134 protein-coding genes (1 of these 134 only partly in view) are annotated in these 110,010 nt (G+C 67.8%); 38 read left to right on the top strand and 96 right to left on the bottom strand.

Annotation, left to right across the window (positions count from 1 at the left end):
- On the top strand, positions 1–42 hold the final stretch of the coding sequence (locus ABZS69_RS39785; RefSeq protein WP_355381371.1) for a hypothetical protein. It extends 486 nt beyond the left edge of the window; 42 of the gene's 528 nt are visible here — the last part of the coding sequence; its start codon lies off the left edge, out of view; it ends in the stop codon at positions 40–42.
- Positions 43–1,336: 1,294 nt separating this feature from the next.
- Here the strand turns inward: ABZS69_RS39785 and ABZS69_RS39780 are convergent.
- Both ABZS69_RS39780 and ABZS69_RS39775 read right to left on the bottom strand, forming a co-directional pair.
- On the bottom strand, positions 1,337–1,474 hold the full coding sequence (locus tag ABZS69_RS39780; RefSeq protein WP_355381369.1) for a hypothetical protein: 138 nt from the start codon (positions 1,472–1,474) through the stop codon (positions 1,337–1,339).
- A gap of 289 nt (positions 1,475–1,763) precedes the next feature.
- Positions 1,764–1,895, bottom strand: a complete 132-nt coding sequence (locus tag ABZS69_RS39775; protein ID WP_355381367.1) for a hypothetical protein — start codon at positions 1,893–1,895, stop codon at positions 1,764–1,766.
- 172 nt (positions 1,896–2,067) lie between these two features.
- Here ABZS69_RS39775 and ABZS69_RS39770 point away from each other — a divergent pair, with 172 nt between their 5' ends.
- Entirely contained in the window at positions 2,068–2,685 is a 618-nt protein-coding gene (locus ABZS69_RS39770; protein WP_355381365.1) for a DUF6082 family protein, read from the top strand.
- A gap of 133 nt (positions 2,686–2,818) precedes the next feature.
- Here ABZS69_RS39770 and ABZS69_RS39765 read toward each other — a convergent pair whose 3' ends face one another.
- Positions 2,819–3,784 carry a tyrosine-type recombinase/integrase gene (locus tag ABZS69_RS39765; RefSeq protein WP_355381363.1) on the bottom strand — a complete coding sequence of 322 codons (966 nt, stop codon included), beginning with the start codon at positions 3,782–3,784 and terminating at the stop codon, positions 2,819–2,821.
- Positions 3,781–4,074: a hypothetical protein gene (locus ABZS69_RS39760; RefSeq protein ID WP_355381361.1), complete on the bottom strand. Its 294-nt coding sequence runs from the start codon at positions 4,072–4,074 to the stop codon at positions 3,781–3,783. Before ABZS69_RS39760 ends, ABZS69_RS39765 begins: the two co-directional genes overlap by 4 nt.
- A gap of 585 nt (positions 4,075–4,659) precedes the next feature.
- On the opposite strand from ABZS69_RS39760, the gene ABZS69_RS39755 reads away from it, so the two are divergent.
- Positions 4,660–4,920, top strand: coding sequence for a hypothetical protein (locus tag ABZS69_RS39755; RefSeq protein ID WP_355381359.1), 261 nt, complete (start codon positions 4,660–4,662; stop codon positions 4,918–4,920).
- Between the two features lie 370 nt (positions 4,921–5,290).
- On the opposite strand, the gene ABZS69_RS39750 is transcribed toward ABZS69_RS39755, so the two are convergent.
- From ABZS69_RS39750 to ABZS69_RS39735, 4 genes are all read right to left on the bottom strand, one after another.
- Positions 5,291–5,671, bottom strand: coding sequence for a hypothetical protein (locus ABZS69_RS39750; protein ID WP_355381357.1), 381 nt, complete (start codon positions 5,669–5,671; stop codon positions 5,291–5,293).
- Positions 5,672–5,735: 64 nt separating this feature from the next.
- Positions 5,736–6,146: a hypothetical protein gene (locus tag ABZS69_RS39745; RefSeq protein ID WP_355381355.1), complete on the bottom strand. Its 411-nt coding sequence runs from the start codon at positions 6,144–6,146 to the stop codon at positions 5,736–5,738.
- 57 nt (positions 6,147–6,203) lie between these two features.
- Positions 6,204–6,782: a hypothetical protein gene (locus tag ABZS69_RS39740; protein ID WP_355381353.1), complete on the bottom strand. Its 579-nt coding sequence runs from the start codon at positions 6,780–6,782 to the stop codon at positions 6,204–6,206.
- A gap of 59 nt (positions 6,783–6,841) precedes the next feature.
- Positions 6,842–7,105 carry a hypothetical protein gene (locus ABZS69_RS39735; protein WP_355381351.1) on the bottom strand — a complete coding sequence of 88 codons (264 nt, stop codon included), beginning with the start codon at positions 7,103–7,105 and terminating at the stop codon, positions 6,842–6,844.
- Positions 7,106–7,322: 217 nt separating this feature from the next.
- Between ABZS69_RS39735 and ABZS69_RS39730 the strand changes: the two genes are divergently transcribed.
- A complete protein-coding gene (locus ABZS69_RS39730; protein ID WP_355381349.1) occupies positions 7,323–7,463 on the top strand; it encodes a hypothetical protein in 141 nt (46 codons plus the stop codon).
- A 772-nt stretch (positions 7,464–8,235) separates the two neighbouring features.
- Here ABZS69_RS39730 and ABZS69_RS39725 read toward each other — a convergent pair.
- From ABZS69_RS39725 to ABZS69_RS39560, 34 genes are all read right to left on the bottom strand, one after another.
- Positions 8,236–8,517: a hypothetical protein gene (locus tag ABZS69_RS39725; protein ID WP_355381347.1), complete on the bottom strand. Its 282-nt coding sequence runs from the start codon at positions 8,515–8,517 to the stop codon at positions 8,236–8,238.
- A gap of 15 nt (positions 8,518–8,532) precedes the next feature.
- Entirely contained in the window at positions 8,533–8,721 is a 189-nt protein-coding gene (locus ABZS69_RS39720; RefSeq protein WP_355381346.1) for a hypothetical protein, read from the bottom strand.
- Positions 8,718–9,173: a hypothetical protein gene (locus ABZS69_RS39715; protein WP_355381344.1), complete on the bottom strand. Its 456-nt coding sequence runs from the start codon at positions 9,171–9,173 to the stop codon at positions 8,718–8,720. Before ABZS69_RS39715 ends, ABZS69_RS39720 begins: the two co-directional genes overlap by 4 nt.
- The gene (locus ABZS69_RS39710) at positions 9,170–9,394 is read right to left on the bottom strand and encodes a hypothetical protein (RefSeq protein WP_355381342.1); all 225 of its coding nucleotides are present in this window, start codon (positions 9,392–9,394) and stop codon (positions 9,170–9,172) included. Before ABZS69_RS39710 ends, ABZS69_RS39715 begins: the two co-directional genes overlap by 4 nt.
- Before the next feature lie 270 nt (positions 9,395–9,664).
- The gene (locus ABZS69_RS39705; protein WP_355381340.1) at positions 9,665–10,129 is read right to left on the bottom strand and encodes a hypothetical protein; all 465 of its coding nucleotides are present in this window, start codon (positions 10,127–10,129) and stop codon (positions 9,665–9,667) included.
- A gap of 77 nt (positions 10,130–10,206) precedes the next feature.
- A complete protein-coding gene (locus tag ABZS69_RS39700; protein WP_355381338.1) occupies positions 10,207–10,488 on the bottom strand; it encodes a hypothetical protein in 282 nt (93 codons plus the stop codon).
- Complete coding sequence (locus ABZS69_RS39695) at positions 10,485–10,736, bottom strand: hypothetical protein (RefSeq protein ID WP_355381336.1); 252 nt, start codon at positions 10,734–10,736, stop codon at positions 10,485–10,487. The genes ABZS69_RS39700 and ABZS69_RS39695 overlap by 4 nt, the downstream gene beginning before the upstream one ends.
- Before the next feature lie 271 nt (positions 10,737–11,007).
- Entirely contained in the window at positions 11,008–12,189 is a 1,182-nt protein-coding gene (locus ABZS69_RS39690; protein ID WP_355381334.1) for a hypothetical protein, read from the bottom strand.
- Complete coding sequence (locus tag ABZS69_RS39685) at positions 12,186–12,728, bottom strand: hypothetical protein (RefSeq protein WP_355381332.1); 543 nt, start codon at positions 12,726–12,728, stop codon at positions 12,186–12,188. The genes ABZS69_RS39690 and ABZS69_RS39685 overlap by 4 nt, the downstream gene beginning before the upstream one ends.
- Entirely contained in the window at positions 12,728–13,141 is a 414-nt protein-coding gene (locus ABZS69_RS39680) for a hypothetical protein (protein WP_355381330.1), read from the bottom strand. The genes ABZS69_RS39685 and ABZS69_RS39680 overlap by 1 nt, the downstream gene beginning before the upstream one ends.
- A gap of 103 nt (positions 13,142–13,244) precedes the next feature.
- On the bottom strand, positions 13,245–13,445 hold the full coding sequence (locus ABZS69_RS39675) for a hypothetical protein (protein ID WP_355381328.1): 201 nt from the start codon (positions 13,443–13,445) through the stop codon (positions 13,245–13,247).
- A 103-nt stretch (positions 13,446–13,548) separates the two neighbouring features.
- Positions 13,549–13,770 (bottom strand): hypothetical protein, encoded by a 222-nt coding sequence (locus ABZS69_RS39670; protein WP_355381326.1) that lies wholly within the window; start codon positions 13,768–13,770, stop codon positions 13,549–13,551.
- A gap of 172 nt (positions 13,771–13,942) precedes the next feature.
- Positions 13,943–14,137 carry a hypothetical protein gene (locus ABZS69_RS39665; RefSeq protein WP_355381324.1) on the bottom strand — a complete coding sequence of 65 codons (195 nt, stop codon included), beginning with the start codon at positions 14,135–14,137 and terminating at the stop codon, positions 13,943–13,945.
- Entirely contained in the window at positions 14,134–14,637 is a 504-nt protein-coding gene (locus tag ABZS69_RS39660) for a RusA family crossover junction endodeoxyribonuclease (RefSeq protein WP_355381322.1), read from the bottom strand. The genes ABZS69_RS39665 and ABZS69_RS39660 overlap by 4 nt, the downstream gene beginning before the upstream one ends.
- Complete coding sequence (locus ABZS69_RS39655; RefSeq protein WP_355381320.1) at positions 14,634–14,858, bottom strand: hypothetical protein; 225 nt, start codon at positions 14,856–14,858, stop codon at positions 14,634–14,636. The genes ABZS69_RS39660 and ABZS69_RS39655 overlap by 4 nt, the downstream gene beginning before the upstream one ends.
- Positions 14,855–14,983 carry a hypothetical protein gene (locus tag ABZS69_RS39650; protein ID WP_355381318.1) on the bottom strand — a complete coding sequence of 43 codons (129 nt, stop codon included), beginning with the start codon at positions 14,981–14,983 and terminating at the stop codon, positions 14,855–14,857. The genes ABZS69_RS39655 and ABZS69_RS39650 overlap by 4 nt, the downstream gene beginning before the upstream one ends.
- Entirely contained in the window at positions 14,980–15,408 is a 429-nt protein-coding gene (locus ABZS69_RS39645) for a hypothetical protein (protein ID WP_355381316.1), read from the bottom strand. The genes ABZS69_RS39650 and ABZS69_RS39645 overlap by 4 nt, the downstream gene beginning before the upstream one ends.
- Entirely contained in the window at positions 15,405–15,761 is a 357-nt protein-coding gene (locus ABZS69_RS39640) for a hypothetical protein (RefSeq protein WP_355381314.1), read from the bottom strand. The genes ABZS69_RS39645 and ABZS69_RS39640 overlap by 4 nt, the downstream gene beginning before the upstream one ends.
- Before the next feature lie 17 nt (positions 15,762–15,778).
- Positions 15,779–15,997, bottom strand: coding sequence for a hypothetical protein (locus ABZS69_RS39635; protein WP_355381312.1), 219 nt, complete (start codon positions 15,995–15,997; stop codon positions 15,779–15,781).
- On the bottom strand, positions 15,994–16,260 hold the full coding sequence (locus ABZS69_RS39630) for a hypothetical protein (protein ID WP_355381310.1): 267 nt from the start codon (positions 16,258–16,260) through the stop codon (positions 15,994–15,996). Before ABZS69_RS39630 ends, ABZS69_RS39635 begins: the two co-directional genes overlap by 4 nt.
- Positions 16,257–17,168: a hypothetical protein gene (locus ABZS69_RS39625; protein ID WP_355381308.1), complete on the bottom strand. Its 912-nt coding sequence runs from the start codon at positions 17,166–17,168 to the stop codon at positions 16,257–16,259. The genes ABZS69_RS39630 and ABZS69_RS39625 overlap by 4 nt, the downstream gene beginning before the upstream one ends.
- On the bottom strand, positions 17,168–17,305 hold the full coding sequence (locus ABZS69_RS39620; protein ID WP_355381306.1) for a hypothetical protein: 138 nt from the start codon (positions 17,303–17,305) through the stop codon (positions 17,168–17,170). The genes ABZS69_RS39625 and ABZS69_RS39620 overlap by 1 nt, the downstream gene beginning before the upstream one ends.
- On the bottom strand, positions 17,302–17,541 hold the full coding sequence (locus ABZS69_RS39615; RefSeq protein WP_355381304.1) for a hypothetical protein: 240 nt from the start codon (positions 17,539–17,541) through the stop codon (positions 17,302–17,304). Before ABZS69_RS39615 ends, ABZS69_RS39620 begins: the two co-directional genes overlap by 4 nt.
- A complete protein-coding gene (locus ABZS69_RS39610; protein ID WP_355381302.1) occupies positions 17,538–17,819 on the bottom strand; it encodes a hypothetical protein in 282 nt (93 codons plus the stop codon). The genes ABZS69_RS39615 and ABZS69_RS39610 overlap by 4 nt, the downstream gene beginning before the upstream one ends.
- Positions 17,816–18,094 carry a hypothetical protein gene (locus ABZS69_RS39605; RefSeq protein ID WP_355381300.1) on the bottom strand — a complete coding sequence of 93 codons (279 nt, stop codon included), beginning with the start codon at positions 18,092–18,094 and terminating at the stop codon, positions 17,816–17,818. Before ABZS69_RS39605 ends, ABZS69_RS39610 begins: the two co-directional genes overlap by 4 nt.
- Positions 18,091–18,564, bottom strand: coding sequence for a hypothetical protein (locus tag ABZS69_RS39600; RefSeq protein ID WP_355381298.1), 474 nt, complete (start codon positions 18,562–18,564; stop codon positions 18,091–18,093). The genes ABZS69_RS39605 and ABZS69_RS39600 overlap by 4 nt, the downstream gene beginning before the upstream one ends.
- Before the next feature lie 69 nt (positions 18,565–18,633).
- Positions 18,634–20,388 (bottom strand): recombinase RecT, encoded by a 1,755-nt coding sequence (locus ABZS69_RS39595; protein WP_355381296.1) that lies wholly within the window; start codon positions 20,386–20,388, stop codon positions 18,634–18,636.
- Positions 20,385–21,332 (bottom strand): YqaJ viral recombinase family protein, encoded by a 948-nt coding sequence (locus tag ABZS69_RS39590; RefSeq protein WP_355381294.1) that lies wholly within the window; start codon positions 21,330–21,332, stop codon positions 20,385–20,387. Before ABZS69_RS39590 ends, ABZS69_RS39595 begins: the two co-directional genes overlap by 4 nt.
- Positions 21,326–21,727, bottom strand: coding sequence for a hypothetical protein (locus tag ABZS69_RS39585; protein ID WP_355381292.1), 402 nt, complete (start codon positions 21,725–21,727; stop codon positions 21,326–21,328). The genes ABZS69_RS39590 and ABZS69_RS39585 overlap by 7 nt, the downstream gene beginning before the upstream one ends.
- Entirely contained in the window at positions 21,724–22,119 is a 396-nt protein-coding gene (locus ABZS69_RS39580) for a hypothetical protein (protein WP_355381290.1), read from the bottom strand. The genes ABZS69_RS39585 and ABZS69_RS39580 overlap by 4 nt, the downstream gene beginning before the upstream one ends.
- On the bottom strand, positions 22,116–22,319 hold the full coding sequence (locus ABZS69_RS39575; protein ID WP_355381288.1) for a hypothetical protein: 204 nt from the start codon (positions 22,317–22,319) through the stop codon (positions 22,116–22,118). The genes ABZS69_RS39580 and ABZS69_RS39575 overlap by 4 nt, the downstream gene beginning before the upstream one ends.
- The gene (locus tag ABZS69_RS39570) at positions 22,316–22,492 is read right to left on the bottom strand and encodes a hypothetical protein (RefSeq protein ID WP_355381286.1); all 177 of its coding nucleotides are present in this window, start codon (positions 22,490–22,492) and stop codon (positions 22,316–22,318) included. The genes ABZS69_RS39575 and ABZS69_RS39570 overlap by 4 nt, the downstream gene beginning before the upstream one ends.
- On the bottom strand, positions 22,489–22,833 hold the full coding sequence (locus ABZS69_RS39565) for a hypothetical protein (protein WP_355381284.1): 345 nt from the start codon (positions 22,831–22,833) through the stop codon (positions 22,489–22,491). Before ABZS69_RS39565 ends, ABZS69_RS39570 begins: the two co-directional genes overlap by 4 nt.
- A 19-nt stretch (positions 22,834–22,852) precedes the next feature.
- The gene (locus tag ABZS69_RS39560; protein ID WP_355381282.1) at positions 22,853–23,284 is read right to left on the bottom strand and encodes a helix-turn-helix domain-containing protein; all 432 of its coding nucleotides are present in this window, start codon (positions 23,282–23,284) and stop codon (positions 22,853–22,855) included.
- Between the two features lie 330 nt (positions 23,285–23,614).
- On the opposite strand from ABZS69_RS39560, the gene ABZS69_RS39555 reads away from it, so the two are divergent.
- Positions 23,615–24,130 carry a helix-turn-helix transcriptional regulator gene (locus tag ABZS69_RS39555; protein WP_355381280.1) on the top strand — a complete coding sequence of 172 codons (516 nt, stop codon included), beginning with the start codon at positions 23,615–23,617 and terminating at the stop codon, positions 24,128–24,130.
- On the opposite strand, the gene ABZS69_RS39550 is transcribed toward ABZS69_RS39555, so the two are convergent.
- The 12 genes from ABZS69_RS39550 to ABZS69_RS39495 all read right to left on the bottom strand — a co-directional run bounded on the left by ABZS69_RS39550 (position 24,127) and on the right by ABZS69_RS39495 (position 33,508).
- Positions 24,127–25,065 carry a LuxR C-terminal-related transcriptional regulator gene (locus ABZS69_RS39550; protein ID WP_355381278.1) on the bottom strand — a complete coding sequence of 313 codons (939 nt, stop codon included), beginning with the start codon at positions 25,063–25,065 and terminating at the stop codon, positions 24,127–24,129. The two genes, ABZS69_RS39555 and ABZS69_RS39550, sit on opposite strands and share 4 nt — an antisense overlap.
- A 353-nt stretch (positions 25,066–25,418) precedes the next feature.
- A complete protein-coding gene (locus tag ABZS69_RS39545; protein ID WP_355381276.1) occupies positions 25,419–25,766 on the bottom strand; it encodes a hypothetical protein in 348 nt (115 codons plus the stop codon).
- A gap of 622 nt (positions 25,767–26,388) precedes the next feature.
- A complete protein-coding gene (locus ABZS69_RS39540) occupies positions 26,389–26,640 on the bottom strand; it encodes a DUF397 domain-containing protein (protein WP_355381274.1) in 252 nt (83 codons plus the stop codon).
- Entirely contained in the window at positions 26,579–27,460 is an 882-nt protein-coding gene (locus tag ABZS69_RS39535; RefSeq protein ID WP_355381272.1) for a helix-turn-helix transcriptional regulator, read from the bottom strand. Before ABZS69_RS39535 ends, ABZS69_RS39540 begins: the two co-directional genes overlap by 62 nt.
- 214 nt (positions 27,461–27,674) lie before the next feature.
- Positions 27,675–28,361, bottom strand: coding sequence for a hypothetical protein (locus tag ABZS69_RS39530; protein WP_355381270.1), 687 nt, complete (start codon positions 28,359–28,361; stop codon positions 27,675–27,677).
- Positions 28,362–28,826: 465 nt separating this feature from the next.
- Complete coding sequence (locus tag ABZS69_RS39525; RefSeq protein WP_355381268.1) at positions 28,827–29,771, bottom strand: Shedu anti-phage system protein SduA domain-containing protein; 945 nt, start codon at positions 29,769–29,771, stop codon at positions 28,827–28,829.
- Positions 29,772–29,962: 191 nt separating this feature from the next.
- The gene (locus tag ABZS69_RS39520; RefSeq protein WP_355381266.1) at positions 29,963–31,111 is read right to left on the bottom strand and encodes a hypothetical protein; all 1,149 of its coding nucleotides are present in this window, start codon (positions 31,109–31,111) and stop codon (positions 29,963–29,965) included.
- A gap of 33 nt (positions 31,112–31,144) precedes the next feature.
- Positions 31,145–31,276 (bottom strand): hypothetical protein, encoded by a 132-nt coding sequence (locus ABZS69_RS39515; protein WP_355381264.1) that lies wholly within the window; start codon positions 31,274–31,276, stop codon positions 31,145–31,147.
- A gap of 2 nt (positions 31,277–31,278) precedes the next feature.
- Positions 31,279–31,629, bottom strand: coding sequence for a hypothetical protein (locus ABZS69_RS39510; RefSeq protein ID WP_355381262.1), 351 nt, complete (start codon positions 31,627–31,629; stop codon positions 31,279–31,281).
- Positions 31,630–31,736: 107 nt separating this feature from the next.
- Positions 31,737–32,468 (bottom strand): DUF2786 domain-containing protein, encoded by a 732-nt coding sequence (locus ABZS69_RS39505; protein ID WP_355381260.1) that lies wholly within the window; start codon positions 32,466–32,468, stop codon positions 31,737–31,739.
- 81 nt (positions 32,469–32,549) lie between these two features.
- A complete protein-coding gene (locus tag ABZS69_RS39500) occupies positions 32,550–33,155 on the bottom strand; it encodes a hypothetical protein (RefSeq protein ID WP_355381258.1) in 606 nt (201 codons plus the stop codon).
- Between the two features lie 59 nt (positions 33,156–33,214).
- The gene (locus tag ABZS69_RS39495) at positions 33,215–33,508 is read right to left on the bottom strand and encodes a hypothetical protein (protein WP_355381256.1); all 294 of its coding nucleotides are present in this window, start codon (positions 33,506–33,508) and stop codon (positions 33,215–33,217) included.
- Between the two features lie 358 nt (positions 33,509–33,866).
- Between ABZS69_RS39495 and ABZS69_RS39490 the strand changes: the two genes are divergently transcribed.
- The 5 genes from ABZS69_RS39490 (at position 33,867) to ABZS69_RS39470 (ending at position 37,823) form a co-directional block, all read left to right on the top strand.
- On the top strand, positions 33,867–34,388 hold the full coding sequence (locus ABZS69_RS39490; protein WP_355381254.1) for a hypothetical protein: 522 nt from the start codon (positions 33,867–33,869) through the stop codon (positions 34,386–34,388).
- A 714-nt stretch (positions 34,389–35,102) separates the two neighbouring features.
- Positions 35,103–35,345 carry a hypothetical protein gene (locus ABZS69_RS39485; RefSeq protein ID WP_355381252.1) on the top strand — a complete coding sequence of 81 codons (243 nt, stop codon included), beginning with the start codon at positions 35,103–35,105 and terminating at the stop codon, positions 35,343–35,345.
- 554 nt (positions 35,346–35,899) lie between these two features.
- Positions 35,900–37,021 carry a cold shock domain-containing protein gene (locus ABZS69_RS39480; RefSeq protein WP_355381250.1) on the top strand — a complete coding sequence of 374 codons (1,122 nt, stop codon included), beginning with the start codon at positions 35,900–35,902 and terminating at the stop codon, positions 37,019–37,021.
- Positions 37,005–37,358, top strand: a complete 354-nt coding sequence (locus ABZS69_RS39475) for an STAS domain-containing protein (protein ID WP_355381248.1) — start codon at positions 37,005–37,007, stop codon at positions 37,356–37,358. The genes ABZS69_RS39480 and ABZS69_RS39475 overlap by 17 nt, the downstream gene beginning before the upstream one ends.
- 27 nt (positions 37,359–37,385) lie before the next feature.
- Complete coding sequence (locus tag ABZS69_RS39470; RefSeq protein ID WP_355381246.1) at positions 37,386–37,823, top strand: hypothetical protein; 438 nt, start codon at positions 37,386–37,388, stop codon at positions 37,821–37,823.
- A gap of 622 nt (positions 37,824–38,445) precedes the next feature.
- On the opposite strand, the gene ABZS69_RS39465 is transcribed toward ABZS69_RS39470, so the two are convergent.
- The 23 genes from ABZS69_RS39465 to ABZS69_RS39355 form a co-directional block, all read right to left on the bottom strand.
- On the bottom strand, positions 38,446–38,808 hold the full coding sequence (locus ABZS69_RS39465) for a hypothetical protein (protein WP_355381244.1): 363 nt from the start codon (positions 38,806–38,808) through the stop codon (positions 38,446–38,448).
- Between the two features lie 46 nt (positions 38,809–38,854).
- Entirely contained in the window at positions 38,855–39,073 is a 219-nt protein-coding gene (locus ABZS69_RS39460) for a hypothetical protein (protein WP_355381242.1), read from the bottom strand.
- 217 nt (positions 39,074–39,290) lie between these two features.
- Positions 39,291–39,551 carry a hypothetical protein gene (locus ABZS69_RS39455; RefSeq protein WP_355381240.1) on the bottom strand — a complete coding sequence of 87 codons (261 nt, stop codon included), beginning with the start codon at positions 39,549–39,551 and terminating at the stop codon, positions 39,291–39,293.
- A 61-nt stretch (positions 39,552–39,612) separates the two neighbouring features.
- On the bottom strand, positions 39,613–40,467 hold the full coding sequence (locus tag ABZS69_RS39450; RefSeq protein WP_355381238.1) for a helix-turn-helix transcriptional regulator: 855 nt from the start codon (positions 40,465–40,467) through the stop codon (positions 39,613–39,615).
- Positions 40,448–40,975 (bottom strand): DUF6879 family protein, encoded by a 528-nt coding sequence (locus ABZS69_RS39445; RefSeq protein ID WP_355381236.1) that lies wholly within the window; start codon positions 40,973–40,975, stop codon positions 40,448–40,450. Before ABZS69_RS39445 ends, ABZS69_RS39450 begins: the two co-directional genes overlap by 20 nt.
- Entirely contained in the window at positions 40,972–41,223 is a 252-nt protein-coding gene (locus tag ABZS69_RS39440) for a hypothetical protein (protein ID WP_355381234.1), read from the bottom strand. Before ABZS69_RS39440 ends, ABZS69_RS39445 begins: the two co-directional genes overlap by 4 nt.
- A gap of 101 nt (positions 41,224–41,324) precedes the next feature.
- Positions 41,325–41,666, bottom strand: a complete 342-nt coding sequence (locus ABZS69_RS39435) for a hypothetical protein (protein WP_355381232.1) — start codon at positions 41,664–41,666, stop codon at positions 41,325–41,327.
- Between the two features lie 39 nt (positions 41,667–41,705).
- Positions 41,706–42,053, bottom strand: a complete 348-nt coding sequence (locus ABZS69_RS39430; protein ID WP_355381230.1) for a hypothetical protein — start codon at positions 42,051–42,053, stop codon at positions 41,706–41,708.
- On the bottom strand, positions 42,050–42,283 hold the full coding sequence (locus tag ABZS69_RS39425; protein WP_355381228.1) for a hypothetical protein: 234 nt from the start codon (positions 42,281–42,283) through the stop codon (positions 42,050–42,052). Before ABZS69_RS39425 ends, ABZS69_RS39430 begins: the two co-directional genes overlap by 4 nt.
- Before the next feature lie 205 nt (positions 42,284–42,488).
- Positions 42,489–42,983 carry a YkgJ family cysteine cluster protein gene (locus ABZS69_RS39420; protein WP_355381226.1) on the bottom strand — a complete coding sequence of 165 codons (495 nt, stop codon included), beginning with the start codon at positions 42,981–42,983 and terminating at the stop codon, positions 42,489–42,491.
- A 97-nt stretch (positions 42,984–43,080) separates the two neighbouring features.
- Positions 43,081–43,362: an HU family DNA-binding protein gene (locus tag ABZS69_RS39415; RefSeq protein ID WP_355381224.1), complete on the bottom strand. Its 282-nt coding sequence runs from the start codon at positions 43,360–43,362 to the stop codon at positions 43,081–43,083.
- A gap of 79 nt (positions 43,363–43,441) precedes the next feature.
- The gene (locus ABZS69_RS39410) at positions 43,442–43,639 is read right to left on the bottom strand and encodes a hypothetical protein (protein WP_355381222.1); all 198 of its coding nucleotides are present in this window, start codon (positions 43,637–43,639) and stop codon (positions 43,442–43,444) included.
- Between the two features lie 188 nt (positions 43,640–43,827).
- A complete protein-coding gene (locus ABZS69_RS39405; RefSeq protein WP_355381220.1) occupies positions 43,828–44,457 on the bottom strand; it encodes a DUF6349 family protein in 630 nt (209 codons plus the stop codon).
- 5 nt (positions 44,458–44,462) lie between these two features.
- Complete coding sequence (locus ABZS69_RS39400; protein WP_355381218.1) at positions 44,463–45,218, bottom strand: hypothetical protein; 756 nt, start codon at positions 45,216–45,218, stop codon at positions 44,463–44,465.
- On the bottom strand, positions 45,215–45,829 hold the full coding sequence (locus tag ABZS69_RS39395; protein WP_355381216.1) for a hypothetical protein: 615 nt from the start codon (positions 45,827–45,829) through the stop codon (positions 45,215–45,217). The genes ABZS69_RS39400 and ABZS69_RS39395 overlap by 4 nt, the downstream gene beginning before the upstream one ends.
- A gap of 51 nt (positions 45,830–45,880) precedes the next feature.
- On the bottom strand, positions 45,881–46,147 hold the full coding sequence (locus ABZS69_RS39390) for a hypothetical protein (protein WP_355381214.1): 267 nt from the start codon (positions 46,145–46,147) through the stop codon (positions 45,881–45,883).
- Complete coding sequence (locus tag ABZS69_RS39385) at positions 46,144–47,487, bottom strand: hypothetical protein (protein WP_355381212.1); 1,344 nt, start codon at positions 47,485–47,487, stop codon at positions 46,144–46,146. Before ABZS69_RS39385 ends, ABZS69_RS39390 begins: the two co-directional genes overlap by 4 nt.
- A gap of 87 nt (positions 47,488–47,574) precedes the next feature.
- Positions 47,575–47,967, bottom strand: a complete 393-nt coding sequence (locus tag ABZS69_RS39380; RefSeq protein ID WP_355381211.1) for a hypothetical protein — start codon at positions 47,965–47,967, stop codon at positions 47,575–47,577.
- 195 nt (positions 47,968–48,162) lie between these two features.
- Positions 48,163–48,489 carry a hypothetical protein gene (locus ABZS69_RS39375; protein ID WP_355381209.1) on the bottom strand — a complete coding sequence of 109 codons (327 nt, stop codon included), beginning with the start codon at positions 48,487–48,489 and terminating at the stop codon, positions 48,163–48,165.
- Complete coding sequence (locus tag ABZS69_RS39370) at positions 48,486–48,815, bottom strand: DUF6011 domain-containing protein (protein WP_355381207.1); 330 nt, start codon at positions 48,813–48,815, stop codon at positions 48,486–48,488. Before ABZS69_RS39370 ends, ABZS69_RS39375 begins: the two co-directional genes overlap by 4 nt.
- Positions 48,816–48,885: 70 nt before the next feature.
- Complete coding sequence (locus ABZS69_RS39365; protein ID WP_355381205.1) at positions 48,886–49,275, bottom strand: hypothetical protein; 390 nt, start codon at positions 49,273–49,275, stop codon at positions 48,886–48,888.
- Positions 49,276–49,743: 468 nt separating this feature from the next.
- Entirely contained in the window at positions 49,744–50,769 is a 1,026-nt protein-coding gene (locus ABZS69_RS39360; RefSeq protein ID WP_355381203.1) for a hypothetical protein, read from the bottom strand.
- Between the two features lie 668 nt (positions 50,770–51,437).
- On the bottom strand, positions 51,438–51,617 hold the full coding sequence (locus tag ABZS69_RS39355; RefSeq protein WP_355381201.1) for a hypothetical protein: 180 nt from the start codon (positions 51,615–51,617) through the stop codon (positions 51,438–51,440).
- 186 nt (positions 51,618–51,803) lie between these two features.
- On the opposite strand from ABZS69_RS39355, the gene ABZS69_RS39350 reads away from it, so the two are divergent.
- A complete protein-coding gene (locus ABZS69_RS39350) occupies positions 51,804–51,956 on the top strand; it encodes a hypothetical protein (protein ID WP_355381520.1) in 153 nt (50 codons plus the stop codon).
- Positions 51,957–52,007: 51 nt separating this feature from the next.
- Here ABZS69_RS39350 and ABZS69_RS39345 read toward each other — a convergent pair whose 3' ends face one another.
- Positions 52,008–53,090, bottom strand: a complete 1,083-nt coding sequence (locus ABZS69_RS39345) for a TetR/AcrR family transcriptional regulator (protein ID WP_355381199.1) — start codon at positions 53,088–53,090, stop codon at positions 52,008–52,010.
- 113 nt (positions 53,091–53,203) lie between these two features.
- Between ABZS69_RS39345 and ABZS69_RS39340 the strand changes: the two genes are divergently transcribed.
- The 6 genes from ABZS69_RS39340 to ABZS69_RS39315 all read left to right on the top strand — a co-directional run bounded on the left by ABZS69_RS39340 (position 53,204) and on the right by ABZS69_RS39315 (position 60,963).
- The gene (locus ABZS69_RS39340) at positions 53,204–54,220 is read left to right on the top strand and encodes a LacI family DNA-binding transcriptional regulator (protein WP_355381197.1); all 1,017 of its coding nucleotides are present in this window, start codon (positions 53,204–53,206) and stop codon (positions 54,218–54,220) included.
- Between the two features lie 17 nt (positions 54,221–54,237).
- Positions 54,238–56,316 (top strand): beta-galactosidase, encoded by a 2,079-nt coding sequence (locus ABZS69_RS39335; protein ID WP_355381195.1) that lies wholly within the window; start codon positions 54,238–54,240, stop codon positions 56,314–56,316.
- A gap of 31 nt (positions 56,317–56,347) precedes the next feature.
- Positions 56,348–57,073 (top strand): ThuA domain-containing protein, encoded by a 726-nt coding sequence (locus tag ABZS69_RS39330; protein WP_355381193.1) that lies wholly within the window; start codon positions 56,348–56,350, stop codon positions 57,071–57,073.
- A gap of 8 nt (positions 57,074–57,081) precedes the next feature.
- Positions 57,082–58,116, top strand: coding sequence for a Gfo/Idh/MocA family oxidoreductase (locus ABZS69_RS39325; protein ID WP_355381191.1), 1,035 nt, complete (start codon positions 57,082–57,084; stop codon positions 58,114–58,116).
- Positions 58,117–58,324: 208 nt separating this feature from the next.
- Entirely contained in the window at positions 58,325–59,950 is a 1,626-nt protein-coding gene (locus ABZS69_RS39320) for a PP2C family protein-serine/threonine phosphatase (RefSeq protein ID WP_355381189.1), read from the top strand.
- On the top strand, positions 59,947–60,963 hold the full coding sequence (locus ABZS69_RS39315; RefSeq protein WP_355381187.1) for a cobalamin-dependent protein: 1,017 nt from the start codon (positions 59,947–59,949) through the stop codon (positions 60,961–60,963). Before ABZS69_RS39320 ends, ABZS69_RS39315 begins: the two co-directional genes overlap by 4 nt.
- Before the next feature lie 26 nt (positions 60,964–60,989).
- Here the strand turns inward: ABZS69_RS39315 and ABZS69_RS39310 are convergent, their stop codons facing one another.
- From ABZS69_RS39310 to ABZS69_RS39295, 4 genes are read right to left on the bottom strand one after another with little or no spacing between them, the layout of a single operon-like run.
- Positions 60,990–61,892, bottom strand: a complete 903-nt coding sequence (locus tag ABZS69_RS39310) for a carbohydrate ABC transporter permease (RefSeq protein WP_355381185.1) — start codon at positions 61,890–61,892, stop codon at positions 60,990–60,992.
- A complete protein-coding gene (locus ABZS69_RS39305) occupies positions 61,889–62,770 on the bottom strand; it encodes a sugar ABC transporter permease (RefSeq protein ID WP_355381183.1) in 882 nt (293 codons plus the stop codon). The genes ABZS69_RS39310 and ABZS69_RS39305 overlap by 4 nt, the downstream gene beginning before the upstream one ends.
- On the bottom strand, positions 62,770–64,140 hold the full coding sequence (locus tag ABZS69_RS39300) for an extracellular solute-binding protein (RefSeq protein WP_355381181.1): 1,371 nt from the start codon (positions 64,138–64,140) through the stop codon (positions 62,770–62,772). The genes ABZS69_RS39305 and ABZS69_RS39300 overlap by 1 nt, the downstream gene beginning before the upstream one ends.
- Positions 64,141–64,152: 12 nt before the next feature.
- Positions 64,153–66,006, bottom strand: a complete 1,854-nt coding sequence (locus ABZS69_RS39295; protein ID WP_355381179.1) for a beta-L-arabinofuranosidase domain-containing protein — start codon at positions 66,004–66,006, stop codon at positions 64,153–64,155.
- A 170-nt stretch (positions 66,007–66,176) separates the two neighbouring features.
- On the opposite strand from ABZS69_RS39295, the gene ABZS69_RS39290 reads away from it, so the two are divergent.
- The 3 genes from ABZS69_RS39290 (at position 66,177) to ABZS69_RS39280 (ending at position 71,118) form a co-directional block, all read left to right on the top strand.
- Entirely contained in the window at positions 66,177–67,202 is a 1,026-nt protein-coding gene (locus tag ABZS69_RS39290; RefSeq protein ID WP_355381177.1) for a LacI family DNA-binding transcriptional regulator, read from the top strand.
- 539 nt (positions 67,203–67,741) lie between these two features.
- Positions 67,742–69,607, top strand: coding sequence for an Ig domain-containing protein (locus tag ABZS69_RS39285; protein WP_355381175.1), 1,866 nt, complete (start codon positions 67,742–67,744; stop codon positions 69,605–69,607).
- A gap of 11 nt (positions 69,608–69,618) precedes the next feature.
- Positions 69,619–71,118, top strand: a complete 1,500-nt coding sequence (locus ABZS69_RS39280; RefSeq protein WP_355381173.1) for an Ig domain-containing protein — start codon at positions 69,619–69,621, stop codon at positions 71,116–71,118.
- 42 nt (positions 71,119–71,160) lie between these two features.
- Here ABZS69_RS39280 and ABZS69_RS39275 read toward each other — a convergent pair whose 3' ends face one another.
- Positions 71,161–72,411 (bottom strand): hypothetical protein, encoded by a 1,251-nt coding sequence (locus ABZS69_RS39275; protein WP_355381171.1) that lies wholly within the window; start codon positions 72,409–72,411, stop codon positions 71,161–71,163.
- 40 nt (positions 72,412–72,451) lie between these two features.
- Positions 72,452–73,201, bottom strand: a complete 750-nt coding sequence (locus ABZS69_RS39270; RefSeq protein WP_355381169.1) for a pectate lyase — start codon at positions 73,199–73,201, stop codon at positions 72,452–72,454.
- Between the two features lie 208 nt (positions 73,202–73,409).
- Between ABZS69_RS39270 and ABZS69_RS39265 the strand changes: the two genes are divergently transcribed.
- Positions 73,410–76,811: an AAA family ATPase gene (locus ABZS69_RS39265; RefSeq protein ID WP_355381167.1), complete on the top strand. Its 3,402-nt coding sequence runs from the start codon at positions 73,410–73,412 to the stop codon at positions 76,809–76,811.
- Positions 76,812–76,992: 181 nt separating this feature from the next.
- Here the strand turns inward: ABZS69_RS39265 and ABZS69_RS39260 are convergent, their stop codons facing one another.
- Positions 76,993–77,610 carry a TetR/AcrR family transcriptional regulator gene (locus ABZS69_RS39260; RefSeq protein WP_355381165.1) on the bottom strand — a complete coding sequence of 206 codons (618 nt, stop codon included), beginning with the start codon at positions 77,608–77,610 and terminating at the stop codon, positions 76,993–76,995.
- A gap of 69 nt (positions 77,611–77,679) precedes the next feature.
- On the opposite strand from ABZS69_RS39260, the gene ABZS69_RS39255 reads away from it, so the two are divergent.
- Genes ABZS69_RS39255 through ABZS69_RS39245 form a run of 3 tightly spaced genes read left to right on the top strand, consistent with a single transcriptional unit; the run spans position 77,680 to position 80,090 of the window.
- Positions 77,680–78,339, top strand: a complete 660-nt coding sequence (locus ABZS69_RS39255) for an MSMEG_1061 family FMN-dependent PPOX-type flavoprotein (protein WP_355381163.1) — start codon at positions 77,680–77,682, stop codon at positions 78,337–78,339.
- A 23-nt stretch (positions 78,340–78,362) separates the two neighbouring features.
- Complete coding sequence (locus ABZS69_RS39250) at positions 78,363–79,271, top strand: PDR/VanB family oxidoreductase (protein WP_355381161.1); 909 nt, start codon at positions 78,363–78,365, stop codon at positions 79,269–79,271.
- Positions 79,272–79,319: 48 nt separating this feature from the next.
- Entirely contained in the window at positions 79,320–80,090 is a 771-nt protein-coding gene (locus tag ABZS69_RS39245; protein WP_355381159.1) for a siderophore-interacting protein, read from the top strand.
- Positions 80,091–80,111: 21 nt separating this feature from the next.
- On the opposite strand, the gene ABZS69_RS39240 is transcribed toward ABZS69_RS39245, so the two are convergent.
- On the bottom strand, positions 80,112–80,705 hold the full coding sequence (locus tag ABZS69_RS39240) for a TetR/AcrR family transcriptional regulator (protein WP_355381157.1): 594 nt from the start codon (positions 80,703–80,705) through the stop codon (positions 80,112–80,114).
- An 80-nt stretch (positions 80,706–80,785) separates the two neighbouring features.
- Between ABZS69_RS39240 and ABZS69_RS39235 the strand changes: the two genes are divergently transcribed.
- The gene (locus tag ABZS69_RS39235) at positions 80,786–81,703 is read left to right on the top strand and encodes an oxidoreductase (RefSeq protein ID WP_355381155.1); all 918 of its coding nucleotides are present in this window, start codon (positions 80,786–80,788) and stop codon (positions 81,701–81,703) included.
- A gap of 207 nt (positions 81,704–81,910) precedes the next feature.
- Positions 81,911–82,099: a hypothetical protein gene (locus tag ABZS69_RS39230; RefSeq protein WP_355381153.1), complete on the top strand. Its 189-nt coding sequence runs from the start codon at positions 81,911–81,913 to the stop codon at positions 82,097–82,099.
- A gap of 371 nt (positions 82,100–82,470) precedes the next feature.
- Here ABZS69_RS39230 and ABZS69_RS39225 read toward each other — a convergent pair whose 3' ends face one another.
- Both ABZS69_RS39225 and ABZS69_RS39220 read right to left on the bottom strand, forming a co-directional pair.
- Positions 82,471–83,655, bottom strand: coding sequence for an epoxide hydrolase family protein (locus ABZS69_RS39225; RefSeq protein WP_355381151.1), 1,185 nt, complete (start codon positions 83,653–83,655; stop codon positions 82,471–82,473).
- A gap of 21 nt (positions 83,656–83,676) precedes the next feature.
- Positions 83,677–84,495 carry an NmrA family NAD(P)-binding protein gene (locus ABZS69_RS39220; protein ID WP_355381149.1) on the bottom strand — a complete coding sequence of 273 codons (819 nt, stop codon included), beginning with the start codon at positions 84,493–84,495 and terminating at the stop codon, positions 83,677–83,679.
- Between the two features lie 129 nt (positions 84,496–84,624).
- Here ABZS69_RS39220 and ABZS69_RS39215 point away from each other — a divergent pair, with 129 nt between their 5' ends.
- Positions 84,625–85,110, top strand: coding sequence for a MarR family winged helix-turn-helix transcriptional regulator (locus tag ABZS69_RS39215; RefSeq protein ID WP_355381147.1), 486 nt, complete (start codon positions 84,625–84,627; stop codon positions 85,108–85,110).
- 718 nt (positions 85,111–85,828) lie between these two features.
- Here ABZS69_RS39215 and ABZS69_RS39210 read toward each other — a convergent pair.
- Positions 85,829–86,548, bottom strand: a complete 720-nt coding sequence (locus tag ABZS69_RS39210; RefSeq protein ID WP_355381145.1) for a hypothetical protein — start codon at positions 86,546–86,548, stop codon at positions 85,829–85,831.
- 596 nt (positions 86,549–87,144) lie between these two features.
- On the opposite strand from ABZS69_RS39210, the gene ABZS69_RS39205 reads away from it, so the two are divergent.
- Entirely contained in the window at positions 87,145–88,110 is a 966-nt protein-coding gene (locus ABZS69_RS39205) for a metallophosphoesterase (protein ID WP_355381143.1), read from the top strand.
- 727 nt (positions 88,111–88,837) lie between these two features.
- Here ABZS69_RS39205 and ABZS69_RS39200 read toward each other — a convergent pair.
- Positions 88,838–89,803 (bottom strand): YafY family protein, encoded by a 966-nt coding sequence (locus tag ABZS69_RS39200; protein WP_355381141.1) that lies wholly within the window; start codon positions 89,801–89,803, stop codon positions 88,838–88,840.
- Positions 89,804–89,865: 62 nt separating this feature from the next.
- Here ABZS69_RS39200 and ABZS69_RS39195 point away from each other — a divergent pair, with 62 nt between their 5' ends.
- The 4 genes from ABZS69_RS39195 to ABZS69_RS39180 all read left to right on the top strand — a co-directional run bounded on the left by ABZS69_RS39195 (position 89,866) and on the right by ABZS69_RS39180 (position 91,938).
- Positions 89,866–90,246, top strand: coding sequence for a VOC family protein (locus tag ABZS69_RS39195; protein WP_355381139.1), 381 nt, complete (start codon positions 89,866–89,868; stop codon positions 90,244–90,246).
- A gap of 53 nt (positions 90,247–90,299) precedes the next feature.
- Complete coding sequence (locus ABZS69_RS39190) at positions 90,300–90,602, top strand: SDR family NAD(P)-dependent oxidoreductase (RefSeq protein WP_355381137.1); 303 nt, start codon at positions 90,300–90,302, stop codon at positions 90,600–90,602.
- An 89-nt stretch (positions 90,603–90,691) separates the two neighbouring features.
- Positions 90,692–91,048, top strand: coding sequence for a nuclear transport factor 2 family protein (locus ABZS69_RS39185; RefSeq protein ID WP_355381135.1), 357 nt, complete (start codon positions 90,692–90,694; stop codon positions 91,046–91,048).
- A gap of 35 nt (positions 91,049–91,083) precedes the next feature.
- The gene (locus tag ABZS69_RS39180) at positions 91,084–91,938 is read left to right on the top strand and encodes an SDR family NAD(P)-dependent oxidoreductase (RefSeq protein ID WP_355381133.1); all 855 of its coding nucleotides are present in this window, start codon (positions 91,084–91,086) and stop codon (positions 91,936–91,938) included.
- Between the two features lie 382 nt (positions 91,939–92,320).
- On the opposite strand, the gene ABZS69_RS39175 is transcribed toward ABZS69_RS39180, so the two are convergent.
- The 4 genes from ABZS69_RS39175 to ABZS69_RS39160 form a co-directional block, all read right to left on the bottom strand.
- Positions 92,321–92,557 carry a Tn3 family transposase gene (locus ABZS69_RS39175; protein WP_355381131.1) on the bottom strand — a complete coding sequence of 79 codons (237 nt, stop codon included), beginning with the start codon at positions 92,555–92,557 and terminating at the stop codon, positions 92,321–92,323.
- Between the two features lie 218 nt (positions 92,558–92,775).
- A complete protein-coding gene (locus ABZS69_RS39170; protein ID WP_355381129.1) occupies positions 92,776–93,360 on the bottom strand; it encodes a hypothetical protein in 585 nt (194 codons plus the stop codon).
- A gap of 14 nt (positions 93,361–93,374) precedes the next feature.
- Complete coding sequence (locus tag ABZS69_RS39165) at positions 93,375–93,875, bottom strand: site-specific integrase (RefSeq protein WP_355381127.1); 501 nt, start codon at positions 93,873–93,875, stop codon at positions 93,375–93,377.
- Between the two features lie 52 nt (positions 93,876–93,927).
- On the bottom strand, positions 93,928–94,236 hold the full coding sequence (locus ABZS69_RS39160; RefSeq protein ID WP_355381125.1) for a Tn3 family transposase: 309 nt from the start codon (positions 94,234–94,236) through the stop codon (positions 93,928–93,930).
- A gap of 156 nt (positions 94,237–94,392) precedes the next feature.
- Between ABZS69_RS39160 and ABZS69_RS39155 the strand changes: the two genes are divergently transcribed.
- On the top strand, positions 94,393–94,998 hold the full coding sequence (locus ABZS69_RS39155) for a hypothetical protein (RefSeq protein ID WP_355381123.1): 606 nt from the start codon (positions 94,393–94,395) through the stop codon (positions 94,996–94,998).
- 778 nt (positions 94,999–95,776) lie between these two features.
- Here the strand turns inward: ABZS69_RS39155 and ABZS69_RS39150 are convergent.
- On the bottom strand, positions 95,777–96,121 hold the full coding sequence (locus ABZS69_RS39150; RefSeq protein ID WP_355381121.1) for a hypothetical protein: 345 nt from the start codon (positions 96,119–96,121) through the stop codon (positions 95,777–95,779).
- A 519-nt stretch (positions 96,122–96,640) separates the two neighbouring features.
- Here ABZS69_RS39150 and ABZS69_RS39145 point away from each other — a divergent pair.
- Positions 96,641–97,204, top strand: a complete 564-nt coding sequence (locus tag ABZS69_RS39145; RefSeq protein WP_355381119.1) for a hypothetical protein — start codon at positions 96,641–96,643, stop codon at positions 97,202–97,204.
- Here the strand turns inward: ABZS69_RS39145 and ABZS69_RS39140 are convergent.
- Positions 97,170–98,243: a hypothetical protein gene (locus ABZS69_RS39140; protein WP_355381117.1), complete on the bottom strand. Its 1,074-nt coding sequence runs from the start codon at positions 98,241–98,243 to the stop codon at positions 97,170–97,172. The two genes, ABZS69_RS39145 and ABZS69_RS39140, sit on opposite strands and share 35 nt — an antisense overlap.
- Positions 98,244–98,454: 211 nt before the next feature.
- On the opposite strand from ABZS69_RS39140, the gene ABZS69_RS39135 reads away from it, so the two are divergent.
- From ABZS69_RS39135 to ABZS69_RS39120, 4 genes are all read left to right on the top strand, one after another.
- The gene (locus ABZS69_RS39135) at positions 98,455–98,655 is read left to right on the top strand and encodes a hypothetical protein (protein ID WP_355381115.1); all 201 of its coding nucleotides are present in this window, start codon (positions 98,455–98,457) and stop codon (positions 98,653–98,655) included.
- Between the two features lie 321 nt (positions 98,656–98,976).
- Entirely contained in the window at positions 98,977–99,318 is a 342-nt protein-coding gene (locus ABZS69_RS39130; protein WP_355381113.1) for a hypothetical protein, read from the top strand.
- A 1,032-nt stretch (positions 99,319–100,350) separates the two neighbouring features.
- Complete coding sequence (locus ABZS69_RS39125; RefSeq protein ID WP_355381111.1) at positions 100,351–109,200, top strand: DNRLRE domain-containing protein; 8,850 nt, start codon at positions 100,351–100,353, stop codon at positions 109,198–109,200.
- Positions 109,179–109,823: a hypothetical protein gene (locus tag ABZS69_RS39120; RefSeq protein ID WP_355381109.1), complete on the top strand. Its 645-nt coding sequence runs from the start codon at positions 109,179–109,181 to the stop codon at positions 109,821–109,823. Before ABZS69_RS39125 ends, ABZS69_RS39120 begins: the two co-directional genes overlap by 22 nt.
- Positions 109,824–110,010: the final 187 nt, after the last annotated feature.

Here is a 110,010-nt window from a genome sequence, read left to right as displayed (position 1 = left end):
ATGACCCTGACTCTCGCCAAGCACGACTGCCGCAAGTACTAGTGCCACATGTCGTCGGCGAAGTAACCGCTCCGGCGCTGGTCAAAGGGTGTGCGAAAGGCTCCGGACTGGGGAGTGTCCAGGGCCTAGCTCGCGATCAAGAATCTGAGACGTGATCGTTTCGGGGGGTCCCGAGGTATGGGGGGCGTCGCGTTCGCGCGGGAGAGACGCTCTCAGCGCGTCGCCCGAACCGTGCGCGCGGGAAGAAACCTCGCGTACGTATACGAATCCCAGGCTGATCATGAGGGTACACGCGGTTGTCAAGCCATGGCAAGCCCTACACGCGACTCGCTGACCAGGAGATACGCGGAAGCGTCGGCCGACGTCTCCGGCAGAAGGCTTGTTGCCGGCGGCTTGGCTGCTTCACATCCGTAGTGCCAGTCTCGAAGATCTCCAATATCTTTCCGGCGAACTTATCGGCTTATCCCAGAGCGTAGATTCTAAGACTTCACCGAAAGCTCCGGCGATATGGCGATGCTTAAATATGGGAACATAATCACGGCCGACAAAAAGCCTGTGATATCCGACTACGTAAGGCGCGTTGCGCGGCACCTTGCTAAGATGTGAGAACAGACGAAGCGGCCCCGCTCATTAGGTTGGTACCCCAAGGGAGCGGGACCGTTCGCCTTGCCCCGGGGGCTACAGCGTTAGCTGAGCCCCCGGGCCCGGAGTAGCAGGTCCAGCGACATCAGCAGCGACTGCAGCAATATCAGCAGCCGTGCCCAGTCGTCCGGGTCCATGCCTCCAGAGCAACTCGCGCCTAACATATGATCTCCCCTCATGCGTCAGCCCCTGTGGGGCTCGGGGTCGGATTGCCCGACCGCCTCGCGAGAGCGGCCGTGTATCCGAGATATGTCAAGCAGCAAGCCGATGCCCATCGTAGCGCGCCGAATAGCAAGTCGGCCGCGTTTTCGGCGCATATTAAAGAGCGCTTCAAAGCACGCCTTTACAAGATCATGTCGCTTTGAAGCGACAATCGCAGGCCACGTTGCCTTTACGGTCGATGGAACCAGTCGCAGCTCCTCGTAGCCACGGAACAACCGCTTCTCAGGGCTTCGAGCCCGTCAACGGACTCGGGCCTGGGCCCCATAGATCAACCTAGGCCGTCAGCGAGATCACCTCATCTCAAAGCCAACCGCCGCTCACCAACCGTTGCCGTTTGAAGATCGCCGTTGTCGTCTCCCTGCCGCTATCTAAGCGGTACAGCCGAAGTCGCAACAGGGTTCAAAAGGGGTTCACTTCGCAGGAACCTACGCCACGCGAGCTACCGCCCGATACCCGCCGTAGCATTGTCGGCCTACTCGTCCACGACCCGCATGTACTCGGACAGCACCCGCGATGTGGGCGACCAGCCGCCCTGCTCGGCGATCCCCGCCGTGGCATGGTGGAGGGTGCGCCTGCTGTGTGAGGGTTGCGACGGCACTGACGCGGGCAAAACCAGAGCGATAGGGAGAAGCCTTCAGAGTCGCAGGCGCCGTTCTTTTCGCATCCAAAGGAACTGCGCCATGACCATGCTCGCAACTGCCCTTGGAGCCCTCCCCGTATCTCTGGTGGCGTTAGCGCTGGGGCTCAGGTACGGACCAGACGCGGTAGTTCGCCTGCTGGCCGGCCTTGTCGCGGTGTTAACGAAGGACAAGGGGCGCGGTGATCGCGCGTTGACGGTGCTGAGGCTATTGCAGACGCGACGGTCTCGATGATCTCGCCTGCTCCTGCGCCGAGCGTTCCTACTCGATCGCCGCGGCGACCAGGTCGGACGGGTCGTCCTCCAGTCGGTCCCACGCTTCCAGGGAGATTTCGGTGATCGAGGAGTGTGCGTGGCCGAGCGTCTCCTGGATCTTCCTCACCCTGACGTCCACTTCCTCTCATGTTCAGCCAATCTACGGCGCGCGGAGAGAGCATTAAGGCGACTGGGTTCAGTGGAGGGAGACAAGGGCAATGACGCGTAGGGCTCGGCGAACGACACTCACTCTCTCTGTCCTGGCAGGGGCGCTCCTCGGCGGGACATTGCTGCTTCTTTCACCTCTTGCCGTGAGCATCCTTGCAGAGAACATCCCCGGGCTCGATTGGGTGCTTCTCAGCAACATCGGGCAAGCGTACGGGTCCGTCGCCGCGCTGCTAACAGCGTTGTCCCTGGTCGGCGTCGTGGTATCGACGCTCATCCAGGCCCGCAGCGTCCGCCTTGCGAGCGAGCAGACCTGGCGCCTGGCGCAACTGGAGCTTGCAAAGCTTGTCATCGATGATCCGAAGCTGGTGCAGTGCGAGGGAGTCCCGTGGCGTAGCCCGGAGGACGACCTGCCCCTCCGGCTTCGTATCCTTGCCAACCTCTGGATCGAGCAGTGGCGTTCAATGCACCACTTCGGACTGATGGATGACGCGACCATCCGTCGACTCGCATCAGGCCTCTTCGCCGGAGAGGTGGGCAGGCAACAGTGGATGGAGCATAGCGAGGGCTACCGATCCGAATACCCCAAGGTCAGCAGCCGCGCCTTTTCTCGGATCTTGGATGAAGAACTGGCACACGCCACTCGCGTAGCCGCAGTACCGATATCTCGCCCAAAGGCCGCATCACCTAAGAGGCGATGGTATGCCGCTGCGGCAGCAGGTGCCGCACTGGCCGTCGGCGTCGCGATAGGCCGGCTCCGATAGCTGTTCGAACGCCATGCATCGCACACGGCCTGTGCCGTCTGGCGTAGTGACTTGCAGGACTCGCTGTCCGCCTCTCCCTTGTCGTGGGCCGCCTCTTCGGCAGCCTGACGATGTGCGGATGCCATGTCGGCCTCTATTCGATAGTCGCCGCGACCAGGTCGGACGGGTCGTCCTCCAGCCGCCTGGCCGCCGTCAGGTAGATGTCGGTGGTCGAGGAATGTGCGTGACCGAGCGCCTCCTGAACCTTCTTCACGCTCACGCCTGCCTCCTCCGCCAGCGTCGCGAACGTGTGCCGCAGCTGGTGCGGGTGCAGGCCCTCGACCCCGGCCTGACGGCCGACGCGCTCCACCAGCTCGTACACGTCCTTGCGGTCCAGCCGCCGCCCCGAGGCGGACGCGAACAGTGGCCCCTCCAACTGCTCGACCGCCAGCCCGACCCGCTCCGCCCGGTCGGCCAGATACGCGTCGATCGCGTACGCCGCCGCCGGCGGAACCTTCCGAGTCTTCGGCTTGTCACCCTTGGCGACAATCCGCACTGTGCGGTGGCCGCGCTCGTACCCGAGATCGGACAGCTGCGCGGTCAGCGCCTCGGTGACGCGGACGCCGGTCTCCATGAGCAGCCGGATCAGCGCCGCCGTGCGGAGCCGCTCGCGGCCGTGGTCGTGGTCGGCCGCGAGCAGTACGTCGCTGGCCTCGGCGCGGGTCAGGCCCACCGTCTCGGAGTGCTGCCGGTCCACCTTCGGCCGCTTCACCCGGTCGAACGGGTTGAACTCGGCCGCGTCCTCCTCTACCAGGTAGCGGTACCAGGACGACACTGTGGCGAGCCTCCGCGCGAGCGTCTTCGCGGGGACCGGCGCGCCGGCCTGCAGGTCGAGCCACCGCTTGTAGACGTCGCCGTGCGGCCGCCGCACCTCCAAGACGTCGAGGTCGTGCGCGGCGCAGAAGGCGAACCACATCTCGATGTCGCGCCGGTAGGCGTCCCGAGTGTTCTTGGAGTTGAAGCTGAGCAGCCACGCCTTCGTCAGGTCCTGGACGTAGCCGAGTAGGCCGGGTGGGAACGCCACCTCGCTGCCGGGTCGCGGGGCTAGCCCGGCTGTCACGGCGCGTTTCCGAAGAAGTGCTCGGGGCGGTAATCAGCAACGATCACTCCCCTGTGTCGGATCTGCACCGCCTCAACCTGAACGTCGACGCGCATGAGATGTGCCTTGGCCATGAGTTCGGCGGGTTGGCGCACGGGCAAGGAGCAGACGATGGCCCAGCCTTGTGTGCCGTCCTCGTGTTCGGCCAGGACAGCGACCTCATAAAGGTCGTCGCTAGGTGCAGGAGTTCCGGAAGCGGGATGCCGAATGAACGTGTTCGCCTGTGGGGGCGGACCGTCAGGTTCGCTCATAATCAGACGCTCTCTCTGGGGGGACGTAGCAGCGATCACTCTACACCCCCATAACCGGGATTATGAGGGGTTATTAGCGATCATGAACCAACCCAGAACCCCACTAGAACAACCTTCCGATCTGGCAAACCGCGTCCCCTCCGCCGACCGGCGAGGCACACTAGAAATGAGCGATGCCGTTACGCGGCCAAAAGCAGAACAACGGTAAGGCACGACCGGGGCATGGCACTGGCTCCAGCTCCGGGACAACATCACACCGATCAGCCCACGCGGGCATGTCGCGCCGAGTAGAGCAACCGGGGAGCCAACGACAGGCGCACGCGTGGACCGATTGGCGTGATTCTCGTGAAGCGGTGCCAGAAGACCCTAAAGGACATCCTCAAGATTGTTGGGCTCCTTGGGGCTCTTGTCCTTGCCCTCGGCGCACTCGCCAGCACAGGGATTGTCGCCGCCTACTTGGCGATCGGCACATACCAGTCCCTCTTCGGCTAACGCGCGCGCGGGCGCGGCCCCGACCATGCCGCGCCCGCACCGATCCCACGAAAGCAACCCCGTCACGCACGCATCAGCCCTAAAGTGACAACCATGGGCCTCCGCCCCTGGGCATATCGCACACTCGCCGCCATCGGCGCAAGCACCGCCATCGCCGCCGGCGACGACACCATGCCCCTCTGGGCCCGGATCACCCTCGGCACCAGCTCCACGCTGCTCGCCGCAGTCACCGCGCAGCCCAACACCGTCGCTCCGCGTCCACCGACGAGCCCGACGCCAAATAAAAAAAACGAGGTGAGCATGGTGGGGTGGGTTCCGAACTGTCAAATCGCCCCGCATGCGGGGACGAAGTAAGTCACTCCTCACGCCCCCAATAAGCTCTACCATCCGGCCGCGCACCCCGATTGCACCGCCGTGCCCGCACCTCACGCTCCACCCGCAACAGCTGATCGACGCGCACCACCCGCCGACCACCCGCATCCAACCGTGTCGTCGGACCACGGCCATCAGGCGGAAACCACCCCTCCCCCACCCACCGCCGAACCGACCCCACCGACACCCCACACCGGCCCGCAGCCGTCTCAAGATCCACCCACACACCACCAGCATGACCCAAAAACCGACGCCAAGTGCAGGCGCCCGCGCGGTCGGCGGCCGGGGGGTGGGGGCGGGGCAAACGGAAGCGCCGCACGCCTGGTTGGCGTGCGGCGCTCGGTTCGCATGGCTAGTTGATCCGCGTGGCTTCCGCCAGGTCATCCGTGATCTGGCGGAGGACGCCGAGCAAGCGGCGGATCTCCTGTCGGCACGCTTGACGCATCGGCGTGCCCTTCGCCGACTCCGCGCGGCTCACGGTCACGTAGGACAGTTCATCTATGGCGATGATGGCGCGGCTCACTGGCGCGCCGATCCATGCGGGCGCGTGGTCGGCGTAGGCGCGGACCACTTCGTCGGCGGCGTTGCTGCGGGGCGGCACTACCAGGTCTTCCGTGTCGCCCACGATCGGGCAGGGGATGACCAGGGACGGGGCGTTGGTGCGGGCCATGATCGCCATGAACATGAGCACGGCGTCTTGGATCAGTTCGTTGGTGGGGCGCTTGTCGGCCATGGTTGCTCGCTTTCGGGTAGGTGCCGCTCGCTGGCGGGGAACTGCCAGCGAGCGGCGGGGCGGGTTAGCTGTGGCGGTGTTTGCCGTGTCTGCGCGGGCTGGGAGCTTTCGACAGGCTCTGCCTCATGGCGCGTTCGACCACCTGGGCGGCGGTCGCGCCCTCGATCATGTGGGCGTGATCCATGAGGGCAGAGGCGAGCACGTGCAGGATGTTGACGTTCGCCATGTCGCCGCGCCCAGTCTGGGAAAGCACTTCGCCAAACACGCACCAGGCGCTGACGGCTACCGTTCGGGCGATACCGTCCGGCATGCCGAACACGGCAGCGTTGACCCTACGGCGGGCGAGTCCATCCATCTCGACGTGGCGGCCGATCACCTTGACGTCAAGCGTTTCGACACCCGCCAGAGTCAGGACGCGGTTGAGGGCGTCGCGCGCGGCGACCGTGTACTCGGCAATCTTGTTGTGATCGATCATGGTTCCTTCGTTCGGGTAGAGCCGCGCCCCCTGGGGTGCGGGGGCGCGGCGTTGGGATTACTTGCTGGCGGTTCCGCTAGCGGGTTTAGCCGGAGTCTTGGAGGCAGGCTTGGGGCTGGGGTTCGCGGCCTTGACGTTGTTGAGCTCGGTACGGACCGCGCTCAGCTCCTCCGCCAGCCGGGTGTTCTCGTTCTGTAGGTCGGCGTTGATCATGTCCAGGTCTGCGACGCGCTTGCGGAGGTCCATGAGCTCTTCCTGCCGCTGGATCTCGGCGCGCATGGTGCGCAGCTTCTCTACGGTCGGCGCGGGCGTCTGCGCCAGCGGGTCGTCATCCTTGAGTCCGCCGAGCGCCAACTTGCCGATGGTCGAGCGGAAGATCTTCGGCTTGTTGCCGTCGCGCTTGTCGATCACGTCAGCCTCGATCCCGTCGGGGCAGGCGATCATGTCGTCGGCGTACTCCGGCTGCCCCTTGGCGAGCACGAACGTGCCAGCGATCACGTGCGACGCGATCACGGGCAGTCCGGCGCGGCGGACGTCACGGTCCCACGAGCCGCCGGAGCCGCTCTGGCGGGGGTCGGCGTCGATCGCGGCGAGGATGCGGTCAAGGATGGCGGTCGGCGAGAGCTTGAATTCCACTTGTTTCTCCTCTTGAGAGGGGGCACGCCCGCCCGTTGCGGGCGTGCCCTGGTTGGTTATTAGTCGGTGACGATTACGGACAGTTCTTCGTCGCCGGGGACGATGGCCGTTTCCTTGTCGTCAGGCGCGATGGCCGGTTCCTTGTCGCCGGGCGCGATAGCCGGTTCCTTGGACTGCGGCTCGCCGCTGGTCTGCGGCGACTCGCTAGGGGCGGCGTGCTTCCGGCGCTGCTTGTTCGCCTTCCGTGCGCGGCGAAGGATCACGATCACGGCTCCGCCGATGCCGACTGCCAGCAGTCCAGCACCGCCACCGGCAACCGCCACCTGGGCGGGGATGCCCGTGTTAGCTGCTACGACCGACGATTGATTCGCTAGCTGACTCGCTAGCGAGTCGAGAGCGCTTGCCATGGGCCCGCTGTTGTCAGGAGTCGGAAGAACGATCGGCTCTCGCGACTCCTCCAAACGGGTGGACGATGCGGCAGGCAACGTCGGCGGGACCACGGGCGCGGCCGTTGGCTGCGGCTGCGCTGTGATCGTTGTCATGACGGTTTGCAATGACACTGCGGGCGTGGCCGTGACGGTCGCCGTGGCGGTCTGCGTGGCCGTGGCCGTGGCGGTTTGCGTAGTCGTGGCCGTAGCGGTGGCCGTAGCCGTTGCGGTGGCCGTGACGGTGACCAGTTGAGTTGTGGTGATTACCTCCGTGTGGGTGACCGTGCTGGGCACGGGCTCGGATGTGACAGGTCCCCCGCCTACGGGGGACATGCCCGCGTTGGACGCGGGTGCTGTGAGGACACAGAGAGCCAGCGCACCGGCGACCGTGGCCACCGTCGCGCTGATCTTGTGTCGCGTGTTGAGTCTCACGTCTAGGAATCGAGACACGTAGAAGATGCGTTACCGACTCATTCATAACGGAGTGATAACTGTGCGTTTCCCCTGATCAGAGCATGCACCGAGATCGGTAACGCGTGTCCCGGGGAGTAGCGCACTCCCGAATCCTCCCCCGCGTGTCCCCCGGGGGGGCGCTGGGAGCGCGCCTGAACGCATGGGAGGCGCCCCCTCTGACTCCAGGTGATCCGTGCTCGCATCGCGTCGCAGCAATGATCACAGCGACGCAGTCAGCAAACACTTACGTAAGTGACCACTTACATTCGGAAGCCCGAGCCAGCCGAGTAAGTAACCACTTACGCAGGGTTGTGGATCGGCGTTGTTGGACTTGGTGTCTATTAGGTGTTTTTGGATGGTGTGTCTAATAGCGCTTGGGGTGGGTGTGGATCTTGAAGTGCTATGGTCGACGCTGTGAGCTTTTGATCTTGCTCTTGATGGGATGACACCAGAAACCCCCTGTTCGCGTCTCCGTGGTGGTCTACAGACGCGTTCAGGGGGTTCAGGGGATGATTTCACGCTTGCAGTTTCGCTAGCGTCAGCTACGAATCGGACTTACGAGCACAAACCAGTCAGCGACGGGGGCAGGCGCTGAGCACGGGCAGCGGTGGAGGTGCGCCGAGCTGGTGGGTGAGGTGGCGGGCTCGTTCGCGGAGGGTGCGTTTCGTCTTTGCGGGCCTGGGCGGCTGGGAGTGTTCGTGCTCGTGCTGGTGGTTGTGGTGGTAGTGGCTGGTCCAGCCTCGGGTGGCGGCTTCGCGGCGGGCCTCGGCGGGTTCGATGGCTCCGATGAGGACGGCGTGGGTGGTGCAGGCGTCGTGGTTGCAGATGAGGGTGATGGCGGGGACGGCACTCATGGCGGGGTCCTTGGGTTAGCGGCGGCGCTGGTGGTAGCGGGTCTTGAGGTGGGTGGCTCGGTGCCAGGGGGTGCGGCGTACTGCGCGGGTGAGGCGGTGGGTGAGGCGTCGCCAGTCGGTGTCGGTGAGGTGCTGGGTTTCATCGATCCAGGTGTTGGTGAGGGTGACGCCTCGCCAGCGGCGGGGTTGGGGGTAGTGGGTCATCGGCGTCTCCGGTGGTAGGCGGTCTTCGCATGCGTGGCGTGGGGCCAGCGGGTGTTGCGCTGGTCGCGTGCGAGCCTGTCGCGTTCCTTGAGGTAGGCGCGGTGCCGGCGTGGGGTGGGGTGGTGCCAGGCGTTGAGGAGATGGGCGACGGCGCTGCCGATGCCGTGGAGGGCGGCGCCGAGCTGTCGGAACGCTGGGGTGAATCGGGCGCATAGATCGACGCGGAGCTCGTCGAGGCGGGTCGTCTGGGCGGCCCGCGCTGCGTTGGCGAAGTCGCTGAGGGGCGGCAGCGGGTAGCGGCCCAGGCTGCGGAGCGAGAGGGCGCCGCCGGTGGCGAGGTAGTCGTGGGCGAGACAGTCTTCGCCTGCGTCTCCGGCGGGACACTGGTACATCTCGTCGTCGGTGCGGCCGGGGTCGGCGCACCAGCACGACGGGGTGGTCTCGCTGGTCACTGCTGCTCCTTGCGGGCGGCCTGGTCGCGGGCGGCGCGGCCGGCGGCGATGAGCGGGTCGATTCTGCGGAGTGGGGGTTTCCAGCCGTTGGCGTTGAGCCAGTCGGCGATCGCTGTGACGTCGTCCTCAAGGAGCGCGGCTTGGACGTGGGGTTGGAGGATGGTGCGTACGGCTGCGCGCATGGTCTGCCAGGTGGCTTCGATGTCGGGGTCGGTGGCCATGGGCGAATCCTTTCTGCTGGCTGTTTCGCTAGCGACTGTGGGGTGAGTTGTCCCCAATTCGATCTTGGTTTCGGCGGGTGTGCTTCTCCCTCTTCCTCCTCAGCGCCGTACGGAGGGTCATGTGCGTCATTGGTAGGTAGTGGGGAGGTGCTTGGTAGGTGGGCGGGTGCAGCATCCGGTGTTCTTGGTAGCAGCATCCGGTGATCCGGTAGCAGCATCCGGTGATTACTCGCCGGTACGCCTCAGATCACCGGATGCTGCATCCTGTGATCAGGAGTTATCCACAGGCCCATCACCGGATGCATCCCCCGGTGTTCGTGGACTCCTGGTCCTCTTCGGCGGTGGCGGCTCCACCCCGGCCGGGACGGTCAACTCACGCTCGTTCGGGTCGAGCATGGCCACCCGCTCCAGCAGGTCGTCCGGGATGGCGAGCCGGTACTCGTCGGCCAATGCACGCCGCCCCTGCGACGACCCCTGTACGACCCGCACGAGCAGGCCGATGTCGCGCAGCCGGGCCAGACACAAGCGCACCGTCCGCTCGTTCAGCCGGGTAACCCGCGCCAGCCGCTCTGCAGACGGACGCACGCGCGTCCCGTCCGGATTGCCGTACGTCGCCGCGACCATCGCAACGTGCTGCACAGTGGACGAGTTGATCCGCCTCTTGCCCTCCCCGAACCCCAGCTCGGCCCGCCGCACCACGGCGATCCACGTCCAGTAGATCGGCTTGCCAGCCACCCAACCCCCTCAACGCGCTCGACGAACTGGAGCGCCCTGAGGGAAGGGCGTCACGCTGATCACGGTACGACCCGGACCTATCCACGCAGAACCACCATCTCCCCGTCCTCGCCCAACTCGCCCAGGACGGCGACAGGGCAGTCGTGCTCGCCGACGTCGGCGCACGGCCCGCAGCAGGTCTCCTGCTCGGCCAGCCCCTGGACGTGGTACTGGCACGTCTCGGCAAGCAGCAGATGCTCGTGGATGCACCCCGCGACGAGCCACACCACCACCTCGCCGCCGCACAACTCCCGGCTGGGCCCGAACTCGGCGAGACAGCCGGCCCCGGCACCGACGTCGAGGCCGAGGCCGCTCGTCACCGCTTCCCCCGCAGGTCGCGCCGGTTCCCGCCCTGGTCGTACTCCGCGACCGGCCACGACCGGCAGATGTGGCCGCGGCGCCCGCACGGCGAACACCACACCTCCCCATGGGCCAGCATGTCGGCATGGTCCGCGCAGTGCTCGTCCGCCTCCAGATGCTGGTGAGCGCACGTCATGACGAGCCGCGTCACCGTCTCGCCGCCGCACTCCGGCCCGGCCGGTCCCCAGCTCCGCACATTGCACGCCACGGTCACGTCACCTCGCGCAGGATCGCCCGCTGGCACGGGTAACCCGCGCTCCAGCAGGCCGCACACCCGCCCAGCCCAGTGCGGCCTTCCCACAAATGGCGCGAACACAGCAGAGCCACCCGCCGATGAGCAATCCGGCACCAGCAACGCGACTTGAACCGGCCCACCGGCTCGTCCCCGCACGCCCCGCCGTCGGGCGCATCAAGACGCGCTTCGCAACCCCGGGCCCTCAGCCGCGAACTCTCGATCGCGGATTCGCTAGCAAGAAGACTCACAGGTCCGTCTCCTTCACTGCCTTGATGAACTGCTTGAACGGCTCCAGCTTCGCCAGGTCCTGCCTGAGCTGCCTGTTCTCGGCATGCAGCGCATCGATGTCGACCTGCAGCTCCGCCCGCACCGACAGAAACATCGCGTGCTTCTCGTCGACCACGCGCTTCAAACTGGCGTTCTCGCTCTCCAGCCGCTCGATCGTGGCGGCCGCCGTACGGCCTGCCTCCAGCAGCTTCATCAGCTGCGAGTACTCGTCCGCAGGCGGCGGACTGGTCGGCGGTGACAGCTTCGACTCCCGCGCCAGCGCCGCCGTCTTCCGTGCAGGCACATCCGCAGGCGTCGGCCTGCGCGACTCCCTGAGCCCGCCGTCGTTCCAGGCGTCGCGAATCCACCAGATCGACGGGTTGCCGCGCCGCTGGCACCGGATGTGCCCAGTGTCGCGCAGATGCCGGGACACTTCCTCCTGATAGACGGAATCCCAGTCGCCGCCGACGCTGCGCAGCACCGACGTGAGGGTTCCCGTCCACAGCACCCCCTCGACGCGGGCGTTCGTCCCCCTCTCGTCGCCCTGGTTGGTGGCCTCCTCACGCAACAGGTCGTAGAGGGCCTTGGCATCGGCGGCCAGGTCCTCCTTGTGGCTCCCCCGGTCGATGCGGGCGACGTCGCCGATCTGCGGCATTACCTCATCAGCTCCTTGCGGCGTTTCAGGCTCAGGGTCGGGCCCAGGTTCAGAGTCGGACCCGAGGACGGGCTGGTCGTAGCGGGCGAACTCACCGACGAGGAACGTCATCACCTCAGTTTCGCGCCTGCGCAGCACGTCCACCCACGACCGGTTGTCCATGTGGGCGTTGATGCGCAGGCGGCCCTGGTCGATGTCGAACGTCACACCGGACCGGTACGCGGCGGCGATCAGCTCCTTGATCTCCCAGTTTGCGCCCTGCTGCTGCTCCTGCCCGGGAGGGTCGGCGGTGACGGCCGCCTGCATCGGGGTGCGCGTGGCGAGCTGACGCACCTTCGATCGCGCGTTCAGCAGGCCCTCGCCGCCTACCCTGTCCGGCACGCACTGCGACAGGCCGGTGGCCGGGTTCGTGACCTTCCACTCAGGGCCGACCTTCTCCACCGTGAAGCGGTGTTTCTTGGCCTCGCTGCGGACCATTTTCTCCACGTCGCTCCTGCGGCTCATGCGGGCCTCCCCCACACGGCCATACCGGCGTGCCGGGCGAACGCGGCGGCCCCCGCAGATCCGGGCGACCCGTCGAACAGGTGCGCGAGCATGCCGTACCGGCCGCCTCTCCCCTGTACGAGACCGATCATGTAGCCGTTACGGGCCGGACCGGCCGCCCTCGCCAGTTCGGGGATGTGCCACGGCGCGGGGTGGAGCTCCACTGTCACATCCGGCACCGCGGCCGCCCACTCGTAGGCGTACCGGTCGCCGCCGGACGGCTTGTCCTTGACCCGGTCGTAGCCGATGAGGATGCGGAAGCCGCCGTACCGGTCGTACAACTCGGTCAGGTCCTTGCGGACTTTCTGACGGTCCGCCAGCCGCGACCCGGTGTAGACGATCGTCAACAGGTCCGGCTCGCACCAGTAGTCCATCGCGGCGGCGAAGTTCGCCATGACGTGATCGACAATGCCCCGGTCGATGGGGTATCCGCCGAGGATCTCTTCCAGGATCTCCTCGAAACGCCGTTTCTGTTCGGCTGTCAGGGTGGGCCTGTCCATCAGCCGCCGCCTAGGAGCTCGTCCAGCTTGGCCTGGGCGTGGTCGGTGATCTCGGCGACCCGCTTGGCGATCTCCTCACGCAGGTACCGCTCATACACGTCGGCGTGGTCGGCCAGCAGCCGCTCCGTCGCGGCCCGTCGCGCGTTCATGCTCGTCGCTCCGGCCCCGGCAAAGCCGGGCAGGTGGATGGCGCACACGGCGCGCCGCAGTTCGCTGCGGTGTGAGGTGTACCGGCTGGTCTTGACGGTGAGCGCCATCGAGATGGGCGGGCCGCACGGCACGTTGCGGGCCTTTGCTGCCTGAATACACACGTCGGGGTCTCCTTTCCGCCAGCGGCGTAGATAGATCTCCCGGTAGTGGGATCGCTGATACAGCACGTACGAGGGATCGGCGGGTCGATACCGCTCAGGCATAGTCCGGTTCATCAGAGTCCTTTTCGCATCTGGCCAGCGTCGAGGACGCTGGCGTTGAGGGGTTGATCGGGTGAGGGCCCGACACCTCACCGGTGCCGGGCCCTCACGGGCGGTTCTTCGGTGGGAGGCCGCGCCGTTTCCGGCGAGCGTCTTCGAGCCGACTCACGTTGTCCGGCAGCTTCTCCGGCACACCCTTCGTGCAGCTGCCAGCGTGCGGATAGAAGATCTGCTCGAACAGCGCCTTCGGCCGGTCGGCGGTCGGCCGGCGCGACCTCCACACGCCGAGCCCGTCGCGGATGCACACCGTGTTGCCTTCCGTGTCCGGCTTCGGGTCGACCGCGAACGGGCGCCCGGCCTCGGTGATGGTCCACAGGATCGGTTTCTTGCAGTTACCGCAGATGGACAGCTCATGCCGCGTCGGGGCTAGGGTCGAGCCCCCTGGGCAGGCCGCCGCGGTGGAGAGCGCGCGCAGCGGCGATGTCGTCGGCGTCGACGCCCCACCCTTCGATGACGCAGAGGGTGTTGCCGGAGGCGTCAGTGACGCGGGTGATGGGGAGCTGGAGGCGGGCGCGCTTGTGGCGTCGCTGTCCGCGCTTGCGCTCGGGGCGCTCGTACTCGGGGATGAACATCGGCGTCCTTCGTTGTCGGGGCAGTAGCAGCGCAGCGGCGCGCAGTAGCCCGGTGGTGGAGGGGGCGGCGCGTGCTTGGCGCACCGCCGTCCGAAGAGGTAGAGCCGGGTGGGCGTCTGGCCGCACGGGCCGGGACCGTAGCCGCACGGCCTGGACGGCGGCGACGCCCCGGTCACTCCTCGCCGTCCTTCGCCCGCTGCTCAGGGTCCGGCTTGTCGCCGTCCATGATCTTGTAGAAGGCGGGCGTGACGATGAGGACGCCGACCGCGAGGATCAGCACGCCCATTCCCTGGTCTGCCTGGAAGACGTACCAGGCAGCGGCGAGCATCGCCGCGATGACGACGATGAGCGCGATCAGCCGGATCACTCGGACACCTCCAGCCCTGACCACAACCGGATCACGGCGCCCGGGACGCGCAGCGCGTCCGGTTCGCCCGGCTGGCCGATGTACACCTTGGCCAGCCGCCGGTACTCGGTGACGCGGGCGTCATCCCTCCACACCCCAGCCTGCGTGAGAGCGTCTTCCGTACTGCGCAGGATCTTCGAGACATCGGGCGCGCTGGCGGGACGCCACCACAAGGTCTTCGACCAGCGGACGCCGGACGGCCACCAGGTCGGACGGGCGGACGGCTTGTCGCCCATCGTGAACACCATCTCGGCGACGATCGGGCCGTCCAGCCGCTCGAACCCCTCGCCGGCGGCGATGCGGCGGTCGATCTCGTCCATGGCGGCCTGGCGCACGTCCTGCCGCCACGGCTTGACGGTCTTGGTCTGCTCGACCATCCGGTTGTTGCCGACTGGCCTCTTCGAGCCCTGCGAACCGGGCGTGCCGTACACGACGATCGTGATCAACGGGGGTGATGTCACTGTTGCCTCCTTAGGCGGGTGGGGACCTCGATGACGAGCCCGCCGAGGGACGGGTCGTCGAGGTCCGGGGCAGGGGTGGGGTCAGCGAGCCGGTCGAACTCGACGCGGCACCGGTCGCGGCGCAGGTCGAGGACGGTGCTGGCCAAGACGAGCAGGACAATCGCGGTGACGAGCACGCCGATCAGAGCGAACACGCCGACGACCACGTAGACGGCGATCAACGCTGATCCTTTCCGCGCGCCCACCAGCCGAGCAGCAGGCCGACCGTGGCTCCGGCCACGCCCATCCCGGCCGGCAGCCACACGAGCAGCCAGGCCGAGACGGACACAGTGGTGTGGAGGGTCATTGAGGGGCAACCGCCAACTCGGCGACGCGGACGTTCTCCACCTGCAGGTCTTGAATCTCGCGCTCTGCCTGCTCCAGCGCGTCCTGGGTGGCGCGCAACCGTCCCGGGTAGGAGCCGGTTTCCAGAACCTGGTGGGCTACGGGGATGACCTCTGCCACCCGCGCGATGGCGACGGAGTCGGGCAGGCCGGCGGACCAGTCGGCCAGGTCCAGGATGTCTTTCAGAGCGTCGCCGTAGGCGTCGGCCGCGGCCTGGGCCACGCGATGATTGACTCTGGCGTCGAGGAGCTTCTTCTCCGTCTGCGCGGCAGCGTCCATGGCCCGCTCGATCGCCCGTCCAGCGGGCCGGATGACGACCAGGTAGCCGATGGCCATGCCGATGATCAGGAAGATCGGGTAGCCGACTATCCAGATGAGGCCGTTCACCACGTGCCTCCCGTCGCGCACGCGTCATATACCGAACGCTCGGGGCAGTTACGCCACGCGGCCTGGTCGACGACCCGCTCGCCCTCGTGCTCGCCGTTGCGGATGGTCAGGTACCACTCCGGCAGGCTGCGGTGGCTGTTGGTGTAGCGGGCCACGCACGTGCGGGTGGTGCGCCGGTTCTTGCCGGTGCCGTACGTGGTCGTCTTCCACGCCGCGCAGCTCGTCGACGTCCAGACGCGAGGCGGCTGGTAGCGGCGGTGCGTAACCTGTCCCTGCTCGGGCGCTGCCGTGCAGGCGGCGGTGAGCAGAACAGCGATGGAGAAGACCGCCGTGCCTTTCCTGAGAGCATTCATGAGGGAGTTCCTTCGGTTCAGGTGGTGGGCCAGCTGGCCCAGACGGCGGCCAGCTCGGCGACGAAGACGACGACGATCACGGCGGCCAGGACGCGCGGCCCCCGGCCGCGTGACACGGGGTCGCCGCCGGGAGTGATGCGCGGCCTACGGCTCATCCGCCACACGCCGCCGATCAGGCCGACCGCGCCGGACAGCATGCAGAACGCGAACACCAGTTGCACGAGGACGCGGCTCACAGGCTGCCCTCACTCCACATGTCGCGGCCGAGCTCGCGGGCGATCTCGGGCGGAATGGTGACGCCGTGCGTGCGCAGGAGTTCGGCGAGCTCCTCCAGCGTCGGGATCTCCCGGGGGCTGATGCCGTACCGGAAGACGGTCTGCTCATCACCGACGTAGCTCTGCGCCCAGAACGTGGCGAACCGTGGATCCCACCCGGCCGTGGTCATCGCGTCGGCCGGGGAGCCCGCCGGGTTCGGCAGCACGTACCGGCTCGTCGTCACAGCGGCCGTTCCTTCGCGGCCGGCGCGGTGTCGAGTGCCGCGCGTATCTCCGCGATGCGGGCGAGGTTCGCCCGCGCCTGCTGCACGATCGGCTCCGTGCTCGGCGTGGGGCGGTCGCCCCAGATGGTCACGGCGTCCTGCTCGTAGAAGCGGAGCCGTTCCAGAGCGGCGAGCACCTCGTCGCGGGTGGCCCACACCTCGTCGAGGGTGGGCACCTGGCCTGCGGTCACGCACTCCCGGATGTAGATGGCGACGTTGAGGATCGTGGTAGATGCCCGTCGCCTGCCGTCCGCTTTCTGCTCGTTGAAGATCCGGATGCGGGGCCGCCCGTGCTGGTCGTCGATGAAGACCCACCCGGGGTGCTTGGGCGGGCGCCACTGCCACCCGGTGGGGAGGGTGGCGTGCTGCATCAGCGGGTCGTCGTCGACCGGGTCGCCCAGGACGAACCCGAGCGCGGTCAGGTCTCCGCCGCCCAGCACGTAGGCGGGGATCACGGTGCGCTCCGTCTCGTTGGGCGCGGTGTCGTCGAGCAGCGCCCGCAGGTTGAGGCGGGCCTGGTCGTCGTGGCCGTACTGGTCCTCGCAGTGACGTAGCGACCGGATCGCCACGTCCTCGATGCCGTCCCGCAGGCGGGCGATCGTCGCCTCGCCCCGGCTGCGAGCCGCCTCGTGGTTGCACTCGACCGAGTCCCGGTTGCAGGAACAGCCGCGCGCACGCGGCCACAGGTCCCGCACCTGCTTACCGTCGATACCGGCGCCGTACTTGCGGTACGCGGAGTCGGCCAGCAAAGCGAGCGCCTCGCACGCCGTATCGCTGTCGGGGACGGGGATGCCGTTCAGGGGCAGGCCGAAGATGAGGCGGGCCAACTGGTTGACGGCCTGGGCCTCGCCGGTCGTGGAGATCGCCATCACAGTCCCCACGCGAGCATGACGAGGAGCTGGACGTGCCCCCATAGGATGGCCCAGCCGATCGCGATCAGTAGGACACGCGCCGCGAACTCGTAACCCTTGGCCGCCATCGCGAGCAGGTAGATGACGGTGTTCACTTGCTGCCTCCCGCGAAGTTCAGCCAGGTCAGCACGTTGACCAGCAGGACGAGCAGGACCACGACCCCCGCGGCCGTGCCGAAGCTCATCGGCGGGATGGCCGCCCACCAGCCGTGCAGCAGGTGGGACAGGCCCTTCACGAGCAGGGCGGCAACGACCAGACCGGCCACCGCCAGGGCGGCCAATCCCCCCATCACGAGCACGAGGGCGACCGCGTCGCCGATGCGGCGGCTCATCGACGGCCTTCCATCCTGGAAAGGCGCACCAGCCGGGAGGAGCTGCCGCCGTGGCGGTCGGCAGCTATCTCGAACGCCTTCACCCAGCCGGGGAAGGAGAGGGCGATGGCGGCGCGCTGATCGGCGTTGGCCACCTCGATGGCCAGCAGCAGCCGCCGGAAGAACAGCGGTCCGGGAACGCCGCCCCGGTGGAAGTGGAACAGGACGTGGGAGGCGATGGCCGGAGTGATGTCCGGGTCGACCAGGTTCTCCACCTGGTCGGATGGGCGGGGTGTCATGGGCATCCGTTTCGGTACCCGCTAGCTGTTCTGCTAGCGGAATGATTGGCGGTCTTGCGGTCATGGAGCAGGTGTTCGGCCTCCCGGCCTGGGAGGGCGATGCGGTGGCCGAGCAGCGCCGCCCGCAGCAGCAGCAGGGTGGGCATGCCGCTGGCGTCCTCCCACAGCTTGCGGCCGTGCGGGGAGGTGCCTCGGGTGTAGAAGGTTTGGTGGGTGGCGTCCCAGGCGCAAGTCACGAGGATGCCGTGATGCGCCTGGAACGTCCGGAAGATCACCGGGTCTCCGCAGGCTGTTGCGGCTGGTGCTGGAGCGGTCTGGCGAAGACGGTGGTGTCCCCAGCGTCGGGCGCAGGCGGCTGCATGCCCTGCCCGGCCGGAGCGGGGGCCTGTTCGAGGTACGGCCGGACGCGCTCCGGCTGCAACTGCTGGACGGGTTGCGCGGGCTGGAATGGCGGCAGAGTGGCGACCTCCTGCACCGGAGGACCGGATTGGGCGGCGGCGGTGATGCGCTGCTGCTCGGCCTGTTTGCGCGCGGCGATGTCGGCCTCGACCTGGCGGCGCATCGCCGGGATGACCTGCTCCAGCCTGTCGAGCACGAGCGCCGTGTCCACCAGGTCCTTCATGTCGGCCCGTGCCGCAGTGAGACGGAACTCGGCGATGACGAGCGTGGTGTTGGCGGGCGTCACGTCGAGCCCCACCTGATCCGGTGCGGGCGTGTTCCTGACGGCGTAGTGGGACATGGGCATGATGGGTTCTCCTTGAGGGGTTGGGGAGTCCGGCCCGCGCGTCGCGGGCCGGGTGGATCTAGGGGCGGGTTACTGCTGTGCTGTCCACGCGGCTTCGGCCGCCCGGATGGCGCCGTCCCACTTCTTGGCGGCACCGGCGCAGTCGCCGAGCACCTCGTGGACCGTGTCCACCTCTTCGGCGGTGAGGTCCTGCAGGCGGTGCACCGGCCGGTTGAGCAGCCTCGACATGTCCCGCAGCCGTTCCTCGCCGCTCAGCTGTTCGTCGAGCCCGTTGAACCGGGCGGTGATCTCGCCGAGGAGCTTGGTCCGCTGCCGGGCCGCCGCCGACGTGGGCTGGTGCTTCCCGGCGCGGAACTGCTGCAGGAAGGCGTTCAGCTCGCTGGTGGTGGCGTCGCGGTGGCCGACGTTCATGGCCTTGCGGAACGCCCCTGCGAGGGTCTGCGGGGTGCCGCCCGCTCGAGCCCACTCGGCGCGGATCAGCTCGACGATGTGCTCGCGCATGGGCTCGTCCTTGTCCGGCGTGGGCGGGTTCGCAGGTGGTGCGTCCGGGGTGGCGTCGGGCGTGTCGAGGTGGTCGAGCGCCCGGGCGGCCTGGTCGAACGTCAGCTCCTTGCGGCTGGCGATCTTCTCGCCCAGGATGCGGCTGAGCTCGGCGCGGATCGCCTCGTCGTCGGTGATGCCCCGATCGGCCAGCGCGGCATGAATCATGTTCATCTGCGGGCGAGTCGGCTTCCGCTTTGCTTCGACCTGCGGCTCTGGATCGGCCGGGGGCTTGTCGAGGGTGAGGACCTCGCCCTCCATGGTCGGCAGCGGGATCTTCTCCAGCTCCGCGATCAGCTCGGCGGCTTGCTCCTCGGTGAGCTGCCGGGCGGACTTCCGTTCGCCGAATTTCCGCTCCACCAGGTCCAGCGCCGCGTCCTTGCTCATCTTGCGGTCGCGCACCAGCCGTCCGATCTCGCGGTCCTGGTCACCGGTCAACCCGCCCGTGGGGAACGACTCGCGGATAGTGACAGACTCGCGCACCGGCTGAGTGGGGTCGGCCGTCTGCGCCGCATCCACCCGGTCGGGGTGGATGGTCACCTCGGCAGGGTCGGCGGTCGGGTCGAAGTCGAGTCGCACGCCCTCGTCGACGGACAGGCCGATCGCCATATCGAGTGCGGTCGGTATGGCCTTGACGAGACGCGCTCGGATCATCGTCTTACGCGCCATTTCGTCGAAGTGGTCACGCCACGGGCCGACGATGCCGCGCTCCCGGCTCTTGGCCATCGCGAACTTGTCGCGGTGCGCCTCCATCTCTCGGCGGGACATGGGCTCGGTGATAATGCTGTGGCCGCGCACCCGGGCGATGGCGTAATAGAGCACCGCTTCGCCTCGCGGGCCGCCGTCAGCGGGTGGCTCGTGCTCCAGCGTGTCGCCGTCGAGGCCGTAGACGAGCTTGTATCTGTCGTTCGCGTAGCGGATGCGTGACACGACGCCCTGTACGGCCGGGTGGCGGTAGGCCAGATCCACGTAGCCGCGGTAGCCGAGAATGAGCTGGGCTTCGAGGCGGTTGTTCTCCTTGTAGTTCTTGAACGGCAGCAACCAGGCGTGGCCGAGACCGGAAACGCCTGGTCGTAGTCCGAGCTGCGCGCACGTCATCAGCGCGCCGAGCACGGTTGGCGCATATGCCTGAGCCAGCTTCGGTGTCGCACGAAGGCTGTTCAGGGCGTCCTGCTTGAGCTGGGCGACCGTCACGCCCTTGGGAAGCGCCGCCTCGAACTCGGCGGTGTGCTTGCCGATGCGGTCGTTCATCTCCTCGATGAGGGCGGGCAGGTTGTCGCTCACGCGGCTTCCTCCGTGGTGTCGTCAGGGAGATCAGGCGGTGGCACCTGATCGAGGTTGTTGTCGGGCTTCACGCACGGCAGGCCCTTGCTCGACAACTGGCGCAGCGCGTAGTCGTAGCCGCCGTGCATGGCGCGGCGTGCGGTGCCCATGAATGTGCTGACTTTGGACAGCGCTACCCGCTTGCGGCTCTCAGCCGCGCCCATGTCGAGCACGGCGGCCCGCAGCTCGGCCGCCAGTTCGGGCGGCAGCTGCACCGTGGCGTCGCGGTCGATCTTGGGGTGCAGCTTGCGCACCGTGGCGTACGTGGCGGGGTGCTCGTCGAGGTCCGGCATTTCGTCCCAGAACACCGACGCAAGGAAGTCCTCCGCCGCATCGCGCAGGATCGCCGCCTCGGCCGGGTCGTACTCGATGACGTACTCACGGAACGACAGTCGGCCGTCCAGCAGAACGAACCGCCAGCGCTTCACCCCGAACACGTCCATGTACCAGACGACCTGTACCCGGTAGTAGATCGGCACCTCGTCGGTGCCAGGGCGGCCCCATCCGGAGCTGTAGGCGTCGGCGTCGGTTTTGATCTCGACGCCCTCGACCAGCACACCGTCCTGGAAGCACAGCCCATCCGGGCTACCGAGCTGATAGCCGCGGTCAAGGTTCACGTACGTGCCACCCCGGCGCACCCGGAACTCGGGGTGCTGGTCGGCGAACCAGGCGAGGATGCCGGGCTCCAGATAATGTCCGCGCCTCTGCTGCTCATTTGACGGCACCGGCTTGACCAGGCCCTTCTGCAAGGCCCACTCCGAGTACGGCGACGCCCATGGCGACTTCCCGATCACCGCGGCCATCGACGACCCGCCCAACCTGCCGCGCCGCTCCTTGCGTCCGCGGCGGCTGTCCGGGCGGAACCGGCCGAGACGGCGGGCGGTCCCCACCGTCGCGGTCAGCACGGGCGCTCCAGGCGTTCGAGGCGGCGCTTGCCCAGAGTCTTCAGGCGGAAGGGCCCGTACAGCTGGTCCGCTGTGTTGAGCCCGTCCGCCTCCTCGAAGCGGGCGCCGAACTCGGACGTAAGGGCGATGCCGTATCCGTTGTCTTCGGTCGAGTGGGCGAGCCAGTCCTTGCCGGTGGCGTCCGTCCACGTGTCGCCGGGCTGCGGCGGCCACTCGGCGGCGGTCACCAGCGTGTGCTTGATCGCGTCGTCGTCCGTCCGGAAGTAGGCGTTGGCTCCCCACATGCCGGGGCGTCCGATGCCGAACCGCGCCGGATCTGTCAGGTCAACCTCAACGATCACGCCTCGGCGGACGACTTCGACCTCGTCGCCCTTGCGGTACAGGGGTTCGCTCACCGGCCGCCCTCTCTTTCGAGGCGGACGCGGCCGGGGATCTCCAGGTAAAACGTCCCGTAGTTCCTGACCGCCTTCATCAGGCCGTGCTCGCCGGTGTAGACGGCCGCGAACTCGCTGGTCAGGATGATGGTCGGCCGGTCGGGGTCGGTCTCGACCTGGCAGAACCAGCGCTTCCGGTCACGATCGCGCCAGACGTCGCCGGGCAGCGGCGGCCAGTCGGCCGTAGCCACCAGGACGTGATCGATGCTGTTGTCATCGGTGCGGAAGTACACCAGACCCTGGTCGCCGTAGCGGAGGTGATGCCGGGCCGGATCTTCCGGGTCGATCCGGGCGATGACGCCGGGAATGGTCAGGGTGACCCGATCGCCTTCGCGGTACATGCGCGAGCTCACCAGGCACTCCCCCGCTCGATCCAGGTGTAGTCGTGCTCGTCGGCGGGCGTGAGCAACTGCTCGGCCGGGTTGCGGAGGTCGCGCCAGGCCGGCAGGGCCGTGGGCTGGCTGGTGAGCTGGTCGTCGGCGGCCAGGGCGTTCACCCAGGCCAGGTGGTCGACGTCGGCGGCGGCGTCGTACGGGCGGCGGCCGAATCTCATATCGCACCCTCTTTCGGCAGGTAGTGGGCGACGTCGGACGCCCGGTACAGGAATCGGCCGTCCGGCTGGCGGACGGGGCATAGGCCCTTGCGAGCGAGTCGGCGCACCTCGATGACGCGGATGCCGAGTATGAGCGCGACCTGGTGGCGCGTGAGCAGGGGCGGGACTATCACGGCTGGCCTCCGGTCGCGTGCGTGGTCGGGGGGAGCTCGCTGCGGTCGGCCAACTCGGCGCGGACGACGCTCATGAGGAGCTGGGAGACGCCGCCGAGCTGGTTGCCCTCGTCGTATAGGGCCAGAAGCTGCTCGCCGGGCAGAGCGTGGGCCTGTTCGGCGAGGATGGTGGTGAAGCGGTCGCCGAAGGAGCCGGGGGTGCCCGCGTCGAGCGGGCACCCCCGGCTCTGCGCGTCGGCTACACGATCACCGTGAGGGGCGGTGCACTCCGAAACGGGCGCTGTCTCGCTAGTGTTTTCGCTAGCGAGATAGGCGCCCGCGGCGCGCGTGGTGTGGTTCATGGGGGTCTCGTTTCGGGGGTCAGGCGGCGGTGCAGGTGCAGGGGCAGGAGCACGTGGCTATCCGGGGCAGGACGAGCCGCTGCGCCAGGTAGTGCACGACGGCGGCATAGGGGACGCGGTGGGAGCGGCTGTGCACCTCGAAGTGCGGCAGATGGCCCTTCTCCACGAGGAGATTGGCGGTCCGGTGGCTGACGCCGAGGATCTTGCGGACGTCCGCGACGCGGATCAGGTCCAGGCTCATCAGCTCGTCGAGGGAGACGGGAGCGTGGTCGCGCAGTTTCGCCAGGGTGATGCGGTAGTCGGTGCCGAGTGAGGCGGCCAGCGACTTGTATCCCTCGGGCGTGACGGTGACGCGCCGTCCGCCGCTTGCTACGGGTCCGAGGGTGACGAGCCGGGTGTCGGTGAGAGTCTGTAGCACGTCTGCGGGGATGTCCGCGTCAGTGTCGCGCACGTCGTCAGTGCTCGCTTTGCGAAGCACGCTGAACGCTGCTGTAGCGCGTTCTCCCAGCTTGTTCACGGTTTCCCTCTCCTCCCCCGCGCTCGCTAGTTGATCTTGTTTGGGATGGATCTTGCGCACGTGACGAACCTAGTGCGCAGTATGCGCTTGCGTCAATATTTGTGCGCTTTGGAGCGTACAGTCATTGCCAAAGATGTCTCTTGGCTCACGATAGAGCTGTGGACCGACAGGAGTTGCCTGTATCCAAACGGCAACTCGGCTGCTACTGTGACGCCGAAGCGCAAGGTGCGCACTCAAGCGCCAGGTAGGAAAGGGTCGAGCCTCGTGCCAACCACCAGTACACGCGCTGATGAAGGCGAAGCCGCGCCCGAAAAGCAGGGTGCCTTCTTCAAGGCCAAACGCACCGACCGCCTCGACGCCATGACACTGATCCAGGCGGCCGAACTGATCTCCGACCTGTCGCCCCGTCAGCAGATCTCCAACAGCGGCATCTCCCACTGGGAAAGCGGCCGACGCCGCGCCGATGACCGGTTCGTCGTCATGATGGCACTCGCCTACGGCAACATCGACCCCGACGAGCTCGACAAGCTCGGCCGCACCAAGGCCGCCGACTGGCTCCGCAGAGAACTGGCCGAACGCGCCGCCGACCAGATGCAAGCCGACGACGCGCAGGTCGACCTCGGCGGGTTCACCGCCCGACTTCAACGGCAGATCGCGGAGATCAACGCTCTGCCCGGAGCCACCGCCAAGGACAAGAAACGCATGATAGAGGCGCTGATCCGGCACCACGAGAGCCTGGCTGACCTCACCGACGCCCAACTCGGACTGGACACTGCCTAGTCGAGCAGCGCTCCCAGCCAGCCGTTCCGCACCGCGTACACGCCAAGCTGAAGCCTGGTGTCCACCCCGGCCCGATCCATCAGCGACTGCACCCGTCGTATCACCGTGCGCTTGGAGATGCCCAGCGTGGTCGCAATCGCGCCCTCGGTTGCCCCACGCGCCAGGTGCCGCAGAACGGTGATCTCCTGCTCGGTCGGCCGTCCCTTGTCGGAGCCGTTGTTGCGCCAGGCCGAGGAAACGGGCAGCGCCTGCCGCCAGTACATCTCGAACACCTCGACCAGCGCGTCCATCAAGGTGCCCGGCTGCACCGTCAAAACCGGCAGGCCCTCCCCCGCGATGTGCGGCACCATCGCCTGCCTGCGGTCGGAGATGAGCAGCTTGTGCGGCAGGCGGTCGATCATCCGGATGTCGCAGCCGGCCGCTTGGGAGTACCGCAGCCCTTCCAGCGCGACGGGGTCCTGAAACACCTCCTTTTCGGCGATGATCCGGCAGCGCGCCGAGTGCGGGTTGTCTATGCCGTCCGGGTTGGCCACCACCCTGTACGGCACGGTCAGGAACGACAGCACCTCCTCCTCGGCCAGGTCGTGCAGACGGGTAAAGGACAGGCGCACGAGATCGATGTCGTCCACCACGTCGACCGGGTTATCTTTGCGGCGCGACCGCATGTTGTCCCGGAACATGGACCGAAGCTCCGCCAGCTTGCGCTCGGCGCGTGCGAGGTCCTGCCTGTGCTCCAGCATGGGCACCTGCAACGCCAGCTCCGGGTCGGCGGCATAGACCAGGTCATCCCCGTAGACCATGCCCTTGCCACGCAGCCGATCCAGGACGTCGCCGCGGCCGTCGAGCTCGTGGTCCGCCGGGCTGACCGGGCCACTGGTAACCAGAAACCGGTACAGGTCCTCCTCATGGACGTCGATGCCGAGGACTCGGTGCATAATTCGTGGTTCCCCCCGTCGTTAAGCTGCGGACGGACGCTGACCGGCGCGGCGGCCCCTACCGCGCCGGTGGTGATCAGCGTCTGGTGTTCTCGTGCGCGTGTGCGCGGCCGAGCCTGTAGGCACATCGCGCAGCCTGCATCCGGCGGTCCGCCAGATACAGGTGTAAGGCCAGAAAGGTCGTGGGCGCGGCGACAGTGACCGTCCAAGCCGCCAGCAGCAACAGTCGCGCGCCTGTTGGGGCGCTTAGCAGGGCCGCCCCAACAAGGACGGCCCAGCTCGTGACGGCGACGGCAGTGCACACCGGCCAAGGGTCGTACCGGCCAGGCATGGGCGCCTCCCTCGGCCCCGGGCTACCAGCCGCCGGTATGCGACTGGACATCGGCGGGCACCTCGCCGATGGACGGGTAGGTGGTGGTCTCCACCGTGACGATCGTCTTGGTGACGGTCTTGGTGACGGTGACCGAGCCGTCCGCGTTGATCGCCTTGGTGTAGGCGGTGCTGGCCGTCCCGGTGGTGCTGCCCGGCTCTGGCGTGACCGTCGCGGTCGGCGTCTGAGTCGGTGTCGTGGTGGATTCGGCGGTCGGCGCCGACGTCGAGGGCTTGTCCTCGGCATACGCGGCCGTTCCGGCGGCCAACAGAACAGCTACGCCGGCGGCGGCGAGGAGAGCCCGGGTCGTGCGGGGAAGTCGCGACAGCATGAGCTAAGCCTTTCGGGTGCGGGTCAGAGTCATCCAGGGCAAACAATGACCGGCCCAATGACAGACAGATGGGCAGTCAACGGCACGTGTCATCAATCCCGGGAGGCATAAGCAAATAGCCTGACCCCTGCCTTGTCTACCGATTTGCGTGGCGTACTCGTGCCTTGGCACGAAAGTGCCACGGGGGACGGTATCAAAACTGTGCGTGTCGAGTGCAAATAGTGAAGAAATGTAACAATCGATATCAGGGCCGTGACTATGGAATCCATAGGTGACACAGTGTGGCCCTTAAACCTTTTCGGACCACCAACGCCGAAGGGCGCTCACATCGATGACCATGCTCACGAGGGCACTGACCGCTCTGGCCGGTATCGGGGCCTTCTCCACCTTCGTGCTCGCCTACGCCGGCGGGCCGTCGCTGCCGCTGATCGCCTTCGATGCCGGGCTGGCGAGCGTCTTCACCGTCACGTTCACACGGGCCGTGATCACCACCTCGGCGCAGCCGCCCGAGGTGTATGCCGCCTACGAGGAGGGCCTGCGCGACGGGAGCAAGCCCGGTCGCCGTGACTTACACATGCCTGTCGGGGCCGCACTCGGCGCGGCCCCGACAGAGACGAGTGTGCTAGCAGGGCAGGTCGAACCGGCTGCTGGTGCGGACCCCATCGAGGAAGACCCGCCACTCGTGCGGGGTGAACTGGGTGACCGGCCCCTCCACATTTGGACCGTCACCGGTAGGCGACGACCCGGCGACCTCTACCAAGCCATTCCGCAACCGCGCCCAGACGCATCCCGCGGACTCCGACTTCTCCGCCTTACGCCAGTCCTCTGTCAGGCATTCGCTGGTCAGCACGTACAAACTCCTCGCGGATCGCATCAATGAGATCGGCAGACGCCTCCGGCGTCAACGCCACGTCGGCCAAGTGCTCGAAGCGTCGCTCATAGTCCTCCGCGACGCCCGCACCGGCATTAACAATCTCATCAATACCACCCTCCCGATACAGGACGGTCGGCATATCCCGCATGCTGAACAGCACGAACGAGCAGGCCAGCCCGGCGTGCGCGCCCACCGATCGTGGCACGACCCGCACGGACACGGTCGGTCGGCCGCCGACCTCGAGGAGGCGGGCAAGCTGCTCGGCCATGACGGCGGCACCGCCGACCGGGCGATGCAGCGCGTCCTCGCTCACGATGGCGTCTACGATCAGGGGGTCGGCCTCGTCGGTGAGTACCCACTGGCGGGCGATCCGCGCCCGGGCGCGGAGCTGCACGACGTCGTCTTCTTCCCACGGCCGGTCGGCGGCGATGGTGACGCGCGCGTAGTCGAGGGTCTGCAGCAGGCCGGGCACCACTTGAGCCTGCCAGTAGCGGATGACCCGGGCCTCGGTCTCGTAGATGACGTAGTCGCCCAGTACCTGCCGGAAGGGCTTCCACCACGGCTCGGTGCGGGCGTCCATGATGAGCTGGATGCACCGCTGCCGTGTCGGCTCGTCGGCGCCGTACAGCGCGAGGGCGTCCCGCACGTACCCGGGCGTCACCAGCGAGTTGCCGTTCTCGACGTTGGACACCTTGCCGCGCGAGCAGTGCAACTGTGCGGCGACCTCGTCAAGCTTCAGGCCGCTGGCGGCGCGCAGCTCACGCAGGGTCTCTCCGAGCCGGGCCTGGCGCAGGGGCGGGCTGATACGCGACGGCGACATGCATGGGATTGTGAACGAATGGGGGAGAAAGCTCCCGGGCGGTCCGGCAACCGTGATCACAAAGTGATCAGGAAAGCGTCCTTCCTGTAAACCGATTGCCGCGCATAAACGTCTCCCCGCCCCCTGGGAGGTTTGGGCCGCACCTGGATATGACGAAGTCCCGGCACCCGATCGTTTAGTGCCGGGACTTCGTGTGCTTATGGTAGCCGTGATGCTAAGGCTCGGCGGGCGTGTTGACGATCTCCTGGATCACCTTCAAATGAAGGCCGGTGATCTTACTGATTGCGACACGCGTCACCAGGCTCTTCTTGTCCGCCGCAGGCACCCCTTCGGGCGAGGCCGCAGCGGCGCGGATCGCCTCATGCCAGGCTGCGGTGGGCTCGGCCATCACACGGTCGTATGCCTCCTGCGCGGTCTGGCGTACGGCCTCATACCGCTCGGTCGCCTCAGCCAGGGCTGTTTGAGCCTTCTCGCGTTGCTCGGCGGGCGGCAGCCTGCCGGGGTGTCGCCTCGTCATGGTCAGCATATTAGTCCTTGCAGACTCGATGTCGACTAGTTCGGCCACACGGCCGTCGTACTCGGCGATGGACCACAGATAGCCGCAGCCGCCGACTCGCAGGTCACACTCGATGTACGTCTCACCCGCCACCCGGATCAGGGTGCGCAACTCGCAGTTCAGACACGGCCCGATCAGCTCCTGAACGTGGACCTGCCACGGCGCGAGCGCGTGCGTCGTACGCCGCAGCCCGGCCAGTTCGTCACACATGTCACCAATCCACCCCTGGCCGGCCGCCCACCCCACGTGCCGGCCCAGCCACACGGCCAAGTCCTCCACCGTGGCGCGCTCCGGATACACCAGGCCGCGGTGCTCGGCGATCAGCCACACCCACGACTGGAGCACGTGCCGCAGGTGGGCGGCATGGTCGATGACCTCCAGCCGGAGCGGGACCGGCGCCTGCCGGCTCCCGGATACCTTCACCCCTCCCCCGCTGCCCGGCGCGATGTGGTGGCCGAGCCACCGGTCGAGGGTGGGGGTGATCTCGATGTCGCGCCGCAGCCGCGTCGTACATCCGGAGCAGAGCAACTGGCCGGGTTCGGCCTGGCGAGGGCCCCGCTGTCCGCCGCATCGGGGAGCAACACACAGAGGGGACTCGCTCAACGCAACACATCCTTTCACCAGGCTGGGAGGGGCACCGAGATTTTCGCTAGCATATCCGCTAGCGGCAACGAGGCCGTGAAACCGTTCGGTATCACTGCGGCGACCGCAGACCTTCCGTATTGAGGTTGTTGGGCCATCCGCCGGACCATGGCTCCCATAGCCAAGGCTGGTGGCCGGCGTCCCTGTCGCAGGAGCGGAATAGCGGAATCACAACCACTGCGGCCTCCGAACCCGCAGTCCGCCCTCGGTCTGGACATAGGCATCAGGATTCTCGGTCAGCAAGCGCAGCTGCCTTCTCAGATACTCCCGCCGAGGGCGGGCCATGTCGAGGCAGGCATCCAGCGCCTCTTCCCACCCAGACACCTGTTGGTAGTCCTCGCCGTCGTTGAAGATTGTCAAGCAGGGCGGGACTGCCACCAGCCGGTATCCGTCCTGTTCTTTGCGCACGCAGGAGTACAGCACGCTGTTCTTGGCTGGGGTGAGCCGGTCGAACGACATGAGCCGCTCATCCGTACGAGCCAACTCTGCGCGCTTGTCCTGACGGCGACGGGAGTTCGCATAGTTGTCCCGGCGTCCGTAGATCAGGACGAACCTGGGGGCGAGGCGCCTTCCGGCCAGTTCATGCGGTATTTCATAGTGCTCTAGGAACGCCGAACGGTTGTGACCACGGTTGAACCATGCCCGCCATTCGGCAAGCTGCCCTTGGGCATGGGTGAATTGGCTGTGGATTTCGGCGCGGTCTCCATGGAACCACTTCTTGTGAGGGGTCTCGATCTCGATCAAGATCGGGTACAGCGATTCGCTGTCGGTAGCGAGCCACATGAAATCCGGCTCCCGGTCGCTCAAGCCGGGCAATTTCGGCTTGGAGATCACAGCCATTGGGAAGGCCGGATGGCCTGAATCCCCGTCCACGCTGTAGGCCCCAGGCAGCAGCGACGGGTGACGCTCCAAGAACGTATGGGCAAGGCGCTCATCCTGCGACGCCGGGCTGTCGAGCAGAGTCCGCCACTGCTTCACCAGCGCAGCATCGTAGACCTCTTGCACGGGCCGCCCAGGTGCCGTCGCCTCGCTCGCGGCCAGATAGCCCGGCAGGTGCCCAACGAAAGGATCGCGGAAGTTACCAGCCACAGCAGGAGACACAGCCTCAGTCATGATGGCAGCGTACGCCTCACCCGCTTGCAGTTGGGCGGCTCTAAGATGTTTCTACTCTAGTCATCGTAGCCACCGCCTGAACTTTAGTTCTCACACACCTGAATGATCACAGCCATTGTCATTCCTTCTTCCTTCAGGATCTGCCCAGCGGTTTCAATGCATCCCAGGCACGCCTAATCAGACGGTTGAAGCTAGAAGCCGTGGCGCCCGAGCAGCTCATCAAAGAACTTCGTGAGCATGTCCTCTGCTCCTGATTGCTTCAATTCAAAGCCGCCGAAGCGATAAATTTCATAACCCTTCAGTCGCAGCTTGCGATCTTCGGCCACCATTTCTGCATACAGACGTGGCGACGCTGTATCCCCCTCAGCATAGTGCTGTTGGCCGTCTATCTCGATGACAATCCTCACCCCGTGAGGCAGCAAGAGAAGGAAGTCCATTCGCTCACGCAGCAAGGCGCCAGGCTCTCCAAGTCGCTCCTTGCGAGTGAGAGGATCGTAATGCAGATACACCTGAGGCAGTAATGCAGGCTGCTTGCCCCCGTCTTCCCGGGCGTAGCGTTTACAGTAAGTCCAGAATAATAGCGTTTCCGGCCTGAAGGTGGACGACTTGCTTATACTTGTATCGCACGATGCGGCCAAACGATCAAATAGGTGCAGCCCAACATCGCGGTCGGATGCACCGGCAAACTGGTGCTTCCCCTTCCACCAATCCACCAGTTCTGCCCAAATCAGGCCCGAGTCACCCAGAGGCCGGTCGTAGAACAAGCAGGATTGAGCATTCTTGGAAATTTCAACTATGTTGTTGATGGCGTCCTGCAAGACGATCTTCGGCTTAGGCCCGTTGGACGCAAAAATGATGTTCTTGAGCTGGCCATCCACGCCTCGGATGGAACCCGCATCTTCCTCGTCTTCAAGGTCATTGAGCTGGCGGAAAACGGGCTCAAAGACCTCTTGAAGATAACCTCGACGTGCACCCCAGCCGCCCGATCCAGACATCCCGTGACCGGACCAGTATCCGTGAAATCCCTTGAAGTCCCTAAACGGGAGATCGAACTTAATGCCCAGGCGACGAAGAACTGAGCGCAGCACGCGCAGAACCAAAGCAATGTCTTCATCATTTAGGTTCTGCTGACCGTTGGTGCCGAAGGCGACGAGCTCATCATGGGCGAGAGCAGCAAGACCATGGGCAGCATCAAGGTCAGGAGTACCCTCAAGAGGTCTTTGTCTGAGCTGGTCTACCAGAGCCACATCAAGCACATGGCGCATGCGGTCCTCAGGGTCAAGCCCTATAAGGTCCCACTCTGAATTTTCGTCGCTCACCAAGAAATCGCCTGGTTGCACGGGCCAATCTTACTGCGACGCACGCCTTGCGGCCTAGTCAAATGGATGGCCATCGTAGGCCAGTCCATTCCACGCGTGCCGCCTGGGCCAGGTGATGCGGGCGAGCATCTCGCTCGGTCTGTCGGCGAGGCGGACCTCGGTGATCCAGCTGTCCGCCTTGGCCATCGTCATCTCCTTCGGTCGGTGGTGGGGCGGCGGGGAATCCACGGCTGCTTATCGCCGCCGTGGATCCGGATCTGGCGCTCCTCTTCGGCGCTGAGCACGACCGCCCGCAGCTGGTCGACGCCTTCGGTCAGGGCGCGGCCGATGCGGTGCCAGTCGTGGATCGGGAAGTAGCCCGCGCCGTCGACCGGGACGGCGATCAGCGGCTCGCTCAGGTCTGCGCTGGCGACGCGGCCGGGGCCGAGCTCGATGAGGCTGAGGACGCCCGCCCATGCGGCGGGGGCAAGCCGGCCGTTCGGTTCACGGCCGGCGGCGAGGGCCTTCGCCGCGGTGATGTTCCAGGCGTAGGCCAGCATGTGGAAGGTCTCGTCAGGCGGTGGGCGGGTCAATTCGCTGATGGCCTTTCTGGTGGGAGGGGATGGCCCCGCCGTACGGCGGGGCCGCATGGGGTGTGGGGGCGGGGCTATCGCAGTGCGGCCTGCGGGCCTGCGTTCAGGCGGGTGCCGCCGACGTCGGCCCGGCGGCCGGCCTCTGCTCCGCGGTTCCAGGCGTCGCCGCTCACCTTGACGCTGCGGGCCTTGCGCAGCCTGGGGTAGAGGCGGGCGAACAGCGTGTCCACGACCTCGTCGTTCTTGATGAGGACGAGTGCCGTGCTGACCTCGCTCGGCTGGTCCTTGGCGGTCTGCTCGTCGGCGGCGTGCTTCTCGGCCGCTTCGAGCTTGGCGACGGCCTCGGTGATGAAGCCGAACATCCATGAGCGGCGGTAGATGGTCGTCGACTCGCCGCTGGGGACGTGTTGCTGGCGCATGCCGCCGAGCATCTGCAGCAGCAGGCTGGGGTAGAGCAGTTCGACGCGCTCCAGGTCGTAGGCGAAGCCGACGAGTTCCACGGTTCCGTCTTTGCTTCTCGGCATGCGTCGCACGACGGCGCGGCAGCGCAGGGCGTTGGCGATGCCGTGGAGGAGGGCGGCCTGTTCCTTGCTCCACGGGTCGAGGACGGCGATGGAGCGGAGTTCGGGCTTCTCCCGGCCGGACGCGAGGTATCCGAGCCGGGCCTGGTCGATGCCGTACTTGGCGATCAGTCCCTGGGCGGCTTCCATGAACGCTTGGCGTTCGTGCTCGTTGGTGGTGCCTTCGGCCTTGGCGAGTAGCTTGCGGATCCGGTCGAACTTCTTCGCGCTGGCGGTCGTGGTCACGAGTTTCTCCGTTTCGGGGAGGGATGGGAACGGCCCCGCGTGTGGGGCGGGGCCGTTGAGGGGGGTGTAGGGCGCTGGGGGTTAGGAGCGGGTGGCGTTGCGGTCGTCGTTGGTGAACCCGCCGCCGCCGGTCGACAGCATCCGTCCGGCCCGGGTCAGCGACTCCTGTGTCTTGTTCGAGCCGTACGACAGCGCCATGTTGGGGTCGATGCCCATCCGACCGGCGATGGTGATGGCGTCCTGGTCGGCGCCGAGGAAAACGATCTTCCAGCCCTTCGCTCGTTGCTGGGTGATGAGCGCCTTGACTTGGGCGAGGTTGTACGGCTTGGACCAGTTCTCCTCGCCGTCGGTCTGGATGGCGAGGCTGATCTCGCCGGGCTGCCCGCCTTCGGGCATCTGGTCAAGCTGCTCGTTGATGCGGCTGATGGTGATGCCGATCGCGTCGAGCAGTGTGGTGCTGCCCCAAGGGCGCAGCTCGTAGAGGGGGACGTCGTTCAGAGCGGCGTACTCGTAGACGATGCTGTGGCGGTCGGCGAATTCGTAGAGGGAGACGAGCGTTTCGGCCGGATTGGCCTTCTGCTCCTGCAGGAGCGTCATGAGGCCGCCTTCGGCGTCGTTCTTCACGCGCATCATGGAGCCGGAGCAGTCCATGATGACGGCGAGGAGTCGGCGGTTCTGGTTGGGCATGTCGATCCCTTTCGGGTCGGAGGGGTGGCCCGGCCGGGCGGCCGGGCCGGGGGTGACGGTCAGTCGGCGAAGAGCACGCGGCCGTCGAGGACCTCGACGGTGCCGTTGATCGAGGCGGCTGCGTCGTCGACCTGGGCGCGGTTGGCGTCCCACCATGCGGCCTCGAAGACGAAGCAGATGACGTGGCCGCCATCCTTGTCGCGGAGGGTGCAGGCGACGGCCTGGCGAACGTCGAGGACGACGCCGGTCTTGGGGCAGGTGATCTGTCTGGTGACCATCTGCTTGAGGGCCATGCGGTCGGCGGCGGGGTCGGGGTCGAGGTCGCCGAGGATGGCGGCCATCATGTCGTGCACGTGCGGCTCCGTTCGAGTATGGCTTGCGGTTTCGCTAGCGAGATTGCATCCCCTGTTCCCCGCTGGGGTAGCGCGAGGGGTCGGTGGGGTGTCCAGAGTTGCAGAGTCCATGCGGATCCGCAACGACTTCTTTGGGGGTCTCAGACGCTCTCAGAGCGTACGGGGAAGCGGTCGGGTCGATTATTACCCCAGGGGACGCGCGATGAGCGCTCCTGGGACGCTCCGAGGAGCGCGTGAGCGGTCGCGCTGATCAAGGGACACGCTAGCGCTCCCGCAAGTAACCACAGTTGCGCAAAGTGCGCAATGCCAGAAGACTGGAGGCGCGACCAGACACCGACAGCGGAGGCGACACATCCATATGGCCAGCACAGGCAAGGCGGCAGCTCGCGGCAAGGCCGTGCCCAAGGCGCAGTTCAGCGAACAAGCGCAGCCAGTGCCTGCCGCGGCCACGACAACGAAACCGCGAGCGACTTCCCGCCGCATTGGCAAGCCGAAAACCCTGTACGCGCTCAACGTTCGCATCCCCCGCGACATGGACGAGCGGATCACCGCCGCCGTCGAGCGCACCGGCATGGGGCCCCAGTCCATCGGTAACGAGGCCATCAACGACTACGCTACGGCGGTCGGCGTGCCCGAGGACCTCCCCGTCCCCGCCAAAGAAGATCGCCCGTTCCGCGAGCGCACCCCCAAGAAGCGCCGCTACGGCGCCGCCGAAGAGAACGAAGACCGCCAGTTCTCGGTGCGCATTACTCCCCTCACCGACGCCCGGCTCACTGTGGCCTGCGACATCACCGGCCACGGCCCGCAGGACTTCGTCCAAACTGCATTGAACATCTGGCTGCACAAGAAGAAGATCCCCTACAGCGCCCGTCAGGACTAAGAGCCTGCCGACAGTGGGATTTGGTGCCGGGATTCGAGTCAGGAGACCGCTGGGGGTGTGGTCATTTCCGGGCCATTGACCCGTGAATGGGAGCGGGATTGCCTGCCACCTGGAGGACGCCGCCGCGCACGCCGAACCTGACCGTCAGCTCCGCGTCGTCGCCGACGTAGTACCTGGCTTCGGCCAAGGATCAACGCACAGGCCCGGCCCTCTTCGGAGGGCCGGGCCCGCTCTTTGCGTTCAGCTAAAGGTGGCCAGCGGCGGGTGCTCCAGGCGTGCGTTTCCTGAGCATCTCCCGAACGCCTTGCCCGACCCGAGGTGGCGGTTCTTCGTCTGCTGCCGCTTGCGCTTCCATGGCGGCCTTCAGTCGCTGCTCCGGCGTCAACGCCGACCGCTCCTCAGCCGTGCGGCCACCGCGTTCCACGAGCTCGTCAAGGTCGTCCTCAGGCTTTCGACACTGCCGACGCTGAGTGTCAGCGCGTCTCGGACTCGCTGCCGTCCAGCATCGCGGTCGCCTCCGGAGAGGCGATCCTCTCGGATGAGCAACTGGAGGAGTTGCGCGCGGCGCGGGACGCCCGGATGGCCGCCTTGAAGGAGCTGCTGGCAGTGAAAAGGTGGGACGGCGACGGCGGCCCCAAGGAGGTGGAGAAGGCGCTCCGGCGCGCCGCCAGGGCGGCCGGCGACCAGCCTCCAGGCGTTGCGTAGCCTGGCCGCATGGAGCGGTACCTCATCGGCCCGGATGGCATCAGGGTGGAGCCGGTACGTCTGCAGGGCGGCCACCTGATCTTCGCGCGAATGGTGGACCCTGCGGCAGCTCCGGGTAAGGAGTGGTTTCGCGTCACCCAGCGCGGAGCGGCCCTGGGGCCTGGGTATGTGCGTGATGTTGAGGCTCTCGCCGAGTTGGTGTCGCTCGCCGAACTGCGCAGTTCCAACGAAGCCAGGTCGGAAACGGTCTAAAGACCCGCCTCTGCCCGGCATCAGAAGAAGTGGAGGATGTCGAGCAGGGGCGAAACGCCGTCCTCGGAGAAGTGCTCAGCACCGACTCAAAGGTCCTGGTCGTCGCAGCGGAGCAGCCCACAACCTATCTCCGAGGACGGCTTTCGTACCAGGCACCCAGGCGTGTGGAGGTCTATCCGTTACGGGTGAAGGAAGTTCCACGCACTAAGGCATAGCGCCGTGGTGGTGGCGAAGGTCGCGGCTGCTGCCGTGATTACGTTGGCCGGCGAAGCCCCGGCCAGGTGGAGGAAGGCGGCTGCGGCAGCCGCTATGAGAACCGAGGTGATCAGAATTACGGCCATCCAAAGGGGTCGGTTTGAGGTGTTCGTTTCCTGTCGCACGTCAACTTCCTTAGCTGTTCGCCGATTCCGTGACACAGGACCATCACACGATCACCGGACCTAATTTGGTAGGCTTTCCGGACCCATCCGGATCCTGGCGCCTGGTCTGCTGGCAGCAAATAGCGGCCTGACTTCCGGGTCGGATCCGGATCCGGATTCGGAGGTGTCGGTAAAGTGGGAACTCCGTTTCGCCCTGAGGGTTCCAGATCGCGATCCGTCGTCCTCGAGACTCTGGCGCGGCTGTGGGATCAGGCGGCGCATCGCTGCGCCGCCGCCAGTGGTGAACGGCTGACCCAGACTCGGCTGGCGCGGACCTCGGGTGTACCCCTTGCCACGATCAACTCCTGGGCGACCGGAGCCTCTCTGCCTCGCGATCTTGATCAGCTCACTCTCGTTGGCAACGCCCTCGCGGCGGCAGCGGGAGAATCACCGCTCACCCCAATGGAGTGGTCTCGGCTGCTCACAGCCGACCAACTGAACGGAACATCCCGCGCTGCCGGTGACGGCGATCCGGTGATCGCTACGGTCGATCGTGAGCTCCTCACCAAGCCGACCTTTAGCGAGCTCGTGGTTGATGCCGACCCACCCCGGGCGATGTGGAAGAACACCATGCTGATCATTACGCTGGAGGCGAGGCCGACCCGGGCAGTGGTCCTCCATGGGATGCGCCCGGTCGTCCTGTCGCGTCAGCCTCCTAGGCGGGCATGCTTCGGGCTGACCGGCTTGTATTCCGGCGGTATCGTGCCGCCCCGGATGTTTAGTCTGGATCTCGATTCGGACCCCGCGGAACTTCGAGCCGATGACGTTGATTTTCCCTTCCAGATCAGCGCGACCGACGTCGAGCAGTTCCGAGTGACGACCCGCGCGACCGAAGCGGAGGTTTCTTTCCATCTGGAACTGGACTGGACCTGCGCCGGCCGTAGGGGAATGAAGGTGATCGACAACAACGGGAAACCGTTCGAGATCTACCCGGCGACGAGTGAGCACCCGGAGCTCGACTGGGGCTGCGGTGGCAGGCACAAGCGTGGATGCCCTGCCGAACGGCTCGCGGCAGACTCCAGTCGGGGCACAGTCCGGTGGTTCGATCGTGCAACGGATTCGGGGTTTATCATCCCTGACACCGGCGGCGCTCACCTGTACTTTCACCGGACGTCACTCGAGGGCGAAAGCGCGAGCCACCTTCCAGAAGCGGGAGACCGGGTCGCCTACGAAGTTCAGCGGACAAGGTTCGAACCACACGCCGTACGCGTGCGTGTACGTAACGAGGTCGGGAGGTCGCGTGGAATTCACCGTTGACCGGCGCCTTGTGGAGGGTGTTGAGGTCCTTGAAGTGGAAGGAGTTATCGACCTCTACACAGCGCCGATTCTCCGCAAAATTCTCCTCGAGGTCCTTGCTGTCGAGGGCGTCAGTGTCGTCCTAGACCTCGACGGTGTCGACTCGCTGGACTCGACGGCTTTGGGCGTACTGGCCATTGGGTTGAAGCGAACTCGTGAGAACGGCGGATCCCTGCAGCTAGTCTGTACGCACGTACAGATACTGTACCTTTTTCGCATAATTGGCTTCAATGAGAAGTTCGGCATTCACCCGTCTGTTCAGGCGGCCGTTGCCGCGATACGTAAGCCGTCCCAATAAGATAGGTCTCTGGTCGTGGAGCGTAAAGTGGATCCTAAGGAAGGATTCATTAGGAAGATCTTCATCGATAAAGGAGGCGGCTATGCTATAGGGGACGTCGTTATTGGTGCTCTCGGATTCGATGAACGAGAGACCACCGACCTCCAGAACTTTATCTTGGAGGCTCTCGGCCCTGCGGATCCGCTCGTCGAGCTGTACTCCTCTGATTTGGTGAGCCACTCGAACGGTGGACGTGGCTACGTATTGAAGTTGTCAGCTCGGTCCGAACGCACTTGGAGGATCATTCTCTTTCATCTTCCCGAGGGGAGGACCGAGGCCATGGGCCGAGCGCTCGACACCTTGGTGCCCACGCTCAGAAATCACGCTTGGCCACGAGAGGCTATCACCAGGGGCGAAGACCTCTTCTGGTGGGATGACGGGGACTGTGAATGGCGATCCTGCCTGATCCCACGCGAGCCCTACTAGCGAGAACCCTCGATCATCAATTCCGCGCGATCTTGCACTGGGGCCAGAGTGCCAGGTTGAACAGCTGGGCGTGGAAACCGGCAGCGCGAAGATCAAGATCTGACCTGCACCCCGGTGGGGCTGATTTCTACCTGATCGCAATCTTGTAGCGCGGCGAGGGCATGGCAGGCCCCGGCAGGGGTTGACGCCTGGTCGGCACTCCATGAGTACACCAGCCCCTGCCGGAGGGACGTTGGAGTCCCAAATGGGGACTTTAGGCCAGCCCTACTACGGCCGTGGGCATGGGCATCTACGTCGTCCAGCGCTCCGGCCGTTGATCGTCATCGGGAGATTCCTTTCCTGGCTGGTAGGTCATCGGGCTGGCCGCCCTCGGAGGGGCCCGGCTCGCAGCGGCGCCAGGCACATTCGGCGGCGCGAGCGTATCCGAGGACGGCCGACCCACACCCCAGGCCTGGGAAGCTTTCCCGGTTGCTCCCCGGGCGGGGGTGGCCCTGATGGGTGGCCCCGCCTCGCGTCTGGCTACTACCCCAGACGGCGGGGCCACCCTCCCCCAGCAAAGAGGGGGTCTTGCGCCCGGCTCCTGCTCGTTCTGAAGGCCACAGGAGCCGGGATGTCTGCGGGTTTACCTGATCAGCTTGCGCAGCCACAGGCCGAACGAGGCTTTGCGCAGTTCCCACGCCACCTCTTTGGGCGACATTCCGACCCGGTCAGCAGCCGCCCGATATTCGCGCGTGATCGGGGTGGGACCGGCGTCGTTGAGCGCCCACAGTAGATCCGCGGCTACTAGCGCTTCCCATGCATCGGCGGGCTGCCACGGCCGTCTGTTGCATCGGCGCCCGTCCTTGACAAGCCACCAGCCCTCATTGTCGACATCGAAGCGGACGCGCCAATTCTTGGTCTTCGCTGCGGGGAGCGGGAGATCGTACGACACCCATACGTCGTTGGTGGCGTCCCACACCTGGTAGTGGGTGGGTTCGCTGCTCATGGCTGGCCCCCCGGGCGGATGGTGTACAAGACGATGGCGTGGCCGCTCACAGCAGCACCCCGCCGAGCCGGATCGTCAGGCTGAGCAACCCCGCGTTGGAGTCGCTGATCCTGCGACTTTCGGGCCACGTCGCATAGCGGGCATGCCAGACGCCAGCGGCCCGCCATACCTTCCGCCCTGGGTGCGCGGTTTCGAGCATGCTGCACATTGCGTGGGTGTTGGACGGGTCGTCGTCGTAGTAGGCGCGCACCTCCTCCGGCGTCATCGCACACCGGCCGACGGGTGATGCAGGCTGTCGCCTGAGTCGGGGCAGACCTTGGGGGCGAGGTGGGCGTGCTGGGGAGCACGGACGACAGCGGTCCACATCGGCGCGCCAGCCCTGACCGGATCTCTCGTGACGCTGATCGATGCGCGGCAGACCTTGCACTTCGACGGGCCCATGGGCGGCGCGGTGGCGGATGCCTGGGAACGGTCGTCGCCAGTCATGAGACGCCCCGCCAGCCGTGGGTCAGGCGCACGATCGGGGCCTCGATGGTCTCCAACCGCTCCAGCGTCGGCGCGCTGATCGGCTCGCCACTCGCGACGTGCACGGCGGTCCATGTGCCGTCGCCCTGCTGGCTGACATTGCGGAACCCTGGGATTTCGACGGCTGGCCGACGCCGAGTCACGTCGGCGTCGGCCGGCCTGCTCATGGCGCCCGCGTCGGGCGGAGATGTGGGGGATGCGGACCCGTGACTGTCCATGGCCAGGACGGTAAAGACGATCGTCGGCCTGAGGCCACAGTGTTGCGGAATGTTGCGGGAACTAGCGGCTCCGGACCTCGTCGAGGGCGGACTGTGTTAGGTGGCGGGCAGCCGCGCCGGAGACCGCAGCTCTGGCCAGATGCTCGAACATCCGTGAGTAGAGCTCAATCTCCCTCGACCGGGTGACTTCGATGCTGGCGCTGGGCGTCTCCAGCGTGACGAGCTCGTCGTCATAGATCCAGAAGCCCGCCGAGGCTACGCACGGTCGCTCGATCATCAGGGGGATGATCCGGATCGAGACGTGCGGATGTGCCATGACGGTCAACAGCCGCTCCAGCTGACCAGCCTGCACATCTGCGGTGCCGAACCACGTGCGGAGCGCCTGCTCTTCGAGGAGAACATCGAACCGCTTGCCCGCCGCATGGATGACCTGCTGACGCGCCATCCGCGCCTGCAGGGATGCGTCTAGGTCGTCGGGCGCGTCGAGGAAGCCGAACCAGAAGGTGAGCATGGCCCGTGCATAACCGTCTGTCTGAAACAGTCCTGGGATCACGTTGTGCTCGTAGATCCTGAACCGTCGGGTGCGGTCGTAGAGCGGCACGGGCGCCTGCATGAGGCGCTTCATGCCTGCCCGGGTCTGCCGCCGCAGCTCTTGGTACATCGTCTGGATCGCACGGACGGTGGCAATGAGGTCCGGAACCTGGTCCTCAGCGCCGCAGATGCGGCACCAGACGCGGATCTCTTCCTCGGTGGCCGTCTTGGCGCCGTGCTCCATCCGGCTGACCTTGGTGAAATGCCAGCCCGCCTGCGCGGCCAGGGCGCGGCCGGTAAGGGTCGCGCCCTGGCGTATCTCCCGCAGGCGGGTGCCGAGTTCCTCGGCGATCTGCCGGGCCGGGCTATTCGACGGTGTAGTCACGATGGGGAATGGCCAGCTTCCAGATCGCCTCGAACGCGTCGACGCAGACGGTTACGTCTCTCGGATCCCTGGACCCAATCATCTCCCTCATCAGGCCGTTCCCGGCATAAGTGAGGAACACGACCAGCTGATTGTCAAACACGTAGAAGTCGTTCGCGGGCAGCATGGTGACCCTGCCAGGGGCTGTGAGGAGATGCCGAGGGACCCACCGGATGTCCTCGCCTGCCTCGACCATGGGGTGGGCGATGCTGTGGGACCAGTGCTGGTAGTCGCTCAGCGGCTCCGACACGACGCGGGCCCGGCGCACGGTCCGGCCGGCGGCGGCGTGCTCGCGCAGCGTCGCGCACCAGCCCTGCAGCCATTCCAGGTTGTCGGGCTCCCCCGCGGCCCACTTCGCCATGTGCGGCAGCTCGATTTCCGTGCCGTACGCGTCGCGAGTCTCGAGATGGATGGCGCTACGGTCGAAGCTCGTTAGCAGGGCGTCGAACTCCTCGTTCGAGACGATCACGTGTCCGTCCGGAAGAACGGCACCAGCCGGTCCGGGATCTCGACTGCGGTCTCTCCGTCAGGGATGTTCATCTCCTTGAGGGCGTCAGGGTCGGTGACGACCCAGCCCTGCACGACCCAGCTTCCCCGGTCTGTCCGGTACAGGGTCGGCGACTGGGTCGGGTTGCTGTCCGGATCCTTCGCGACGAACGTGAGGCGCATGATCGCTCTCCTGTCGAGTTGCGGATTGTTGCGCGCCTCGATCTTCATGGGAAGGCAGGGAGCCGTCAATACCTTGGGCAACCAGCGTATGACGGAAAGGCTCCAGCCCTCCGAAAAGGACGGGAGCCGTTCGATCCCTGATTACGCCATCACTTGGGGCGGCGCAGGCCCTCGGCCAGCGCGATCCGCACCAGCGCCCCCACCGTGACGCCGAAGGAGCGGGCGATCTCCGCGACCGGACGGCCCGGGTCGGGGTAAGCGACGCGCAGTTCCGCCAACTGCTCCTCCGTCAGCGAGTGGTGCCTCGACCGGCGTGCCGTGTTCTTCGGCCGCCGTACCTTCCTCGCGCTGGCGTAGTGGGCGACGGTTCCGATACTCACGTCGAAGTCGGCCGCGATCTCGGCGACCGGGTCACCGGCCGCGTACCGCTTCAGGAACGCGTCGATCTCCTGCGGGGTGAGCGGCTCGCCCAACGGCTCCTGGTCGCTCAACGTCCCTCCTCCGACTGGTCGGCCATGGGGCTATCTCTCCTACAGGTCGAAGACGGCGGCGAGCATGTCACGTACCGCTTCCATATCGTCGGCCGACACGGTCCCGAGATGCGCTTCGGGGTCGGCGCCCAGCCAGTCCCGGAGGACTCGCTGGATGTTCCCTGCGTTGACGTAGCGCCTGCCGCCGTGGTCGGGCAGATCGATGGCGACCGTGAGCAGGTCGCCGTCGTCGTGAGACTTCACTTCAAGCGCTGGGATCCAGCGTCGGTTCGGATGGGCGAGGATGCCAGGAGCGGCCACGACGAGGACGGCGCGCTCCCGGTTGATCCCCTTGGGCGAGTAGACGTAGACGCCGCCGTACTCCACCGGGACGGGGGGCTGAGTCACGCGACGTTCTCTCCCCTGTCGTCCGCGGCGACCAGCTCGCGCTCGTCGGTCTCGGCCTGGTCCTCGAAGGAGTCCGCACCGGCCGGGCCGTGGGAGAGGGCGTAGTACCGCAGGGCTTCCTCGGCGTACTGCGAGGGGTTGACACCTTCCCTCTGCGCGGCGGCGGCGACAAGGCGGACGGTCGACTTCTTGAGTGAGTAGGACTGGCTGACCTTCTGCTGCTTACCCATACCCCAACCGTACTCGGTTGTGGGCATTCTTGCGAGGATTCTTAATAAGGCCTGGCACGGGTCGACCAGCACGGCCCGCCGCTTCTTGTGCTGGCGCCTCGGACGTACGTCCTGACGGGGCGCGAGCCGTACGGTATGGCCCGCGCACTCCGTGATGTGGCTACTTTCGAGTGTTGGGTTCGGCGTCGTGCGGGAACGCGGCGCTCTACTGCTTGCGGCCTGGCTGATAGTTGCGGATGAAGTCGGTGTACGCCTGCCGGAACGCGGGATCGGCGAAGCGTCGGGCCAGCCTGCGCCGCTGCTGGTCGATGACCTCAGAGTCCGGCGTGCCGATGGTCAGTGACTCCTGCAGCAGGAGCGCGCCTTCCATGTCAGGCATGAGTCCGCCTTCGGGCCGGCAGCCGTGCTCGCATGCCATGGCCTCGACGGCCCCCCACGCGCGGCAGATGAAGGGCCGGTCCTCGTACACGGTGCAGCGGTTGTCCTTGAGCGCGGGGCAGACGTAGTCGCCGTCGCGGTCGAGCTGGTCGACCGCGTCGTCGTGGTGGGGAATGGTGACGCCGCGGGCGCGGATGCGCTGGCGTTCGCGGGGGTGCATGTCGATGGGGCCGCACGAGTCGGCACACAGGCCCTTGCAGCTTGGCTGCGGTACCTGGGCGTACAGCTCGGCCAGGCGGGCGTCGATGTCGGAGCATCGCACGGGTTCTCCAGGGGTGAGGGCTAGCGGTGAATCGCGAAGGGCGCGAGCCGTGAAGGGGGTACGGCTCGCGCCCCGGGGGTGATTACGGCGCAATCACCTACGCCTTGCGGCCGTTGACGGCGGCCTCGAGGTCGGAGCCCATGTGGAACTTGACGACCTGCTTGGCGGGGACGTGGATCTGCTCACCGGTCGAGGGGTTGCGCGCCTCGCGGGCGGGCTTGTTGACGACCTTGAAGCTGCCGAACTTGGGGATGCCGATGTTCTCGCCGCTGGCGAGGGTGTTGCGGATGACCGCGAGGACGGCGTTGACGGCGAGTTCCGACGTCTTGCGGTCCTGGATGATCTCGTTGACGGCAGCGGTGAGCTGGCCCTTGTTCATGCTGGTTTCCCTTCTGTGTCGGCGATTCAGTATTACGCTAGCGGTTTAGCCAGCGGAATATGACGGGTAGGTCTGGCGGTCAGCGCTCGTGGGCGGGGAACAGCTGGTCAGCGAGCGCGGGCAGCTCGCCCCACGCGCGGCCGCGGTGGTTCCAGTAGTGCACGCGGTCCAGCAGCCACTGGGCGCCCGGGGCGAAGAGGACCTTCACGTGCCCCGGCGCGGCCTTGATGCTGCAGCCGTCCGGGAGGTCGTCGACGGTGACGCCGTTGGCGGCCATCAGGTCGACGGCGATGCAGGCGTGCTTGTCCTGCTCGCCATGGTCCGGGGGAGTAGCCGATGCGGGCGGGGTGGGCGGCGCTGATCTGCGCGAGCTGGCGCAGGAGCTTGCCGTGGTTGATCCTCGTCCTGCGCCGCTTCCTCTTCTCCGGGCGGGCAGAGCGGTCGCCTTCCTGCGGGGGTGTGAGGTCATGAGGCGAGGAGGCGTGCATGGGCTTCCTTTCGGACGGGGTGAGTGTGGGTGAACAGGGTCGGGGCCAGTGACGGCCCGCCGGTCGGGAGGGTCGCCGGGGCTCGGTCGTGGGCGGGCAGGTCGTAACCGCCTCCCGGGGCGCGGCCGGGCAGCGGGCGGCGGTTGGCCGGGTCGCGGCGAATGGTGACGACTGGGCCGCCGCTGTCGAACCAGCCGGGCGGATAGACGGCGGTGACGTCGTTCAGCCAGCGGCGCATCTTGGCCTTGCCGTAGTCCTTGGGCGGCTCGTGGACGGGGGGCAGGTTCCGCCACTGGGGGTGGGTATGGTCGTGGGCGGCCTCGACCGCGTCCAGCACGTGCCCGAAGTCCTGACCGCTCTCCCAGGCGCAGCCCAGGCACGCGCCCCGGAACAGGTGCGGGTGGCGGCCGACCTGGAACAGCACGGTCGGCAGGTGCTTGTCGGCCAGCTGCAGCGGGGCGTTGGCGCGGCCGAGCTGGTTGCCCGGGTGCGTGATGTAGATGGCCCACGCTCCGGCCTGCCGGTCGATGAGCGTCCGGTAGTGCAGCTGCCGGGCGACCGCGCCGCGCGGCTCGGGCGCACTGTTGATTACGCCGCAATCACCCATGCGGGTCACAGGCCCAGGGCGGCGTCAGAGTGGACGTGACCGGAGCCATCCACGACACCGGCCACGTCGTACGGCACCGGGAAGGGCGGCTCATCAGTGAACAGGCCGCCGCCGGCGCTCTCCTCCTCCGGAGCGGGTGGTGGCGGCGGGGTGTAGCGGTCCTCGGGGAAGGACTGGCATGACGGCTTGCACCCCACACCGGCCGGGCTGCCGCAACCCATCTGGCACTCATATGGGTAGAGGGTCTGAGCGCAGATCCAGGTGGCGGCCTCGCGTGCGTAGCGGCTGATCCGCGCTGGTCCGGCATCGCGGCCGGGCAGCGGCGGGGGCGAGATCACGTACGTGGGCCCCTGCACCGTCGCGTTGACGGTGACGTGCGTGATCGGCCCGGCCGGGAACTCGTTCGCGCGTCCGGAGCGCACATCGAGCGTGCTGCCGTCCCTGCCGGGGCGGGTAAACAGCTCCTCGGTGTCCAGCAGGCCGCGCAGGGTCTGCGCAGCCTCCTGCGCAGTAACCATGGACGGCAGGCTGCGGATCAGCGCGGCCTTGACCAGGGCCAGGGAGCGTCGCCCGAAGTGGATCTCGGCCAGGCCGGTCTCTCCCCGGTCGAGCAGGTCGCCGAGGGTGTGCACGTCGTTGCGGCGCAGCAGGTTGTGCACGCCAGCGGGCAGGCCGGGAAGCGCCTCCTCGATGAGGGCCTCGCGCGGCCGGCCGCTGCGCTGGGCGAGTTCGTCGAGCGGCAGATGGGTGTGGTGAGTCACGGTTGTCCTTCCGTAGGGGTGGGCGATTCGGCGGTCAGGACGTGGCGGTTCGCGTCCAGCCAGTCCGCGGTGCGGAAGCGCTGCGCGTTGTCGGGGATGACGGCGACGAGGAAGGCCAGGACGGCACCGGACACGGCGCCCAGGAGGGACGGCAGCAGGTGACGGACGAGCTCGCCGTCGCAGACGCCGAAGATCCGGTCTTCCAGCAGGGTGTAACCGTCCAGGACGACCACTCCGGCGCGCTCGCTGGCGTGGACCAGCTTCGGGCAGGCCAGCAGGGAGAAGACCGCGCAGTCGACATGGAGGCCAGGTTCGAGGGAGTACGGCATGTCCTTCTCGCCGATCATGACCATCGGCCCGGTGAGCGGGTTGCCGCAGGTGCCGCAGAGACGCTGGCGCATACCCTGGCGCTGCCGCATGGAGCAGTTGACGCCGAGCGTGGCGCGGCCCTCGCCAGGGACGCAGTCGCAGATGAGCGTGCGGCCGTACACCGGGTCGAACTCGACGCGTTCTTCGCCGTCTGCCCAGTCGGCGACCCACGGGACGGGGAAGCCGCGTTCGGTGGGGAGGGCCGCGATCTGCGGCGGCGTGGGAGGCAGGAGGCGCTTCATCGTTCTCCTTGATGAGGGGGCGGCGGCCGAGCGGGCCGCCGCCGTGGTGGGCTACTTCGGGATGCGGCGCACCTTGACGTGTGCCTTCGCGGCGCCCTGCTCGATCAGGTGGTCGCGCATGAAGTCGGCGTCCTCGCGGGTGTAGGGGCCGATCCGGACCGTGTCACCGATCGCGCCGACCGCCAGGACGACGAGCTGCCCGGAGGTCTCGAACATGCGACGGCGGGTGTGCCAGTAGTTCGCGGTTTCGGGCGTGGTGGAGTTGAGGCCGGTCTCGTTGATGACGACGCCCCACTCCTGCGGACCGGTCTTGCTCACGCGCTCGCCTCAACCGGCTCGCCCTGCTCGGCGTCCTGCTGCTGCTTGAGGAGGGCGGCCTGGGCGGCGGCGGCCTCCTCCTGCTCGGCCAGTTCGGCGGCGAGCTGCTCGACCTGCTCGCGTAGGATCCGGGCCTTGCGGTCGTGGCCGGCCTTGCGGGAAGGGGCGTGGTAGCGGTCGTGCGCGGCGCGCAGCTCCTCCAGGGCGGGCTGCTTGAGCCAGTGCTGGGTGAGCTGGTGCACAATGGCGCGCACGGCACGCTCGGTCTTGTCGGGCACGCTGGCCGTGTTGTAGCGGCCGGGCCTGCCAACGTACGGGCCGTGCTTGCCGTCAGCGCTGGTGTTGGACGGGTCGTAGACGCCGTCACCGGCGAGCGTGATGGTGTTGACGACGGGCGCGCCCGGCCGGGACCTGTAGCCCTGGTCACACTCGTACTTGCCGGTCTTCGGGTCGTCGCCGTATTGCACGCGCAGGTAGTCTGGGCGGCGGCCGCCGTAGGTGCTGCGGTCGTATTCGAGCGCGTCCAGGCCGATCCAGAACACGCCGACTCGGACGACGGCGTAGCGGGTGCGGCCCTTGTCGTCGTGGGAGACGTGCACGCGTAGCGCCTTGCTGCCCTTCCCGCCTGGCCTGGGGACGCTGACGACGAACGAGTTGACGCCCTCGACCCGGTCGCCGTCCCGGTACGGGTCGTCGCCGAGCTGGCCGAGGATCTCCTCGATGTCGAGGCCGCCCACATTCTTGAGCTGGTTGAACGCCTCCATCAGCACGGCTCCGCGCGAGGGGATGTGCCCGGACTCGGGCAGGTAGACGGGGCAGTCGGGCGGGCAGTCCTGGGGGCCTGTGGTGCGGCACAGGATGCAGGTGACGTTTTCCTTGGGCACTGTCTGGGAGACGTCGTACACGGCGGTGCCGACCAGCCTGCGGTACTTGCCGACGACGACCTCCTCGGTCGTACCGGTCTCGGCGTTCTCCCGCTCCTCCCGGCGCAGGCCCCGATACAGAGACTCCACCCACAGCGGGACGGCGCCCTCGCGGAGCTGGCGGCCCTGCTGATCCCACCACTTCTCGCCCTGCACGCGGGTCGCGTACGGGTCTTGCGCCCACAGCCGCATGCTGTTGGCGAGGGTGTGCCGGTTGTAGTGCTGGAACTGGGCCGCGTACAGCCGGAACTCATCCAGCACGGCGGGGTTGTCACGGATCGCCGCGGCGGCGATCTCAGCGGACGCGGCGGCCCAGGAGTTGCCGACCATCTGCTGCTCGCGCCAGGCGGCGTACTCCTCGGGGGTCATCTTCGCGGCGCGGCCCGTCTTGGGCTGTTCGATGGGTGGACGGATCACGTGTGATGCCTTCCTTATGGCGTTTCGGCTGGTGGGCTGGCTGGCCCGAGGCCCTGGAACGGGCCTGGGGACCAGAGGAGAGAAGGGTTAATCGCTGGCTTTTTCGCTAGCGAATATGGCGATCACGTCGCTGTGGCGCGTGATGACCTGGTGCTCGTGACGGCACTCGCGATGGCGCAGGATGCGGTCCCACGCTCTGGCGGCGCTCTGCCAGGTGGTGAACGACAGCTCCACCTCGCCGCCGGCGCAGACGACGCACCACCAGCCGAGGCGGGGCCGCCCGGCGGGGTCCGCGCTGGATAGGCCGCCCCGGCGGAGCTCTATCATGCAGGCGTCCAGTCTTATGGCGAGGCGTTCTGGGGCGTCATGCTTGCCCCAGAACGCGGGCAGCGGCGTGACCTCCAGGTATTCGCCGGTCGGCCCGTACGGGCGAACATCCGCGAGGCGGTAGCCGATGACCTTCGGCCTGCGGTTCTTCACGACGGCTCCTTTCCGAGCAGGTCGTCCGGGCATCCAGATGTGCGAGCACTGGCCTCGCGCAGGCCGAAGCGCCAGTCCGGGTTGTGACTGATCAATGCCACGACGGAACTGAGCTGGCAGGCGGGACTGCACCCGCATGGCCAGTCCTGTTCGCGGGGCAGGATGAGCGGCCCCCACGTCTACTCCTGCGCTGGCTTAGCCATCGGTGCTCGCCTTCCTCTTCCCGGCAGGCTGTTCGGCGAGGGCCGCAATGACGGCGGCCTCGACGGTGTTGTGGCGCGGGCTCATGGAGACCTTGCCGGTCAGCCACTCGCCGCGCGAGTAGTAGCCGGGCAGGCGCAACTCCTTGCACACCTGGCCGTATCTGCCGTCCGCCGTGTAGTACTCGGCAGCGATCACGTCGCGGTTGTAGGCGCAGAAGCGGGGGCTGGGCAGGATGCGCAGTACGCCCACGTCGGTCTCCGACAGCGGGGCGGTGGAGTCGCGCAGGACCTTCGTGATGTGGCCGCCGAAATCATTCACTGGCCGGTCGCCTCCTTGATCCGCTTCTCGCAGACCGGCCCGATCGCCTTGGCGATCGACTCCTGGCGAGTAAGGGCGCGGCCACACATGCAGCAAAAGTGGTGCTTCTCGCCGAACTCGACGGCGTCCTCCAGGGTGATGTGCAGCTCGGGCGCGAGCCGGTCGATCACGTCCAGAGTCACCATGCGGCGGTAGAGCTTGCCGCGGCGGACTTCCAGCCGCTTGATGTCCTGCCTGCCGGAGTAGCGGCGGCTGTTCTTGACCGCGTACAGACGGCCGTCGAGCTTGTAAACGCCGGGCTTGAGCGTCGTGGATGCGGTGGTCACAGGTGCGGTGCCTCGTTTCGGTGAGGGGGCGCGGTCCCCTGGTGGGACCGCGCGGGTGATGACGGCGTAATCAACAGGCGTCGCCATGCGGGGCGACGAGCTGCACGGTGCGGGTGAGGCCCGGGTACTTGCGGCTGTGCTGGGTGACGTCCACGGAGTTGTCCATCCAGTAGGTCTTGTTGCCGTCCTGCCACTCCGGGTGGATCTCGCGCATGTGGTGGCAGTACGCCCGGTACCGCTGGTGCAGGCGGTAGACGCGGGCGAAGTCCTCCTTCGTCAGGCGCAGGTGTGTGCGCTGCCACAGCCAGTAGTCGCCGTGGTCGTCGGGTGCGGTCAGCCAGTAGCCGTCCACCGAGCGGCGCCAGCCGTGCTGGTGGGTGTTCTCCGACAGCCAGCGCAGCACATCGGTGGCGCTGCGGAACTCCTTGGTCTGGTTGGCCCAGTACGTGGCGGTGATCATCGGGGTTCTCTCCCGGGAGGATGGTGGCGGGCAGGTCGGTGGGGGCGGTTGGGCGTACGGGTGGGGGCGGTGGGTGATTACGCCGCAATCAGATGGGCGCTGGGCAGGTCCGGCAGGGCGGCGCGGATGGGGCCCTGCTGTACGGCGCGCATCGCGTCGAACAAGGTGCAGCCGTCGAGCATCGCGTGCAAGACCGCCTCCTCCGCCAGCCGGGGGCCCCAGAGGGGGACGGTGCAGATGGTGGCGATGAGTGCCTGGCGGACGTGTCCGTACGGGCCGGGGTCGTGGGCGAGCTTCTGGTCGTCGGCGGCGTTGAGCAGGCGCAGCGTCTCCAGCAGGTGCTCGGCGAGGCCGCGGGTGGTGGTGTCCGTGCTGGTGTTCAGGGGGAAAGGCTCCGTTCGGGTGTCGAGGGGGTGGCTCCCCGCCGGGTGACGGGAAGTAGGCTGGCGGTTCCGCTAGCGAGATTGGCTAGTGGCCGGTGTTGGAGCAGACGGGCTCGCCGCCGGTGGCGCGGGTGGTCGCGTGGGTGTCGCAGGTGCGGCAGGTGGCTCGCTCCCGGATCATGGCGAGTGCGTCGGTGATCCCGCTGCACGCCTCGGCGAACAGCCGCTCCTTGCACAAGGTGTCGGCGTCGCCCAAGGTGGGGACCCGTTCGAAGACGAGCCACTCGTCGACGGCCGCACGGGCGGCCGGGAGGAGGATCTCCTGGATGTCGTCGCGGGTGAGGCCGTAGGTGTCGGAGTTGTCGAAGCTCTCGACCGCGACGTGCACGGCACACACGACCGCCCTGGCGAGCGAGCCCCGCTCGTCCAGGACGGGCCGCCCAACCTCGTAGTGCCTCACCGGGCGGCCGGCAGCGTAATCGATGGCGGCGACAGTGGTGGGGTCGGCGGGGGTGACCTCGTGGAACTCGCCGCCGAAGTCGTCGGCGGCCGGGTCGCCCTCGCCGACGACGAGCCATCCGTGCTGGTCGAGCAGCTCGGCCACGTAGGGGGCGGGCTCGTCGGCGGGAACGCCGGTGTCGAGGACGGCTGCGACACGGTTGGTGGGGGCGAGTTCCGGCGTGCCGTCCTCGTCGTAGGTGGGCTGGGCCTCGGTGATGACCACGAGGTGGGTGCCGGTGACGAGTTCGCCGGTGGCGGTGTGCCACTTGCCCGCCTCGGTCGTGGCCTGTGCGAGGTAGCGGATCCCGGGCGGTGGGAGGAGGATCCAGCCTTCAGCGTCGAGCTCCTTGCACAGCCTCGGCAGGAAGTCGCCCAGTGCGCCGTCGAGGTCGGGGATGTAACAGGTGTCGCCCATCTCCAGGGCATCGACGTCGGCGTAGCGATCGGGAGCGCCGGGGGCGTAGAAGTCGGCCGGGGAGTCGGTGCCGTAGAAGTGGGTCATCCAGACTGGGCCGAAGTTGTCCGGCTGCCCCCTGTGGTCGATCTCGAAGTGCTTGATCTCGATCTGCCCATTGGCCGGGTTGGTACGGGTGTAGAGCCAGGTGGTCATGCCGCTCCTTCGTGGGCGTTTCCGCTGGTCATATGGGGTTTTGGTGGTGCGGGTGATCAGCGTTGCAGAGTCGCTCAAGATTCGCAACGACTTCTAGGGGAAGATCCACACGACCCCCCGGGAGCGTCTCAGATCGACACAGAGCGCACGAACTCCCGACCGCACCCGAACTCCCGAATCACGATCAAAACCTGTCAGCGACCAGCACAGAAGTGCAGACGATCACTCCAACTACTAAGCTCGCTTGACCCACGCGACCGTAGCTCCACACAACAGACAACCCGAAAGTACCCACCATGCTGCCTGGCTGGCCAGAGGATTCATCTCGGCTGGACGCTCAGCCTTCCGTGTCCTCACGGCTGGCGTAGGAGGTAGATCGCGACCATGCCGGACCACTCTCTCCAGCAGCGCCACCACTTCCTCATCGGACAATCTGTTGTCGCTAATTGCCTCGGCCACAGTCGCGCCGTCTGCGAGCTGCGCATGCGCTCGCAGCACCTGAGGCGCGAAATGCAGAAGGCTTTGTCTTGCCCGGATCTCGCCAAGGATCTCGGCCGCCGTGACGAGTTCGAGCACGCTCTCCCCCGCTCGGCGGGATCGAGGTCAGGCGCAGCAACCTTCTCAACCAGTTCCCGAACTTGAGCCTCTTGTTTTTTTGTTTGATCTGTCTACGCGAAGTCGAACTGCCCAAAGGGCGTGGGGATAGAGGTAACGCGATCGATCAAACGGCCGAACGCATCACGATGTCTGCGCATGATCAGCCATACCGCGAGCACGATTGCGATGGGCCACGCGATCGCGCCGATGAGGCCGCCAATGGCTTCGATGAGCTTCGCCCACTCCTCCACAGCGCGAGTCTGTCGCTGCTGGCCCCGAGCCGCATCCGGTTCGGGGCCGTCGGATCATGATCAACCTGGCCCGTTGAGATCGAACGGTCACACGCTCTCTCCACGCGCGCATGGGCCGTCCATGGGCCGCCTGTGGGCCGTTTCAGACCCTAATACGGCCTAACGCAGCCAACCGCAACCAACCGCATTTCCACAGCTCAGCAGCAATGCAGCCGATGTGTCGGCAGGTCGCAAAACCCTAGGAGGCAGAACACCGCCTACAACCAGCCGCCGCACACGAGCTTCTTCATCGGCGACGGCATGCCGACCCCGCCCAGGCCGAACATCTACGTCCGCTGACGGCCCGTGTCCTGGGGGCGCCCGGCCTGCCGGCGGGCGCCCCCGGTCCGTTCAGGATCTCGTCGTGGTCGAGTCGCCCGCGATCGCCGCGGCGTGGGCGGCGCCCCGGCCGCCGGCGCGGGCGATGATCCTGCCTGCCTGTACGCGTACCGCGGCCTCGGTGGCGTCGTCCGCGTGCGGGACTCCGGCGGCCGCGGCGACGGCGGCGTGCTCGTCGATGACCAGGCGCAGGCCGGGCAGGGGGTCCGCGCCGAACACCCGCCGCAGGCCCCCGGCGAGGTCGCCGAGCCTGAGCCGGACGAGACGCCCCGTTTCGGCGGGATCGCCCGTCACCACGGCGATGGTGATCCGATCCCCCGGGCGGGCGGCGCGCACGGCCTCCTCGGCGGCCTCCAACCGGCCGGTCCCCAGGACGGCGATCACGCCGTCGGCGTCCAGCCCGGCGGGGCGGCCGGTGAGCTCGTCGGGCAGCTCGGCGGGCGGCTTCCAGGTCTCCTGGACGGCCCGCGCGGGGGTGACGTAGGGCAGGTGCGGCGGGGCCCACGTGTCGGCGAGGTCGAGGGTGGCCAGGTGGCGGCAGGCGTGTGCCACGTCGAAGGGGTCGCCGAAGCCCGGCGCCGTGTCGGCCAGGTGGGCGGCCCCGCCCAGCAGGGTGAGGACCAGCTCGGCCAGGCGCACCCGCCGCGCCTGGCGCGGGGCGCACGGCTCCAGCGCGAACGCGAGCAGCCGCGCCTCCAGACCGGCGATCCGCGCCAGCGCGCCGCGGCCGGGTTCGTCGTCGAACACGCCGGCCAGCGAGCGCAGCTGCAGCTTGCCCCCGGCGGGGGTGTCGCCGGTCAAGGGCAGCCGTTCGAGCCACCCGCGCGCGAACGTGCCCAACGCCTCGGCCACGCCCGACGGCGGCGGGCCCTCGGCCGGCTCCGCGGGCCCGATCGAGTCGACCAGGACCGCCAGGTAGAGGGCGCGCTTGCCGGGGAAGTTCGAGTAGACCGCGCCGCGGGTCAGCTCGGCCCGCTCCGCGATCCGGTCGACCTTGGCGTCGGCGTATCCGCGCTCGGCGAACTCCGCTCTCGCCGCCGCCAGCACGGCCGCTCGGGTGCGTTCCTGCTGCTGCGCCCGGGTCAGCCTGGCCATCGAAACACGCTCCCGCCATTCAGATGTTCACATCATCCGAAAGGATAGCGCCCGCTCTTGACATCGGGGCCCCCGCCGACGAGTCTGACTACGTAGTCATAAGGAGCCCGCCGATGTCCGACGCCAAGCGCAGGCCCCCGAGCAGCACCGACGTCGCCGCCCTGGCCGGCGTGTCGCAGAAGACGGTCTCACGGGTGCTCAACGGCGAGCCGTACGTCAGCGAAGAGGTCCGCGAGCGGGTGCTGGCGGCGGCGCGCGAGCTCGGCTACCGCCGCAACGCCGCCGCCCGGGCGCTGCACCTGGGCCGCTTCCACCGCATCGGGGTGGCCTCCATCGGCAGCTCGCTCTACGGCCCGTCGTCCCTGCTCGTCGCGTTGGAGCGGCGGGCCAGGGAGATCGGGTACGCGTTCACCGTGTCTTTCACGGGCGAGGGCGACGGCGTCTCGAACGCGGTCGATTCCCTGCTGGCCCAGGGCGTGGACGCCGTCGTGGTCTCCGATCCGATGGATGTGGGCCAGGAACTGCGCATCGACCCGGACGTGCCCGTGCTGAGCTTCCGGCCGATCCCCGGGCTCGACGGGCCGCGCGTGGTGGTCACCGGCCCGTCCGGCGTGGACGCGGGCAGGCAGGCGACCGAGCACCTGCTCCGGCTGGGCCACGCCACCGTCCGGCACGTCGCGGGGCCGCACCGGTGGTGGGCGGCGCGCGACCGGGCGCGCGGCTGGCGGGAGGCGCTGGCCGCCGCCGGGGCCCCCGAGCCGCCGGTGCTGGAGGGCGACTGGTCCCCGGCGTCCGGGTACGCGGCGGGCCGGGTGCTGGCGGCGGACCCGGAGGTCACGGCGGTGTTCGCGGCCAACGACGACATGGCGATCGGCGTGCTGCGCGCGCTGGCCGAGGCCGGTCGCGCGGTGCCCGGGGAGGTGAGCGTGGTCGGCATGGACGACATCCCGGCCGCGGCGTACCTGTCGCCGCCGCTGACCACCGTCCGCCAGGACTTCGAGGCCCTCGCCCGCCACGGCCTCGCGCTGCTCGCCGCCGAGATCGAGCGCTCCTCCGGCGGGCCCGCCCCCGGCGACCTGCCCGCGCACCTCGTGGTGCGCGGATCGACCGCACCTGCCACGCAGCCGTGACAAGGAAGGGAACACCAGTGCCGCGAGTACTCTTCGGCGCCGCCTACTACCCCGAATACCACCCCGCCGACCTGCTGAAGACCGACCTGGACCTGATGGCGGAGGCGCGCTTCTCGGTGATCCGGGTCGGCGAGTCGGTCTGGTCCACCTGGGAGCCCGAGAACGGCCGCTTCGACCTCGACTGGCTGCAGCCGGCGCTGGACGGCGCGCATGAGCGCGGCATCGGGGTCATCCTGGGCACGCCGACGTACGCGCTGCCGCCGTGGCTGGCCAGGCTCTACCCGGAGATCGCCGGTGAGCGGGTCAGCGGGCAGCGCATCGGCTGGGGCGCCCGCCAGGAGATGGACTTCACGCATCCGGCGTTCCGCTTCCACGCCGAGCGGATCACCCGCAAGGTCGTCGAGCGGTACGCCGGCCACCCGTCGGTCATCGGCTTCCAGGTCGACAACGAGCCGGGGCTGCACCTGCTGCACAACCACGGCGTGTTCCAGCGGTTCGTCGACTGGCTGCGCGGCCGGTACGGCGACGTGGAGACGCTCAACCGGGAGTGGGGCCTGGTCTACTGGTCGCACCGGCTGTCGGACTGGGCCGACCTGTGGCGGCCGGACGGCAACGCCCAGCCGCAGTACACGCAGGCGTGGCGGCGTTTCCAGGCCGACCAGGTGACCGAGTTCATCGCCTGGCAGGCGGACATCGTGCGCGAGTACGCCCGTCCGGAGCAGTTCGTGACCACGTGCATCGCCTACGACCGGCCGGGGGTGGCCGACGACGAGCTGACCCGCCGGCTCGACGTCACCGCGGGCAACCCGTACTACACGATGCAGGACGGCCTCGCGCATCCCGCGCCGCAGGACGGGCCGCAGAGCTGGATGACCAGGAGCACCTGGGCGCTGTACCTCAGCGCGGACCGGATGTTCTCCTCGCGCCAGGAGCCGTTCCTGGTGACCGAGACGAACGCGCAGGCCATCGGGCCGTCCTGGGTGAACCTGCCCGCTTACGACGGCCAGTGGCGGCAGGCCGCGTGGGCGCTCGTCTCCCGGGGCGCCTCCATGATCGAGTACTGGCAGTGGCGGACGCTGGTGTTCGGCACGGAGACGTACTGGGGCGGGGTGCTGCCGCACAGCGGGCGGCCGGGGCGCGCGTACCGGGAGATCGCCAGGATCGGGGCCGAGCTGGAGACGGCGGGCGAGCTGGTCGAGGGGCTGATCCCGGACGCGGACGTCGCGCTGCTCTACTCCACGCCGAGCAAGTGGGCGCTGAGCGCCCAGCCCGCGCTCGGGCGGCCGGACGGCGGGCCGGACGAGCGCTCCTACCAGGGCATCTTCGAGCCGTTCTACCGTGGCGCGTTCGACGCCGGCTGCCAGGTGCGGGTGGTGCACGCCGCCCAGGCGGTCGCGGAGGACCCGGCCGCGCTGGCCGCGCGGCACCCGGTGCTGGTGGCCGCCGGGCTGTACGTGGCCGACGACGCCACGCTGGACCGGCTGACGGCGTACGCGGCGGCGGGCGGCCATCTCGTGCTCGGCCCGCGCACCGGCTACGCCGACGCCGAGGCCCGGGCCCGCAGGGACGTCCAGCCGGGCCGGCTCGCCGAGGCCGCGGGCGCCTGGTACGACGAGTTCAGCAACCTGAACGAGGACGTGCCGGTCAGGGGGACGGGATTCCCGGAGGGCGCGGCGGGCACCCGGTGGGCGGACGGCCTGCAGGCGGACGGCGCGGAGGTGCTGGCCGGTTACGAACACCCGCACTTCGGGCGGTTCGCGGCGATCACCACCCGCGCGCATGGGCAGGGCCGGATCACCTATGTCGGCACCGTCCCCAACGCGGCGCTGGCCGAGGCCCTGTTCCGCCGGCTCGTGCCGGCGCCCGGCCCCTGGTCGGACCTGCCGCCCGGCGTCACCTCGACCGGCGCCACCGCGCGCGACGGGCGGCGGATCCGTTTCCTGCACAACTGGGCGTGGGAGCCCGCGTCGGTGCGGGTACCGGTCCCGGTGCGGGATGTGCTCGACGGCTCCGCCCACGAGGCCGGCGCCGAGTTGCCACTGGGGCCGTGGGACGTGCGGGTGCTGTCGGAGACGGCGGGCGGCGACGTACGCTGATCTTGCGCCCGTACGGCCAGGAAGGAAACGCATGGCGGTCAACGTCACTGTCTGGAGCGAGAACTACCACGAGCCGCGCGAGGAGGCGGTGCGCCGCATCTATCCCGACGGCATGCACGGCGCCATCGCGGAGGGGCTGACCGAGCTGCTGGGCGACCGGGTGCGCACCCGCACCGCCGTGCTCGCCGAGCCCGAGCACGGCCTGACCGACGAGGTTCTGGCGAGCACCGACGTGCTGACCTGGTGGGGCCACATGGCGCACGAGGAGGTCGACGACAAGGTCGTCGAGCGCGTGCGGCGGCGCGTGCTGGGCGGCATGGGCCTGCTGGTGCTGCACTCGGCCCACTACTCCAAGATCTTCCGCGCGCTGATGGGCACCACCTGCACGATCAACTGGCGTGACGCCGGCGAGCGAGAGCTGGTCTGGACGGCCGCGCCCGGCCACCCGATCGCCCAGGGTGTGCCCCAGCCGCTGGTCATCGAGCGGCAGGAGACCTACGGCGAGCCGTTCGGCATCCCGGAGCCCAACGAGCTGGTGTTCATCAGCAACTTCAGCGGCGGCGAGGTGTTCCGCAGCGGCTGCTGCTTCCGCAGGGGCCTGGGCAAGATCTTCTACTTCAGCCCCGGCGACCAGGAATATCCCGTCTACTACCACCCCGACGTGCGGCGGGTGCTGGCCAACGCCGTCCTGTGGGCCGCCCCGCCGGACGGCGTGCGCGAGCCGCTCCAGAACGTCCACACCCCCATCCAGTGGTAGGAGGCCGCGTGACCTTCGACATCGTGAAGGAGGACAGGCCGCTGCGCGGCGTCGTGGTCGGCGCGGGCTACATCGGCGGCCAGTGGGCGCCCGAGCTGCTCGCCCACCCCGGCACCGAGCTGGTGGGCTGGGTGGACGTGGCAGAGGAGCGGGCCCGCGAGTCCGCCGCCGCGCTCGGCCTCGACGACCTGCCCGTCAGCGCCTCGCTGACCGCCGTGCTCGACGGCGAGGAGCCCGATTTCATCGTCAACTGCACCGTCCCCCAGGCCCACCACGACGTGACGGTCACGGCGCTGCGGCGCGGGGTGTCGGTGCTGAGCGAGAAGCCCATGGCGGTCACCCTGGACGAGGCCCGCTCCATGGTCCGGGCGGCCGACGAGGCGGGGCGGCTGTTCGCGGTCAACCAGAACCGCCGCTTCATGCAGACCCTGGTGGCCTTCCGGCGCACGGCCGCCGACCTGGGGCCGCTGGGGGTGCTGACCTCGGAGTTCTTCATGCCGTACCGCGGGCCGGCCTTCCTGGGGACGCTGGAGCACCCGCTGTTACAGGACATGGCGATCCACCTGTTCGACGCGGCGCGGGCCGTGTCGGGGGCGGATCCCGTGTCCGTCTACTGCGAGTCGTTCCGGCCCTCGTGGACGTGGTATCCGGGGGCGTGCTCGGCCACCGCGATCTTCGAGATGACCGGCGGGCTGCGGTACACGTTCGCCGGGAGCTGGTCGGCGCCGGGCCACGCGACGTCGTGGACGGGCAGCTGGCGGGCCTCCGGCCCCCACGGCACGGCTCGCTGGGACGGCAAGGGCGACCCCACGGCGGAGGCGGCCGAGGGGCACGTGGTGCGGCCGCATCCGCCGGAGGCCGACGCGTTCCCCGGTCGCCGGCGCTTCCAGGGGCTGGCCGAGGGGCTGGAGGAGTTCGTGACGGGGCTGCGTACGGGGCGGGCGCCGCAGGGCGAGTGCCACGACAACATCCGCAGCCTGGCCATGGTCACCGCGGCCCTGGAGTCGGCCCGCACGGGCACGCGGGTGCCAATCACGCTGTGACACGCTACGGGGGCGGCGCGGCCCCCGTGGCGAGTCAGCCGAGCTTGAGCAGTAGCGGCGACGGGGACCTTCGGCGTCCCTCCGGTGGGCGAGCAGTCGATTACTCAACGTAGCCGTGCGCCTCGCGTGCCAGGGGTGGCCAGCGGGGGTGAAAGATACTGCAAAGAACCACATGACGTGACGAAGGCCACGGCCCACAGCCCGTAGAGTGGCGAATCTGGAGAGGGGTCTGGGGCGAGGCACGATCGGGATGGTGTGGGAAGACGCGCCGTACCCGATGCTGGCGGTCGACATCGCCGGCATCATCGAGCAGGCGAACGGGGCGGCCCGGCTGCTGCTCGTCGGCGCGGCCGCCGGCGTACCGCTGGCGCGGGTCGCCCCGGCCTGGCTGTCACGGGCCCACCGCGAGGTCTGCGCCGGGCTCCATGCCGATCAGAGGGCCCGCGGGCCGGTCGGCGGGCCGGTGTTCGAGGCACATCCCGTGCACGCCGACCGTGAGCGGGTCATGTGGTGGCTCGTCGACGTCGACGATCATCAGCGGGCCGTCACGGAACTGCGGGCCGAGCGGGAGTGGACGGCGTTCATGGTGGAGGCGTCCGTCGAGCTGCTGTCGTCGCTGAACCTGGAGCGTTGCCTGGAGGCGACCGCGCGCCTGGCCGCCCGGCGGCTCGCCGACGCCGCGGTGGTCGTCATGCCGCTGGCCCCTCGTCAGTACACGATCGTCCACTGCGACCCGCGGGGTGAGGTGTCCCGCGAGCGCGCGTCCATCGATCCCCGTACGGTCCCCGGGCTCGCGGAGGCGCTGCAGGGCTTCCCACCGGCGCCCACCCGGTGGAGCGATCCGGCCGAGGCGCCCGCCTGGGTGCTGCGCGACCAAGGTGGCGAGGTGGGCTCGGTGGCGGTGACCGCGCTGCCCGGCCATGGCCTGCCCGCGGGCGCGCTGGTGCTGCTGCGCCGTACCCCTCGGGCGGGTTTCTCGAACGCCGAGAAGGTGTTCGCGCCGCTGTTCACCGCGTGGGCCGGCGCGGCGATCTCGGCCGCGCGGCTGTACGCCGAGCAGGCGGCCATCGCCGAGACCCTGATGGCCGAGCTGCTGCCGCCCGCGGCCCCGCCGCTGGAGGGCGTGGAGCTGGCGGCCCGCTACCGGCCCGCGGGCGACAGCGAACGCATCGGCGGCGACTTCTACGACGTGCATCCCGTGGGCGGCTCCGGCCGGGAGTCGCTGGTGGTGCTCGGCGACGTGTCCGGCAAGGGCCTCGATGCCGCCGTGCTCACCGGCAAGATCCGCAACATCCTGCGCGCCCTGGTGCCGCTGGCCGACGACCACCATCGGATGCTCGAACTGCTGAACTGCGTGCTGCTCACGCACAGCGACCCGACGCGCTTCGTCACGCTCGTCCTGGCCTCGATCGAGCGCCGCGCGGACCAGGTCGGGTTGCGGCTGACCAGCGCCGGGCACCCGCCGCCACTGATCGTGCGGAACGACGGCCGCGTGGAGCCGGTCCGCGCCGCGGGCACGCTGATCGGCCTGGTGGACCACATCACCAGCGCCACCGAGTCGGTGCTGCTGGAGCCCGGCGAGACGTGCCTGCTCTACAGCGACGGCATCGTCGAGGCCAGGGGCGGGCCGCTCGGCGACGAGTTCTTCGGCGAGGAGCGGCTGTGCGAGCAGCTCCGGCAGTGCGCCGGCATGCCTCCCGAAGCCCTGGCCGATCGCGTCCAGATGCTGGCCTGCCAGTGGGTCGGCGGTGGCGAGCACGACGACATGGCGGTCGTCGCCATCACCGCGCCCCGCGAGACGTCTCACCCCGTGGCCGAACCTCGGCTGCCATGAGACACGATGTCGGGGAACGCGTCGAGACGTTGTGGGCGGCGGCGACGGCCGGGGACGAGTACGCCGCCGCCGACGTGGCGCTGGGCGCGCTCGACGCCGGGATACCGATGGAGACCCTGCTGCTGGACGTCGTCGCCGCGGTGCAGTCGCGCGTCGGCCTGGAGTGGGCGGCCAACCGCATCTCGATCGCCCAGGAGCACACCGTCACGGCCGTCAACGAGCGCGTGCTCGCCGCCCTGGCCCATCTGCCCTCCGTGCGGGGGAATCCGGAGCCGGGCAGGGGCCGCATCACGGTGGCCTGCGTCCAGGGTGAGTGGCACGCGTTCCCGGCGCGCCTGCTGGCCGAGGTGCTGCGCCTGCGCGGCTGGCACGTCGACTACCTGGGGGCGCAGGTGCCCACGCCACACCTGGTCGCCCACCTGCACCGGACGAACCCGGACGCGGCGGCGCTGTCCGGCTCGCTCGCGCCCCGGCTGCCCGCCGCGCACGCGGCGATCACGTCGTGCCAGGCGGTGGGCACGCCGGTGCTGGCCGGTGGCGCCGCCTTCGGCCCGGACGGGCGCTATGCCCGCCTGCTCGGAGCCGACGCCTGGGCCCCCGACGCGGGTGCCGCCGCCGACCTCCTGGCCGGCGGGCCGCCGTCGCGCCGGCCCGCGCCCGGCCGGGCGCCGCACCTGGCCGGCCCCGAGTACGCCGCCCTCACCGGGTCCGCCGCGGACCTGGTGAGAGGCATCGTGGCAGAGATGGCGCCGGGTCGCGTGGAGCACCGGCTCGGACACCCTGCCGAGGACGTCGCGTCCGTCGTCGACCACCTCCGGGCGGCCCTGTACGTCGACGACCCCGGACTGTTCTCCTCCTTCGTGAGCTGGATGGCGGAAGTCCTCACGGCGCGCGGCGGCGTCCCGGCGCGCGTGCTGCTGCCCGTCCTGGAGGCGCTGACCGAGCGCCTGCCCGGCTCCCCCCGCGCCCTCGTCATGCTGGAGAGGGCGTGCGACGTGGCGCGGCGTCATTGAAGGTCCGCGGGGGCCGGGCTCCGTGCCTAGCTCTTGATGCCTGTCAGCGTGACTCCCTCGATGAAGTAGCGCTGCATGAAGAAGAAGAGCGCGATGATCGGCGCGATGATGGCCGCCGAGGCCGCCATGAGGTAGCCCCACTGGGTGATGTACATGCTCTGGAACGACGCCAGGCCCAGCGACAGCGTGTAGTTCTCCTCGTTCTGCAGGTACAGCAGCGGCCCGAGGAAGTCGTTCCAGGTGCCGATGAACGTGAAGATGGTCACCACGATGATCGCGGGTTTGGACAGCGGCATGACGATCGTCCAGAACACCCGCCACGGTGAGGCCCCGTCGATGTAGGCGGCCTCGTCCAGCTCGAACGGGATCGTCAGGAAGAACTGCCGTAGCAGGAAGATGTTGAACACTCCCCCGCCCGCCCCCGCGAACCAGCTCGGGACCGTGAGCGGCGCGATGGTGTCGATCGCGTCCAGCTGCTGCCACATGACGAACGTCGGGATGAGCGTCACCGCGTACGGCAGCATCACGCCGCTCAGCAGCAGCGCGAACACCACGTTGCGCCCGCGCCAGCGCAGCCTGGAGAAGCTGAAGGCCGCCACCGCGCAGGTCAGCACGGTGCCCAGCACGCTGATGACGGCGATCACCAGCGTGTTGAGGAGGTAGCGGCCGAACGGCTGGGTGGTGAGGGACTCGGAGAAGTTCGACCATTGGAAGGGCGTGGGGATCCACTGGGGCGGCGAGACGAACATCTGCGCGTCCTGCATGAGCGCGCTGCGCACCAGCCAGACGAACGGCAGCAGGGTCGGGATCGACCCGGCCACCAGCGCCACGTACAGCAGGATCCGGCCGTATCTGCGCGGTTTGCGCAGGCCCTCGGTCGGGGCCACGCCGCGCACGGTGGCCTTGTCAGGTGTCGCCAGGGCGGTCATCGTGCGCCTGCCATCTCGTAGTAGACCCAGCGGCGGGCGTTTCTGAACATGAGGAACGTGATCACCATAATGATCATGAACAGCGTCCAGGCGAGGGCGCTGGCGTAGCCCATCTCGCTCTCGGTGAACGCCTTGCGGAACAGGTAGTAGACGTAGAAGAGCGTGGCGTGGTTGGGGCCGCCCTCGGTCATCACGTACGCCTGGTTGAACACCTGGAAGGTGCCGACCACGCCGACCACCAGGTTGTAGAAGATGGTCGGCGTCATCATCGGCAGCGTCACGTGCCAGAAGCGCCGCCACGCGCCGCCGCCGTCGATCGACACGGCCTCGTACAGGTGTCTCGGCACGCCCTGCAGGCCCGCCAGGAAGATCACCATGGTGTTGCCGAAGCCCCACGTGCTCATGATGATCATCGAGGGCACCGCGGTCGACTCGGCGTAGATCCACTGGGAGCCCGGCAGGCCGCCCTGCCGGAGCAGGGAGTTGAGCAGGCCGAAGTCCGGGTTGAAGATCCAGATCCACAGGACGACGTTGGCGATGGCGGGCACGAGCGTGGGCAGGTAGAAGATCGTCCGCCAGACGGCCAGGCCGCGTACCTTCTCGTTGAGCAGCATGGCCACGGCGAAGCTGACGATCAGCACCAGCGGCACCGCGCCGAGCGTGTAGTACGTGGTGGTGGACAGCGACTTCCAGAACAGCTCGTCCTGGACCATGGTGGCGTAGTTGTCCAGGCCGATGAAGTTCGGGCTGGCGCCGATGGTCCAGTCGGTCAGGCTGAAGAACGCCGAGGCCACCATCGGCCCGATGGTGAAGATGACGAACCCGAGGATGGCGGGCAGCGCCATCAGGATGCCCCATCGTGCTTCGAGGCGGCGCATCAGATCTCCTGGGTGTGCTGCCAGCCCTGGAGCATGCCGGTGATCTTCGGCGTGACCTCCTTGAGGATCTCGGCGGCCGGGCGCTTGCCGGTCTCGATCTCCTGGAGGGCGGGGGTGAGCACGTCGCTGGCGATGGTGGACATGTTCTTGACGCGGTTGCCGAACGTGGGCACGCCGTGGTCGCGGGCGTAGTCCACCACGGCCGTGCGGAACTCGGCCGGGTGGAGCTCGTTCTTGGTCCAGGAGTCGATGGACGCCTGGTCCTCGTAGTACTTCTTCTCCTGGGGCATCCACAGGCCCTTGGCGAACAGGTCGACGTAGCGCGGGTCGTTGTGGAAGGCGAACAGCTCGACCGCCTCCTGCTCGTGCTTGGACCCCGCGAACACCGCCGAGGCCCCCGCCACCTGGGAGGCGGTGAACGGCTCCTTGTACTTGGGCAGCACGCCGATGCCGTAGTCGACCTTGCTCTCGTTCATGTCGAGCAGGCTCCAGTGGCCGTCCACCACCATCGCCACCCGCTTGGTCTTGAGCAGGATATTGGTGCCGGGCACGTCGTCGCCGGTCGCGGCGAGCTGGCCCGGACCGGGCGCGACGCGGTGCTTGTAGACGAGGTCCTGCAGGTTCTGGAACACCTGGATCGCCTCGGGGGTGTCGAGCAGGCACTTCTTGCCGGTCTCGTCGGCGAAGTCGACGCCGTTGCTGCGCAGGAACCCGTACCAGGCGGCGCCGTAGGTGATGCTGCTGGAGATGCCGAACTGCTTGATCTGCTTGGGGTCGAAGCCGGACTCGTCCGGGTGCTTGCCGTTCTGGTCGACGGTCAGCTTGTAGGCGTTCTCGACGAGCTGGTCCCACGTCCACGCGGAGGCGGCGTCGGCCGGCGGCGTCACGCCCGCGGCGGCGACGGCGGACTTGCTGAACCACAGCAGCTCGATCTCGTTCGCGGTCGCGACGCCGTGCAGGTTGTCCTGGCCGCTCCACAGGTACGCGTCCGGCAGGTAGCCGGCCAGCTGCGGATATTTCTTCAAATAGGGGAACAGGTTGACCAGCTTGCCCTGCTGGCCCAGCCGGTACGACATCGCCAGCGGCACGTACCCGGCGTCCGGGAGCCGGTTGCTGGCCACGAGCGTGTTGAGCTTCACGTCGTACTCGTCGGGCGTGTAGAGCGCCTTGACCGCCACCCCCGCGTGCTTCTGCTCGTACTGCTTGAGCATCCGCTCGACGGCCGCCTTCTCGAACGTCGAGCCCCAGTACATGAACTGGAGCTGCACGTTCTTGCCGCCCGAGCCGGAGCCCGAGCCGCCACCGCAGGCCGCCGCCGCGGTGCCGAGGGCGGCGAGCCCGCCCAGCTTCAACAGGTCGCGTCTTCTCATCCGCGTCTTTCCTTACGCGAGGGGGAGCCAGACCCGCATCGGGCCGCCGTCCCGGTTGTCCCACTGGAAGTAGGGGACGGCGGTCGCGGTCACGCTGGTGCTGGTCGCCAGGGGTTTCGTGGTGTACGGCAGGCCGCCGCGCGGCTGGTCCACGGCGACGGCGTCGGTTTCGATCAGTACGGTGCGCCCGACGCCCGGGAGGTCGTCCACGGGCTTCAGGCGCAGGGGGGCCTGCGGGCTCAGGGCGAGGTCGTCCACCTCGACGCCCTCGGGCTGGTCGGCCTGCTCGAAGCAGTAGACGAGCGGTCCGCGCTCCAGGGCCACGCTGCCCCTGACCGCGTCGATCCTGCGGTGGGGGTAGGTGATCCTGGGCGTCATGTCGAGCCGGAGCTCGACCGTGTCGCCCTGCCGCCATTGACGACGGATCCTGAAATATCCGTCTTCGTCGGCCTGGGCGGGGCGGTCATCGATGTACGTGTCCTCGCTCCAGGCGGGGATGCGCAGGGCGAGCTCCCACTCGCCCTCCTCCTCGATCGTGATGCGGACGAGCCCGTCCCACGGGTAGTCGGTCTCGATCCGGACCCGGCCGTTCACGGTCCCGGGGACGTACTGGTGCAGCTGGAGACCGGCCTCGGTGGTCGTGGCCACGTAGGAGCCGAGCGAGGCCACCAGGCGCATGATGTTCGGCGGGCAGCAGGCGCACGCGAACCACTCCCTGCGCCGCCCGAGGTAGGCGTCCTCGACGAGGTCGGCGCGGCGCTGCAGCGGGTTGACGTAGAAGAAGCGCACGCCGTCCGCCGACGTGGAGGCGGCGAAGGCGTTGTAGAGCGTGCGCTCGATCAGGTCGGCGTGGCGGCCGTGCCCGGTGGCCAGGAGCAGCCGCCAGTTCCAGTGGATGCTCGCGATGGCGGCGCAGCTCTCGCTGTAGGCGCGGTCGGACGGCAGCTCGTACCGCTCGCCGAACGCCTCGCCGTCGTGGCGGGAGCCGTGGCCGCCGGTGATGTACGTCTTGGTGGCGACCATGTCCTCCCAGCGGCGCAGCGAGCACTCCAGCAGCGACTCGTCGCCGGTCTCCAGGTAGAGGTCGACGATGCCGGCCTCCAGGTAGAGCTGGCGCACGGCGTGCCCGACGGCGGTGTCGGCCTCGCGTACCGGCAGGTGGTCCTGGGCGTACAGCATGCCCATGCCGCTGTCCTTGATGAGGCCCTTGCCGCGGTTGTCGATCAGCTTGGACGCCAGCTCCAGGTACGTGCGCTCGCCCGTCAGCCGGTACAGCTCGACCAGCGCGGTCTCGACCTCGGCGTGGCCGTCGATGCCGTCGTTCCCGCCGTTCAGGAACACCTCGACCAGGTGGTCGGCGAAGCGCCTGGCGACCTCGACCACCCCCTCGCCGATCCCGGCGCGGGCGGCCGCCACCGCCGCCTGGAACAGGTGGCCCGCGCAGTACATCTCGTGGCTGTACTCGAGCTCGTCGTAGATCTTGTCCGGTTTGACGACCTGGTAGTGCGAGTTGAGGTAGCCGTTGTCGCGCTGGGCCTTCTTCAGGACGGCCGCCGCCTGGTCGGCGAACTCGGCGTACTCCGGCTCGGGGGCGCGCACGTACTCCCACGCGATCGCCTCCAGCTGCTTGTAGAGGTCGGAGTCCTGGAAGCGGTAGCCCTGGAAGGGCCCTTCGCCCTCGCCTCCGGCGCGGCGGAGATTGGGCAGCACGCCCGACCGCTCCATCTGCTCCAGGCCCAGCGGGATGCTGGCCTCGTGATTGATCCGCTGCCATCGCGCGAACGGGCCGCCGGTGATGGCGACGTCGTGGATGCCGATCGGCCGCCACAGTGCCCGACTGGACGGAACGACAGGACTCTGATGCATCGAGCTCCTCAACCTCAAACCTCGACCTAACCTGAACCTCAAACCTCGGCCTGGGCCTCCTGAGAAAACCTTGGGAATAGGTTTTCTCAAACGGAGGGTAAGGTGTGATACATCACAGGTCAAGGGGATGCTTGTGCGCATGAGGGTGTGACTGCGGAAAGGGGACTCGGTTGACCAGTCCTTCGGATGGGACAGCGAAGACCGTCACGATCAGGGACGTCGCGGCGGCGGCCGACGTGTCGATCGGCACCGCGTCCAAGGCGCTCAACGGCCGCGGCCGGATGCGCGACGAGACCCGCGGCCGGGTGCTCGCCGCGGCCGAGCAGCTCGGCTTCCGGCCCAACCCGCTCGCCCAGGGGCTGCTGGCGGGCCGCACGTACACGGTGGGCCTGGTCACGGGCGACAGCTTCGGCCGCTTCAGCATCCCGGTGATGCTGGGCGCCGAGGACGCGCTGGGGGCGGGGCAGATCTCGGTGTTCATGTGCGACACGCGCGACGACCCGATCAGGGAGCGGCACTACGTCGAGCGCCTGCTGGCCAGGCGCGTCGAGGGCATCATCGTCACGGGCCGGCGCACCGAGCCGCGCGCCGGCATCGGCCGCGACCTGCCCGTTCCCGTCGTGTACGCGATGACGCAGTCGACGGACGACTCGGACGTGTCGATCATCCCGGACGACGAGGGCGGCGGGGCGCTGGCCGCCCGCCACCTCATGGCGACGGGGCGCACCCGCATCGGCCACGTCACCGGGCCGCAGCGCTTCCAGGCCGCGCGGCGCCGCGCCCAGGGCCTGACCACCGCCCTGGCCTCGGCCGGGCTGTCGCCCGCGGGCGAGATCCTGTACGGGCAGTGGAGCGAGGAGTGGGGGCGTCAGGGGGCCGACGTGCTGCTGCACGCGGCGCCCGACGTGGACGCCATCTTCTGCGGGAGCGACCAGATCGCCCGGGGGGTGGCCGAGACGCTGCGCGAGCGGGGGCGGCGGGTTCCCGAGGACGTGGCGCTGGTGGGGTTCGACAACTGGGAGCCGATGGCGCTGGGGTGCCGGCCGCCGTTGACGACGGTGGACATGAACCTCGGGGAGATCGGGCGGATGGCGGCCCGGCACCTGCTGGACACGATCGCGGGCACGCCCACCACGGGCGGGGTCACCATCGTCCCGGCCAGCCTGGTCCTCCGCGAATCCACCCGCCGCGCCTGAGCCACCTCGCAATGGCGCCGCACGGACACCCGCTGGCCGCGGCGCCGGCGCACCGCGCACCGCCGCGCCCGGCCGGCACGCCAGCGCCGTCCTCTCGCCGTGCCGCCCTCGCGCTCGGTCACCCGCGCAGACGTGCGCCCGGGCGCTGGGCACCGCACACGTTGCGCCGCACACCACCGCGCCCCAAGAAGCCGCGCCGCTGGCGCATCGCGGGATGTGCGGCGTCCAGGCGGCGAGGCGGGCCCATGGGGTACGGCGCACATGGGCGCGGCAGGTGCGCAGGCGCGGCATGCGCGCACGGAGGCGGGGCGGCGCGGAGGCGGGGCGACGGAGGGGACCGAGGCGGTGCAAAGAGTTGCAGGGGCGGGTGGGTGGGGTTGACCGGTGCTGTGTAACACCTTACTGTGCGCCAGGGAAAACCTATTCCCATCCTTAGAGGAGTCCGGATGGACCGAGGATGCCGCACCGCCCCGAAAGCCGCTAAGGGCGCAAGGCGAATCACCGCAGCGGCAGTCTTAATCGCCTCCTTATTCACCGGCGTGTCGCAACCAGCGCACGCCGCGACGACCGCGACGGTCGTCGACATGTTCGGCAGGACCATCAACGACTACGGCGTCAAGCTCGTCGACTGGCAGGGCTACCTGGCCAACCCGTACATCGAGCTCACCGTCAAACCCCCGTCCGACGCCCGCTACCCCGTCACCATCGACCTCAAGGCCGAGGGCACCTCCAGGCTCATGATGGACCTGCCCAGCCAGCTCACCGCGACCGGCGCCACCAAGACGCTGACGTTCGCGAGCGCGAGTGACCAGAAGGTGTTCCGCCTCGCGATCCACTCCAAGCGGGGCCCCGGCCAGGATGAAAGTTACACGCTCAGGCTGAACATCCGGGACGCGTCCGGCACCACCACCCAGCAGCAACTGCCGATCCGGGTGCAGCAGGACGAGAAGACCGCGCTGCAGCCCAGCCTGCCCACCACCTTCGACTACCGCTACGACAACATCACCGGCTACTTCAACGAGCCGAACTTCAGGAACGCCGCCGAGGAGGCGGTGAAGGACTGGTTCAGGTTCTTCGACATGCAGCCGTTCGACACCGTGGCGGCCGGGGCGGAGAACAACCACCTGCCGGGCAACGACTGGCAGAACACGATCAACGTCACCAACAACGCCGCCTACAACGGCATGTACGTGTTCTTCCGCGGCATCCAGACCCCGTACTCGACCGGCTACCCCGCCGCCAACGGCAAGTACAGCACCCGGGGCGGCCAGCAGCTCGCGGGCCCGCTGCACCGCTCGACCGCGATGATCTTCGAGTACGACGAGGCCGGCAAACAGCTGTTCACCTCCCTGGCCGACGAGGACTGGTACAAGACGGAGATCGCGGGCTCGGTGCTCGACGTGCACGGCCTGGTCATGCACGAGTACGGCCACGCCGTCGCCTACCACAGCGACTGGGCCGGGATGCGCTCCTACGTCCAGTCAGGCGGCAACGACCCGGACGTCGTCGCCTACGAGGGCTACCCCGTTCCCCTGGACAGCAGCTACCACATCCCCGGCGACCAGAAGTACTGGGACCGGCTCAGCGGCCAGAACGGCGGCTGGACCCACATGTTCCCCACCCGCCGGTGGATGCTGACCAAGCTGGCCCTGCTGGTCGCCGAGAACGCCGGGTGGAAGCTCAACCGCAACCTCACCCCGTTCCTGCCGCCGTCCATCGTCACGACCTCCCTGCCGTCGGCCACGCCCGGCACGGCCTACAGCCAGACCCTCCAGGCCAAGGGCGGCGTGCCGTTCTACGACTGGCAGGTCACCGGCGGCTCCCTGCCCGCGGGGCTCACGCTCGACCGCTTCACCGGAACGGTCAGTGGCACCCCCACCACGGCGGGGACGTCCAGCTTCACCGTCCAGCTGCGCGACTATGACAAGCTCAGCACGCCGCTGACCAGGACGTTCCAGCTGACGGTCGGCAGCGGCGGCGGGACCTCCACCAACGTGGCCGGCAGCGCCACCCCATCCGCCTCCTACACCTCCCCGTGGGAGAGCGTGGCGGCGATCAACGACGGCATCGACCCGCCCAGCTCGAACGACACCGTCAACCGCCGCTGGGGCACCTGGCCCAACACCGGCAGCCAGTGGGCCGAGCTCACCTGGCCGGCCGCCCAGACTCTCAAATCAGCCGACGTCTACTTCTTCGACGACGCCGACGGCGTCCGCCTGCCCGCCTCCTGGAAGCTCCAGTACTGGACCGGCAGCGCCTACGCCGACGTCCCCGGCACGTACCCGATCGCCATCAACGCCTACAACAAGGTCACGTTCAACCCGATCAGCACCACCCGCCTGCGCGTGGTCCTGCAGAGCGGTCAGGCCTCGGTGGGGCTGCTCGAAGTGAAGGCCAACACCTAGAAAAGGATTCAATGCGGAAGATCGCCATCTTCAGCGCGCTGGCCGCCCTGGCCGGCGCGCTGTCGGTCCCCTCCCCCAGCCTCGCCGCACGCCAGCCCGCTCCCGCGCTGGACGTGTTCGACATCTTCTACCGCAAGGTCAACGACTTCGGCGTCCAGCTCGTGGACTGGCAGGGCTACCTCGCCAACCCCTACATCGAGCTGACCGTGCGCGCGCCGAAGGTCCCCGGCATCCAGTATCCGCTGAAGGTGGATCTGCAGGCCAAGGGCACGTCCCGGCTGATGTTCAACATGCCGAGCGAGCTGACGGCCGCCGGGGCGACCAAGTCCTTCACGCTCACCGGCCCCGCCGACCGCGAGACCGTACGGCTGGCCATCCACTCCAAGCAGAGCGGCGGCCGGGACGAGCTGCACCAGTGGATCATGAAGACCACGGACGCGAGCGGCGCCACCGGCACCCAGACCATGCCGATCCGGGTGCAGCAGGACGAGAAGACCCCGCTCAAGCCGACGATCCCCATCGACTTCGACTACCGCTACGACGACATCACCGGCTACTTCAAGGACCCCGGGGTGCGCAAGGCCGCCGAGGCCGCGGTGCGGAACTGGTTCGCGTTCTTCGACCTGCAGCCGTTCGACACGGTCCCGGCGGGTGACGAGGTCAACCGGCTGCCGGGCGACGACTGGCAGAACGAGGTCGAGGTCTCCAACGCCAAGCCGTACAACGGCATGTACGTGTTCTTCCGCGGCATCCAGACCCCGTACTCGACCGGCTACCCCACCATCAACGGCAAGTTCCACACCCAGAACGGCAAGCCCACCCCCTACCACCGCTCGACCAGCATGATCCTCGAGTACGACGAGCAGCTGATGAAGCTGTTCACCTCGCTCAAGGACGAGGACTGGTACAAGACCGACCTCGGCCAGGTGATCGACGTCCAGGGGCTGGTCATGCACGAGTACGGCCACGCGGTCGCCTTCCACAGCGACTGGCAGGGCATGGCCGACTACGTGGCCGCCAAGGGCAGGGACGACCAGGAGGTCATCGACTACCAGGGCTACCCGGTCCCGCTCGACACCAGCTACCACGTGCCCGGCGACGACCCGTACTGGGACCGGATCAGCGGGCAGAGCGGCGGCTGGCGGCACGTGTTCCCGACCCGCAGGTGGGAGCTGACCAAGCTGTCGCTGCTGATCGCGGAGAACGCGGGCTGGAAGCTGAACAGGAGCCTGACCCCGTTCCTGAAGCCCTCGATCGAGACCTCCGCCGTCCCGGCGGCGAAGGCCGGGGCCGCCTACGAGCAGCGGCTCCAGGCCAAGGGCGGCGTCCCGTTCTACGACTGGCAGGTCACCGGCGGCGCGCTGCCGGAGGGGCTCGCCCTGGACCGGTTCACCGGGGCGATCACCGGCAAGCCCGCCAAGGCCGGGTCGTACGAGTTCACCGTCCAGCTCAGGGACTACGACAAGCTGAGCGCCCCCGTCACGCGTGACTACAAGCTCACCGTCGGCTAGCACGAAGGAGGGCGGCGGAGACCCCGCCGCCCTCCCCTTTTGTCACAGGCCGTAGCGGCTCTTCAGGTGCCGCCACCAGTCGCGCAGCATCCACGCGTCGAACTCCGTGATCTGCGCCGCGCTGCCCGCCTTCATCAGGAAGCAGCACTGGCCCGTCGGAGTCCAGTCGTAGAAGTCGTCCAGGCCGAACGAGTGTCCCATCTCATGCAGCAGGATGTGGATGTTGTCGGCGTTGAGGTTCGACATGTAGTACTCGCTGCCGATCCGCTGCCCCCAGTCGCCCCCCGCTCCCCCGCCGAACCCGGCGGTCAGCCAGAGCGACATGTCGTAGTGGTGCGACGCGCCGCCCGGGCAGTTGGGGTACTGGCCGCTCTGGTTGAAGAACCGGCCGCAGGGCTCGGAGCACTGGGGCGCGTTCTCGCGGATGTTGTTGACGTAGATGTCCACGGAGTTGTCGCTCCACTGCAGCTGCGCCCGGTCCCGTACGGCCCAGCCGACGACCTTGACCGGCACGTTCGCGTACGGCCAGCCGTTGTGGCCGGCCATGACGTCCATCCACTTCTTGAACTGGCGGGCCAGCGCCGCGTGGATCTGGTCACGCTGCGCCGCCGTCACCGTGGCGGTGGTGTCCCAGCGGACGCAGTAGTTGATCGAGCCGCCGTTGGCCATGACCTGGTCCCAGCCGTAGTTGCGGAACCCGTACAGGTTGGGGTAGGTGCTCTCGACGTGCTGCCAGACCTCGTTGAGCGGGGTGACGAGGTTGGCGGGCGGGTTCCAGGACGAGGTGCCGCCGCCGGAGTCGGGGGCCCACGCCTTGACCTCCAGCAGGCCGACCGAGCCCGCGCCGCTCTGCAGCTGGATGCGCAGGCGCGTGGTGCTGACCTGCGTGAAGGTCACCTTGTTGTAGGCGTTGACCGCGGTCGGGTACGTGGCGGAGATGTCGGCGTACGCGCTGCCGGTCCAGTACTGGAGCTTCCAGGAGGCGGGCACCCGGACGCCGCCGCCGTCGTCGAAGAAGTAGACGTCGGCGCCTTTGAGGGTCTGGGCCGAGGTCCAGGTGAGCTCGGCCCACTGGGTGCCGGTGTTGGGCCAGGTGCCCCAGCGGCGGTTGACGGTGTCGTTCGAGCTGGGCGGGTCGATGCCGTCGTTGATCGCCGCCACGCTCTCCCACGAGGAGGTGTAGGAGGCGGACGGGGTCGCGGTCCTGGCCACGTTCGTGTCGGCCAGGGCGTTCTGGATGGGTAAGAAGAAGGTGACGATCAGCAGGAGGGGCAGGACGGCCAGTCGTTTCATACAGGCACCTCTGGTTGTGGTAGCGCTAACATTTTGTGGATCACCGGTAGGTGATGTCGGAGGAAGAGTAGAGGCAGTTCACGCCGTCGGCCCCGGATCCGATCTTCACCGGCTCCTGGCCCTTGGGTACGCCCCGGTACTTCTCGCAGATGGTGGCGCTGCCGTACACGGTGATCCGGCTGAACCTGGCCGTGTCGCCCCAGTTCGTGTTGATGCCGGCCAGGACCTTGGTGGTGCGGACGGTGACGCCGTCCATGACCACGTTGCGCCGGTAGGAGGTGGAGCAGTTGCCGCAGGCGCGGTAGAGCTTGCCGGAGCCGTGCACCTGGAAGTTCCTGATGGTCAGCGTGCCGGCGCCGTTGTGCTGGAACACCTTGTCGGAGCCGGACTTCGCGCCGCCGCCGTCTACCAGGTAGGTCGCCGATGAGCTGGACGACTTGAACGTCGCGGCGTCCTCGCCCACGTCGTTCCACCACACGTTGCGGATGGTGCAGGAGCCCTCGCAGTGGATGCCGTCGCCGGCCGGGGCGTCGATGATGACGTTCTGGATGGTGCCGCCGTTGGCCACGACGAACATCGGGTCCTGGTCCTCGCCCTGGCCGCCGTCGCCGATGCCGTAGTAGCGCTTCATGCCGCCGTCGAAGAACGTGCCGGCGTTGCGGGTCGAGGTGATGTGCACGCTGCCGGTGTCGCTGGGCCAGGGGCCGCTGCCGTCGGTCGGGGCGGCCTGCGCGGGAGGCGCCGCGGTGACGGCGGCCAGCAGCCCGGCGGCCATCGCTGTGGCCACCACTGTGGAACGAGATCGGAATGTCAAGGTCGCTCTCCCCTTCGGTAAGCGCTTTCCCAACGGGACTGAACCGCGCCTGCTTTGATCGCACGGGCGCGGGTCCACGTCAAACCGGGGACCGGGGTGTGCGCTCCGACCTGCGGGTTTCCGCTGAAAGTTTCATCTCCGCCGGGGCCCCGGAATTGTCGGCCGGGCCGCGTAGGGTGCCCGCATGGCGATGCTCATCGGGAGGGAGCGACCCGCGGCCGTGCTCCGCGCCGAGGTCGAGCGCGCGCTCGTCAGCCACGGCGCCCTGGTGCTGGTCACCGGCGAGGCGGGGATCGGCAAGAGCGCCCTGGTGGCGGGCGCGGCGGAGGAGGCCGTGCGCGGGGGCGCCCGGCTGCTCGGCGGGGCCTGCTGGGAGGGCGAGGGCGCGCCGGGCTACTGGCCGTGGGTGCAGGTGCTGCGCCGGCTCACCCCCGGCGCGACGTCGCGGAGCCCTCTCGCGGGTCTGGCCGGGTCGGACGGGTTCGAGCTGTACGACGCGGTGACCGGCCTGCTGGTGGACGCCTCCCGCGAGCGGCCTGTCGTGGTCGTGCTCGAAGACCTCCACTGGGCGGACGCGGCGTCGCTGAGGCTGCTGGAGTTCGTGGTGCGGCATGCCTGGTTCGAGCGGCTGCTGGTGATCGGCACCTATCGCGACGCCGAGGTCGACGGGCCGCTGAGCCTGCCGCTGGAGGCCAAGGCCACCGTCCTCACGTTGACGGGGCTGGACCGGGCGGAGGTCGGCCGGCTGGTGGCCCGCACGACGGGGGTGGACCCCGGCGCGGAGCTGGTGACGCAGATCCATCGGCGTACGGGCGGCAACCCGTTCTTCGTGGAGCAGACCGCCCGCCTGTGGCAGGGCGGGACGCCTCTGGCGACGATCCCGCCGGGGGTCGGGGCGGCGGTCCGGCGGCGGCTGTCGCGGTTGCCGGAGGCGGTGATGGAGGTGCTGCGCATGGCGGCGGTGCTGGGCCGCGAGTTCACCGAGCCCTCCCTGCGCACCGCCCTCAGCCTCTCGCCCGCCTGCTCCCCTCCGTCCACCGCGCCAGCCGTGGGCGCCCCACTGGCCGATCCCGCACCCGACAGCTCCCTTCCCGACAGCTTCCCACCCGATGACTCCCTTCCCGACGATCCCTCGTCCAACGGCGCCTTTTCTGTCGGTCCGTTTTCCACCGAGGCCCTTCCCGGCGGTGGTTTTCCCGCTCGCGGTGCCTCTCCGGCTCGGCAGGCCCATGTGGCCGTCGGGCAGACGTTCGTGGCTGGGCGGGCGCACGCGACCGGGCGGGCGCTCGACCAGGCCATGTCTGCCAAGCTCATCACCTCACTGGGCCCTGGCCGCTACGCCTTCGTGCACGACCTCGTACGCGAAACCCTCTACGCCGAGCTGAGCGAGGACGAGGCCCGCGCCCGGCACGCCGCCGCGCTCCACGCCCTCGACCAGGCACTGCCCGCGACCCGCGCCCACCACGCCTACCTCGCCGCCGTACCCGGCGCCCCCGACCTCCTGCTCACCGCGGCGCGGGACGCCGAAGCGCGGATGGCCGACGAGGAGGCCGTCGGGCACTACCGGCGCGCCCTGGAGCTGACCCCCGCGTGGGAGGCACGCAGGCGGGCCACGATCGGGCTCGACCTCGGCGTGGCACAGCACCGGACAGGTGACACCGCCACCGGCACCCGCACGCTGGAGTCGGCCATCGCCGTCACCCGCCGCCTCGACGACCCCGACCTGCTGGCCCTGACCGCCCTGAAACTGCACGATCTCGGCCACACCGGCCGGAGCCGCTGGAGCGACTTCGTCCACGAGGCCCACCACCGCCTGGTCCACCCGCCCGCCCCCGAAAGCACGGCACCCGGGCCCTCCGTAGCTCGGGGCGCGCCAGTTCATTCCGGCCCCAGCCCAGCGGGCTCGGCACCCCGGCCCAACGGCGTCTCCCCCGAGGCGGGCAAGACCGCAAGCGAGGCCGACACCTCCGGCGAGATGAGCGAAAACGCGCCCGGGAGTGGCACCGGCCATTGCCGCAGGGGGCGGCTGGATGTCGTGGCCCGGGAGTTGAGCGAGGTCGCGGCGGAGCTGGCCAGGCAGGGTGAGGATGACGAGACGCTCGGGTTCAGCCTGCTCTCCAGGCTCGGGGCCATCTGGGAGCCGGGCACCGCACGCGAACGGCTGGCCGTCACCGAAGAGCTGGCGGCCGTGGCGCGACGGAGCCGGGATCCGCGGCTGGAGCTGACCGCGCGGTCCTGGCGCATCGGCGCGCTGCTGGAGCTGGGCGATCCACGGTGCCTGACCGAGCAGCGGGCCTTCGCCACGCACGCCGAGGGGGCCGGGCTGGCGCTGTTCCAGCACGAGGCCATGGTGCTCAGGGCCATGTTCGCGACGCTGGCCGGCCGTTTCGACGAGGCGGGGACGCACATCGACGCCGCCTACGAGCTGGGCGAACAGCCGGGCATCGGCCGCCGCGACCTGCGCTGGATGCAGCGGTGGTCGGTCGCGACACTCAGCGGCCGTTTCGACCAGGCCGACGGTGTCCTGGCGGAGACGGAGCTCGCGGGCAGCCGTCACTTCCCGCTCTACCGCGCCGCCACAGCGGTGCAGCGAGGCGACGGGGATGCGGCTCGCCATCTGGCGGAGGTCATGGCAACAGGCCGGCAGCGTCTGCGGTGGATGGCGCCGCTGTGGCTGAGGCTCCAGGCGCAGACGGCCGCCCTGTCGAAGGATCCGGTGCTCTGCGAGCAGGCGCGGGCCGCCATCACCCCGTACGTCGGCCAGTGGGGCGTGACGGCCACCGTCGCCGTCGAGGGGCCGTTCGCGCATTGGGCGGCGGTGCTCGACGCCGCCCGGGGACGCTGGGACGAGGCCGTCGACGGGTTCACCGCCGCCTGTCGCGCGGCCGACCTGCTGGGCGCCCGCCCCTGGTCGATCGAGTCCCGCGCCCGTCTGGCCGAGGCGCTGCAGGCGCGCGGCGACGACGCCTCCACGCTGATCGCGCAGGTCGAGCGGGACGCCGCGGCCATCGGCATGCTCGTACGCCTGCCACGCCCCGGAGCCAACGCCTTCCGCCTCGACGGCGGGGTCTGGACCCTGACCTTCGCCGGCCGGACCGTGCACCTGCCCGACTCCAAGGGCCTGGCCGACCTGCGCGTCCTGCTCGACCACCCGGGGAGCGACGTACCGGCGGTCGAGCTGCTGAACCCGGCGGGCGGCGAGGTCGTCCTCGCCGCGCGGAGCATGGGCGGCGACGACGTGCTGGACGAGGAGGCCAGGACCCGCTACCGCAGGCGCCTGGAGCTGCTCGACGACGAGATCGACCGGGCCGCCGAGCTGGACGACGACCGCCGGGCGGCCGAGCTCGACGCCGAGCGCACGACGCTGCTGGACGAACTGCGCACGGCCGCCGGGCTGGGCGGCCGCCCGCGCCGCCTCGGCGACGAGGCCGAACGCGCCCGCAAGGCGGTCACCAACCGGATCCGCAACACGCTGCGCCAACTCGACCACCGCCACCCGGAACTGGCCGCCCACCTGAGATCCTCGGTTTCCACGGGGGCCATCTGCCGATATCAGCCCAGCTCCGAGGTGCACTGGTCATCGTGACAAGCGAACTTTGAGGACCGGCCCCTTGCCGGCACGATGGCCATCTTCTGGCTGAACACCGGGCAGGCGCTGACCTTCGCGGGGCAACGGCCCCTCGAAGCCGGCCGCACCCAGGGCGGAGCTGCCCGAGATCAACGTCGCGCTCGTCGTAGCCTGGGGCCGTTGCCGAAGGCGTGCGTGATCACACCGAGGTCAGGTAGCGGGTGAACATCGCGACGAGCTCGTCCTCCAGGCGCTTCAGGTCGATGGGCTCGTGCTCCGCGATGACCTGGTGGACGACCAGTTCGATCGTGGCGTTGAGGATCCGGGCGGCGGTGTCGACGTCGGAGACCCGCACCTCGGGATAGCGGCGCAGCAGGTCGCGGGTGTAGGCGATCCGCGCGTCCTTGTACTGGTAGACCTTCTTCACCAGGTCCTGGGAGCGCGGCGCCTCCTCCACCATGATGCGCAGCAACTGCGGGTCATCCAGGTGGTTCGCGATGGCGGCCTGGATGAAGACGCGCATGACGCCTTCGACGGTGTCGGGCAGCTCCTCGGCCTGGCGGCGGCTGACCTCGGCCGCGCCGCTGTCGAGGTGGCCGGCCATCAGCTCCAGGAGGATGGCGTCCTTGTTCGGATAGTACTGATACAGCGATCCGATCGACACGCGGGCCCGCTGGGCGATCCGGTTGGTGGTGCCGGCGGCGTAGCCGTACTCGGCGAAAACGTGAGCAGCCGCCTTGAGTATGCGCTGGCGGGTGAGCTCGGCGCGGGCCTGCTGCGGTTGTTTACGCGGGTTAAGCCGTTGCTTCTCCGACACCGCGGACCTCCTGTCGAGGAGCGTGAAAGCGAGTAGCGCAAGAACCGAAGGATTGCTCATAATAGTGCCATGAGCAGGCAAAATGCGCCACTCGAAGAGCTTCGTCCAGCCTCCCGGCGGCCCCGCGAGGTGTCCTTGGAAGAGGTCCGCGCCCGGCTCGGCAAACCGGACGCGATGATCGCGAACAAGATCCAGGACCACATCGACGAGCACATCCGCTGCTTCATCGCGCACTCGCCCTTCCTGGCGATGGCCACCGCGGACGCGTCGGGACGGGCCGACTGCTCGCCCCGCGGCGACTACCCGGGCTTCGTGAAGGTCCTCGACGAACACACGCTCGCCATCCCCGACCGGCCCGGCAACAAGATCGCCGACTCCTTCCGCAACCTCGCCGAGAACGACGGGATCGGGCTGCTGTTCCTCATCCCCGGCTCGCGGGAGAGCCTGCGCGTCAACGGCAGCGCCTATCCCACCGACGAGCCCGACGTGCTGGCCCGGATGCAGATCGAGGCCAGCGAGCCCGAGCTGGCCCTCGTCGTCGACGTCGAGGAGGCCTACTTCCACTGCGGCCGCGCGCTCATCCGCTCCCGCCTGTGGGACCCCGCCAGCCAGGCACTCGTCGACGAGCTCCCGACGCTCGGCGAGGTCGCCGCCGCGCAGTTCGGGCTCGACCTCGACCCGCGACTCATTGAAGCCGGCCTCGAAGAGGGCTACCGGAAACTGTACTGACCGAAACCCGACGTGATCATCTTATGCAGCTCACCATTCTCGACCACATCGAACGCGTCGCCGAGGACGTCGTCGCCCTCACCCTGCGCGGCGCGACCGGCCCGCTGGCGCCCTGGGAGCCGGGCGCGCACATCGACCTCGCCCTGCCGAACTGGCTGACCAGGCAGTACTCCCTGTGCGGCGACCCGGCCGACCGCGGGCGCTACCGCATCGCGGTACGCCACGAACGGCTCAGCCGAGGCGGCTCCGACTACATCCATCGCTATCTCCGGCAGGGCCGCACCCTGGAGGTGTCCCTGCCACGCAACAACTTCCCGCTCGTCCCGGCTCCCGACTACCTCTTCCTGGCGGGCGGGATCGGCATCACCGCCATCCTGCCGATGCTGCGGGCGGCCGTCGACGAGGGCGCGTCCGGCTCGATGGTCTACACGGGACGCACGTACGCGACCATGCCCTTCGCCGGCGACCTGCGCACCGCCTACGGCGACCGGGTGACGCTCGTCGCCACCGAGCACGACAGGCGCCCCGACCTCGTCGCGCTCGGTGCCGGCCTCGGACCCGAGACCGTCGTGTACTGCTGCGGGCCCGCCTCCCTGCTCACCGCCTGCGAGGCCGCCTTCCCGGCCGAGCGGCTGCACCTCGAGCGCTTCCGGCCGACGCCCAGGACGTTCGCGCCCAATGCCGCGTTCGACGTGGTGTGCGCACGATCAGGACGTACCGTGCCGGTGCCCGCGGACGAGTCGCTGCTGGCCGCGCTGACGCACGCCGGCCTCCCCGTGCCCTCCGGCTGCCGGGAAGGCGTCTGCGGCAGCTGCGAGCTCACCGTGCTGGAGGGCGAGCCCGAGCATCGCGACGACATCGGCGCCGCGCCCGGCCGCATGTACGCCTGCGTGTCCCGCTCGCTGTCGCCCCGCCTCGTCATCGACCTGTGAGGAGAACCTCAGGTGCTGCCGAAGGTACGCCTGCCCGAAACACGAAGAATGATCACCCTGGAGGTCGTCGGGAACACCAGGCTGAGCCCCCACTTCACCACCGTCACCCTCGGCGGCCCCGAACTGGAGAGCCTGCGGCCGACGGGCTTCGACCAGACGGTACGCCTGTTCTTCCCCCGCGAAGGCCAGGCCGGTCTCAGGATGCCGACCCTCTCCAACGAGGCATGGATGGCGCAGGTGCTCCTCCTGCCCAAGTCGCGCCGCCCTTGGGTGCGTAATTACACGATCCGGCGGGTCCGCCCCGAGGCGCACGAGGTGGACATCGAGTTCGTCCTGCACGGCGACACGAGCCCGGCCTCGGCGTGGGCGACGCGGGCCAAGCCCGGCGAGCCGGCGGGCATCTTCGACATGGGCATCAGCTACCTGCCGCCGTCGTACGCCTCCTGGCACCTGCTCGTCGGCGACGAGAGCGCGCTGCCCGCCGTCATGGCGATCCTGGAGAGCGCGCCCGCCTCGCTCGTCGCCGAGGTCTTCCTGGAGGTCCCCGAGACCGCGGACATCCGCACGGACGTGAGGCACCCGCCGGGCGTACGGATCCACTGGATTCCCCGCGACGGCGCCGGCACCACCCCCGGCGAGCTGGCCCTCGAAACCGTCAAGCGCGCGGCCCTGCCCGCCGGCCGCTTCTACACCTGGGCCGCAGGCGAGTCCCGTCTGCCCACCGGGCTGCGCCGGCACCTGGTGAACGACCGCGGCACGCCCAAGAGCGACATCGCGTTCATCGGCTACTGGCGGCACGGCCGCGCCAGCCCCGGCTGATCCGCCCGTCCGGGCGTGGCCCTACTCCGGCCTGCATTGACGCAGGACGGACGCGATCACGTCGTCCAGCCCGTACCCGGCCGCGTTTTCCGGGAGCATGCCGCTCACCGTCAGGTCGGCGAACCCGTGCAGCGCCGCGAAGACCGGCAGGGCGACCCGTTCCAACGGCCCCTCCCGCACCTCGCCCCGGCGCTGCCCATCGCTGATCAGCCCAAGGAGCTGTTCGGACCAGCGATGGGCGGTCGCGCCCAGCGCCTGCGACGCCTCCGGGCTGTGCTTGGCCGAGAACATCAGGTCGAGCAGCGCGGCGTTGGCCACGGCGAAGCCCACATAGGCGCGGGCCGCGGCGTCCAGCCGCTCGGCGAACGACTCGCCGGCGCTTTCCTGAGAGGCCGCGATGGTTTCGGCGAGCCGCTCGAAGCCGGTCAGCGCCAGGGCGTCCAGCAGCGCCTGCTTGGTCTTGAAGTGGCGGCTGGGCGCGGCCGGGCTCACCCCGGTGTCGCGGGCCAGCTCCCGAAGCGACAGCGCCCCCGCCCCCCTCTCACGCAACGTCTGCTCGGCCTGCGCGAGCAGCGCCGTCGGGAGGTCTCCGTGGTGGTAAGGACGGTTCGTCATGTCCTCAGCCTAGCCCGAGTGTGAGCGATGCCAACATTGTTGGCATTGACTACATTGTGAGCAGTGCCTACATTGGGGTCATGGCGAAAGACCTGAACACCCAGTCCTGGAACATCAACGACATCCCCGACCAGAGCGGCCGCACCGCCGTCGTGACCGGCGCCAACAGCGGGCTCGGCCTGGCCACCGTCGAGGCCCTGGCCGGCGCGGGCGCCCACGTGGTGCTCGCGGTGCGGGACACCACGCGCGGCCAGGCCGCCGCCGCGACCGTGCGGGGCAGCGTGGAGGTACGCCGGCTCGACCTGGCCGACCTGTCCTCCGTGCGCGAGTTCGCCGCCGGCTGGCACGGCGACCTGGACCTGCTGATCAACAACGCCGGCGTCATGAACACCCCCGAAGCCCGTACCAAGGACGGCTTCGAGATGCAGTTCGGCACCAACCACCTGGGCCACTTCGCCCTGACCAACCTGCTCCTGCCGCACATCACCGACCGCGTGGTGACCCTGTCCTCCGGCGCCCACAGGATGGGCAGCCGCCGCATCCACTTCGACAACCTCGCCCTGACCGGCGAGTACAGCCCCATGGCCGCTTACAGCCACTCCAAGCTCGCCAACCTGCTCTTCACCTTGGAGCTTCAGCGACGGCTAAGCGCGGCCGGCTCGCCCGTACGCGCCCTGGCCGCACACCCTGGTTGGGCCGCCACGAACCTCCAGGGAAACGACGCCAGCATCCTGCGCGGCGTCTTCCTCCAACTGGGCAACCGGCTCGTCGCCCAGGACAGCCAGGCCGGCGCGCTGCCCACCCTGTACGCCGCCGTCCAGGACCTGCCTGGCGGGAGTTACGCCGGCCCCGACGGCCTGTTCGAGATGCGCGGCGCACCGACGCTGGTCGGCCGTTCGGCGGCGGCGAGCGACCCGGACACGGCCCGGCGCCTGTGGACCGTCTCCGAGGAACTGACCGGCGTCACCTTCCCCGAACCCGCCCTGACCACGCGCTGACCTCGTCCTCCACCTTTGTCAGTGAATCTTGCTCGTGGTGCTGGTCCTGCCACTACCCTTCGCGCTTGTCTTGATCGTTTACGGCTGGATGAGACCTGCGGGCAGAGGCGCTCGACGGAAGCCGTCCCTCCTGCCGGGAAGAACGCGAGAGCGGGGAGGAAGCCGACGGTCTTCAGGCTGCGGGAGAAGACCACCCGCCGCGACAGGGTGAAACGGCGGGGCGACTCCCTGATGGCGGTCCTGGAGGAGCTCCATCTCGAAGAACTGCGCGAGACGGAGCGCGAGATGGAGGACTGGGGCCGCGGCGGCGAGGAGGAACTGGTGGGGGCGGCACGGGAACTGGTCGAGCGGGTCGAGGAACTGCGGCGCCAGGTCGAGGCGCGCGCGGCCCGCTGAGCGCGCTACCTGACCTGGTGCCGGGCGGGCCGCGTCCGGCAACCGCCGATGCGAGACCTGCCGGTCTCGGCGATGCTGGAGCACCGGCAGCGAGCCGTCTGTCCCCCTCAGCCCCTGGCCGACGACCAGTTGCACGCGATCACCGTGCCCACGCCGGTGGTCCTTGAAGGCCGCAGCCCGGTCTCCCGAACCGCTTGAAGGATGCTGGTCACGGTGGCGGCCGTGGGCACGGGGCTCAGGTGCCGGGCCCAGCGATCAGGCCCGGGCGAGACGTCCGGCAGTTGGGCTCCACGACGGACGGGTCGCCGCCCGAGCGGAGTCCCGGGCCGGCTGTCCGGGCGGCGGCCCCGTGTGCTCGGTGCCGGGCGTGATCAGCGGAGCTTCGCGAAGAACGTGGTGACGTCCTCGGCGAAGAGGGCCGGTTGCTCGGTCGCGAAGAAATGGCCGCCCTCGTCGCATTCGGCCCAGTGCACGATGTTGTGGTCACGTTCGGCCCATGGGCGGATGGTGACATCGCAGGTCTTCGACACGAGCACGCCTGTCGGCACAGTGCCCCGCACCGCCGCACCCCAGTCACCCGCACCACCCGAACCGGAAACGCCGTCCCCATCGGACGCACCACTCGAGGCTGCGGCGGCTTCGGTCCAATCGGCGTTGGCGCTCATGCTCTCGTAATAGAACTGCGCCGACGAGCCCGCCGTGCCCGTCAGCCAGTAGATGGTGACGTCGGTCAGCATCAGGTCGCGGTCGAGCGAGTCCTCAGGCAGCCCCTCCACCGGATCCGTCAGCTCCTTGAACTTCTCCATGATCCACGCGAGCTGCCCCACCGGCGAGTCGTGCAGCCCGTACGAGACCGTCTGCGGCCGCTTCGACTGCGTCTGGAGGTAGCCGTCGTTGAAGTTCTGCATCGTGTCCCAACGCCGCCGCTCCTCCTCCGTCAGCCCGTCCATCTCCCCTTCCTGGCCGATGGGGAAGGTGAGGGCGGCGTTGAGGTGGACGCCGACGACGCGGTCGGGGGCGTGTTTGCCCATCTCCGGCGCGACGAAGGAGCCGCTGTCCCCGCCCTGCACCCCGTACCGGTCATAACCGAGCATCGCCATCAGCTGCGTGAACGCCCTGGCGGTGCGGGCGGGGTTCCAGCCCGGGCCGGACAGCGGGGTGGAGAAGCCGAAACCCGGCAAGGAGGGGATGACCAGGTGGAAGTCCCGTGAGAGGGGCTCGATGACGTCCAGGAACATCATGAACGTGCCCGGCCAGCCGTGCAGGAGCATGAGGGGCAGGGCGGACGGGTTCTCGGAGCGGATATGGGCGAAGTGGAGGTTCTGCCCGTCGATCGTGGCGGTGAACTGGGGGATCTCGTTGAGCCTGGCCTCGTGGGCGCGCCAGTCGTAGCCGGTGCGCCAGTATTCGGCCAGGTCCTTGAGGTAGTCGAGCGGGACGCCGCGCTCCCATCCGGTGCCGGGCAGCTGATCCTGCCAGCGGGTCATGGCCAGACGGGTACGGAGATCGTCCAGGCCCCGCTGAGGGACTTCAATACGAAAAGGGCGAATTGCCATGATATTTCTCCTGTTAATCGACTAAGGACGGAAGGCGGAGGCGTGCTCCGCAGCCCACTGCGCGAACGTGCGCGCGGGGCGGCCGGTCACCTGCTCGACGGTCGGCAGCACGACGGAGGCGGCCTCCGGCGGGTTGGCACCGAGCCGGACCGCGAACTCGATCAGCTCCTCCCCCGCCCCCCACGCCTCCATCGATGCCCGGTATCGCGCCTCGGTCAGCTCCTCGAACCGGACCTCCCGCCCGACGGCCTCGCCGATCAGGCGGGCCCGCCGCTCCGGGGTCAGCGCCTCCGGCCCGGTGAGCAGGTACGACTGCCCGGCATGCCCCTCCTCGACCAGCGCCGCCACGGCGACGGCGGCGATGTCGGCCTCGTGGACCACGGCACCCGGATGGTTGCCGAAAACCCGGACGACGCCTTCGTCGCGGATCGATTCGGCCCATTCGAGCGCGTTGGTCATGAACTCCACGCAGAGCAACTGCGTCCAGCCGAGCTCCCCGGCCCGCAGCGCCTCCTCGACCGAGCACTCGTCCCAGCTGCTCAGCACGCTGACCCGGGTCACCCCCGCCTTCGCGGCCAGCTCGACGAGCTCGGGCCCGGTCTGGAGCGCCGCCTGATCGTCACCGGCGACCGTGATCAGGTGCAACCCGGTCACACCCTCCAGCGCGGGCCCCAGGGACTGCGGCGCGGTCAGGTCGCCACAGGCCACCTCCACGGACTCGGGCAGCCGCGCCCCCGCCGGGTTCCTGGTCAGGGCCCGTACCCGCTCACCACGCGCGACGAGCTGCGCCACGATCTGGCGGCCGACCGTGCCGGTGGCTCCAGTCACGAGAATCGTCATGGTTTCCTCTCATCCGAAGGTTCGGCTGAGAGGCGCCACACGGGAAATAGCACCCGCTACATGCCTGCGGGGCTTTTTTATTTCACGTGATACCGTATCGAATGAAAGGATATTGGGTAGTGTGGCCTCATGACCGGCGACGCTCCCCGCAGCACCACTGCCTCCCGCGCGACCGACCAGCCCGGGGACACCTCGCCTTTCGCTCTCGGCCTGCTGCTGCGCCAGGCACACTGGCGGGCGGCCACCGTGATGACAGAGGCACTTCGCCCGCTCGGCATTGAGTTGCGGCACTTTGCCGTACTGATCGTGCTGGTCAACCGCGGGCCCACAGTGCAGCGGGACCTGGCGGCGGAGACAGGGTCGGACAAGGCGGGAATCATGCGCGTCGTGGACGACCTGGAGCGCGAGGGACTGGCCGTACGCAAGAGCGTTCCGGGCGACCGGCGTGTTCGGGCGGTGGAGATCACGCCTCAGGGTGTCGAGGTGTTCGACGCGGCGCACGTGGCGGCCGAGCCGATGTCCGAGCAGCTGACCGCCGCCTTGGGGCCCGGCGAGCCCGAGCAACTGAGGGATCTGCTCACCCGGTTCACCTATCCCGCAGGCGGGGAGGCGTAGACAGCCTACGCCTCATGTGATTTTTCCCGACAAATCCGGCCCTGAGGACTGCGACCATCGTCGCCACAGGCCCGGGGTTTCGTCGCCCTTGTCGTGTTCCCCACGATCCGTATCTCTCATGAGACATCTGGAGTGCTGCGCGCCGGAGGCTTCGCCGGTTGGCGGCCAGGCAGAAGGTGACCGGCGTGACATGCCGGCGGCCGCGGTGGTGATGGTCGCGCGTTCGCGCCGCACCCCGCAACGTCCGTTGAAGGTGTTCGGGCATCGCCTCGGTGATCCGGCGGCACGCGCGGATGGCGACACCGAAGCGGATAGGGGAATCGCTACAAGAAGTAACAGCGAGCCCGCAGGCCCAGGCAAGTCACCTGTCCTCACATGACAATGACTTTCCGTAAGGAGCGCTGGGGGCCGTCAGCAAGGTCGGGCCAGGACAGCACTCAGCCGTCCTGGCCGCTTAGGACCCGCAGTGGCACAAGTTTCGGGCGGGGCCGCTGATCCTGCGTTGCTGCTGCGTTCGTTGGCTACGCCTCCGCCGCTGTCCAGCACCGCACCGCACCCACAGGCCGTGCCTCACAAAGCGCGGGTACGACGTCTTTCGGGCTCACCTGGCCGTCCCCAACGACACCAAGGAGGCGCGTTGCGTCTGCATGGTCAGAACCGGGGAAACCGTCATCGGTCCTGTTGAGGGCCGCACTCGGCTAAGCGCCGGGCACGGGGATCAGCGAGGGATGGTGGTTACCGTGGAGGGATCCGGCGCTGTGACCGAGACCTTGCTGCCCCACTTCGCGTAACGGGTGTTCACGGTGCTGGTGTAGCGCTCTCCGTCCGCCGCCATCGTGTACGTCGACGTCACCCCGTTGACCAGGCCCGCCGAGGACAGCGTGAGAGTGTAGGAGATCTTCAGGCCATCATGTTCTTTACCGATCCTCGCAGCGGAGACCCAGGCCGAAACGGCCTTGAGCTCCTTCAGGGTGACCGAGCCGGAGACGGAGGCTCCCTTGGTCTTTCCGTTCTTGAGCAGTTTGGCCAGGGTGTTGGGCTCGGCCGGGTTGATGAACTGCGACCAGGAGTCGGGCATGCCGTAGTTCTTGCTCTTATACCAGGTCTTGCCCTCGGGCAGCAGGCCGCTGATCCGGTCGCCCGAATAGTAGCCGGTCTTGCCGATGGCGATGACGCGCTCCTGCTCGTCACCCTCCTTCGTCGTGATGTCGAACGCGGCGATCTCCTTCCTGCCGAACTGGAAGACGCCCTTGATGTCGCGGGCGCCCCGCTCGTCGGTCCCGTCCGTCCACGTGACGTCGCCGGTGAACCGCACCCCATGCCCGGCGGCGATCGTCGCCTTCAGCGCGCCGACCGGGTCCTTGGGGGCCGCCTGCGCCGGCGCGGCGGTCACCGCCAGCGCAGCGAATACCGCCGTCGATATGATCCATTTCTTCATACAGGCGATCATGCCGGAGACGGACGACAACCTGGAGCCCAAGATCGGGTGCTCCCGCTAATCGTTATCCGGCTGAGGCGGTTGCCACAGGCGCCTCAGTCCCAGGACGTCGCGACCAAACCGGAAGGCCGCGCGACGGTTAGGTGGTCATACTTTCGGCGTCGTATTCATGCGCGCCGGCGTGCAGCCCCTGCCGCTACGCGGGCCAGCCCCTGCACCCCCGGGGCGACCGCGCTGGCATGCTGACCGAGCTGACCTCCGGTGGCATCCGGACCGTCACCGGCGGCCGACCGCACGCAATGATCCGCTTCCGCAGCCAGAGCGGTGGACATGTCCGCTACCCGTCCCCGAGACGACGTCGGCTCTTGACGGCGAGCCGCGGCATGCGTAACCGCGTGCGTCGCGGGTGTCTGGCGATCATGGCTGGTAGAGGCGTGTCCGTACGGGCCGTTCATCCTTGAGGGAACAGGGCCGTGCCCACGTCTGAGGCCGACTGCAGGCTGGGCCTGGTCGGCCACGTCCATGTCAGCGAGCCGTCGGTGACTTGTCGACTTGGCTTAATGTCCGGGTTGTGGGGCTGTGTGGAGAATCGTCCCATGCGTAAATCTTCCGCTGCCGTCGCCGCGCTGATGGCAGCCCTGGTCGCCGGCACCATCACTCCCGCGTCGGCCGATGCCCAGGAGACCCGCGGCCCGTCTCTCAGCTTCGCCCTGCTCGGCGACACCCCGTACGGCGCCGACCAGCGAGCGGCGTTCCCCGCGCTGGTCGACGCGGTGAACGCCGACCCGGACGTCCGCTTCGTCCTGCACGCCGGTGACGTCAAGGATGGCGCGTCCACCTGTGACGACGCGCGCTTCGCCGACCTGGCCAAGCTGTTCGGCACCTTCGAAGACCCGTTCGTGCTGACCCCCGGCGACAACGAGTGGACCGACTGCCACCGCACCGCCGCAGGGGGCTATGTGCCCACAGAGCGGCTCGACGCGGTCCGCGCGTTCTTCTACCCGAAGGCCGGTCACACGCTCGGCCGCAACTCGATGGGCGTGCGAACCCAGGCATCCGACAGCCGGCACAGCGTCTACAAGGAGAACGTGCTGTTCCGCCGGCAGGGCGTCGTGTTCGCGACGGTGCACGTGGTCGGCAGCGAGAACGATCTGGCGCCGTGGTCCCAACTGCCGGGCGGCGACCGTCCTGACCTGCGACTGGCCGAGTTCACCGCGCGCAAGTCGGCGGCCCTCGACTGGATCGACACCGCCTTCGACACCGCACAGCAGACGAACGCGCCCGGCGTGCTGCTCCTGATGCAGGCCGAGCCGACCGACACTCCCGGGTTCTCCGAGATCCGCGCCCGGATCACCGACCGTGCCAAGGCGTACGGCAAGCCCGTCCTGCTCGTGCACGGTGACGAGCACGTGTACGAGGTGGAGACCGGCTACGCGGGCGTCCCCAACCTGACGAGGCTGGAGACCTACGGCGTCACGGCGACCCAGTGGCTGCGCGTCACGGTCGAGCCCCGCTCGCGCGCGGTGTTCTCCTGGCGGCCCCAGACGGTGCCCGCCTCCTGAAGGCCGCCGGCCCGGAGCGCTCGCTCCGGGCCGCGGCGTCCAGTTCCAGCTTGCCGAGCCCGGTGCCGCACCCACGCCGTGCTGCTGGGCAAGGTCGACGATGGTGGGCAGCACGGATCCGGGAGCGTATATGCGGTCCTCAATTTGCAGTGAGGTCCCCGGCCAAGATCCGATGACCGGCCACCATACGCATCTCCTTCAAACGTCTCCCCACCCTGGACACGGGCCGGCAACCGTCGATGCCGGCGCCGCCTGACCGACGTCCCGGAGCCTCAAGCGAAGTCGTCGGGGTTGTCCGGCAGCTTGCGCAGGACCTCTGCTGTCACCGGGGTGGGCGGCCACAGGTCGGCGGTGAGGTGGTTGTCCTCGTCGAACGGGATGAGCCTCCTGGATCTGGAACGACGCCAGGCACTGGCGGCCGGTCGGTTCTACGAGGGCCCGGAATCGGTGCTCACGCTGGCTGAGACGTGGAAGGTGGGCGCGACGGCCGCGGACCTGAGCGTGCACGCGGTTGGACGCAGGTGGCTTGGCCAGCAGGGCATGGTCGGGGACCGCTTCCACATTCACCACTTGATGCCGAGTCGGGGCTGGCGGAGATGGCCGACCATGTCGAGATCGATGAGCGGTGTCTGTGCCGCAGGCCTGCGCAGGAGAGGTTGTTCGCTGAGCCGCCGCCCGACCGTCCGGGCACCAGCCGCGCACTTCCACGACCAAGCAAGCGGCTAGTCTAGGAGGGCAGGTGGCCGCCGTTGTTCTCGAACAGTTCTCGGGTGCGGCGCAAGAGTGCTTGCCGCACGCTGTCCGGGGACAGCACTGTAAGCGGGGTGCCCAGGGTGAGCAGGTAGGTGGCGAGCTCGCCGGCGTCATTCCCGCCGATCTCGACGATGGTGCCCGTGGGGCCGTCCGGCCGGTGGGTGCCGATGGTGGGCGGGATAAGCGGCAGTGCCTGATCCAGGGGCAGCGGGAGGCGGACTCTCGCGTGGATCGGGTAGGTGCCGCGCGAGATGCTTCGCGAGACGAGCACCGCCGGGTCGGGCGGGTTGACGAGGTCGATGACCTGGCCGGTCGGCTGTGTGTGCGTCACCCGGTCGGCCCGGAAGGTGCGCCACTGGTCCCGTTCGACGTCCCAGGCCACGAAGTACCAGCGGCGCCCGGTGTGCACGAGGCGGTACGGGTCCACCTCGCGGACGGTGGCCCTGCCTTCCCGGTCCCGGTAGGACAGGCGGGCACGCTCGCCGCGGCGGCACAAGGTGGCCAGCTCCAGCAGCATCCCCGACGCGATCTGCCGCTCGTCGTCCCGCGGCGTGTACGCGAACGCGGCGTCCAGTTCACCCAGCCGGTCCGCGATCCGCGGGGGCAGGCCTTGGCGCAGTTTCAGCAGCGCGGACAGCGAGGCCTGGTCGCTGCCCAGGACGCCGCTGAGCGCGGCCCCGCGCAGGGCGACGGCCACCGCGAGGGCCTCTTCGTCGTCCAGGACCAGCGGTGGCACCCGGGTGCCGCCGCCCATGCGGTAGCCGCCCCATGGCCCGGGCTCGGACTCGACGCCGTACCCGAGCTCCCGCAGCCGGGCGATGTCGCGGCGCACAGTGCGCTCGGTGACTTCCATCCGGTCGGCCAGCTCGCGGCAGGTCCACAGGGGCCGCCCGGACAGCAGCGAGATCAGTCGCAGCAGACGGGCGGAGGTATTTATCACACCTGAAGTGTTCCCCATGACCCGGACAGAAGTTGTCCGGATCTGGTCGTAGCGTCCCTTCCATGAGTACCGAAACCGCACTCGCGATCCGCTACGCGTCCGTCACGTTCGACTGCCCCGACCCGGCAGAGCTGGCCCGCTTCTACGGCCAGGCCCTCGGCCTGCCCGTCCGCTTCTCCAACGAGGACTACGTCCTGATCGGCCACGAGGGCTCGACCGCACTGAGCTTCTACCGGCTCGCCGACTACCAGCGCCCCACTTGGCCCGACCCCGCCCGCGAGAAGCAGGCCCACCTGGAACTGGGCGTTGACGACCTGGACGCGGCCCAGGCGCGACTGCTCGCCCTCGGTGCCGTCGAGGCCCCGGTCCAGCCCCAGCCCGACCTGTGGAGGGTCCTGCTGGACCCCGCCGGCCACCCGTTCTGCATCTCCACCCTGGGCTGAGCCCGACCGCCTCGCGCACCCCACGGGACCCCTGAATAAGAGGAGCTTTTGCCATGGCAAGGAACCGCTGGACCGTAACCGATATCCCTGACCAGGCGGGTCGCGTTGCTGTCGTCACCGGCGCCAACAAGGACCTTGGATTCGCCACCGCCCAGGAGCTCGCCGCACGCGGCGCACACGTCGTGCTCGCGGTGCGCGACAAGGGCAACGGCGCCGCGGCGCTCGCCCGGATCCGGGAGCGGCACCCGGCCTCCTCGATCGAGGTCCAGCAACTCGACCTCTCCTCACTTGCCTCTGACCGAGCCGCCCGGAGCGCCAAGCGCACGGTGCGTCCCTCCGGTGGCGCATGTCCATGAGGCCCCACCGTGCCGGGGACAGGCCGAGACCCCCGGGCGGCCGCACAGCGGACCGCCCCCACCCGATCAACTCAGATAGGGCACTGGCCATGACTGACAACACTGTTCGTATCGACATCACCGACCTGCCCGCGGCCGTCCAGCAGTTCGTGGCCGCGCTCGACCTCCGAGACACCACCGCAGCGGCGGCGATCCTGACCCCGCAGGCGAGCGTGACCGATGAGGGCCATACCTACACCGGTATCCCCTCGATCACCGACTGGATCGCCAACGCCGCTTCGGAGTTCACCTACACCACCACGCCGGTGGCCGCCGAGCGCACCGGCACCCACCAGTTCACCCTCACCCAGCACCTTGAGGGCGACTTCCCCGGCGGTAGCGCCGACCTCAACTACCGCTTCACCGTCGAGGGCGCGCTGATCAGCAGCCTGGTCATCGCCCCCTGACGCGCTGCCGCCTTGCACACTCCAAAAGGAGCACTATGAAGACATGGTTCATCACCGGCGGTACCGGTGGTTTCGGCAGGGCTTATGCCGACGTTGCGCTGGAGCAGGGCGACAACGTCGTGCTGACTGCCCGCCAGCCCAGGCAGCTGAAGGAATGGGCCGACCTGCACGGCATCGAGGCGCGTGAGCGGATCCTGCTGCTGGAGCTGGACACCACCAACCCTCAGCAGGTCCGGGACACGGTCCAGGCCGCCGAAGCACACTTCGGCGGGGTCGATGTGCTGGTCAACAATGCCGGCCGCGGTTGGTACGGATCGGTGGAGGGCTCCCCGGAGGCGGATGTACGCCGTTCCTTCGAGCTGAACTTTTTCTCCGTTGTCGACCTCGTCCGCGCCGTGCTTCCCGGCATGCGGGAGCGGCGCAGCGGATGGATCGTCAACATGTCCTCGGTCGCCGGGATCGCGAGCGTGCCCGGTTTCGGCTTCTACAGTGCCGCCAAGTTCGCGGTGGAGGGCATGACGGACGCGCTGCGCACCGAGGTGGAGCCGTTCGGTATCCAGGTCCTCGCCGTGGAGCCGGGTGCCTTCCGCACCCAGGCCTATGCCGGCTTCGTCGAGGAGCCGGTGACCGAGACCGTAGAGGCCGCCTACCGGGCGTTCGTGGAGACGGTGCGGGTGGCCATGGTCAGTCAGGACGGCCGCCAGCCTGGTGATCCCCACCGCGGGGTCAAGGCCGTGGTCGACGCCATGAGGCAGGACTCCCCGCCCCGCCGCATCGTCCTGGGTAACGGCGGCTACGACGCCGTCTACGACCAACTGCGCGGTGCCCTGGACGAACTGCGCGCCCAGGAGACCGCCTCCCGGGCCGCGGACTTCCCTCAAGCGTCCTAGCTGTACCCAAACCCCCGCAGCCGCCGCAGAGCACCCCACCCCCGGGCACACCATGAAACGGCCTTTTCGGCTTCCTTCCTCCTTCGAGGATCCCGCGCCTCTTGCCCCACACCGAACCCAACGCCGAACGGCGCTACCACGAGGGGCGACATCATGTGGCGACCCAGCTCGATCAGGGGTTCCGGCAGACCGTCGTGCAACGGTGGGACCATTCGACCCCGACACCGGCCTGTCGATCCGGCAGTAGACAGTGGGGCTGACAGGGCTGAGCGGCGCTAGTCCTGGCCCAACCCCGTGCGTCACGGGGCGTTGAGCCGCCCGAGTGGAACGCCGTCCAGCTCCAGGTGGTGGCTCATGTCGAGCTCGAAGCGCCCGTACAGGTTCAGATGGACCAGAACAGCGCGGTCAGTCCGCGCCGGTCGGCCCCGCTCAGCCGTGTTCGCCAGACCGGGTCGCGCAGCACGATCTGGATCAGGTGCGTGTTGAGGTAGGCGATGGCGGCCGCGACCAGGTGCAGCGCCAGCGAGGAGACCTCGACGTTCTCGCGGTCGTCGCCAGTCAGGTCGCCGGCCTTGCCGTAGAACAGATCCTTGCTGGCGGAGTTGAAGTTCTCCACCACGTTCAGGCCCTCGTTGATCTCCCGCCTGAGTTCCTCATCCGCGAGATACTCACAGATAAAAGATCGTCCTGATGACGCGGCCCAGTTCTTCGATCGCCTGGTAGGGGGTGCTTGGGGCCGCCGCGGGTGAAGCGGCGCAGCATCTGATGGGACTCGGCGGTGCGCAACCTGAGCGCGGTCGCATACTTGATCATCTTTATGTGGAATCTGTGCCCAGGTCAAGCTGTAGCTGACCAGGGCTCGAAGACGAGTGGCATCAGGGCCTCGTCAGCCGTGCAGGCCCAAGTGTCCAAGCCTGAGTAGGGGACCGCCTCGAAGGCCTCCAGCTGGAGGGCATCGACGTCCTGGCCTGTGACCTTGGTAATGGTCTTTGCCCAGGTGGACGCATGATGGGCCAGTGCCACTGATTCCACCCAGCCTTCGACGGTCGAGTGCAGAGGCGTCCATCTGTCGCCGTGAACGCCGAACTCGCCCTGAGGTCCGATCATGAAGGTGTAGGGAACGGCGGTTCGCTGCGTTCCTGCTTCAAACCACCATCCTTTGTCCGGCGACCCTTCAGGGGTATCAGGGTTCAAAATTCTCGGGCCGCCGTCATAGTTCGGAGCGGGGGGAAGCACGAGCCCGCCCCAGCGCCTTGAGTAGGCGGCCGCTCGGTCGATCTCCGTAGCCGGAATGCCCAGTCCGAGCCAACGCGTCCGGTACTGATCGACGTCGAGAAGGGTAACCCGCAAGGCGTGCGCGCTCACGAAGTATCGAGCTCGACGCGTGAGTTCTTCGGGAGGATCGACCAGGTAGAGACTCACGCGAGGACGTTATCTCATCGGCCGGCGCCCCGGGGCGGCCCTTGGCGGACGTCGACGATGGGCAAGAGCGTCGCCGTGGCTGGAACGCCTATCTGGTGAGGTGTGGGCCTGCCGGGGTGGGGACGTCCGGGCGTGTACTTTCCGCGCCCGACCGGGTTGGACTCGCGCAGCCCCTCCTCTATGAGGTGGTCGTAGAACAGCCTGACCGCGACCAGTCGCTGCTGGATCGTGGCGTTGGACAGCCCGGCCCCCGAGTCGATCGACACCACGTTCGCGCCGCGATGACTCGGCCGGGTAACCAGTTCACGGACGAACACCGCCACGTGCGCCCGGTTCGCCGTGACCGGGTCAACGCCCTCCCGCTCGCATACCTGCAGATACTCGGCGAACCCACGTGCGTAGGCGTCGATCGTGCGGGGTGCCCGTCCCAGATCAGTCCAGATCCGCAGCCACCCGGCCGCTTGCTGGTGCCGCTCCAGGACGGGCCACTTCTTCTCGAGTACGACAGCGTCCACCGACTCTCCTCAGCCATCGGCGAGACCGTACCGGACAAGATCGTCCGGAAGGTCACATTCCAAGTAACTGAGAGATCGTAGTGACGGGCGATCGGGTCCAGTCGATGGTCTTGTTCGACAGCACCGCCTCCAGGCGCGGCCAGGCCTCGTCCTCGCCGGTCCCTGGCCGGTACAGCCGCGCGGAGCCGATGGTCTTCAGCCGTGGCAGCAGCTTGAAGCTCAGCAGTTCGGAGAAGGCGAACCCGATGATCGAGGTTATGTGGACACCGTCAAGGGCTGTCGCCTGCTCATGCCGATCGATCGCCATCACTTCGGTGCCTGTGTGCCAGGCTGGTGTTCGGCCTCGTTCGACCTCGGGCATGCCGTGCATATCGTGAGACATTCGAACGGATGCCTCAAATACGGGAGACGGCAAGCTTCCCCTGGATCGGTCTTGGCCACCCATCGCCCCACGCAGGGACGTCGATCCGCCTCGTGCTCATTACGGCGGTGCGGCTTCCCGTTAAACTCTGCGCGCATGCGATTAAAGATGATCTTCATGCTGCTCCTGGTCTACGCCGTCACGGCGGCGCCCTTGTTTCTGCCCGGCGAGCTGCGGGTGGTCGTTCAGCCGGCCACGAACGACGCGGCCGAGGTGTACTACGAGCCCGTCTCACCCGTCATGCTCAGGTCGTACGAGGGCATCGAGCCCTTCAACCGAGCGCAAATAATGGCGGAGCAGCGGGCCGAGGCGTATCCGGACGACCTCGCTCCCCCATACATCGCCCACGGCGGGCCTTACCGGCTCGTCGCCCCCTACGTCACGGCGCGAGGGCGCGCGCTGGCCGCTGCGGTGCTCTCGGGGGCGTACTGGTCTGAGGGGAAGCAGGTCAGGTACGACATCGTGCCGGAGGTGCGGCGGGTCGCGAATAGTCAGACGGCACTGACCCAGGTGCTCGATGACGAAGACGGGCCGTTTGACGAGCCCAGCGCCCTCGGGGCAGGGATCGACGCGGAGGCCAACCGGGTCATCCTCGAGACGAACAGCTTCGACCAGGATCTGCGCCACAGGCTGGCCGAGCGATACGGCGGACTCGTGGTCGTGAAGTGGGATCCGTTCGGGCGGCGGATGGTGCTTCTGTGAGGATCCCGGCTCTCGAAGTTGACGTGTCCCAGCAACGCGACCGGCCGTCGTATGGCGCAACCGGCGACCTCCTCCTGTAGTGCGGCCAGATCGTCTCTGCCTTGTCTCGCGGCCCGCTCGACGGCCCTGCGCTGCTGGTGCTCGCCGCGACGAGATGGGACAGCTGGAGGTGACTACGCGGTGGGCTGTTTGATGGATGTGAGCAGCTCGCTCAGCCCGTCGACGTGCATGGTTGTGACCTTCCCGAGGAGTTGCCGTCCCCCGGATCGGTGGTCTCGCCGAGGTCGGTGAGCAGACCGGTGAGACGGCGGAGTGCCGTTCGACTTCGCGGGTCCAGCCGCGTTCGTCGGCGTCCTGGACGGGTTGCTGTTCGACCTCCAGACGGGCCCGGAGTCGTGGGGCGTAGTGGGGGGTGGTGACGAACTTGGCGCAGGTCAGGTAGAGGTCGCATTCGCAGGGGCCTTCGGTCGGCAGGCGTAGGCAGTGTCCGAGCTCGAGTCCGGTCTTGAGGAAGTTGGTCTTTAGCCAGTCAACGGCCTCTGCGGGCAGTGTCCCGGGCCTCAGCTCCTCAGCTGCGGGGCCGGCGACAACGGTCCCAGGTTCGAGGACGGACTTGTAGTCACGCAGCACTTCGCGGTCGCTGACCTGGGCATAGACCAGTGCCATGGAGACCGAGGAGTGGCCGAGGACCTTCATGATGGTGTGCAGCTTGGCGCCGCGTTCGGCGAGCTGGGTGCCGGAATCTGTGCGCGGAGACGGTGCCGCGTTCCTTGCCCTTTCAACCACCCGGGCCGACCAGGCCGGCCGCCTTGCTGGCTTTCTGGAGCGGAGTCTCGAACAGGTAGCGGATCTGTTCGCCTGTGCGCTCGTCAGTGAACGGCTTGTCTCGCGCAGGACTGCGCAGGTCGATGAGCTGCTGGAGAGTGGTCGCCGTGGCCTGCATGCCGTGCCGCGCCAGGTCGACCATCCGCCGGTACGGCACCTCCGGCGGCATTTGCCACGTCTTCGCCGCGGGCGCGTTGCCTCGGGCGCCTCGGGCGACGTCGTCAGCGATCTGGTTGACGCGGCGGACCACCCTGGCGGCGATCTGTTGGGACAGGCCGTGGTTGATACGGGTTGCCATGGCCAGGAAGAGCAGACGCTTGGGATGGCTGCGTCCCGGTGGGCTGATGAGGCGGATGTGACCAGACTTTGGGCACACTTCTCCTGGGCCTCATCCGCCCGCGCCGCAATCTAGATCTCTGCCTTGCCCTCTGTGTCACCAGAGGGCAACTCATCCGCTGGGGGAAGCGGGGAGTGCTCATCTCTCCTGTTCAGGAAGATGAGGACGGCTGACTGAGCAATGGCTCGGCGTTGCTCTTGAGAGCGGCAGTTCCGCAGAGCGATGCGGAAGGCCCACGCCGCGAGCATCAAGCGCAGCAGCACTGGCAGAGCTAGGACTATCGCAGCAACGGTGAAGCCAAAATTCAGGGCCCTCTGCCCTGCATGCGTCGGCTACTCATGTGAGCAGCGTACGTCTGGAGGTGATGGCCGAGAAGAGGGGCTACGCGACGTTAGCGTCGGGATCTCGAGGTGCGCAGCGAGATGACGATTGGGCAACGCCGAGTGCATCAGCGTGGAGGAGTCGGCATGGTGGTGCGCCATGACGACCCCGTCTGCTCCTGGTTCGCACAGCCTCGCGCCGGGTGTCCTTGCCGCGCTGGGGTGGCAGGGTTGCCAGGTGGTCACGGCGCGGGCGCTCAGCAGGCCGCGTCTGGTGTTGTGCGAGCTGGATGAGCATGAGCATGCCAGACGGCAGGAAGCTGGATTGCCGCCCACGGCCGATGCCCTGTTGCTGCACTGTCGGACACACGTCGATCCTTCCTTTCTGGAGCGGCCATCACCAGTACGTATTCGTGGGGCTGTCGCTGCACGAGCTTCGTGGCGGTCGGCACGGGCGAACCTGGCCGAGTTCGGCGCTTTCGGTGCCCGCGTCGCGGTCTTGCCCGCTAGGGTCGCATGCCGAGATGCGGTGCGGGCCGAGGCCATCTATCACGGGTTTGGCCTGGTGATGGCCGAGAAGCCCCACGAGGTGATCCAGCCTCCTGACACGTTCGTCAGTACTGAGCGGACATGGGTCCACCGGCTTGTGGAGGAAATCGTCTACGACGCCATGCTGGCCCAAAGGCCGCTCAACGCCGGGACCTGGGCAGCCACGCGTTCATGAACCTGGGCGGCTCCCAGATGAGGTGATACTCATCCTCGATCCACTGGTACCAGCCCAGCGCGCCATTGATCGCACTTGCCCACGAGGCTGGAGAGGTGACTTGCTGCTGTAGGTCATCCAGGATGCTCGCGTTGTGCGCGGCCAGGCTGGCGTCAGCACAGGTGGCGAACCGGTCCATGGTGCGGTTCCCGCATTCGGAGCAGGCGCACCGCCATAGGTCTTCGACCAGGTCGTCATGCTGCTGGGTGTGCGCCCAGCCTTCCAGGATGCGTTCGACTTTCATAAAGCTCAGCAGCCGGGGCACGATCGCGTATTTGGCGGGCGGTGTCCCGTACGGAGGCCCGGGACTGTCGGCAGGATACAGATGTCGCAGCGAGGAGGTGACACCGACTGCGGCCCAGGCGGCACCGTGGGCGAGCGCGCCGATCCCAGACAGATCCGTGCACATCAGGCTCACTGGGGAGCGCGCCTGCTCCAGTAGGTGTTTCAATCCGCCCACCGCCCACTGGGTGCCGAGCGGGTCGGCGGTGTGCTCCAAGACCAGCGCGACCGGCACCCGATGCTGGTTGATCTCGCCGACCAGATACTTGACCCCATCGCCGGCCAGCCAGGAAGCATTTAACGGCAGCACGGCAGTCACCCCAGTGCCGGCGCGCACGGTCTGTTCCAGAATCGCCACCAACGCAGAGTGATCCGCCTGGCCCACATAGCCGGAGTCGGTCAGCACCACCGGCAGCCTTATCTGCCGCTGCGCCTCGATCCAGGATCGAGTGAACAGTGTCGTGCCTGAGGGACGGTTCGCCCCGGCGTAGCGGCGGCGATCGACCATGACCGGTCGCTCCGCGAGTTCGTCCTTGTGAGGTGAGACGGCGCTCAGCGATTGCGCGCCGCTGACCACGATCCCGGCGCCGTAATCAGCGCCGAGGTACCAGAACTCCTCAGCACGGTTCGCCGGGATCTGCATAAGCAGCCGATTGGCCAGAGGAGACCGGCCGGAATCACCGCTTTCGGAACGTTCGCCGGCCTGAATGGCATCCATCGCGCTCTGGCCCCTCCGCCCTCGCCGAAGAAGGGAAACAGCTCGAACTCTTCCGACGGTGACCGCCACCTGCCCGCCCGTCAAGCCAAGCCTTCCGATTACAGGAGAAGCCCAATGCCCGAGCTCAACGAGTCCAAGCCGATCGACCTGCCGACTTTTGGTCTTGGGGCGATGGGTGCCAGACGCTCCTGTCCATCTTTGATCGGAATTTATGGAGCAGAGCGGCTATGGCGGTGCCAGCCAGCACGCCAGCAAGAGGCCCGCCGACTATGCCCACCGCGACGCCGGTGCCGACCCGGCGATCAGGATGACGCCCCACCGCACCGGGAGAGGTTGCTGGTCGTGGGAGTCGTTGCCGTCGCCAGTCCTGGCGCCGTTGCCGTTGCTGTTCCCGGAAACCGTGCCGTTCTGATTCCTGACAGTCTCGCCATTATCCTTCGCGGTACGGCGGAGGGGGAGTAGTCTCGCTGAGCGGTCCTTTTCTCTAGTCAGAGATTTGGGCATTGCAAGAACGGCCCCCCGTCGCATGGGGGGCCGTTCGCGTTTGCGGGGACCCAGTGGCCGCCCACCGTAACACTTCCACAAGATCGCAATCCCTGTCCCATAGGTCCCTGGTTTTCTTTTCGCCCGCCACGGTCAAAAAGCTTGCACCTACGGTTTCCCTTTTTCAGGGATTTCTCATGGCTTCGTGTGCCAGGATTTGCGCTCAGCGCAAAGACACAGCAAGGAGTCTATGTACGAGACCTTCGACGACATCGCCCGGCTACTGCACCGGCTCCCGGAAAGACCGACATCCACCGATTTCGACCGACATCAGCAGGTCACCTGCAATATCGAGGCGAAGCGTCACGCCGAGAGGCGTGCACTGAAGGATGCATACCCGCCACCTGTCCGATCCGACCCGCTATTGGACAAGCTGCAGGAGTTGTCCGCCCTCAAACGTGAAATAGATACGCAAATCGAGCTGCTTGTGGCGTACAGCCGTCATTTCGTATGGCCGCGCCCCTACCAGCTGGCGAGAATAGCCGAGGCGGCCGGTCTGTCTATTTCAGGAGTTCGCGCCATGAGCAACTGAGGAAGTACACGTCAGGAGGCGGCTCGCAATCTCGAAAGAAGCGACATCGCGGACTCTATCGGGCCGCCAGCCGAGCCGGGCCTGGAAGAGTCTCTGACGATCCTCGAACGTTACGCCCCCAAAGGCTTCACCTGACATCAGCGGGACCCGCGCTCAGCATGCCGATGTCCAGCGCGCAGGCCAGCCTCATCAACCCGGTTACTGTTCTCGCGCTGGGCCGCTGATTCACCGTCAAGCGGTCCTGTGCCGCTCGTGGTGCCCATCCAAGCGCTGATCGCGCAGGTGGTCGCCCCGGTCGAGACACCCGCGGGTGACGGGGTGCCATCTCGCCGACCAGTCGGCACCCGTGGGCATGAGTGAATCCCCCGCTTGCCCTCCAACAGGAGGCGCAAGCGGGGGCCTTCGTCGTGCATGGACTACAGCAGGCCCTGCGTCTTCAGCCAACCGTCCCACGCCGCGATCACATCGTCGGGCAGCTTGAGGGCCCCGCGCGTCCGGCCATCGAATGTCACAGTCCACTGTCGAGCGTGCGGGTCGCCAGCGGCGTCACGTTCCTGCCGAGCTTTCTCCTCCTTCAGGGTGACGTAGCCGGCACCAGCAATTCCTCTGTCGCAGTGGTGTCTGGGGAGGCTTGCGGGGCTGAATGTTCGCTGTGAGTCTGCTGTGAAATAGCACACCCTCCGCTCGATGGCGGGCCGAGGCGGCCTGCTGTGTTTACGGACAGTGACCTTGACTGTCTGTCGCGGAGATCGTCGCAGCCAGGCACATCCACCCAGGCTGGAGCCCCAGCCGTGTCTCGTCGTCTGCGTGTTTGAAAGTCCTGCGTTCGTCACGTTGCGTGGATCTTGACTGGATGTACCGGTTTGTGGCCTGATTCGGATGTTTTGCTCTCTCAGATCTTTAGATCCTCCTTATCCGCTTATGTGGAGTGTGTCCGTGTTCGGTTTACGTTCTAGACGGCCTCGGCCGATCGCATCCCGTCCGCTCAGTAGTCGCTTACGGTCGCGCCGCCTGGTCGGGGTAGGCGTGGCGGTGACGCTAACCGCCTCGCTGGCCTCGCCGCTGCCTGCCTTTGCGCAGACGGCCGCGGTGACCTCTGTCGAGCCGAATCTGATCTCCAGAGCGACGAGCTGGGTAGCCGCACAGGTGACCGATTGGTTCACCGAGGATCCGAAGGGCGAGATACGCCCGAGCGATCAGAAGATCACCTTGCCTGGCCGCGACTCCGGCCCGACCAAGCAGCGGCGGGTGGCCGCGCCGCCGGGCAAGCGGGTCAAGGAACTGCCCGGCAAGCGTTCCCGGTTCGCCACCGTCTACGAGTTGGAGGACGGGCGGCTGCAGTCGGAGGTCTCCAGCCGCCCGGCGTACTACCAGGACGGCAAGGGCAAGTGGCAGCCGATCGACACCCGCATCGAGGTGGCGGCCGCGGACGGGTTTACGCACGGCAACGACAAGGCCGGCTACGGCACCCGGTTCGGCGACAAGTCCGACAAGCTGCTGCAGGTCAAGGCAGGAGAGCGGCAGCTCACCCTGGGTGTGGCCGGTGACGGGCGGCAGATCGCCCCGACGGTGAACGGCTCCACGGTCACCTATCCGGGGGTGTGGGATGGCGCCGACCTGGTCTATCAGGTCACCCCGGAAGGGGTGAAGGAGTACCTGGTCCTGTCCAAGCCGTCGGCCGCGGGGGTGTCGCTGGCGTTCACGGTCAAGACGGGTGGGTTGCGGGCCGAGGCCCGGCCGGACGGGTCGATCGCGTTCGTGGGTGAGGACGGCACGGCGGCTTTCAGCATTCCGAAGCCGTTCATGTTCGACGCCGAAAACGATCCGGCCTCCCCTTACGGCAAGCGCTACTCCGACGCGGTCACCCAGGAGGTCACCCGGCAGGGTGCGGAGGCGACGATCACGCTGAAGCCGGACGCGGCCTGGCTGGCCGCGCCCGAGCGTAAGTGGCCGGTGGTGATCGATCCCACCATTGCGCTGCAGCCGGACTGGGCCGCCGCCGAGGACACCTATGTCAGCTCGGCCTCCAAGACCAGCAACTTCAGCGATGCGTGGAATCTGCCGGTGGGCAAGACCAGCGCGGGCGCGATCAACCGGTCGTTGATCAACACTCAGGTGGTGGACGCGCTGCCGGATGACAACGTGCTGGTCGACGACGCCCGCCTGGAGGTCTACTTCGACCAGGCGCTGGGCGAGGCCGGCGCGGTGACGGTGGGCGCGCACGAGATCACCTCCGACTGGTCGGCGGCCGGCGTGACCTGGAACAACCAGCCGACCTTCAAGACGACGGCGGCCGCGACCGTGACCCGCCAGCCCGGTGAGCTGTCGCGCTGGCACTCCTTCAACGTCACCAACGTGGTGCAGGGCTGGTTGTCACAGCCGTTTTGGACCTACGGCCTGATGCTGAAAGCAGCCGATGAGTCGGCGGCGACCCCTGTCGGCGGCCCGGTGTACGAGGCGGCCTCCGAGAGCGCCTACGGCGGCGACGGCATGCTGCCCGAGCAGGCCAACACACCCAAGCTGGTGGTCACGTACGGCATGCCGAGCGTGACGATCAAGCCGGTCACCACGGCCACCTCGGTGGGCGCGTCCCTGTCGTGGACCGCCTATGCCGACCCCACCCCAGATGACGCCTCCGACGACCTGGTCGGATACGAGCTGCACCGCACCTGCCCGTCCGGCTGCCAGACCGGCGGCGGCTTCACCAGCGGTTACGACAGCCTGGTCACGACGTTGCCGGCCGATGTCACCTCCTACACCGACACCGCTAGCGGCGGCGATCCGGAAGCGGTCTCCGATCCTTCCTACATCCATGAGGCCAGCTACTGGGTTGAGGCGGTGCTGGCCGACGGCCGAACCTCGCCGTCGCAACAGATGCGGGTGATCCTGCCCAGGCCGGGTGAGATCACCACGGTCCTGTACGGTGACGCCGACACCACGCTGGCTTCTGGCGAACCGTTGATCGGTCACGACCAAGTCGCCGGGCAGAAGCGGCTGCAGGTCGGCAACACCGCCACTGCCCTGGCCAACACCCGCGCCGTCGTGGCGTTCGACGACTTCGCCGACCGGGTGCCGGCGGACGCCGAGATCAGCCAGGCCACGCTGTCTCTGTGGGGCGCCAACGCCACCGGCACCGGCACCGGCGCATCCTTCACCGCCCACAAGCTGACCAAGACCTTCGACGAATCAGCCACCTGGAACAGCCCCTGGACAAGCGCGGGCGGCGACTTCGACGCCAGCGCCCTGGCCACCGTCACCGGGGTGACGGCGACGCCGGGCTGGCGCCAGTGGACGGTCACCAACGCCGCCAAGGCGTGGCTGTCCGACCCCGCCAGCAACAAGGGGCTGCTGGTCAAGGTGGCCAACGAGGCCGACACCGCCAAGCAGTCGGTCTCTTTCCTGTCCGGCGAAGCCGACGAGCCGGTTCTGCGGCCCCGCCTGCGGGTGACGTACAAGGAGAAGACCTCCGGCTCCTCCACCTTCTACGTGCCCGGCACCCCCGAACGGCTCGAGGCCGGCGCGACCCGGCAGATCCCCGTTGTGGTGACCAACACCACCGACGAGACGTGGGACGCAGCCAAGACGGCAGTGAGCTACCACTGGAAGCTGCCCGACGGCACCGACATCTCCACTCCCGACAACCAGCTCAAAAAGCAACTGTCCAACACCCTGGCACCGGGCGAGTCCGCGACGGTCTATGCCGACGTCAAAGCCCCGACGGTGAGTGCGACCAGCACGAACCTGGCCGAGGGCGTGCAGTTGGTGTGGGACGTGCAGGACACGGTCACGAACAACTGGAAGTCGGCCACCCACCACCTGCCCGAGCTGCCGCAGCAGATCCGCGTCGATTCCCCCACCAGCGACCTGCTCGGCTTGGAGAAGTTCTACTCCTACACCGGCAAGAACACCGGCGCCGGCGCCACCGCCCTGGTCAACCCGTACGTCGGCAACGTCGTCTGGAACTACAACGCCTTCTCCAACCCTTCCCGGGGTGCGCAGACGTTCGTCCGGATGACCTACAACAGCCTCGACACCTCCACCGCATCGCTCGGTTACGGCTGGAGCCTGCAGACGAGCACGCTGTCCAAGCTCGGCTCGCAGCTGCAGTTCCACCCGCCCGGCCAGAAGTGGCCGGACCAGGTGCGGTTGACCGATGGCGACGGCACCACGCACGTGTGGACGCTGGACCCGCCCGGCAAGACGGACTGCACCTACACCACCTGCGCCTACAAGCCCCCGCGGGGCGTGCACCTGTACCTGCAGCAGGTGGACCCGGCCGGGTTCGAGGGCCAGCCCAACGACGCTGAGCTGGCCGAGCAGCGTGCCTGGGTGTTCACCAAGCCCGACCGCACCCAGTTCTTCTACGACACCGAGGGCTTTCAGTCCGCGATCGTGGACAAGAACGGCAACACCATGTCGTTCACCTACGAACGGCGCAGGTCCAACAACAAGCCCACCAAGTTCCTGCAGTACGTCACCGACGCCGCCGGTCGGCGCACCCTGACCTTCGACTATTACGCCAAGGGCCAGGACTACACCTACATCGACGACGAGACCTGGCAGCCGGTCGACGACACCAAGCTGACCAACCCACACATCATCGACAACGTCGAATCGATCACCGATATCGCCGGTCGCAAGGTGAGCTTCGCCTACACCGACAAGGGCCTGATGGCCAGGATGATCGACGGCGCCGGTGATGAGCAGGCCAAGACGTTCGCCTTCCAATACGACGCCACCCAGGGCAACAAGAACGTCAAACTCGTCAAGGTCATCGATCCCCGCGCCCACACGGAAACCCCGCAGGGCGCGGAGAAGTATGCCACGAAGCTGGACTACTACGAGGCGCCGGTTGACCCCAAGGATCTGTGGAAGATCGAGACGCTGACCGACCGGCTCGGCGGGGTCACCAAGTTCGACTACGTCGACCCGGACGGTCCGCAGGGCGGCGTCATCCATGCGACCGTGACCGATCCTCTCCAGCACGCCACCAAGTACGTGCTGGACGCCTACGGCCGCCCGGAATCGATCACCAACGCCAAGAACGAGACCACCGCGCTGGAGTGGGACCCCGACCACAATGTCACCAAACTGACCGAGCCCAATACCGCCTACGCCACCTGGAGCTTCGACCAGAAGACCGGCTACCCGCTGGAAATGCGGGACGCCGAGGCCAACAAGAACGGCACCGCGCCGACCACGCTGGCCTACCAGAGCTTCCTCGACGGCTACGTCGCCGACCTGACGGGCAAGACCTCGCCGGAAGGCCGCAGGTGGGCGTTCGGCTACGACGCCAACAGCAACCTCAAGACGGTCACCGACCCGCTCGGCGTCAAGACGCCCGCAGGCGGTGACTACACCACCGCCTACGACTACGACGGCTTCGGCCAGCTGATCAAGGCGACCGACGCCAACGGCAACCCCGCCACGTTCGGCGACTATCATCCCTCCGGCTACCCGGAGGAGATCACCAACGCCTACAACCAGGTCACCACCACGAAGTACGACGTGCGCGGCAACGTCCTGAACGTCACCGACGCGCTGGGCAAGACCACCAGCCAGACCTACGACATCTTCAAACGCCCGCTGGAGTCCAAGGTCCCCAAGGACCAGGACGCCTCTCCGCCGGTGTTCATTGTCACTCCGGCCCCCATCTACGACCGCAACGACAACATCACCAAGACCACCGCACCCAACGGCGTCGTGGCCACCGCCGACTACGACGCGGCCGACCAGCTCACGGAGTCGGTGCTGCCCAAGGACACAGCAGGCGGGCCAGAACGCAAGGCCACCTTCACCTGGGACCTGGCCGGCAACCTCAAAACCCAGACCGAGCCCAACGGCAACCTGGTCGGCGCGGAGGCGGCTGAGTTCACCACCACGTATGAGTACGACCCGATCTACCAGCTGACCGACGTCCTCAACGCCGACCAGCACAAGATCACCTACGTCTACGACAACGTCGGCAACACCACCAAGGTCATCGACCCGCGCAAGAACGCCACCGCGGATGCGGGCGACTACAGTGCGATCTACGACTACGACCTCAACCACCAGGTCAAGCACGTCACCGACGCGGCCGGTCACCAGACAGGCGCCGAGTACGACCTGGACGGACTGGTCATCGGCCAGACCGACCAGGACGACAACAAGACGATCATCACCTACAACGATCGCGGCGTCGTGGTCGAGACCAAGGTCCCGCATTCCGAGACCGACGGGGTCATCAAGTACGTCACCACCCAGTTCGCCTACGACCAGGTTGGCAACAAGACCAAGACCATCACCCCTCGCGGCGTGGAACGCGGCGGCGACCTGGTCGACTTCGTCGCCGAAACCAAGTACGACAAGCTGAACCGCCCAATCGAGGAGGTCTACCCCTACGACCGGTCCGACCCGGTCTACAACACGCCCGACAGCGTCTTGTACGCCTACGACGCGGTCTCCCGGCTGCAGGAGATCTCGCACCCGCCCTCGCACGGGCAAACCATCCGCAACGTCTCCACGATGACCTACTGGGACAACGGCTGGTCCAAGACGACCACCGACCCGTGGGACATCAAGACCACCTACGACTACAACGAGCTCGGCCTGCAGACCAATCGCACTGTCACCAGCGCGGGCGGCTCGTCGCAGCGGGCGCTGGACTGGTCGTACTACCCCGACGGCAAGCTCAAGAACCACTCCGACGACGGCGTCCCGCTCGGCCTCGACGTCGTCCTGTCCGACAACTCCGACACTGGCCAGACAGCCACCACCGGCACCTGGACCCTCGGCTCAGGCGGTAGCTCGGCATCCAACATCGTCGGCCCGCAGTCCGAGGCGGCCACCGGGTTCGTCGGCTACGACTACGCCACCGCCACCGCGGGCACCGGCCAGTCCTCCTTCACCTGGAACCTGACCACCCCGTCGGATGGCACCTACAAGGTGCAGGCCCGGTACCCGTCCGGCGCCACGGCCACCAACGCCACATACAAGGTCAAGCACGAGGGCGGCGAGGCGAGCGTCACCCTCGACCAGACCAAGACCCCCGGCACCTGGGTCGAACTCGGCTCCTACGCTTTCACCGCCGGCACCGCCCACAGCGTCACCCTTACCGACGACGCCAACGGCATCGTGGCGGCTGACGCCGTCAAGCTGGTGCGCGACAACAGCGGAGAGTCCGACACGGAGAAGAAGGACTTCTCCTACACCTACGACCCGAACGCCAACCTCACCACGGTCGAGGACAAGTCCCCGACCGCCAAGATCGACCTGTGGGACATCTCCTACACCAACCTCAACCAGATCGACGCCATCAAGGAGTCGCTCGACGGCAGGCTGAAGAACACCACCGGCTACGCCTACAACGAAAACAGCGCCGTCATCGAGCGCACCCACGACAAGACGGTGGCCACCTACGGCTACGACGTCCGTGACCTGGTCGAGCAGGTGGTCAACAAGAAGTCGGCCACCGACCCCGCGCCGAAGACCACCCGCTACACCTACACCCCCCGCGCCGAACGCCTGACCGAGACCAAGGCCAACGGCAACACCGTCACCTACGACTACTTCCTCTCAGGCGTCCTACGCCACTCCATCGAGAAGAAGCCCAACGCCACGGTCGTGGCCGAGCACACCATCGGCTACCAGGGCAACCTTCAACGCGCCAGCGACCACACCAAGATCCAGAACGCCGACAACCCCGGCGCCTACCTCGAACACGACTACGCCTACACCTACGACCCCCGCGACCGCATCACCAAAACCGTCAAAACCCCGGTCGGCGGCGGTGCAGCGGAGACCGAGACCTACTCCCACGACCCCAACAGCAACGTCTGGGAAGAAGAGGTCCTCGGCAAGAAGACCACCTTCACCTACGACCGCAACCGCCTGATGACCTCCGTCACCGGCGGCCAGAACAGCACCTACACCTACGACCCCTACGGGCGGCTGCGCACCATCCAGGGCGGCGGCAAAACCTGGGAGAAGTACACCTACGACGGTTTCGACCACGTCACCCGCCACGAGAAACTCGGCACCGACGGCACCACCAACACCGTCACCACCTACACCTACGACCCGCTCGACCGCACCACCACCAAGACCGAGAAGGAAGGCACCGCCTCAGCCAAAACCACCACCTACTCCTACCTCGGCCTCTCTGGGGAGGTCTTGGACGAAGAGGTGGCCGGCAAACTGGTCAGGTCCTTCCAATATTCGCCCTGGGGCGAGCGCCTGTCCCAGGTCAAGGTCAAGCCTGACGCCACCGAAGAGTCGTCCTACTACGGCTACAACCCGCACACCGACGTCGAGCAGATCACCTCGGAGTCGGGTGACACCCGGGCCACCTACGGCTACACCGCCTACGGCAAGAACGACGACAAGCTCTTCACCGGCGTCGACAAGCCCGACCCCGTCGATCCGACCGCCAAGGAGGAGTACAACCCCTACCGCTTCAACGCCAAGCGCTGGGACAACTCCACCGGCATGTACGACATGGGGTTCCGCGACTACAACCCCGGCCTCAACCGCTTCCTCAACCTCGACACCTACAACGGCGCGCTGGCCGACCTCTCGCTCGGCCTCGACCCGTGGACCAGCAACCGCTACGCCTTCACCGGCGGCAACCCCATCAACAACATCGAGATCGACGGTCACGAGCCGCGTCCATGGCATAACCCGGATTACAAGCCGTCGGATTGCTGGGACAACGCCAGCATCGAATGTAACCCCGGTGCCGAGGGCAAGAGAATTCCCGCCTCGAACGCCCACCCGAGTTACAGCCCGGCGATGAAGGACGACAACAAAGACGGCGAAATCGATGCGTGGGAGGCCGCTCGCGCCGGAATATCTTTGGACGGAGATGCAAGAAACGGGCGGCCTCCTGGCGAAAAGGAACTTGAGGCCCTCAGCTACCTGCCCGTCGTCGGCACGCCGGCCGATATTCTGCTTGCCCTCAAGGGTCTGAACGAGGGTGACATAGAAGGTGCAGCATGGGCTTTGGTAGGCATCATTCCCGTGGGCGGCGACTCCGGGAAATTCATGGCCAAGCTGATGCGCTGCAAGATCGGCAACAGCTTCACGCCCGATACCGAAGTTGTGATGGCGGATGGTTCCACCAAACCGATTTCGGAAATCCAAGTCGGCGACGAGGTGCTTGCCACCGACCCGGAAACGGGTGAGACCGTCGCCAAGCCGGTGATCGACCTCATCGTCGGGGATGGCGCGAAGAACCTCGTTCAGATCACCGTTGAGAGCGAAGCGGGACCGGCGCAGGAGAGCCAGGACGGGATCGTCGTCGCCACGGACATGCACCCCTTCTGGGTGACCGATCTCAAGCAATGGGTACCGGCGACCGACCTGAGCGCCGGTATGTTGCTGCGCACGTCGGCCGGCACTCTGGTCCGGGTCAAGGCAATCAAGCGATGGACAACGCAGCAGCGAGTCCACAACCTGACCGTCGCAGACCTCCACACGTACTATGTGGTCGCGGGGGCCACGCCGGTCCTGGTGCACAACTGCGGCAACCTCGCCGAGGACGCGGCGAAGTTCCCCGGGCTGGCACATACTCTTGACGAGCATGTCAACGTAACCCAGCAGCAGGCGATTGAACTGGCCATCAAAAAAGGTGACCGGAACGGGGTATTCATCGACGCCCAGACGGCGCAGTCCGTAGTAGACTACGCTATCGCCGGAAACGCACAAAGAATCAGTAAATGGCTCAGGGGTCCAAACCAGAGGCTTACACTCACGGGTACCTTCGGGGCCAATAACTCCATCGGCTGGGTCGCTCATTCCAACGGAACCATTACCCAAGCAGGAAACATGTATACGGTGATACTTCAGCGCCAAAGGGGTCACTCAGGTGGATATACCGTGTGGACCGCTTATCCGAAGTAGATCAGGATATGCAGCGGTTTACCGAGGATGACTTCGGCCTTACCTGGCTGATGACGTCATTCCATCTCGACTGGACAATCGATGCGGGGTCGCCGATTGAGGCGGTTCGGCACGCCCTGTGGGAAGGAATGGACCCGCGCCAGGTCGCATCCGTTCGCCGCGATGCAACGCTGCTCCTTGAGCAACTTCCGTCCGATGTCATAGAACAGCTATGGCAGTCGGGAGTGCAGACTGCAAACTTCTTCCCCCGTCGCGTTCCATCCGGATCGCAATGGATGAAGATGCTCATAGAAGAATGCGATGCATGGCTCCAGAGGAGAGGCATCACGCCTCCCGGGCGTCTTGATCCAATCGACCAAGAGGCTGGGATTGGCCAGGCTGAATTAATTCTCCGTGAATTGAACGAGGCTTCCGGGTCCATCGGCGTCGAGTTGGCCGATCAGCTGACTCGATGTGCGCACCACTGCACGCCGGACCTCGCATTCCGTATCCTTCTGCAAGCCCTGATCGTCAAAGGTGAACCGATTTCTCGAAGCCAATATGAAAGGTTCGCAGAGATAGGTGAAGATCTTCACTATGGGGAGTTTTTGATCTCCAGTGTGGAATATCTGGCGACGCGGTAAGAGGGTTTGGTAGTAGGTAATCGGCTGGCCCGGGAGGAATACTCCTTCCGGGCTTTCTTGGCTCTTCAAACTTGGTCGGGTTTCGAGGTTCTGCGGGTACTACATTCGTAGATCTTGATTCGTTCGGCTCCGCCACGCACTGTAGTTGACCCATTGTCGGTGCGTGACGTGTGCTCTGACCTACGAT

Origin of the sequence: Nonomuraea sp. NPDC005650, from assembly GCF_040605375.1 — a bacterium.
Classification (GTDB): Bacteria; Actinomycetota; Actinomycetes; order Streptosporangiales; family Streptosporangiaceae; genus Nonomuraea.
This window is presented reverse-complemented; position numbering and strand designations above follow the sequence as displayed.

Bases quoted from the DNA above. Each gene is read 5' to 3' on its own strand.
- ABZS69_RS39760 (WP_355381361.1), bottom strand. From the start codon at position 4,074: ATGAGCGAACCTGACGGTCCGCCCCCACAGGCGAACACGTTCATTCGG.
- ABZS69_RS39755 (WP_355381359.1), top strand. From the start codon at position 4,660: ATGGGCCTCCGCCCCTGGGCATATCGCACACTCGCCGCCATCGGCGCA.
- ABZS69_RS39750 (WP_355381357.1), bottom strand. From the start codon at position 5,671: ATGGCCGACAAGCGCCCCACCAACGAACTGATCCAAGACGCCGTGCTC.
- ABZS69_RS39745 (WP_355381355.1), bottom strand. From the start codon at position 6,146: ATGATCGATCACAACAAGATTGCCGAGTACACGGTCGCCGCGCGCGAC.
- ABZS69_RS39730 (WP_355381349.1), top strand. From the start codon at position 7,323: ATGACGGTTTGCAATGACACTGCGGGCGTGGCCGTGACGGTCGCCGTG.
- ABZS69_RS39725 (WP_355381347.1), bottom strand. From the start codon at position 8,517: ATGAGTGCCGTCCCCGCCATCACCCTCATCTGCAACCACGACGCCTGC.
- ABZS69_RS39720 (WP_355381346.1), bottom strand. From the start codon at position 8,721: ATGACCCACTACCCCCAACCCCGCCGCTGGCGAGGCGTCACCCTCACC.
- ABZS69_RS39710 (WP_355381342.1), bottom strand. From the start codon at position 9,394: ATGGCCACCGACCCCGACATCGAAGCCACCTGGCAGACCATGCGCGCA.
- ABZS69_RS39690 (WP_355381334.1), bottom strand. From the start codon at position 12,189: ATGAGCCGCAGGAGCGACGTGGAGAAAATGGTCCGCAGCGAGGCCAAG.
- ABZS69_RS39685 (WP_355381332.1), bottom strand. From the start codon at position 12,728: ATGGACAGGCCCACCCTGACAGCCGAACAGAAACGGCGTTTCGAGGAG.
- ABZS69_RS39680 (WP_355381330.1), bottom strand. From the start codon at position 13,141: ATGCCTGAGCGGTATCGACCCGCCGATCCCTCGTACGTGCTGTATCAG.
- ABZS69_RS39670 (WP_355381326.1), bottom strand. From the start codon at position 13,770: ATGTTCATCCCCGAGTACGAGCGCCCCGAGCGCAAGCGCGGACAGCGA.
- ABZS69_RS39650 (WP_355381318.1), bottom strand. From the start codon at position 14,983: ATGACCCTCCACACCACTGTGTCCGTCTCGGCCTGGCTGCTCGTGTGG.
- ABZS69_RS39640 (WP_355381314.1), bottom strand. From the start codon at position 15,761: ATGAATGCTCTCAGGAAAGGCACGGCGGTCTTCTCCATCGCTGTTCTG.
- ABZS69_RS39625 (WP_355381308.1), bottom strand. From the start codon at position 17,168: ATGGCGATCTCCACGACCGGCGAGGCCCAGGCCGTCAACCAGTTGGCC.
- ABZS69_RS39615 (WP_355381304.1), bottom strand. From the start codon at position 17,541: ATGAGCCGCCGCATCGGCGACGCGGTCGCCCTCGTGCTCGTGATGGGG.
- ABZS69_RS39610 (WP_355381302.1), bottom strand. From the start codon at position 17,819: ATGACACCCCGCCCATCCGACCAGGTGGAGAACCTGGTCGACCCGGAC.
- ABZS69_RS39600 (WP_355381298.1), bottom strand. From the start codon at position 18,564: ATGCCCATGTCCCACTACGCCGTCAGGAACACGCCCGCACCGGATCAG.
- ABZS69_RS39575 (WP_355381288.1), bottom strand. From the start codon at position 22,319: ATGAGATTCGGCCGCCGCCCGTACGACGCCGCCGCCGACGTCGACCAC.
- ABZS69_RS39565 (WP_355381284.1), bottom strand. From the start codon at position 22,833: ATGAACCACACCACGCGCGCCGCGGGCGCCTATCTCGCTAGCGAAAAC.
- ABZS69_RS39550 (WP_355381278.1), bottom strand. From the start codon at position 25,065: ATGCACCGAGTCCTCGGCATCGACGTCCATGAGGAGGACCTGTACCGG.
- ABZS69_RS39545 (WP_355381276.1), bottom strand. From the start codon at position 25,766: ATGCTGTCGCGACTTCCCCGCACGACCCGGGCTCTCCTCGCCGCCGCC.
- ABZS69_RS39540 (WP_355381274.1), bottom strand. From the start codon at position 26,640: ATGCGATCCGCGAGGAGTTTGTACGTGCTGACCAGCGAATGCCTGACA.
- ABZS69_RS39535 (WP_355381272.1), bottom strand. From the start codon at position 27,460: ATGTCGCCGTCGCGTATCAGCCCGCCCCTGCGCCAGGCCCGGCTCGGA.
- ABZS69_RS39525 (WP_355381268.1), bottom strand. From the start codon at position 29,771: ATGACTGAGGCTGTGTCTCCTGCTGTGGCTGGTAACTTCCGCGATCCT.
- ABZS69_RS39515 (WP_355381264.1), bottom strand. From the start codon at position 31,276: ATGGCCAAGGCGGACAGCTGGATCACCGAGGTCCGCCTCGCCGACAGA.
- ABZS69_RS39510 (WP_355381262.1), bottom strand. From the start codon at position 31,629: ATGCTGGCCTACGCCTGGAACATCACCGCGGCGAAGGCCCTCGCCGCC.
- ABZS69_RS39500 (WP_355381258.1), bottom strand. From the start codon at position 33,155: ATGCCCAACCAGAACCGCCGACTCCTCGCCGTCATCATGGACTGCTCC.
- ABZS69_RS39490 (WP_355381254.1), top strand. From the start codon at position 33,867: ATGGCCAGCACAGGCAAGGCGGCAGCTCGCGGCAAGGCCGTGCCCAAG.
- ABZS69_RS39485 (WP_355381252.1), top strand. From the start codon at position 35,103: ATGGAGCGGTACCTCATCGGCCCGGATGGCATCAGGGTGGAGCCGGTA.
- ABZS69_RS39465 (WP_355381244.1), bottom strand. From the start codon at position 38,808: ATGAGCAGCGAACCCACCCACTACCAGGTGTGGGACGCCACCAACGAC.
- ABZS69_RS39460 (WP_355381242.1), bottom strand. From the start codon at position 39,073: ATGACGCCGGAGGAGGTGCGCGCCTACTACGACGACGACCCGTCCAAC.
- ABZS69_RS39455 (WP_355381240.1), bottom strand. From the start codon at position 39,551: ATGGACAGTCACGGGTCCGCATCCCCCACATCTCCGCCCGACGCGGGC.
- ABZS69_RS39440 (WP_355381234.1), bottom strand. From the start codon at position 41,223: ATGAAGATCGAGGCGCGCAACAATCCGCAACTCGACAGGAGAGCGATC.
- ABZS69_RS39425 (WP_355381228.1), bottom strand. From the start codon at position 42,283: ATGGGTAAGCAGCAGAAGGTCAGCCAGTCCTACTCACTCAAGAAGTCG.
- ABZS69_RS39415 (WP_355381224.1), bottom strand. From the start codon at position 43,362: ATGAACAAGGGCCAGCTCACCGCTGCCGTCAACGAGATCATCCAGGAC.
- ABZS69_RS39410 (WP_355381222.1), bottom strand. From the start codon at position 43,639: ATGGCCGCCAACGGCGTCACCGTCGACGACCTCCCGGACGGCTGCAGC.
- ABZS69_RS39405 (WP_355381220.1), bottom strand. From the start codon at position 44,457: ATGGGTGATTGCGGCGTAATCAACAGTGCGCCCGAGCCGCGCGGCGCG.
- ABZS69_RS39395 (WP_355381216.1), bottom strand. From the start codon at position 45,829: ATGAAGCGCCTCCTGCCTCCCACGCCGCCGCAGATCGCGGCCCTCCCC.
- ABZS69_RS39365 (WP_355381205.1), bottom strand. From the start codon at position 49,275: ATGATCACCGCCACGTACTGGGCCAACCAGACCAAGGAGTTCCGCAGC.
- ABZS69_RS39360 (WP_355381203.1), bottom strand. From the start codon at position 50,769: ATGACCACCTGGCTCTACACCCGTACCAACCCGGCCAATGGGCAGATC.
- ABZS69_RS39345 (WP_355381199.1), bottom strand. From the start codon at position 53,090: ATGGCCAGGCTGACCCGGGCGCAGCAGCAGGAACGCACCCGAGCGGCC.
- ABZS69_RS39340 (WP_355381197.1), top strand. From the start codon at position 53,204: ATGTCCGACGCCAAGCGCAGGCCCCCGAGCAGCACCGACGTCGCCGCC.
- ABZS69_RS39330 (WP_355381193.1), top strand. From the start codon at position 56,348: ATGGCGGTCAACGTCACTGTCTGGAGCGAGAACTACCACGAGCCGCGC.
- ABZS69_RS39315 (WP_355381187.1), top strand. From the start codon at position 59,947: ATGAGACACGATGTCGGGGAACGCGTCGAGACGTTGTGGGCGGCGGCG.
- ABZS69_RS39310 (WP_355381185.1), bottom strand. From the start codon at position 61,892: ATGACCGCCCTGGCGACACCTGACAAGGCCACCGTGCGCGGCGTGGCC.
- ABZS69_RS39305 (WP_355381183.1), bottom strand. From the start codon at position 62,770: ATGCGCCGCCTCGAAGCACGATGGGGCATCCTGATGGCGCTGCCCGCC.
- ABZS69_RS39300 (WP_355381181.1), bottom strand. From the start codon at position 64,140: ATGAGAAGACGCGACCTGTTGAAGCTGGGCGGGCTCGCCGCCCTCGGC.
- ABZS69_RS39295 (WP_355381179.1), bottom strand. From the start codon at position 66,006: ATGCATCAGAGTCCTGTCGTTCCGTCCAGTCGGGCACTGTGGCGGCCG.
- ABZS69_RS39280 (WP_355381173.1), top strand. From the start codon at position 69,619: ATGCGGAAGATCGCCATCTTCAGCGCGCTGGCCGCCCTGGCCGGCGCG.
- ABZS69_RS39275 (WP_355381171.1), bottom strand. From the start codon at position 72,411: ATGAAACGACTGGCCGTCCTGCCCCTCCTGCTGATCGTCACCTTCTTC.
- ABZS69_RS39265 (WP_355381167.1), top strand. From the start codon at position 73,410: ATGGCGATGCTCATCGGGAGGGAGCGACCCGCGGCCGTGCTCCGCGCC.
- ABZS69_RS39255 (WP_355381163.1), top strand. From the start codon at position 77,680: ATGAGCAGGCAAAATGCGCCACTCGAAGAGCTTCGTCCAGCCTCCCGG.
- ABZS69_RS39250 (WP_355381161.1), top strand. From the start codon at position 78,363: ATGCAGCTCACCATTCTCGACCACATCGAACGCGTCGCCGAGGACGTC.
- ABZS69_RS39245 (WP_355381159.1), top strand. From the start codon at position 79,320: ATGATCACCCTGGAGGTCGTCGGGAACACCAGGCTGAGCCCCCACTTC.
- ABZS69_RS39240 (WP_355381157.1), bottom strand. From the start codon at position 80,705: ATGACGAACCGTCCTTACCACCACGGAGACCTCCCGACGGCGCTGCTC.
- ABZS69_RS39235 (WP_355381155.1), top strand. From the start codon at position 80,786: ATGGCGAAAGACCTGAACACCCAGTCCTGGAACATCAACGACATCCCC.
- ABZS69_RS39225 (WP_355381151.1), bottom strand. From the start codon at position 83,655: ATGGCAATTCGCCCTTTTCGTATTGAAGTCCCTCAGCGGGGCCTGGAC.
- ABZS69_RS39220 (WP_355381149.1), bottom strand. From the start codon at position 84,495: ATGACGATTCTCGTGACTGGAGCCACCGGCACGGTCGGCCGCCAGATC.
- ABZS69_RS39215 (WP_355381147.1), top strand. From the start codon at position 84,625: ATGACCGGCGACGCTCCCCGCAGCACCACTGCCTCCCGCGCGACCGAC.
- ABZS69_RS39210 (WP_355381145.1), bottom strand. From the start codon at position 86,548: ATGAAGAAATGGATCATATCGACGGCGGTATTCGCTGCGCTGGCGGTG.
- ABZS69_RS39205 (WP_355381143.1), top strand. From the start codon at position 87,145: ATGCGTAAATCTTCCGCTGCCGTCGCCGCGCTGATGGCAGCCCTGGTC.
- ABZS69_RS39195 (WP_355381139.1), top strand. From the start codon at position 89,866: ATGAGTACCGAAACCGCACTCGCGATCCGCTACGCGTCCGTCACGTTC.
- ABZS69_RS39190 (WP_355381137.1), top strand. From the start codon at position 90,300: ATGGCAAGGAACCGCTGGACCGTAACCGATATCCCTGACCAGGCGGGT.
- ABZS69_RS39185 (WP_355381135.1), top strand. From the start codon at position 90,692: ATGACTGACAACACTGTTCGTATCGACATCACCGACCTGCCCGCGGCC.
- ABZS69_RS39180 (WP_355381133.1), top strand. From the start codon at position 91,084: ATGAAGACATGGTTCATCACCGGCGGTACCGGTGGTTTCGGCAGGGCT.
- ABZS69_RS39160 (WP_355381125.1), bottom strand. From the start codon at position 94,236: ATGCCCGAGGTCGAACGAGGCCGAACACCAGCCTGGCACACAGGCACC.
- ABZS69_RS39155 (WP_355381123.1), top strand. From the start codon at position 94,393: ATGCGATTAAAGATGATCTTCATGCTGCTCCTGGTCTACGCCGTCACG.
- ABZS69_RS39150 (WP_355381121.1), bottom strand. From the start codon at position 96,121: ATGGCAACCCGTATCAACCACGGCCTGTCCCAACAGATCGCCGCCAGG.
- ABZS69_RS39145 (WP_355381119.1), top strand. From the start codon at position 96,641: ATGACGACCCCGTCTGCTCCTGGTTCGCACAGCCTCGCGCCGGGTGTC.
- ABZS69_RS39140 (WP_355381117.1), bottom strand. From the start codon at position 98,243: ATGGATGCCATTCAGGCCGGCGAACGTTCCGAAAGCGGTGATTCCGGC.
- ABZS69_RS39135 (WP_355381115.1), top strand. From the start codon at position 98,455: ATGGAGCAGAGCGGCTATGGCGGTGCCAGCCAGCACGCCAGCAAGAGG.
- ABZS69_RS39130 (WP_355381113.1), top strand. From the start codon at position 98,977: ATGTACGAGACCTTCGACGACATCGCCCGGCTACTGCACCGGCTCCCG.